The organism is Paenibacillus sp. FSL H3-0457, assembly GCF_037981725.1.
GTDB classification, from domain to species: domain Bacteria; phylum Bacillota; class Bacilli; order Paenibacillales; family Paenibacillaceae; genus Paenibacillus; species Paenibacillus amylolyticus.
The window spans coordinates 2,883,575-2,998,917 of record NZ_CP150283.1; the positions used below are offsets into that span (position 1 = coordinate 2,883,575).

General features: G+C 45.4%; 93 protein-coding genes (2 of these 93 running past the window's edge). 73 read left to right on the forward strand and 20 right to left on the reverse strand.

What is annotated here, in order from left to right; translation table 11 throughout:
* From MHH25_RS13045 to MHH25_RS13075, 7 genes are all read left to right on the forward strand, one after another.
* Positions 1 to 4,040, forward strand: partial view of a hypothetical protein gene (locus MHH25_RS13045; RefSeq protein ID WP_340020159.1) — the 3' portion only. Its footprint begins 2,671 nt before the window's first position; the window shows 4,040 of its 6,711 coding nt (coding positions 2,672-6,711); its start codon lies off the left edge, out of view; it ends in the stop codon at positions 4,038 to 4,040.
* Entirely contained in the window at positions 4,037 to 5,728 is a 1,692-nt protein-coding gene (locus tag MHH25_RS13050) for a DUF11 domain-containing protein (RefSeq protein WP_051449716.1), read from the forward strand. The genes MHH25_RS13045 and MHH25_RS13050 overlap by 4 nt, the downstream gene beginning before the upstream one ends.
* A 153-nt stretch (positions 5,729 to 5,881) precedes the next feature.
* Entirely contained in the window at positions 5,882 to 6,139 is a 258-nt protein-coding gene (locus MHH25_RS13055; RefSeq protein WP_036608707.1) for a YolD-like family protein, read from the forward strand.
* A 100-nt stretch (positions 6,140 to 6,239) separates the two neighbouring features.
* The gene (locus tag MHH25_RS13060; RefSeq protein WP_017688846.1) at positions 6,240 to 6,359 is read left to right on the forward strand and encodes a hypothetical protein; all 120 of its coding nucleotides are present in this window, start codon (positions 6,240 to 6,242) and stop codon (positions 6,357 to 6,359) included.
* A 156-nt stretch (positions 6,360 to 6,515) separates the two neighbouring features.
* On the forward strand, positions 6,516 to 7,019 hold the full coding sequence (locus MHH25_RS13065) for a ferritin (protein ID WP_036608705.1): 504 nt from the start codon (positions 6,516 to 6,518) through the stop codon (positions 7,017 to 7,019).
* 471 nt (positions 7,020 to 7,490) lie between these two features.
* A complete protein-coding gene (locus MHH25_RS13070; protein ID WP_036608702.1) occupies positions 7,491 to 8,231 on the forward strand; it encodes a polysaccharide deacetylase family protein in 741 nt (246 codons plus the stop codon).
* A 44-nt stretch (positions 8,232 to 8,275) separates the two neighbouring features.
* Complete coding sequence (locus MHH25_RS13075; RefSeq protein ID WP_051449717.1) at positions 8,276 to 9,184, forward strand: hypothetical protein; 909 nt, start codon at positions 8,276 to 8,278, stop codon at positions 9,182 to 9,184.
* A gap of 182 nt (positions 9,185 to 9,366) precedes the next feature.
* Here MHH25_RS13075 and MHH25_RS13080 read toward each other — a convergent pair whose 3' ends face one another.
* The 3 genes from MHH25_RS13080 to MHH25_RS13090 form a co-directional block, all read right to left on the reverse strand.
* Positions 9,367 to 9,966: a response regulator transcription factor gene (locus tag MHH25_RS13080; protein ID WP_036608692.1), complete on the reverse strand. Its 600-nt coding sequence runs from the start codon at positions 9,964 to 9,966 to the stop codon at positions 9,367 to 9,369.
* Positions 9,963 to 11,111, reverse strand: coding sequence for a sensor histidine kinase (locus tag MHH25_RS13085; protein ID WP_036670646.1), 1,149 nt, complete (start codon positions 11,109 to 11,111; stop codon positions 9,963 to 9,965). Before MHH25_RS13085 ends, MHH25_RS13080 begins: the two co-directional genes overlap by 4 nt.
* 87 nt (positions 11,112 to 11,198) lie before the next feature.
* Complete coding sequence (locus MHH25_RS13090; protein ID WP_076249560.1) at positions 11,199 to 12,257, reverse strand: fatty acid desaturase; 1,059 nt, start codon at positions 12,255 to 12,257, stop codon at positions 11,199 to 11,201.
* 374 nt (positions 12,258 to 12,631) lie between these two features.
* Between MHH25_RS13090 and MHH25_RS13095 the strand changes: the two genes are divergently transcribed.
* From MHH25_RS13095 to MHH25_RS13145, 11 genes are all read left to right on the forward strand, one after another.
* Positions 12,632 to 13,471 carry a YitT family protein gene (locus tag MHH25_RS13095; protein WP_017688839.1) on the forward strand — a complete coding sequence of 280 codons (840 nt, stop codon included), beginning with the start codon at positions 12,632 to 12,634 and terminating at the stop codon, positions 13,469 to 13,471.
* A 676-nt stretch (positions 13,472 to 14,147) separates the two neighbouring features.
* Positions 14,148 to 15,350: an ROK family protein gene (locus MHH25_RS13100; protein WP_340020161.1), complete on the forward strand. Its 1,203-nt coding sequence runs from the start codon at positions 14,148 to 14,150 to the stop codon at positions 15,348 to 15,350.
* A gap of 36 nt (positions 15,351 to 15,386) precedes the next feature.
* The gene (locus MHH25_RS13105) at positions 15,387 to 16,439 is read left to right on the forward strand and encodes an ROK family protein (protein ID WP_340020162.1); all 1,053 of its coding nucleotides are present in this window, start codon (positions 15,387 to 15,389) and stop codon (positions 16,437 to 16,439) included.
* Between the two features lie 52 nt (positions 16,440 to 16,491).
* On the forward strand, positions 16,492 to 17,715 hold the full coding sequence (locus MHH25_RS13110) for an MFS transporter (protein WP_340020163.1): 1,224 nt from the start codon (positions 16,492 to 16,494) through the stop codon (positions 17,713 to 17,715).
* Positions 17,716 to 17,736: 21 nt separating this feature from the next.
* Positions 17,737 to 19,980: a helix-turn-helix domain-containing protein gene (locus MHH25_RS13115; protein ID WP_340020164.1), complete on the forward strand. Its 2,244-nt coding sequence runs from the start codon at positions 17,737 to 17,739 to the stop codon at positions 19,978 to 19,980.
* Between the two features lie 237 nt (positions 19,981 to 20,217).
* Positions 20,218 to 20,592 carry a hypothetical protein gene (locus tag MHH25_RS13120; RefSeq protein ID WP_340020165.1) on the forward strand — a complete coding sequence of 125 codons (375 nt, stop codon included), beginning with the start codon at positions 20,218 to 20,220 and terminating at the stop codon, positions 20,590 to 20,592.
* A gap of 395 nt (positions 20,593 to 20,987) precedes the next feature.
* Positions 20,988 to 22,589 carry an extracellular solute-binding protein gene (locus MHH25_RS13125; protein ID WP_340020166.1) on the forward strand — a complete coding sequence of 534 codons (1,602 nt, stop codon included), beginning with the start codon at positions 20,988 to 20,990 and terminating at the stop codon, positions 22,587 to 22,589.
* A 111-nt stretch (positions 22,590 to 22,700) separates the two neighbouring features.
* Positions 22,701 to 23,603 carry an ABC transporter permease subunit gene (locus MHH25_RS13130; RefSeq protein WP_017688833.1) on the forward strand — a complete coding sequence of 301 codons (903 nt, stop codon included), beginning with the start codon at positions 22,701 to 22,703 and terminating at the stop codon, positions 23,601 to 23,603.
* 38 nt (positions 23,604 to 23,641) lie between these two features.
* Positions 23,642 to 24,514, forward strand: coding sequence for a carbohydrate ABC transporter permease (locus MHH25_RS13135; protein ID WP_340020167.1), 873 nt, complete (start codon positions 23,642 to 23,644; stop codon positions 24,512 to 24,514).
* Between the two features lie 204 nt (positions 24,515 to 24,718).
* Complete coding sequence (locus MHH25_RS13140; protein WP_340020168.1) at positions 24,719 to 26,437, forward strand: hypothetical protein; 1,719 nt, start codon at positions 24,719 to 24,721, stop codon at positions 26,435 to 26,437.
* 290 nt (positions 26,438 to 26,727) lie between these two features.
* Positions 26,728 to 27,681 (forward strand): TIM barrel protein, encoded by a 954-nt coding sequence (locus MHH25_RS13145; RefSeq protein WP_340020499.1) that lies wholly within the window; start codon positions 26,728 to 26,730, stop codon positions 27,679 to 27,681.
* Positions 27,682 to 27,815: 134 nt separating this feature from the next.
* Here the strand turns inward: MHH25_RS13145 and MHH25_RS13150 are convergent, their stop codons facing one another.
* From MHH25_RS13150 to MHH25_RS13165, 4 genes are all read right to left on the reverse strand, one after another.
* A complete protein-coding gene (locus MHH25_RS13150; RefSeq protein WP_340020169.1) occupies positions 27,816 to 28,451 on the reverse strand; it encodes a response regulator transcription factor in 636 nt (211 codons plus the stop codon).
* Entirely contained in the window at positions 28,448 to 30,751 is a 2,304-nt protein-coding gene (locus MHH25_RS13155) for an ATP-binding protein (RefSeq protein WP_340020170.1), read from the reverse strand. Before MHH25_RS13155 ends, MHH25_RS13150 begins: the two co-directional genes overlap by 4 nt.
* 164 nt (positions 30,752 to 30,915) lie before the next feature.
* Complete coding sequence (locus MHH25_RS13160) at positions 30,916 to 32,952, reverse strand: serine hydrolase (protein ID WP_340020171.1); 2,037 nt, start codon at positions 32,950 to 32,952, stop codon at positions 30,916 to 30,918.
* Between the two features lie 309 nt (positions 32,953 to 33,261).
* Positions 33,262 to 33,846, reverse strand: coding sequence for an AAA family ATPase (locus tag MHH25_RS13165; RefSeq protein ID WP_340020172.1), 585 nt, complete (start codon positions 33,844 to 33,846; stop codon positions 33,262 to 33,264).
* A 284-nt stretch (positions 33,847 to 34,130) separates the two neighbouring features.
* Between MHH25_RS13165 and MHH25_RS13170 the strand changes: the two genes are divergently transcribed.
* Together MHH25_RS13170 and MHH25_RS13175 are read left to right on the forward strand one after the other, a co-directional pair.
* Positions 34,131 to 34,466, forward strand: coding sequence for a helix-turn-helix transcriptional regulator (locus MHH25_RS13170; RefSeq protein WP_340020173.1), 336 nt, complete (start codon positions 34,131 to 34,133; stop codon positions 34,464 to 34,466).
* On the forward strand, positions 34,463 to 35,800 hold the full coding sequence (locus tag MHH25_RS13175) for an FtsW/RodA/SpoVE family cell cycle protein (protein ID WP_340020175.1): 1,338 nt from the start codon (positions 34,463 to 34,465) through the stop codon (positions 35,798 to 35,800). The genes MHH25_RS13170 and MHH25_RS13175 overlap by 4 nt, the downstream gene beginning before the upstream one ends.
* 43 nt (positions 35,801 to 35,843) lie before the next feature.
* Here the strand turns inward: MHH25_RS13175 and MHH25_RS13180 are convergent, their stop codons facing one another.
* Positions 35,844 to 37,661, reverse strand: coding sequence for an ABC transporter substrate-binding protein (locus MHH25_RS13180; protein WP_340020176.1), 1,818 nt, complete (start codon positions 37,659 to 37,661; stop codon positions 35,844 to 35,846).
* Positions 37,662 to 37,795: 134 nt separating this feature from the next.
* On the opposite strand from MHH25_RS13180, the gene MHH25_RS13185 reads away from it, so the two are divergent.
* The 6 genes from MHH25_RS13185 to MHH25_RS13210 all read left to right on the forward strand — a co-directional run bounded on the left by MHH25_RS13185 (position 37,796) and on the right by MHH25_RS13210 (position 45,090).
* Positions 37,796 to 39,415 carry a DUF4173 domain-containing protein gene (locus tag MHH25_RS13185; RefSeq protein WP_340020177.1) on the forward strand — a complete coding sequence of 540 codons (1,620 nt, stop codon included), beginning with the start codon at positions 37,796 to 37,798 and terminating at the stop codon, positions 39,413 to 39,415.
* Positions 39,416 to 39,507: 92 nt separating this feature from the next.
* Positions 39,508 to 39,858 carry a hypothetical protein gene (locus tag MHH25_RS13190; RefSeq protein ID WP_241230758.1) on the forward strand — a complete coding sequence of 117 codons (351 nt, stop codon included), beginning with the start codon at positions 39,508 to 39,510 and terminating at the stop codon, positions 39,856 to 39,858.
* Positions 39,795 to 40,682, forward strand: a complete 888-nt coding sequence (yidC, locus tag MHH25_RS13195) for a membrane protein insertase YidC (protein WP_340020178.1) — start codon at positions 39,795 to 39,797, stop codon at positions 40,680 to 40,682. Before MHH25_RS13190 ends, yidC begins: the two co-directional genes overlap by 64 nt.
* Positions 40,683 to 40,969: 287 nt before the next feature.
* Positions 40,970 to 42,937, forward strand: coding sequence for an AraC family transcriptional regulator (locus MHH25_RS13200; protein ID WP_340020179.1), 1,968 nt, complete (start codon positions 40,970 to 40,972; stop codon positions 42,935 to 42,937).
* Positions 42,938 to 43,054: 117 nt separating this feature from the next.
* Positions 43,055 to 44,080, forward strand: a complete 1,026-nt coding sequence (locus MHH25_RS13205) for an iron ABC transporter permease (RefSeq protein WP_051447083.1) — start codon at positions 43,055 to 43,057, stop codon at positions 44,078 to 44,080.
* Complete coding sequence (locus MHH25_RS13210; protein ID WP_017688818.1) at positions 44,077 to 45,090, forward strand: iron ABC transporter permease; 1,014 nt, start codon at positions 44,077 to 44,079, stop codon at positions 45,088 to 45,090. Before MHH25_RS13205 ends, MHH25_RS13210 begins: the two co-directional genes overlap by 4 nt.
* A 237-nt stretch (positions 45,091 to 45,327) precedes the next feature.
* Here MHH25_RS13210 and MHH25_RS13215 read toward each other — a convergent pair whose 3' ends face one another.
* Positions 45,328 to 46,434: a LuxR C-terminal-related transcriptional regulator gene (locus MHH25_RS13215; RefSeq protein WP_340020180.1), complete on the reverse strand. Its 1,107-nt coding sequence runs from the start codon at positions 46,432 to 46,434 to the stop codon at positions 45,328 to 45,330.
* A 129-nt stretch (positions 46,435 to 46,563) separates the two neighbouring features.
* Here MHH25_RS13215 and MHH25_RS13220 point away from each other — a divergent pair, with 129 nt between their 5' ends.
* From MHH25_RS13220 to MHH25_RS13280, 13 genes are all read left to right on the forward strand, one after another.
* Entirely contained in the window at positions 46,564 to 47,271 is a 708-nt protein-coding gene (locus MHH25_RS13220) for a class I SAM-dependent methyltransferase (protein WP_127546960.1), read from the forward strand.
* The gene (locus tag MHH25_RS13225; protein WP_340020181.1) at positions 47,255 to 48,352 is read left to right on the forward strand and encodes a saccharopine dehydrogenase NADP-binding domain-containing protein; all 1,098 of its coding nucleotides are present in this window, start codon (positions 47,255 to 47,257) and stop codon (positions 48,350 to 48,352) included. Before MHH25_RS13220 ends, MHH25_RS13225 begins: the two co-directional genes overlap by 17 nt.
* Before the next feature lie 74 nt (positions 48,353 to 48,426).
* Complete coding sequence (locus MHH25_RS13230; protein ID WP_036608638.1) at positions 48,427 to 48,720, forward strand: hypothetical protein; 294 nt, start codon at positions 48,427 to 48,429, stop codon at positions 48,718 to 48,720.
* A gap of 78 nt (positions 48,721 to 48,798) precedes the next feature.
* Entirely contained in the window at positions 48,799 to 50,091 is a 1,293-nt protein-coding gene (locus tag MHH25_RS13235; RefSeq protein ID WP_340020182.1) for an amidohydrolase, read from the forward strand.
* A gap of 192 nt (positions 50,092 to 50,283) precedes the next feature.
* On the forward strand, positions 50,284 to 51,342 hold the full coding sequence (locus MHH25_RS13240) for a dockerin type I domain-containing protein (RefSeq protein ID WP_340020183.1): 1,059 nt from the start codon (positions 50,284 to 50,286) through the stop codon (positions 51,340 to 51,342).
* A gap of 90 nt (positions 51,343 to 51,432) precedes the next feature.
* Entirely contained in the window at positions 51,433 to 53,385 is a 1,953-nt protein-coding gene (locus MHH25_RS13245; RefSeq protein WP_340020184.1) for an S-layer homology domain-containing protein, read from the forward strand.
* Between the two features lie 196 nt (positions 53,386 to 53,581).
* Positions 53,582 to 55,546 (forward strand): ATP-binding cassette domain-containing protein, encoded by a 1,965-nt coding sequence (locus MHH25_RS13250; RefSeq protein WP_340020185.1) that lies wholly within the window; start codon positions 53,582 to 53,584, stop codon positions 55,544 to 55,546.
* A gap of 29 nt (positions 55,547 to 55,575) precedes the next feature.
* Positions 55,576 to 56,244 (forward strand): response regulator transcription factor, encoded by a 669-nt coding sequence (locus MHH25_RS13255; RefSeq protein ID WP_076327861.1) that lies wholly within the window; start codon positions 55,576 to 55,578, stop codon positions 56,242 to 56,244.
* Positions 56,245 to 56,246: 2 nt separating this feature from the next.
* The gene (locus MHH25_RS13260; RefSeq protein ID WP_076327862.1) at positions 56,247 to 57,578 is read left to right on the forward strand and encodes a HAMP domain-containing sensor histidine kinase; all 1,332 of its coding nucleotides are present in this window, start codon (positions 56,247 to 56,249) and stop codon (positions 57,576 to 57,578) included.
* A gap of 214 nt (positions 57,579 to 57,792) precedes the next feature.
* Positions 57,793 to 59,628 carry a UbiD family decarboxylase gene (locus MHH25_RS13265; protein WP_076327863.1) on the forward strand — a complete coding sequence of 612 codons (1,836 nt, stop codon included), beginning with the start codon at positions 57,793 to 57,795 and terminating at the stop codon, positions 59,626 to 59,628.
* A 283-nt stretch (positions 59,629 to 59,911) separates the two neighbouring features.
* Positions 59,912 to 60,997: an HD domain-containing protein gene (locus MHH25_RS13270; RefSeq protein ID WP_036608620.1), complete on the forward strand. Its 1,086-nt coding sequence runs from the start codon at positions 59,912 to 59,914 to the stop codon at positions 60,995 to 60,997.
* Between the two features lie 161 nt (positions 60,998 to 61,158).
* Positions 61,159 to 61,614 (forward strand): SRPBCC family protein, encoded by a 456-nt coding sequence (locus tag MHH25_RS13275; RefSeq protein ID WP_340020186.1) that lies wholly within the window; start codon positions 61,159 to 61,161, stop codon positions 61,612 to 61,614.
* 32 nt (positions 61,615 to 61,646) lie between these two features.
* Positions 61,647 to 61,808 (forward strand): hypothetical protein, encoded by a 162-nt coding sequence (locus tag MHH25_RS13280; RefSeq protein ID WP_155985038.1) that lies wholly within the window; start codon positions 61,647 to 61,649, stop codon positions 61,806 to 61,808.
* A gap of 1 nt (position 61,809) precedes the next feature.
* Here MHH25_RS13280 and MHH25_RS13285 read toward each other — a convergent pair whose 3' ends face one another.
* The gene (locus tag MHH25_RS13285) at positions 61,810 to 63,030 is read right to left on the reverse strand and encodes an MFS transporter (RefSeq protein WP_340020188.1); all 1,221 of its coding nucleotides are present in this window, start codon (positions 63,028 to 63,030) and stop codon (positions 61,810 to 61,812) included.
* 241 nt (positions 63,031 to 63,271) lie between these two features.
* Here MHH25_RS13285 and MHH25_RS13290 point away from each other — a divergent pair, with 241 nt between their 5' ends.
* Together MHH25_RS13290 and MHH25_RS13295 are read left to right on the forward strand one after the other, a co-directional pair.
* Complete coding sequence (locus tag MHH25_RS13290) at positions 63,272 to 63,853, forward strand: TetR/AcrR family transcriptional regulator (RefSeq protein ID WP_340020189.1); 582 nt, start codon at positions 63,272 to 63,274, stop codon at positions 63,851 to 63,853.
* An 80-nt stretch (positions 63,854 to 63,933) separates the two neighbouring features.
* Positions 63,934 to 64,902, forward strand: a complete 969-nt coding sequence (locus MHH25_RS13295) for a D-2-hydroxyacid dehydrogenase family protein (protein WP_315372421.1) — start codon at positions 63,934 to 63,936, stop codon at positions 64,900 to 64,902.
* A gap of 134 nt (positions 64,903 to 65,036) precedes the next feature.
* Here the strand turns inward: MHH25_RS13295 and MHH25_RS13300 are convergent, their stop codons facing one another.
* A complete protein-coding gene (locus tag MHH25_RS13300; RefSeq protein ID WP_036608611.1) occupies positions 65,037 to 66,074 on the reverse strand; it encodes a LacI family DNA-binding transcriptional regulator in 1,038 nt (345 codons plus the stop codon).
* Between the two features lie 386 nt (positions 66,075 to 66,460).
* Between MHH25_RS13300 and MHH25_RS13305 the strand changes: the two genes are divergently transcribed.
* From MHH25_RS13305 to MHH25_RS13365, 13 genes are all read left to right on the forward strand, one after another.
* Complete coding sequence (locus tag MHH25_RS13305; protein ID WP_076318073.1) at positions 66,461 to 67,510, forward strand: 2,3-butanediol dehydrogenase; 1,050 nt, start codon at positions 66,461 to 66,463, stop codon at positions 67,508 to 67,510.
* A 181-nt stretch (positions 67,511 to 67,691) separates the two neighbouring features.
* Entirely contained in the window at positions 67,692 to 69,005 is a 1,314-nt protein-coding gene (locus tag MHH25_RS13310; RefSeq protein ID WP_076249527.1) for a hypothetical protein, read from the forward strand.
* A gap of 333 nt (positions 69,006 to 69,338) precedes the next feature.
* Positions 69,339 to 70,442, forward strand: a complete 1,104-nt coding sequence (locus MHH25_RS13315) for an NADH:flavin oxidoreductase (protein WP_340020190.1) — start codon at positions 69,339 to 69,341, stop codon at positions 70,440 to 70,442.
* Positions 70,443 to 70,839: 397 nt separating this feature from the next.
* Positions 70,840 to 72,180, forward strand: coding sequence for a beta-N-acetylhexosaminidase (gene nagZ / locus MHH25_RS13320; RefSeq protein ID WP_340020191.1), 1,341 nt, complete (start codon positions 70,840 to 70,842; stop codon positions 72,178 to 72,180).
* A gap of 41 nt (positions 72,181 to 72,221) precedes the next feature.
* A complete protein-coding gene (locus MHH25_RS13325) occupies positions 72,222 to 72,926 on the forward strand; it encodes a response regulator transcription factor (protein ID WP_047842720.1) in 705 nt (234 codons plus the stop codon).
* A complete protein-coding gene (locus MHH25_RS13330; RefSeq protein ID WP_340020192.1) occupies positions 72,923 to 73,906 on the forward strand; it encodes a sensor histidine kinase in 984 nt (327 codons plus the stop codon). The genes MHH25_RS13325 and MHH25_RS13330 overlap by 4 nt, the downstream gene beginning before the upstream one ends.
* 311 nt (positions 73,907 to 74,217) lie before the next feature.
* Entirely contained in the window at positions 74,218 to 74,988 is a 771-nt protein-coding gene (locus tag MHH25_RS13335) for an ABC transporter ATP-binding protein (protein ID WP_340020193.1), read from the forward strand.
* Complete coding sequence (locus MHH25_RS13340) at positions 74,963 to 76,921, forward strand: ABC transporter permease (RefSeq protein WP_340020194.1); 1,959 nt, start codon at positions 74,963 to 74,965, stop codon at positions 76,919 to 76,921. The genes MHH25_RS13335 and MHH25_RS13340 overlap by 26 nt, the downstream gene beginning before the upstream one ends.
* A gap of 173 nt (positions 76,922 to 77,094) precedes the next feature.
* Positions 77,095 to 78,540, forward strand: a complete 1,446-nt coding sequence (locus MHH25_RS13345; protein ID WP_340020196.1) for a 4-hydroxyphenylacetate 3-hydroxylase N-terminal domain-containing protein — start codon at positions 77,095 to 77,097, stop codon at positions 78,538 to 78,540.
* Between the two features lie 234 nt (positions 78,541 to 78,774).
* The gene (locus tag MHH25_RS13350; protein WP_047842723.1) at positions 78,775 to 79,482 is read left to right on the forward strand and encodes a response regulator transcription factor; all 708 of its coding nucleotides are present in this window, start codon (positions 78,775 to 78,777) and stop codon (positions 79,480 to 79,482) included.
* Positions 79,460 to 80,917, forward strand: coding sequence for a HAMP domain-containing sensor histidine kinase (locus tag MHH25_RS13355; RefSeq protein ID WP_340020197.1), 1,458 nt, complete (start codon positions 79,460 to 79,462; stop codon positions 80,915 to 80,917). Before MHH25_RS13350 ends, MHH25_RS13355 begins: the two co-directional genes overlap by 23 nt.
* 35 nt (positions 80,918 to 80,952) lie before the next feature.
* The gene (locus tag MHH25_RS13360; RefSeq protein ID WP_105598509.1) at positions 80,953 to 82,032 is read left to right on the forward strand and encodes an AI-2E family transporter; all 1,080 of its coding nucleotides are present in this window, start codon (positions 80,953 to 80,955) and stop codon (positions 82,030 to 82,032) included.
* A 29-nt stretch (positions 82,033 to 82,061) separates the two neighbouring features.
* Positions 82,062 to 82,460, forward strand: coding sequence for an Asp23/Gls24 family envelope stress response protein (locus MHH25_RS13365; protein WP_340020198.1), 399 nt, complete (start codon positions 82,062 to 82,064; stop codon positions 82,458 to 82,460).
* Between the two features lie 69 nt (positions 82,461 to 82,529).
* Here the strand turns inward: MHH25_RS13365 and MHH25_RS13370 are convergent, their stop codons facing one another.
* Positions 82,530 to 83,375 carry an AraC family transcriptional regulator gene (locus tag MHH25_RS13370; RefSeq protein ID WP_340020199.1) on the reverse strand — a complete coding sequence of 282 codons (846 nt, stop codon included), beginning with the start codon at positions 83,373 to 83,375 and terminating at the stop codon, positions 82,530 to 82,532.
* A gap of 201 nt (positions 83,376 to 83,576) precedes the next feature.
* Between MHH25_RS13370 and MHH25_RS13375 the strand changes: the two genes are divergently transcribed.
* From MHH25_RS13375 to MHH25_RS13385, 3 genes are all read left to right on the forward strand, one after another.
* Positions 83,577 to 84,581 carry an aldo/keto reductase gene (locus MHH25_RS13375; RefSeq protein WP_340020200.1) on the forward strand — a complete coding sequence of 335 codons (1,005 nt, stop codon included), beginning with the start codon at positions 83,577 to 83,579 and terminating at the stop codon, positions 84,579 to 84,581.
* A 267-nt stretch (positions 84,582 to 84,848) separates the two neighbouring features.
* A complete protein-coding gene (locus tag MHH25_RS13380; protein ID WP_340020201.1) occupies positions 84,849 to 86,441 on the forward strand; it encodes an acyl--CoA ligase in 1,593 nt (530 codons plus the stop codon).
* 241 nt (positions 86,442 to 86,682) lie between these two features.
* Complete coding sequence (locus MHH25_RS13385) at positions 86,683 to 87,927, forward strand: aminopeptidase (RefSeq protein ID WP_036608587.1); 1,245 nt, start codon at positions 86,683 to 86,685, stop codon at positions 87,925 to 87,927.
* A gap of 277 nt (positions 87,928 to 88,204) precedes the next feature.
* Here the strand turns inward: MHH25_RS13385 and MHH25_RS13390 are convergent, their stop codons facing one another.
* Positions 88,205 to 88,663, reverse strand: coding sequence for a GyrI-like domain-containing protein (locus MHH25_RS13390; RefSeq protein WP_076318063.1), 459 nt, complete (start codon positions 88,661 to 88,663; stop codon positions 88,205 to 88,207).
* Positions 88,664 to 88,829: 166 nt separating this feature from the next.
* On the opposite strand from MHH25_RS13390, the gene MHH25_RS13395 reads away from it, so the two are divergent.
* Entirely contained in the window at positions 88,830 to 89,990 is a 1,161-nt protein-coding gene (locus MHH25_RS13395) for a leucine-rich repeat domain-containing protein (protein WP_340020202.1), read from the forward strand.
* 268 nt (positions 89,991 to 90,258) lie between these two features.
* Here the strand turns inward: MHH25_RS13395 and MHH25_RS13400 are convergent, their stop codons facing one another.
* The gene (locus MHH25_RS13400; RefSeq protein ID WP_076214767.1) at positions 90,259 to 90,891 is read right to left on the reverse strand and encodes a nitroreductase family protein; all 633 of its coding nucleotides are present in this window, start codon (positions 90,889 to 90,891) and stop codon (positions 90,259 to 90,261) included.
* A 130-nt stretch (positions 90,892 to 91,021) separates the two neighbouring features.
* On the opposite strand from MHH25_RS13400, the gene MHH25_RS13405 reads away from it, so the two are divergent.
* A complete protein-coding gene (locus MHH25_RS13405; protein ID WP_235193803.1) occupies positions 91,022 to 91,261 on the forward strand; it encodes a hypothetical protein in 240 nt (79 codons plus the stop codon).
* A 134-nt stretch (positions 91,262 to 91,395) separates the two neighbouring features.
* On the opposite strand, the gene MHH25_RS13410 is transcribed toward MHH25_RS13405, so the two are convergent.
* Both MHH25_RS13410 and MHH25_RS13415 read right to left on the reverse strand, forming a co-directional pair.
* A complete protein-coding gene (locus tag MHH25_RS13410) occupies positions 91,396 to 92,169 on the reverse strand; it encodes a M15 family metallopeptidase (RefSeq protein WP_340020203.1) in 774 nt (257 codons plus the stop codon).
* 226 nt (positions 92,170 to 92,395) lie between these two features.
* The gene (locus MHH25_RS13415) at positions 92,396 to 92,758 is read right to left on the reverse strand and encodes an iron-sulfur cluster biosynthesis family protein (RefSeq protein ID WP_047842733.1); all 363 of its coding nucleotides are present in this window, start codon (positions 92,756 to 92,758) and stop codon (positions 92,396 to 92,398) included.
* 169 nt (positions 92,759 to 92,927) lie between these two features.
* Between MHH25_RS13415 and MHH25_RS13420 the strand changes: the two genes are divergently transcribed.
* The 7 genes from MHH25_RS13420 (at position 92,928) to MHH25_RS13450 (ending at position 99,705) form a co-directional block, all read left to right on the forward strand.
* A complete protein-coding gene (locus MHH25_RS13420) occupies positions 92,928 to 93,512 on the forward strand; it encodes a TetR/AcrR family transcriptional regulator (protein WP_253508024.1) in 585 nt (194 codons plus the stop codon).
* Positions 93,513 to 93,643: 131 nt separating this feature from the next.
* The gene (locus tag MHH25_RS13425) at positions 93,644 to 94,090 is read left to right on the forward strand and encodes a nuclear transport factor 2 family protein (RefSeq protein WP_076249517.1); all 447 of its coding nucleotides are present in this window, start codon (positions 93,644 to 93,646) and stop codon (positions 94,088 to 94,090) included.
* Positions 94,080 to 94,940: an ergot alkaloid biosynthesis protein gene (locus tag MHH25_RS13430; protein WP_340020204.1), complete on the forward strand. Its 861-nt coding sequence runs from the start codon at positions 94,080 to 94,082 to the stop codon at positions 94,938 to 94,940. Before MHH25_RS13425 ends, MHH25_RS13430 begins: the two co-directional genes overlap by 11 nt.
* A gap of 220 nt (positions 94,941 to 95,160) precedes the next feature.
* On the forward strand, positions 95,161 to 96,135 hold the full coding sequence (locus tag MHH25_RS13435) for an ABC transporter ATP-binding protein (protein ID WP_340020206.1): 975 nt from the start codon (positions 95,161 to 95,163) through the stop codon (positions 96,133 to 96,135).
* The gene (opuFB, locus tag MHH25_RS13440; protein WP_340020207.1) at positions 96,128 to 97,642 is read left to right on the forward strand and encodes an osmoprotectant update ABC transporter permease/substrate-binding subunit OpuFB; all 1,515 of its coding nucleotides are present in this window, start codon (positions 96,128 to 96,130) and stop codon (positions 97,640 to 97,642) included. Before MHH25_RS13435 ends, opuFB begins: the two co-directional genes overlap by 8 nt.
* A gap of 50 nt (positions 97,643 to 97,692) precedes the next feature.
* Entirely contained in the window at positions 97,693 to 99,039 is a 1,347-nt protein-coding gene (locus MHH25_RS13445; RefSeq protein ID WP_340020500.1) for an NAD(P)/FAD-dependent oxidoreductase, read from the forward strand.
* 45 nt (positions 99,040 to 99,084) lie between these two features.
* Entirely contained in the window at positions 99,085 to 99,705 is a 621-nt protein-coding gene (locus tag MHH25_RS13450; RefSeq protein ID WP_340020208.1) for a DUF1349 domain-containing protein, read from the forward strand.
* 230 nt (positions 99,706 to 99,935) lie between these two features.
* Here MHH25_RS13450 and MHH25_RS13455 read toward each other — a convergent pair whose 3' ends face one another.
* A complete protein-coding gene (locus MHH25_RS13455) occupies positions 99,936 to 100,409 on the reverse strand; it encodes an SET domain-containing protein (protein WP_253508034.1) in 474 nt (157 codons plus the stop codon).
* Between the two features lie 197 nt (positions 100,410 to 100,606).
* Here MHH25_RS13455 and MHH25_RS13460 point away from each other — a divergent pair, with 197 nt between their 5' ends.
* Complete coding sequence (locus MHH25_RS13460) at positions 100,607 to 102,163, forward strand: ABC-F family ATP-binding cassette domain-containing protein (RefSeq protein ID WP_017688769.1); 1,557 nt, start codon at positions 100,607 to 100,609, stop codon at positions 102,161 to 102,163.
* A 453-nt stretch (positions 102,164 to 102,616) separates the two neighbouring features.
* Complete coding sequence (locus tag MHH25_RS13465; RefSeq protein WP_340020209.1) at positions 102,617 to 107,842, forward strand: S-layer homology domain-containing protein; 5,226 nt, start codon at positions 102,617 to 102,619, stop codon at positions 107,840 to 107,842.
* Positions 107,843 to 108,034: 192 nt separating this feature from the next.
* Here the strand turns inward: MHH25_RS13465 and MHH25_RS13470 are convergent, their stop codons facing one another.
* Positions 108,035 to 108,595 carry an NAD(P)H oxidoreductase gene (locus MHH25_RS13470; RefSeq protein ID WP_340020210.1) on the reverse strand — a complete coding sequence of 187 codons (561 nt, stop codon included), beginning with the start codon at positions 108,593 to 108,595 and terminating at the stop codon, positions 108,035 to 108,037.
* Positions 108,596 to 108,784: 189 nt separating this feature from the next.
* On the opposite strand from MHH25_RS13470, the gene MHH25_RS13475 reads away from it, so the two are divergent.
* The 5 genes from MHH25_RS13475 to MHH25_RS13495 all read left to right on the forward strand — a co-directional run bounded on the left by MHH25_RS13475 (position 108,785) and on the right by MHH25_RS13495 (position 114,832).
* Positions 108,785 to 109,162, forward strand: a complete 378-nt coding sequence (locus tag MHH25_RS13475; RefSeq protein WP_340020501.1) for a winged helix-turn-helix transcriptional regulator — start codon at positions 108,785 to 108,787, stop codon at positions 109,160 to 109,162.
* Positions 109,163 to 109,380: 218 nt separating this feature from the next.
* A complete protein-coding gene (locus MHH25_RS13480) occupies positions 109,381 to 111,216 on the forward strand; it encodes an assimilatory sulfite reductase (NADPH) flavoprotein subunit (RefSeq protein WP_340020211.1) in 1,836 nt (611 codons plus the stop codon).
* Positions 111,217 to 111,269: 53 nt separating this feature from the next.
* Positions 111,270 to 112,991 (forward strand): assimilatory sulfite reductase (NADPH) hemoprotein subunit, encoded by a 1,722-nt coding sequence (gene cysI / locus MHH25_RS13485; protein ID WP_340020213.1) that lies wholly within the window; start codon positions 111,270 to 111,272, stop codon positions 112,989 to 112,991.
* A gap of 278 nt (positions 112,992 to 113,269) precedes the next feature.
* Positions 113,270 to 113,986, forward strand: a complete 717-nt coding sequence (locus MHH25_RS13490) for a YebC/PmpR family DNA-binding transcriptional regulator (protein WP_315796303.1) — start codon at positions 113,270 to 113,272, stop codon at positions 113,984 to 113,986.
* A 561-nt stretch (positions 113,987 to 114,547) separates the two neighbouring features.
* On the forward strand, positions 114,548 to 114,832 hold the full coding sequence (locus MHH25_RS13495; RefSeq protein ID WP_340020214.1) for a hypothetical protein: 285 nt from the start codon (positions 114,548 to 114,550) through the stop codon (positions 114,830 to 114,832).
* A 236-nt stretch (positions 114,833 to 115,068) separates the two neighbouring features.
* Here MHH25_RS13495 and MHH25_RS13500 read toward each other — a convergent pair whose 3' ends face one another.
* Positions 115,069 to 115,290 (reverse strand): hypothetical protein, encoded by a 222-nt coding sequence (locus tag MHH25_RS13500; RefSeq protein ID WP_340020215.1) that lies wholly within the window; start codon positions 115,288 to 115,290, stop codon positions 115,069 to 115,071.
* A gap of 38 nt (positions 115,291 to 115,328) precedes the next feature.
* Positions 115,329 to 115,343, reverse strand: partial view of a hypothetical protein gene (locus MHH25_RS13505; RefSeq protein WP_076249507.1) — the 3' end only. Its footprint extends 408 nt past the window's final position; 15 of the gene's 423 nt are visible here — the last part of the coding sequence; its start codon lies off the right edge, out of view; its stop codon occupies positions 115,329 to 115,331.

A 115,343-nucleotide genomic window follows, 5' to 3' on the forward strand; every position in this document is an offset into this window, starting at 1 on the left:
TTGCAACAAACGCAGGAATTAGTGCAGTACAAAATCTGGTGATTTCGGATGCACCATCCGGCTCTGAATTTGTCCCGGGTAGTGTCACGATTAATGGATCTGCTGTTCCCAGCGCAAGCCCCGTTGCGGGAATCGCAGTGGGTTCATTGAATAGCTCAAGCAGTGTAACTGTGACCTATCAGACCCGAGTGAATTCCGTTCCATCTACGGGTTTGGTTAGTAACCAGGCCAATGCAGCATTTACATCAGGCAGTTTTAACGGTGTTTCTTCTTCTATATCAGTAAATACCCCCATATTTCTGCCAGTGATCCAAGTGGTGAAGTCAGCAAGTACAACAAGTTTGACTGTAGGCGATACGTTTAATTACACCATCCAAATTAACAATACAGGTAACATAGCTGCAACGGTTACCTTGACAGATCCCATTCCAGCAGGAGCAGTATTCAGCACAAATAGTGTCATTATTAATGGCGTACCTACACCTGGAGTCAGCCCGGAGTCGGGTATCAGTCTAGGAGAGATTGCTGCGGGCTCAGGTGCAACGGTCACCTTTGTTGCAACGGTTACCAGTTTGCCAGATGCAAGGCAGTTAATTAATCAGGCGGTTGCTTCATTTGCCTACACACTCCCAAGTGGGAGAACGATTGCCGGTCTCTCGTCATCAAACACCATCACTATTCCAGTGTCTCTGCCCAATGTTACGATTGTCAACAGTGACAATGTAGAGTACGGCGTAGTCGGAGATGTCATTCGATACACATCTGTTATTCGTAATAACGGCACAGTAGCCGTTAATAATGTGGTATATGTCAATCCTCTTCCTTCGAATACCCCATTTGTACCCGGAAGTGTCATTGTGAACGGGACTTCGTTCCCGCTCTCCAATCCGACCGCCGGCATTCCAATCGGTACGTTGGCTCCAGGAGCCGAGGTTACCGTAACTTTTGAGGTGACGATTACCATGCCGATTCCTTCGCAGATTAACAATCAGTCGACGGTCAGCTTCACATCCGGTTCATTTTCAGGGTCATCATCGTCCAATACCACTCAGACTCCGGTCATACAACCGCAGATTTCACTTGTCAAAACAGCAAATACCGTAAATGCAACTGTAGGTGATACGGTTGTATACACGGTAACGGTCAGCAATGCTGGCAATCTGGAAGCAAATGTTACTCTCACAGACAACATTCCTTCTGCGACTACTTTTGTACCCAACAGTGTGGTTGTATCCGGTGTGCCAGAGCCGGGAGTAACACCAGGAACAGGTATTCCGGTAGGCATTGTAGCAGCGGGGGCGACGGCTGTTGTCACGTTTGCCGTTGTTGTGGATTCACTTCCATCCCCACAGCAGCTTAGCAATTTTGCTACATCATCCTTTACATTTACACCTCCAGATGGGCGGACGTTGACTGGCTCAGCCACTTCGAATACACTCACGTTCCCGGTCTCGTCACCAAACGTCGCTGTTGTCAAAAGCACAGCTTCCACTGCGGCTACGGTAGGAGATACAGTGACCTATTCCATTCTGGTGACCAACAGCGGAATTGCACCGGTGAACAATATTCAGTTTTCAGACCCGATTCCAGCTGGAGCCTCTTTTGTTACAGGGAGTGTCACAGTGAATGGGGTTGCGCAACCCGGAGCCAATCCGGCAGGTGGGGTACCCCTTGGTACATTGGGGCCCGGAACGTCCGCGACGGTCACATTCAGTATCCGTATCGACGCGATCCCGCCAAGTGATCAGTTGAGCAATCGCTCTACGGTCAGTTTTACCTCAGGTACATTCTCAAGCACAACCTTTTCAAATACCGTGGTCACTCCGGTGTACCAGCCTATTCTTTCAGCACAAAAAACAGCCAGTACACAAAATGCTACCGTTGGGGATACAGTCAGCTACACGATAACCGTGAGCAATCAGGGAAACTATGGAGCCCAGATTAACCTGACAGATAACCTTCCAGCCGGAACCATCCTTGTGCCAAATAGCGTTATTGTGAACGGTCAACCGCTGCCAGCAGGAAATCCAGCAACGGGCATCCCCGCAGGTAATGTGGCTCCCGGAGCTACGACCACCATTACCTTTTCAGTAGTTGTTGATACGCTGCCAAGTCCGCAACAACTGGTGAATCAGGCTTCGGTGGCTCTATCATATACATTGCCGGATGGGCGAAACATCACGGAGTCTGTTCTATCCAATGTGTTGACCATTACCGTATCGGCACCGGATGTTGATGTCGTCAAATCCACAACTTCAACGGCGGTATCAGTTGGTGATATCGTAACGTATAGCATCGCTGTAACCAATAACGGAATTGCAACGGTCAACAATGTGGTTTTCACGGATGCAGTGCCGACAAGTACCGTTCTTGCGCCAACCGGCGTGTTTGTCGATGGTGTTCTGCGCCCTGGTGCCAATCCTTCTACGGGAATAACACTTGGTTCCATCGCACCTGGTGTTACGGTAACCGTTGTATTTAGTGTGCAGGTTACGGCGCTCCCGGCAAGTGCAGTGTTAAACAATCAGTCTACTGTCAGCTTTACATCAGGTGTTTTCTCAGCGACCACATTCTCCAATACAGTTACAACTCCGGTCTATCAACCTATTCTGTCGGCAGTCAAAACGGGAGATCAGACGATAGCAACGGTAGGGGATACCGTTGTGTACAGCATCGCCATCTCCAATGCCGGGAACTATGGGGCATCTGTCACGTTAACGGATACCATTCCGGCAGGAACAGAGTTTGTTCCAAATAGCGTTATTATTAACGGGGCTTCTGCACCAGGTGCAGATCCAGCTTCGGGTATTCCGCTTGGTGTCGTTTCCACAACAACTCTGGTTACCTTCTCCGTTGTGATTGTGACGTTACCTTTGAGCCAGTCCATTACCAATCAGGCTTCTGCGACATTTTCGTATACATTACCTGATGGTAGAACACTTGGAGGCACGATTACGTCCAACGCACTCAACATTCAAGTATCTGCTCCGAACGTGAGTGTAGTTAAGACGGCTTCGGTAGTTGATGCCGTGGTAGGCGACACGATTGTGTATGAAATGGTTGTGACCAATGAAGGAATTGACCCGGTAAACAACATTGTGATCACCGATCCGATTAACCCAGCCACCACATTTGTTACAGGCAGTGTTCTGGTGGACGGCGTCCCACGGGCCTTGGCAAACCCGGCGCTGGGCATAGCCCTTGGTAGTTTAGCGCCTGGAGCATCGATAGCGGTATCGTATGCAGTACGGGTCAATACGCTTCCAACACCACCACAAGTGAGCAGTCAGTCTTCCGTAAGTTTCACATCGGGTGTTTTCTCGGGAGCAGCGTATTCCAATACGGTTGTAACACCAATCTATCAGCCGATTATTGCCGTAACCAAAACAGGGAGCACCTCCAATGCAACCATTGGTGACACCATCACCTATTCTTTTGCCATTAACAATAGCGGGAATCTGGATGCAAGTTTGACATTAACGGACAATATACCGAATGGAGCCGTACTGCTTCCCAACAGTGTTCTGATTGATGGTGTTCCACAGCCAGGTGCCAATCCAGAGACGGGTATCGTTGTGGGTACCGTACCGTCCGGAGGTACGGTTATTGTAACGGTTACCCTCGAGGTGACTGTAGATACGTTGCCGCAGGATCAGCAACTGGTTAACCAGGCGGTGGCCAACTATACATTTAGTCCACCCGATGGCCGTCTGTTGACGGGGACCGTATCTTCGAATGTTCTGGTTATCCCGGTATCTGCACCAAATGTTGTTGTTGCCAAAAGTACAAGTGCCATTGATGCTGTTGTCGGTGATGTAATCACCTATACGGTTGTAGTAACCAATAGCGGCATTGAAGTGGTGAATAATGTGGTCATGGTTGACCCGGTACCTGTCGGTACAGTATTTGTGCCAGGAAGTGTTACGGTGGATGGTGTGCCAAGACCAACAGGGAATCCGAATACAGGCATCACGCTTGGTTCGATTGCTGCGGGTGCTTCCGTTACGGTTACATTCAGAGTAGAGGTTGTGGTGATATGAGCCAATCTTCCGGTCCGTTGTCCCACTGGCTAAAGAATCAGTCCCTGGTTCGATTCAGCTCTGGTGCGACTGAACTGGAACAGGTATCCTATTCGAATACGGTTGTAACACCGTGGATCGGCCCCAGGCTTGAAGTCAGAAAAGTCTGCAATGTCACGGAGGCTGCCTTAGGGCAGTCTCTTATCTACCGTGTTGAAATTGTTAACACCGGAAATCTTACGGCCCTAGTGTACCTATTGGATCAGCTATCTGCAGAGACGGCACTGCTTCCCAACAGTGTACTGCGTGATGGTATTCCGTTACCGGGAGCATCACCGGAGAGAGGATTGCCTCCAGCTGAAATCGCGCCCGGAGCCACGTTGCGATACCACTTCCAAGTTGTAATCTTGCGTTTACCTGAGACACTGAAGCTGCTGAATCAGGCACAGGTTAACTATGAGTTTTTGACACCGGAAGGCAGAACGGTTACAGGTATGGAACAATCCAATATCGTGGAGGTCAATCTGGTCTCATCCCGGCTGGAGATCTCCTTTCAGGCGGATCACATCTATACCTTCTCAGGGGATATTGTCATGTACACCGTCATCGTTAGCAATCCGGGTTTTATTGCAGCCACGAATGCCCAAGTAACGATTTCTTTGCCACAAGGTATTGTTTTTATACCTGCGAGTGTCATCGTAGATGAAATGTTTGCGCCACAAGTAACGCCTGATACGGGCATACAACTTGGAGAGATTTTACCCGGAAGCTCAATTAGAATACAATATCGGGTTCAGGTTATTGGGGGAAGCGATGCAAACGGAATATCAAGTGTAGCTGTACTGGCGTATATCTCGGCAGGACAGCAGGAGACGGTCTACTCCAATCAGGTTACCCTGGAAGTGATACAGCCCCAGGTCTCTGTGGTGAAAAGTGTGCTCCCGGTAACGGCCACATTAGGCGATGTCGTCCAATATAATATTACCGTCTCCAATGCAAGCAGTTATGCGGTCGATGGAACTCTCCTGGATGGACTGCCCACAGGTGTGACATTTGTCGAAGGCAGCCTGCGCTGGAATGGGGTTAAACGTCCCGGAACCAATCTGGCTAAAGGGCTTAATCTGGGGACGTTGACAGCCCGGTCGGTTCTGAATATTCAGTTCGAAGCGAAACTTCCAGATCGAGATGAATCGATGCCTGATGACTACAGGTATGTGAATCATGCTAGCCTGATGTATACATTTCGATTGCCAGATTCACGGTCAGTGCAGCGGATGATTACATCCAATGAAGCTGTGGTCGAATTGAAAGCGCCGATAATTCAGGCTTATGTTCAAGTGACACCCACATTGGTCGAGCAGGGAGGTACCGTCACTTTTCAGGTACGTGTGGGGAATACGGGTAATTTGCCGGCACGTGTACAACTTGGGAGCATTTTACCTGAGGGTGCCAGATGGCTTGGTCAAGCTACGGGTGAGCTCCAATTGAGCATATCAGAGTATTCCACACCACGGGTTCTGCATGTGGGCGTGATTGAGCCTGGAACGGAAAAAAACATCTCGTATGTAGCGAAGTTAGCTTCTGAGAAGGTGGGGACGCTGCAAGGAGACTTGATTGCCAGGTACACGTATGAATGGAATGGACAAAAACGGGCTGGCGAAACCCGATCGAATGAGTACAGCATCATTGTGGAGTATAGAGAAGAATAGGAGGTATCACGGTTAACGGTAACTTGCCTGAGGAATTTGCTCATTCTGGTTGCCATGAGATTACACGAACGTAAATGAATGGTATACTAATTGAATATGAACTCGGCAATCAACCCGTGGAATCGGGACGTCGGAGTAGAGGAGGCAGCCACATTGGCAAAAGCAAAAGTAGCAAAAAGACCTACACGGGATGAGTTTGAACTCGAAGAGTTGGGAAACCAGCTGGTTGAAGCTTTTCGGGAACGTTCGGAAGTACTGTTGACGGTATGGGGCAAAGAAGATCAGGTGCAAGGAGTCATCGTCAAAATGGACTCCCGTACACGACTTGTGCATGTAGAGTATACCGAAGAAGAGTTCACAGCGAAGGTACCTTTTCTGGATATCATGCGTGTGCAATCTCCCCGGTACTGAACGAAAAAAACAGCAATCTGAATAATTAGGGCATCCGCCCTGTCAAAGTCGTTCTTCCTGCATAAGATAACCCATACCTGTTGCAGAGGAGGTACGGTCAATGAGCGAAGTATTAGGTGGAGAAACAAGAGGCTACGGATACGGAGGTTTCACTTCTGTAGGTGCCATTCTGGTTCTGTTCATCCTGTTGGTTATCATCTCCAAAGCGTTCTTGGTATAATTGCATATCTCTAAAGAATGAAAGAAGCTCTGCCATCGCGGCAGAGCTTTTTTGTTCGTTCAGTCCTTGGCGAATTTTGTAGAAAATCGGTGTAAGTCCTGCTTACGTTATGTTAGAATATAACCATCCCTAGAGAAAGAAAGAGGTGTTTTGATTATGAGCCAGACGTTAACAGAATCTTTAAATGAACAGATGAACTTTGAGTTTTATTCCGCTCATGTATATCTGGCTATGGCAGCCTATTGTTCCAGCAAAAGTCTGGATGGATTTGCGAACTTCTTCATCGTGCAAGCGGAAGAAGAGCGATTCCATGGCATGAAAATATACAAATTCCTGAATGATCGTGGGCAACGTGCCACACTTGAGGCTTTGCCAGAACCGAAGAATGAATATGCTTCGATGCTGGATGTGTTTGAGCATGGTTATGCTCATGAACAGCAAAACACGAAAAAATTCTACAATCTGGCTGACATCGCTCTGAATGAACGTGAACATGCAACGATGTATTTCCTGAAATGGTTCATTGATGAGCAGGTTGAAGAGGAAGCTTTGTTTGACAATATTATTCAGAAGCTGCGCCGCATTGAAAAAGACAGCAATGCCTTCTACATGCTGGATGCCGAGTTTGGCAAACGTTCGTTCACTGCTCCTGCTGAATAAATGCATGTTGGGAGTCGAGAAGATTCCAGCGTCAAAACACCATTTACATACAGCATGAGGTAATGATCCTGAAAGCAATGGGGGCAATCCCCTTGCAAGGGATGATGGTTTGATGCCATATGCTGATTGAAGACAAAGAAGCCTGCACTTGTGCAGGTTTTTTTGCATGCAACGATATTTAATGATTGTATAGATTTACTTGAATTGGAGGAAAGGTCTATCAAAATTCTGAATGTGGGTAATAGAGGATATGTCACAATTGATCTATCCTGACGGGATCTTATTTTGCGCAAATCTATCAAATTCGTATTAAATTTTAGGTTTATCTGACAAAAGTGTAACTCTACCGTAGCCTTTGGAGCGAGAACAGGAGCCACTATCTTTGATAGTATTAGGATTAATCGCCAAGGGATGAAGGTAGAAAAACATGGACACCCGGGGAAATTTAACACACAAGGGAGACTTTTAATTATGCTACATATTCGTAAATCTATCATGGTCACACTTGCTATTTTATTAATCATTCCACTATTATTGCCGCAGTCGGTATCTGCCAAATCAGCTGCATCCAAGGATGGTGCAAGCAAAGCAAATTCCAAAATCATATACCTGACGTTTGATGATGGGCCAACTGCTCATACGGGTCAGTTACTGGATATTCTGGATCAATATCATGCGAAGGCAACGTTTTTCATGCTGGGACCTCAAATGGAGCAATTTCAGAAGGCTACCAAACGTATCGTAGCTGACGGGCATGGATTGGGTCTGCATGGTGTGACTCACGTTCCAGGCAAATTCTATAAATCTGCATATAGCGGATTGAAAGAAATGCAACAGGCCAATGCAAGTCTGAACAAGGTTGCCGGAGTTAAAACAAGTCTCGTGCGGACGCCATACGGTAGTAAACCATACCTCAAGCCTGCGTTCCGTAGTGTACTTCTGGGCCAGGGTGGATTCCATCTATGGGATTGGAATGTCGACTCGGAAGATTGGAAATACAAGAAGGATCACCAGAAAGTCTATAACAGTGTAATGAAGCAGATCCACAATGTGCAAAAGAGCGGAACAACACCTGTTGTGCTTATGCACGACCAGGAAGCAACGCTGAAAGTATTACCGCAAGTATTGAAAACATTGAAGGCAGAAGGGTATCGTTTTGAAGTATTAAGCAAAAAAGTACAGCCGGTTAACTTCTGGAACGACAAGCGTTAATCTTTTGAATTTTTAGATTGGCTACAACGAAGGAGGTACACATCATGAAGAAACAGCCATTATGGATCATGATTCCAGTAACGACAGCCGTTTTACTTGCTCTGGCAGGATGTGGCGGACCGGATTCAAATGCAGCATCATCAGAGAATAGCTCTTCACCAACAACAACAGTGGGGGAGCAGACCGAGACCGGCAGCGGTGGTGCTGATTTCTCTAATGAAAATGAAACAGGAACCAAAGAGAATACGGGCACAACAGATAATGTAGACACATCAGGATCGAAGGCAAATGACAACCAAGTTGCCACTGGTCATTCAGGTGTGAATGATGTGATCAAGCAAGTTCGCAACCAGTTGAAGATGAAGGATGCAGCGTTACCCACTTCATTCACATTGGACAAGGGTACATCTTTGGGGGCGGCAATACTGTCCAATACTGCGGATGCATTTAAGGTAAACTTCTACGCTACCACTCAGTCTGTTGCCATTAATGATCAATCTTTAACTGCATCCGACAGTAAGATACCTGTACTGGCTTCCTATGAAGTGAAGACCTATAAGGACCCGGATCAGCCAGAAATATTCCCTGAGACGGACCTGAAAGATATTCCAGCAGATATGGCTGTGGATCTGGGACATGGCATCAAAGGCATGAGTGAAGGTGCCGCAGGCAGTCAATATCTGACTTGGCAAGAAGGTAGATGGACGCTGGAAATTCGTTCGGTATCCGAAGATGAAATGAATAATCCGGGCATAGCGAAAAAAATGGTGGAGTACCTGGAGTTACATACCTTGCCTGTACCTAAAGATAAAGGGTATATCAAGGTTGAATATCCAAGTGGTGGACAGTCTGTTCTTGTAACGATCTCATGGCAGGACGGTAACCAAATTCATCAGTTTAAGACCGATCAAGTGCCATTAGAAGCTCTTGGCATGGTTGTATCTGTGAAATAAATCTTGAGTGTTTTACGGATATTCTGCTATGTAGAAGAGATGAGTGTGGGATTGTTACGATACACCTAAAAAAGCTTGGCCCAGGAAGTGCTGGGCCAAGCTTTTTATTTTGAGCATGTTATCGCAGCTTATGCAGCCGGGGTACATGCTTATTTTTGTTTCAATGGGTTAAAGCGGTACTTTCATTTGAACCACCCTTTTTCCTTGGAGCGAGTGATGGCCTCAATGCGGTTACTGGCATTTAACTTGTTGAGAATAATGGAGATGTAGTTACGCACCGTTCCCGTTGTAATGAACAGATGCCCGGCGATTTCCTTGGTGTTTTTCCCATCTGCCATGAGGCCTAGTACAGCGTTCTCCCGTTCTGTCAGTGGGTTTTCTTCTACATAAGCTTCATCTACCAAGTCGGGAGCGAAGATACGTCTGCCATTCATAACTTGGCGGATCGACTCGGCAAGTTCTTCAATTGGACTGTCTTTGAGCAGGTAACCACGGACACCGCCCTTTAGGGCACGTTCGAAATATCCGGTCCGGGCAAAAGTGGTCAGGATAATGACCTTACAGCTCATTCCTTTGAGTTCTTCTGCGGCTTCAAGGCCGCTTTTTACAGGCATTTCTATATCCATCAGACAGATGTCTGGTGCGAGCTCTTGGACAAGGGCAAGGGCTTCCTGGCCGTTGCTGGCACGTCCGACGACTTCCATATCTTCCTCCAGATTGAGGAGGGAGGACAAGGCGCCGAGCATCATGCGCTGATCTTCCGCGATTACAATTCTAATCATGATTCTGCCTCCTTTATCGGTTTGCGAACGAGTTTCGGAACATGAATAATGATCGCTGTACCCGGGATGTCTGTCGCAGAGGGAATATCCAGACATCCGTTCACAAATTCAAGTCGTTCCTTCATGCCCAAAATTCCTGTTCCGCGCCGATCCTGTTTGCGAGTTCGTTCTATTCCAACACCGTTATCTTGAACGGTTACTACATTATCCGCTAGTGTTTCCTTAATGATGATAGTACAGGTTGTTGCCTGACTGTGTTTGACGACATTCGTGACAGCTTCTTTCAAGCACATACCGAGCACATTTTCATTCAATTGTGACGTATCCTGTAACTTCGGATTACCTTCCAGCACAAATTCAATCGAAGCGGCCTTCAGAATCTGCTCCGCCCGGAACAGTTCATCGACCAATTGTGTACCACGCATAGTGGTGACCATTTCCCGGACTTCCTTCAGAGCTGTACTTGCCGTTTGTCTGAGGTCGTTCAATTCAATCTCGGCCTGATCGGGATTATTGCGGAGCAGCCGTCTCGCCAGATCGGTTTTCAGACCGATCAAAGAGAGCTTCTGTCCAAGTGTATCGTGCAGGTCACGAGCGATACGCTGGCGTTCTTCCATTTTTACGAGATCATCAAGTCGCTTGTTCGCATTCTCCAATTGGCCTTCCAAATGTTCAGTTTTGTTTTTGTTATACGTACTGATTGGGAGCAGGATGGAGGCCATTAAGCTGATGAATACAAACGGGAGTTGGCTCACCAACAGAGAACTCTGATTAATGAAACCGTAATTAATGGTTACGAAACTGGCTCCCAGGTTCACCGAGTAGAGGGTGAAGAAACCGGCTTTATTTTTAATATTCCCAATAAAGAAAGCAAGAAACAATGAGAAATACGCATAATCATAGGCGATCGTCATCGTAATGGATATGGCAATAAGCATTCCAATCCACATGTACACCTGCCAGCCCTTGGTGATGAAGGCGAGCAGGTAACAGACGAAGAAAACGAGGATAATGATGATGCCGGTTACCATCGTCCATAATTTAGAATATTGCGATATAAAATAGAATGGTAGGATGAAAAAGGCGAGCCATACATAAAGGTTCAACCCTGTTTTTTTATAAAAATTTTGCATCCACTTTTGAATGGAATTCTCCTCCTCAAACTTGTACTCAACTTTAGCATGACTGTAGCATGACTATGGCTTGAACACAAGAAAACGAATCCGACAGAGTTAAGGCTTCTCTGTCAGACCCGCTGGATTGGTTACTCGGATAGGCGGTTGAACATACGGCTTGCGGGATAGCTTTTTGAGCTGTCTGAAGCTAATAAACTGTTTAGAATCTTCATCCCACAGACGGAAGCGCAGGGCAACCAGACTGGAACGTAGTGTAATAGTCGTTGCTTTTTGCAAAGGTGGTGTTGCGTTATGTGCTTCTTCCAAGAAATAGTTAGGTACACGTGGGCTCAAGTGATGCACATGGTGAAACCCGATATTACCACTGATCCATTGCAATAATTTTGGCAATTTGTAATAAGAACTGCCTTCAACAGCTGCTTTTACATAACTCCACTCATCTTCATGTTCAAAATACGTCTCTTCGAACTGATGTTGAACGTAGAACAGCCAGATACCAAAGAAACCGGAGAAGAAGAAGATAGGTGCCTGCACCATTACAAAAGCCTGCCATCCGACTAACCAGGACATGAATGCATAGAGCACTACGATCAATACGGTAGTCAGGTGTGTATTGATACGTTCTTTACGTCTAGCACCTTTGCGGTTAAAACGGTAAGCCAACAGAAACACGTAAATGGGTCCGATACAAAACAATACAAACGGGTTACGATAAATCCGATAGAAGAGACGACCCCAAGGAGAAGCTGCTTTATATTCGTCAACCGTCATAACCCAGATATCACCTACACCACGTTTGTCAAGATTACTGCTTGTTGCGTGATGGATAGAATGCTCGTTTTTCCACTGCTGATAGGGTGTCACTGTTAATACACCAGTAATGGTACCGAGAATATCGTTGGCGCGTTTGCTCTTGAAGAATGAACCATGGCAGCAGTCATGGAAAATAATAAAGGTCCGCAGTACAAATCCGGATGCCACCAAGGCAATCGGGAAGGTCAGCCAGTAGGAAACCGATAAGCTAAAGTAAGCTGCAGCCCATAACAAGAAGAGCGGGAGCAATGTATTGATTAACTGGCGGATACTTAGTCTGAGATCATTTTTTTCGTAAGGGGTAACTTCTTTTTTTAAGGCCATTTCTTTTGATCTGTTCATAAAATTGTGTCCTCCTTCAATCGTTATAACTGTAATCAGCTACAACTTGGCGTTTCCCGCTAGACTTTCCTGTAGGAAGCGTTTTTATCATTGTAAAACAATCCGAACATGACAGTAAGTCATAAACGTCAGCCTTCTGTAATGATGAATATCAATGACGGACCATGACATTTGTCATGGGTGTATGATGCTCAATAGCTCTGCAGAAGACAGAAGAGCAGGTTTTACTAATTCCTTTGCACAAATTACGCAACAATTTGTATTATGTATACAAATTTTGTTGTGAGCATGGTAAAATCTATCCTTGAGTGATTATGACAACTTATGAGACGGGTCGATTAGGTTGATTTCTGATGGATTGGATGGAATGCATAATGAAGAAACGAATTACGGATATCCTATTTATTATGGCAGGTGCATTTCTGTTTGCACTGGCGGTGAACCTGTTTGTCATCCCGAACGATTTGGCTGAAGGCGGCGTCACGGGTATCACGATTATTTTGTATTACCTGTTTGAATGGTCCCCTGGACTGATGAACTTGATCCTGAACGGTATTTTGTTAATTGTGGGATATCGGTTTCTTGATAAAACGACTACGGTATATACGATTATTGCAGTGGTATTCAATTCGTTGTTCCTGCATCTGACGGAGAGTTGGACGATTGCATCGGATGAACTCTGGATCAATACCATTTTTGCTGGATTATTTGCCGGTCTTGGTATTGGCTTGATTGTTAGAGTAGGAGGCACAACGGCGGGAACAGTGATCCTGGCCCGACTTGCCAACAAATATCTGGATTGGAATATCAGTTACGGACTTCTGTTCTTCGATCTGATTGTGGCTTTCTCCTCATACTTCATCATTGGACCGCAAGGATTAATGTGTACAATTGTCTTGCTGTTTGTTGGAACCAAAACAATGGAGTTCATTATTGAAGGGCTCAATCCGAAAAAAGCAGTCATGATTATCTCTTCCAAACAGGATGAAATCGCGAAGCAAGTCATTGAGAAGATGGATCGCGGAGTAACCGTCCTGTCCGGTCATGGCTATTACACAAAAAATAAGAAAGAAATTCTATACATTGTGATTAGCAAACAGGAAGTTTCAATGCTGAAGAAGATTGTCCGAGCAGAAGATGAGATTGCTTTTATCACCATTCATGACGTGCGTGATGTTTTCGGTGAAGGATTTATTGAACTCTCTAAAACTTGATGAATATATGTATATAAGGAAGAAAAAAGTTGCGGTGAATATCACCGCAACTTTTTTGATAGGTTAATGGTATCCGATATTAATCTAGTTCAATTAAGAAAGAACCCTTCTCCGAAGAGAAGGGCAAAAGAGTATTAGTAATGTCTTCTTTTTTTGACTCCACAATATTCAACAGTGACATGACAGTGTTTTTTACACTTTGTAGGGACATATTTAACTTTGGTAACACAAGTTTTCGTAATTTTTTTGTAAAAACACTTTGGTCTTGGATGATGACATTTATGATGTTTTCTATACATATTAAAACCTCCCTGATCGTGATAAGGTATTCTATGAGCGTGTCACTGTTTCGGAAATGTATAAACGTCTATTATTGTATAATAATTCCTTTATTGGGCTTCTGTGTTACAGGTGGAGGTTGGTTCTTTCTAGTAAAACTTTCTACTAAAAGAGTGCAATGACAAAAAGCTGTACACCTACCAAACACGATGATATATTGAATTTAATCAATTTGTTAATAAACCTAACTAACTAAGCATTTAGCATAATTTCCAAGAGCGTTTTACAATCAGCAAGATATAGATCGAAACGGTGATATTCGTCTATATTTTGTACCCGAGAGCGACTTTAATCGAATTATGAAAAATGCTAACTAACTATAAGAGGAGGCGATAACATGGCTGGCACACCGCAGTATATCCGCAATCTGAATGAAAATCTCATTATGGATGCCCTCATAATTCAGGGAACCATGTCGAGAGCGGAAATCAGCCGTCAGACCGGACTTAGTAAACCAACAGTATCTTTGGCAGTCGAACATCTGATTGACCGTAATCTGGTGAGGGAAATGGGGCCAGCTGACAACGCTCAGGGTCGAAAAGCAACCCTCATTCGTTTCAACGAAACGGCTTATTATGTCTGTGGTATAGATATCGGGGCAACACGTATTCGGGTTGCATTATCCGATCTGAATGGAGAGATCATTGCCTATAGAACATATCCCATGGTTGTTCAAGGAACTTATGAGCGAGCGGAAGCGACGATGTTGGAACTTCTTCGAAGCCATATGAACGAACTGCTTGAAGAGAATCATCTGAACTGGGATCAGATTCAGTGCATCGGGTTCGGTATACCAGGCGTAGTGCTGCCTGAATCAGGGCGTATCAATCGTATTGTGGACCCTTTAGCGGGTCTGGAAGAAGCTTTCTCTTTAGAGTCGTTGTCAGGAGCTTTTCCCTGTGAAGTAATTCTGGAAAATGATGTGAATCTTGCAGCCCTTGGGGAGTATCGGAGTGGTGCAGCAGCAGGATATCCCTTGTTTGTTTTTTTCTCCATCGGTACAGGGACAGGCGCTGGCATCATGGTACATGGCCAACTGCTTCGAGGTTTAGGTGGCTTAACTGGAGAGATCGCGGAGATGCTGGTGGACGATGGCCGACGTCTGGAGGAAGTGCTGTCCGCTGATGGTCTGATGCAACTGGCGAAAGATTATCTAGATCAGCATGATGAACTATTATTGGAGGCTGCTGATTCGGGTACAGATGCTCTTCACAGACACCTGACTCCCGAGAAGTTATTTGAAGCTGCGCGCAGTGGAGAAGTAGAGGCGTTAGACATTCTACAACAATACAGCCAGAAGATTGCTTCAGCTCTGCGTCAGATTAGCGTTGTGCTTGCTCCGGATCTCATTGTGCTTGGCGGAGGTGTAGGAGGGAACGGTGATGTGTTATTGCCTTTACTGAGGCAGATCATCTCTGAGCAATTCCCGGTGCAACCACAGTTAATCTGTTCCAAGCTTGGTGAGCAAGCTGTTGTCACTGGTGCAGTGCAGGTAGCCGTACAACAAACGATGCTGAACCTTCAGCAGGCAATGGAATAAGAGATTGGATATACAACATGTGAGGAGGGAAAAGGGATGACAGAATCCGTGAAAAACGTAAGCATTAATTATCAGACCAATCAGAATGGTACGGTTGGAGGTGATCCATCCGGCTGGATTGCAGGTATTGACATTGGAGGCACCAAAACATTAATGCTCTTGTCATCACAACAGGCTGGAAATGAAGTTCATGAACGTATCTTGCCTACGCTTGCCAGTGATCAGCCGGATGAGTTCTTCCGATGGTTATTCGTTGAATTGGAAACATTCTGCCGCGAAGTTGGATGCAGTCTGGATCAACTTAACGGTGTAGGCATGGGATTCCCTGGTGTGGTTCTACAGGAGGAGGGAATACTGCGAAATGCTCCGGCTTTTCAGTGGCCTGAGCTAGATATTCGCCCTGTTATTGCGAAGTATTACAGCGGGAATATCATGTTGGATAATGATGTGAATATGGCGGCAATGGGAGAATATGATCAAGGGGCAGCACAGGGACATCAACACTGTGTAATGGTCACGGTTGGAACAGGCATTGGATCTGCTCTTATCCTGAATGGACAGCTCTATAGCGGCCAGAATGGAGCAGCAGGTGAGATTGGGCATTTCATTGCAGGAGACGAAGGGCTTTATACCGGTTACGTTGCGGATGCGGATTCCTTTGGCGTATTTGAGCAAGTGACTTCAGGTACGGGAATTACCGAACAGGCGAGGCGTTATTTTGCTACTGGAAAGGGAAGTTCCTTATCCCTGATCATGAGTCTGGCAGGAGGGGAAGCGGAACAGATTGAAGCCAGGCATGTATTCAAAGCAGCGGAGTCGGGAGATCTTGCTGCCCTGGAGATTCTGGAACTACCCATGCGTTATATGGCGAGAGGTCTGGCGAATATTACGGCTTTACTCAATCCTTCCATTATAGTGATCGGTGGTGGCGTGGCTGCATCCAACCCATCCTATTATCTAAATGAAGTGCGCACACGCCTCCAACGTTACACTGTTCTGCCTACACTTTTAGCTGTAGCTGAACTGGGGAACAAAGCAGGAGCAATCGGGGCATTGGCTGCAATCAAGTCGAGTCTGACACGCACTTAAAAAAAATAGAGAATAGGCGAAGCAACTACAGAAATAAAGGATGGAGATCCGGATGAGAAGTAGACATATGAAGGCTTATACAGAGAAAATAAAAGCCGATTCCAAGGATGCAAAACATGTTTTACTCCAATTGCAGGGCCTATATCTGTTTATGGGGCTTGCCGGGGGGATGTTTAACCCGTATATTAATCCCATATTGGTAGCACAAGGGTTTTCCAGTAAAGAAACCGGATTTATTATGGCGTTTGGCACACTTGTATCCATTATTCTTCAACCTATATGGGGAATTCTGGTAGATAAGTTTAAAAAGACACGGTTCGTACTGGTGATAAGCCTGCTTGTTCCTGCATCGTTAGCGTATTTCTACAATATTCAAGTGTACTTTATATTAATATTGATTTATACTTTATGCACTATATTCCAAGTGACTCAAATACCCGTGGCTGACTCCTATGCGGTTACCGCCGCGAGAGCAGCCAATACCTCATATGGCATGATCCGACTCTTCGGCAGCATAGGAACGGGAGTTGGGGGATTTGCCGCAGGGATGTATCTCTCCCAGTTTTCCATTCACATGTTATGGCTGCCATTTCTCCTGTTTAACATTCTGAGCGCTATACTGGCAAGTACACTCCCCCGGCAGACGAGTATATCCTCGTCCTCGGTAACCTTCTCCGTAGGTTTGGCAAGATTGCTCCGAAACCGGACATTCCTTCTATTTCTAACAGGTTGTTTCCTGGTTAACCAAACGCTCACTGCGTTTAACTCCTTTTTTGTTATTTCATTTCAGATGGCTGGCGGTTCTGTGACCATGACAGGTACGGCGTTGTTGCTTGCGTCGATTACCAATGTTCCATCCATGTTGGCAGCGGCATTCATACTCCGAAAATGGGGGCATGAACGCACGATGCTGCTTGCAGCGGGGGCGTATATGTTACGTTGGGGGATACAATGGCTATGGCCGACACCTGAGGTCATGATTGGCGTTCAGGTGCTACATGGGTTATCCTTCGGATTCTTTTATATCGCAGCAGTGGAATATGTGGCTTCGGTTACAGGACGGGAAATGCAGGCCACAGGACAAAGTTTATTTAACATGGTGTTTGCTGGCCTGGGCGGAATTGTTGGTAATATGCTTAACGGATATTTACTCGATTCCGGCGGTCCATCACTGATGTATCTGGCTTGCACGATCAGTGCGGCACTAGGATCAGTGATTCTGTATATCGTCAGCAGGCAGGCCAAAGAACAGAGAAGAGCATACTCATTAGAATAGAGATGGAAGGAGTTGGAGCCTATGAAAGTAAATCTGAAGCGGAATTGGCACACCAAGTTGATGTATTCGTATTTTCCTATTTTTCTGCTTACGATTTCCATTCTGATCTTTCTCTCCTTCCTGATTGTCAACGAACTCTCACGTAACGAAACACAAAAAGCCGACATGATCTCCACCCGCTATATCGTGGATACACTGGAGCGATCGCTAAGTGACATTGAACTTCGGTTGCTTGAAGACATTGGTGCAAACAAAACATATAGTCGCTTTCTGGAAGCTGGACAGGGACAATTATCGAGTCAGTTCATCTATGATGCGGCAAGTGGGCTGGGACGTATGCTGGATCAGCAGGATATGATTCAATCCATTTATCTCTATCGCATGTCCGATTCCCTGATTCTTACGCCCAGAGGCATGATGCGTTTGGAAGATTTCGAAGATCGTGCCTATATTGAGCAAGCCTTGAAAGATCGGGAGAACCTCGGTTGGAACCTGCCACGTGATTATAAGGAACGTTCCTTCGACGTACCTTCACAGGTGATTAGCATGAATAAGTGGCTTCCGTTACCGTGGGGCGGGGAAGGTCTGCTCGTCATTACCATCCGCATGTATGCAGTGGAACGGCAGATTGATAACATGACCAATGAAAAGTTATCAGTTCTTCAGGTTCGGGATAAGAGCGACAATCTGATCTATACCGCGCATCAAATGGACCCTTCAGCAGGTGAAATCCTTAATCGTGTGACTGCGGACAAACTTGGTCTGATCTTTGAGAGTGGTATTCAATCCGGACAGCTGTATTCATGGGTATCCCTTGTTTCTTATGTGTGGATCGGTATTGGTTTATTAACGATTGTTGGTGCGGTGGCGGGACTAATCTACATTACTCGAAGAAATACACGCCCCATCCAGCTGATCATGAATCGAATTCAGGCGTTACAGCCACGTGCCGAGGAGAATGAAGCAACTCCATCCGTCAAAGATGAACTGGCACTCATCGATCGTGCGCTGGAACATCTGATTGCTCAAACGGTTGACTATGAGAAACAACATCATGAAAACTTGCTGATTCATCGCAGACAGTTGCTTGTTGATCTGATGGAAGGGGAGCGGATGGATTCGTTCCGTCAGCGACTTCGCCATCTGCAACCGCTAGAGGAACGATTCATGGAACCGAAGAGTGTTGCTGTCCTCATTGCGGAGATGAATGGTGACGATCTCTCGGCCAATCAGAATATTCTGAAGATTGCGCTTATGAACGTAGTGGAAGAACTTGTGCAGAATGAGACCCAGTTCGGCGGTTGGGCTGAATGGTTTGGGAACCGCAGGCTTATTGTGGTGATTGCATCGGATGAGCAGGAAGGACTGGACCGTGAATTACATATGGATCTGGCTAAGCAGATGCATATGTGGATTGCGGAAAACTTCCGCCTGCGGTTTACGTTCGGAATTGGACGAACCGTATCGGGCTGGGAGGAGATTACTCGTTCCTATGCGAGTGCAGATGCGGGTTTGCAACATAGACTTACCCTTGGTAAAGATGCGATCGTTCTCAGTGAGCAACTGCCGGATCGTATTGAGCTGCAATCGTACAAGTATTTGCAGATGCTCGCGGACTTTGTCCGTGAATTCAGGCTTACAGGTGATGGTTGGCGGACGCAGCTGGATCAGATGTTTGTTGCGTTTAACGAAGATCAGATTACAGATAACGATATTCGCATGTTGCTGCAGGCGTTAATCCAGATGTTGTCCCGTGAATTCGGGGAACTGTCTGAGCGGTTGCAAAGCCAATTTGCCGAGGAAATCCTGACTCGTCTTCGCAGTGATATCCAGCAGGTGGAGACACTCGAGGGGATTCAAGAGATTTTGCAGGAGTGGCTTAAAGAAGTTTATCGCAATTATGTATCTGTAAATGAAACGAAAAGTCATCGAGCGATGATCAACGAGCTGCGGATTTATATTGAAGAGCATTTTGATGATCCGGATCTGTCGCTGAAACATCTGAGTGATCGGTTCCAGATCTCGGGCAAATATGCGAGTTATCTGTTCAAGGAAGAGTTTGAGATGAAGTTTGTTGATTTTCTGGTGAAACTGAGGGTCGAAAAGGCCTGTCGTCTGTTGTCTGCATCCGATATGGCTGTTCAGGATATTGCTCTTCAAGTGGGATACGCCAATGCAATTTCCTTCGGCAGAGTATTTAAACGGATTATGGGCGTGACACCAGGAGACTACCGCAAGCAGGGTGGAAAGCAAGGGGATCAATAACGGAATTGCACGTGTTAGAACATCCGAGTATCGGGTGAAATCCAATAATCTTAGAGATATCAATGAAATCTCCTGTATGAGGCAATAAGGTTTTGTCCCTTATCGTACTTTACAGGAGATTTTTTGGCTGTTCAACCACGATCTTAGGCCAGTGTGGCTGATATGTTGTTAAGGAATTTTACGAATGTCCTATACTAGCAGTATGACAATTCATAGATTAATAGGGCAGGAGTGAAGATGGTGTACAAACACGGACAGCAAGTGTGGGGATCGGTAGATATCAGTAAACGGGTTACCATTACAGCAAGCAACAACACATTTACATTTCATGTAGATGACTCGTCTTATACGATAACTATACCTGTTGGTACCTACACGACAAGTCAACAAAGGCATGAATCCGAACTTATTCAGGCCATTTCGAAGGCAGGGGCAGCTCAGAACATTCCAGTACGATTTATTTTGGGCGGAATGCATTATGATGAGAAGTATAATGTGTTGATTTTGGAACATACGGACACGACCAACGAACATGTCATCGATCAATTTGCGGGAAATGCCATCGATACGTTGTTTGGTCAAATGAAGTTTAATCTTCCGCCGAGGAATTAGTCGTGGAATCGTTCTACACGTGTTGCTAAACAAGGAGATCACATAAGATGTGGTCTCTTTTTCATTTTTTGAAGAGAGATTTAATGGAAAAAAGATTATTGCAAGATGGGCGATGCCAGATTGTCTATGAGAAATCAAAATGAAATACAACACAAAGTGTTATTATAGTTAACATTAAAGGTGTGAAAATTGTATATTGTCAGGAAATATGTTTATATATCGCGGTATTTAACTTGAGAAACGTGAAATCTACATTTTGAAAATAGTTTATTGTCTAAATACCAGATCGTATGTAATGATTGGTGACATTCACAGGTGCAACAAAATGGGATGAACAAAGTGGAGTGGCAATCATGTGAATCCATTCAGAGAGTGTGCGAAAGGGGAAAGGTCAAATGAGATTATTTCAAAGACGTAAGGCAGGCAAGGCAAGTTCAATCCTCGCAGTGGTAACAGCATTCACTCTATTATTATCTGCATGTTCGTCAGGAAGCGAATCAACATCTTCATCAGGAGAGTCGGGTTCGGGGGAAAAAACGACTTTGAAAGTAGAAATCTTCGATCGGGGAAACACTCCGGCGGGCTACACCATTTCGGACAGTTATCTGACTCGCTTCATTCAAGAGAAGTTTGGTGATCCAAACAACATCGATGTTCAGTTTGTTCCGGTACCACGCTCGGAGGAAGTACAGAAACTTAACGTTCTGATGGCGAGTGGCTCTGAAGTACCTGATATCGTCTTTACCTACGATTCGGGAACATTCAACCGGTATGCAGAGCAAGGAGGTCTGACCGAACTTACGGATCTGATCAATCAAAGTGGTCCTAACCTGAAGAAGTTCTTGGGAGATGAAACGCTGGCCTACGGTCAATACGATGGACAACAGTTCGCGGTTCCAGGTAAACGTCTTGTACTTGGCAAGTACGCATCCTATGTTCGTCAGGACTGGCTGGATGCACTCGGATTGCCTTCCCCTGAGACAACTGAGGAGCTGCATACAACACTGAAGGCCTTTAAGGAAAAAGATCCGGGTAAGGTTGGCACAGGACTTATTCCGATGGGGATGTCCATTGCCTCGGCTCAATATGAACCACTGATCTGGTCATTCATTGAACCGCTGACGGAAGAACAGAAGTATACATTAACGCAACAACTGGGTTCCAATGACTATCCAACGTTGTTGCCTGGTTTCAAGGAAGCCCTGAAATATATGAACACACTTTATAATGAAGGATTAATGAGCAAGGACTTTGGACTCGACAAAGACAAGAAAAAGCTGTGGGAAGATGTATCTAACGGCAAAGTTGGATTCTACACGGAGGATGCAGGGGAGATTTATATCTCCGGTACGTACAAAAACCTGCAAACCAATCAACCGGGTGCAGTGATGACACCGATTGATGCATTCAAAAACTCCGAAGGCAAATTTGCCAAACCGGCATATGCACCCAATGCGATGTATGTCATGATCCCGAAATCGAGCAAAAATGCGGAAGCCGCGATGAAGTATCTGGATTGGATGGCTTCGGGCAACAACCTGTTCGACCTGCAATTTGGTGTTGAGAATGAGAACTATGAACTTGTGGATGGAGTTCCACTGATCAAAGATGATGCTTCTCCTGAAATCGCAGGTCGTATCTATAATTCCGGTGACATTGCCATTATCGTCAATGGTAAATACGTTGGAGATGACAAGAAAAATGAAGAGGCTTATGTCGTACAGGTAGAGTCGAAGTATCGGGATGATATGCGCAAGTCGGTAGTGATCTCTAACACGGACACCATTCAACCCGTACGTTTCTCCAAACCGATTGACGCAGAAGCACGTTACGGTAACGGCTTGAAAGACAAGTTTATGGAGTTTTTCGTGAAAACAACCATTTCCAAACCCGCTGATTTTGAAGCTACGTATGACAGCATGATGAAGGACTACATGGCGAGCGGTGGTCAAGCAATCTTGGATGAACGTACAGAAGCTTACAAAGCGATGAAATAAGTAGAGTAGAGATCACATCTAATGTGTATGACAACAAAGAACAGGGATTTCATTAGGGCGATGGCAACATCGCCTTGATGAAGAATCCTGAATGACATGGGGGGAAGGTATATGAAAACAAGCATCTATTTCCGCAGAAACTGGCAACTATATGCGTTGCTCCTACTGCCCATGATCTACTTCATTATTTTCAAGTATGGGCCAATGTATGGCGTGCAGATTGCGTTCAAGGACTTTAACTTCTTTCAAGGGATCGCCGGTAGTGAGTGGATTGGCTTGGATGCATTCAGAGAAGTGTTTCAAAATCAGGGATTCTACACGGCATTACGCAACACGTTAGTACTTAACATGCTGGATTTGCTGGTTTCCTTCCCGGCACCACTTATATTGGCCATCTTATTGTTCGAGCTGAAGAAGGCTTGGTTCAAAAAGTTGGCACAGACTTTACTGTACATTCCTCACTTTATTTCGTGGGTTATTATTGGAGGGATCGTACTTCAAGTATTCGGTACGCAATCTGGTTTCATTAACAATATCTTAATGAGCATGGGATTTGATCCGTTACCTTTCCTTTCAGACAAAAACTATTGGCTCTTTACGTATCTTGCGGTAGGCGTGTGGCAGAGTGCAGGCTGGGGTACGATTCTGTATCTCGCATCTCTCACGGGCATTAACCGGGAACTCTACGAAGCCGCAGAAGTAGATGGAGCAAGTCGGCTACGTAGAATCTGGCACATCTCCTTGCCAGGCATCAAAACAACGATTGTTACCTTATTGATCATCAATGTCGGCAACATGATCTCTATCGGCTTCGACCGACCATTTATTATCGGTAACGTGGCTGTACGTGAATACTCGGATGTGCTCAGCACATTTGTCTATCGTGTCGGTTTACAATCTGGTCAGGTTACGCTCGCAACAGCTGTAGGTTTGTTCCAGGCTTTAGTTGGACTTGTTTTCATACTCGGAGCGAACTATACGTCCAAGAAATTAACCGATGAGAGCATTATGTAGTGGATTGATTCACATATGATCTGTAAGGAGTGAGTGAGATGTCTGAAAACACGGCGAATCGAATATTCAACACGGTAAACGTCATTCTTATTATCATTACGATGGTGCTGTGTCTTGCACCATTCATTCATATTATTGCGATCTCGCTCAGCTCAAACCGGGCGATCGGTTCAGGAGAAGTTTCCTTTTTCCCCAAAGAGTTATCGTTTGAGGCGTATATCAAGGTATTTGCAGATGGATCAATGATTCGTTCCCTCATCTATACCATTTGGCTGACCGTCCTGAGTACGGTGCTAAGCATGGTGATGACCATTGCAGCAGCTTATCCACTGGCGAAGAGCAATCTGAAAGGGCGCAAGTGGTTCATGCTTGTCATTGTGGTGACGATGTTCTTCAGTGGCGGCATTATCCCCGAGTACATTCTGATCAAAAATCTACATCTACTCGATAGCACATGGGGACTTATTCTGCCTGGATTGATTAGTCCGTTTTATATGATTATCCTCATTACCTTCTTCAGAGGTATTCCCGAAAGTCTAGAAGAAGCAGCAGGCATTGATGGAAGCAGCCACTTTGGAACACTTATGCGCATTATTTTGCCGCTATCCCTTCCGGTTATGGCGACACTGAGCCTATTCTACGCGGTAGGACGATGGAATGGTTTCCAGGATGCACTCATGTATATTACGAAGCCTGAACTATACCCTTTGCAATTGAAATTGTATCAGATGATTCAGCAAAACCAGATTACAGAACTGATGCAGAACGAAGGTATTGGTGCTGTTCAAGTCCTGCCTGAGAGTCTGAAAGCAGCCAGCGTTATATTCTCAACGTTACCGATCCTGCTTGTGTATCCGTGGTTGCAGCGGTACTTTATCAGTGGCGTAATGGTAGGTGCTGTAAAAGGTTAATAGAGGTTGTTCAAAAAGTTCACTTTTGATTACGAATGATGCCTAGTGGCATCATCAGCATCGAATATGAAATTTAGCCGAAATGTCCGTTGCTCACGTAGTTGTCCTACGCTCCGCTACTCCATTTCTAGCTTAATTCCATCTTCTTGGTACTGAAAACTGATCTTTTTGAACACACACCTATAGTCTCGGGAGGTCCATGACATGACACAACGAAGGGTAGAGAAGATGTCGAAAGAGCAAAAGTATCTTATAAATCAGTCCATGTTGATGATGGATAGCTTTTATGACGAGAAAGTGGATCTGATTCGGAGTTTCGAAGAAGAGGATTCATCGCAACACAGCACACGAGCCAGTGCACATTATGCGCTCGGATTGTTAATTCGAAATGAGCCTGGTGATGTGGAACGCGCGATACGAGTGTTCCACAAGGTGCTCGATGTTCAATATGACGCTCCGGATGAGATCTATCACGGAACCTTCGCGACCCGACCCAATGATGTGCATCCACCAGCGGGTCACTATGCTTGGAAATCTTTTGCGCCAGGCACGGCCTATTTCCTGGAACGCACCTTTGAGAAGGTGTCTGCGCAGTTTATCCATAAACTACAGGAAGAGGGTTCTCTGCGCACAGAGGCGGCAGATCCCAAACAACTGAAACACCTTTTTTATTCGGCAGTGAATCAGGTTCTGCCACCGGTCTGGATCAGCTATGATCCCAACTGGCGCGAGTTTATCGCTTGTGTCTGTGTGGTCGTAACTGCCGAATTCGCCGAACTTATGCCGGAGACACTCATGAAACGGATGGACCATGCGATGGAGTTGGCTGTCCAAGGGTCAATAGAACGCAGGTTATCCGACGTAATCCCAATGAACACGAATATTGAGTTAATGCATATTTTCATTACCCACTACTACGGCCATCGCTTGAACCGAACAGATTGGATTCAGCATTCGGATGAACAGGCGGAGGGGTTGATGAAGGAGTTTGAACAATACAACGGTACATTCGCGGAGTTCAATACGACAACGTATTACGGAGTGGATCTGTCCGTGCTTGGCATGTATCGAAAGTATGGACTCACGGAACGTTTGATCGAAATTGGACACCGGATTGAACATGGGCTGTGGAATAACATTGCGCTATATTATAATGCCAACTTGGAGAATCTCTCCGGCCCGTTCTCCCGGGCGTACGACATGGAGATGCGAGAGCATAGTTCGATCGGTGTTTTTATCTATCTCTTGCTTGGAGAAGGGTATGAATATCTGGCAGGAATCAACTGTGAGTCAGGCCATGATCCACTGATTGCGCTCCTTGGGGTGGATGTGCCTGCTGAAGCCGTGCCGTATTTCAAGGCTCATCAAGAAGATCGGCTTGTGCAGAAACAGTTCATGGAACTGTGTGAGCGCAATGATCCAACGTCCAATCGGAATCTATGTACTGCCAGAGCCTGGATCGGAGAACACCGGATGATCGGGGCCATGTCGGGAAGTGTGAATACCAATGGCCAGATGCATCCAGCCACGATCCACTGGCAGACAGAGACGGGTGAGCTTTATTATATTCGCTTAATCCGTCGTGAGGTGGGCGAGGGGTGGAACAGTCATCTGCGCGGAATAACGTTCGCTGCGGATCTCACACCTGATTCGTTAACCATTGATGTGGAGCTGGATACGGCGGAAGAGATCGACGTTTATTTTGAAATCAGAGGGCCATCCCTTCGTCAGCAGGACATTACACCAGTGTTATGGCAGTTCCCTGGACTTGCGTGTACCGTGAAGGCTGAAGCACCTGAACCATTCGTGTTAATGTACGTGAATCATGCGGAGATCATCTATCGTTATGTGCCTGGGAAGACGGCAAACAAGATGAGATTTGAATTGACTTTTCGTGAAGACAACGGTTTGAGGGATGAATAGGTATATAAGATGAACTGAACATTTACACGAGAACGAAGAGTGCAGAACCGATCTGAAGAAGCGGAGCGTTCGCCTGAAAGCTTTCTGCAAGAAAGCTGCATCGGAAGCATAAGCTATCACCCGATTTTTCCCTTTGGAGAAGGGGATCAAAAAAATCAGGGGATAACAGCGATCGGAAGATGGTACTGCAATTGGAGTGATCTAGTGTAAAGTTTATTGGTTCAACTTATATAGATAGAGATAAATGGAATATGAATGGGCGATAGAATGAGAGACAGGAGGAACCAATGATGTATACGGACAAACAGGAATATTCATTCTCAACATGTTGGAATATCAAACGTCATACGAACGGACAAGGTATGATCGAGGAGATCAAGTCTCTTGGATTCAAACAGGTGGAACTGAATTACAACGTAACGGAAGAGATGCTGCAGACGATAGAACCGATGATTGAACGGGGCGAGATCGGTGTATCCAGTGTGCATAATACATTCCCGTATGTGGCTGATTCCGATTACGGGACGGATTCCGTCCTGCTTGGGTTCGATGATGAACCGCGCCGCAAACGGGCGATTGAGCTGTTACTTCGCTCAGCCGAGTACGCACATCGTTATGGGGCCAAGGCTGTCGTTGTACATCCCGGTGAGGTTCCGTTTGAATATAATATAGATGAAGCGTTGAAAAAGATATACCACGATCAAGGACCGGATTCATTGGCATATCAATCTTTATGGCAAGAGATGCTGGAGAAGCGGGAAGATGGCAGCGCACATTACCTGAGCCTTATTCAGGAGAGTCTGGAAGAGGTATGTAACTTGTCGGAGCAGCGGGGATACGGGGTGAATTTCGGTATTGAGACCCGTTCACGCTGTTATCAGATGCCGACTTTGAACGAAGCGGGAACGATTATTGGACAAATGAAGGGCGCACCGCTTGGTCTTTGGTACGATATTGGTCACGGCATGATGATGGATCGAATGGGGCTGTACGATAATGTACGTCAGGCTAACGCGTTGATTGATCACGTGGTTGGCGTGCATATTCATGAAACCGTAGGGTTATCAGATCATTGGTGTCCATACATCCATAGTAAAGACATGACATTTTTTGATTCGTTTTTGGATATTATCGACCGTTCTCCGGTGAAAGTATATGAGCTGAAAGCCGCGTGCACACCGGAAGAGATTGATGAGAGTCATGGAATAATCACGGCTCGTATTGCTGAACGTCAGCGCGGATAGGGAGCACACGCATCAAGCATGAATGCACCTTATAGGAAAGTAAACCAACAGATGAGCGGTTCAGAACAAACCTCAGGTTGCATTACAGGGTGTTCTGCCGCTCTTTTGTTGTTTTTTTAAACGGGTACATATTTTTACCGTTTCTCAGGGAGTGTTACGTCACCGAGAATCCCTGCCTGATAGCCTTTGACTACAGCACCAATTCTGGACTTTACACCAAATTTCTGCGTAATAGAAGTTATATGATACTCCACTGTACGTTGACTGATCGCCAGATCCTGTGCAATTTCCTTATTGGTCATCTCCAGTGCAATACGATTAAGCACTTCCCGTTCAGTTGCTGTGAGTGATTCCTCCAGATTAGGGGATAACATGGTCTCTGGAATAAGAACATGTCCCAATATACTTTGGTGAATGGCGTTGATAATCTGTCCATACGTTGCTTGTTTCGACAAGTAGGCATGGACGCCCAGATCATAAGCTTTTAACTGGAATTCGTGATAGTTGTATCCGGATAACAGTATGATTTTAACGGATAACCCGTATTGATCTTTCAATCTTCTCACAACCTCGAACCCGTCAAGCTGGGGCATGCGGATATCCATCACAACAACATCTGGTCGCAACGCCTCTACTTCGGATAAAAAAAGCAATGGATCGCTGAATGTTTTCAGTACCTGTATGCCGGGTTCGCGGTTTAAGCGGTTGTTGAGACCTTCCATGACCAGAGGATGATCATCAAGTAGTACGACTGTAATGGGTTCGCTCATTGTTCAGTTGCTCCTTTGGTTAAAGGCAAACGGATGTTGATTGAGGTTCCTTTGCCAAGGCTGGAATGTATGGTGAATTCTCCACCGAGATGCTGAATGCTGCTCTGTATGGATATCAAACCGAAGTGCCCTGTTTCAGTATCAAATGTGGTATGAACATTGAACCCCAAGCCGTCATCCTCTACTTGGAGAATCAAGTCAGTATCCCTTGTATGTACCTGAATAGAGCAGAACGACGCCTGTGCGTGCTTCATCACATTCATAATGAGTTCGCGGACCGTCCGAAAGACGGTGGACTTCAGAGGTTCGTGCTTCAACTCTTCAGAGAGGGCGTTGTAGTTTAGTTCCATTCTGATGCCACTTTGTATTTGAAGTGTGCGGATGAGCCATTGTAACGCTTCCTCAAGATCACTTCGATCCATAATATGAGGGTAGAGATCATCACACAATTGACGTATATCTCTCTGGGAAGCATATAGGCACTCCAGCCAAACAGCCGTTTGATCCTTATGCGTCTCTCCGGTATCGTGTAATTCCTCCAAATCACGAGACAGGAAAATCAGGTTTTGAAGCAGTTGGTCATGAAGGAAATAAGAGGTTTTCATACGCTCTGCCTGTTGGGCTTCCATCATAATATCATTGAACTGCCGATGACGGCGTATCTGGTGTTCATGAAGAGCTGTCTGGTCTACACGGTATTCGTATCGCTTCTGCAGATCGGATAAGAGTCTGCCATTGACGAGCATTCGAATTGCTTCCAGCCTGCCTTTATCAATGATATCCTGCTCTTCTGCTGAAAAAAGGGTGCGATTTTCTTTGTGACCAATGCCCAGAAATCCTATCGTCTCCGTGGTGGGTTCACCTGACAGCTCCCAAACCTGCGCCAAATCAACTTTCTGTCGTAAAACTTCAATATCCAACGCCTGAATATCGATATTCTGAATGGAAGCAAAAACCCCTGTACCTTCCTGAGAATATCTGTGCTTATCATCAATCCATATGACAATTACACCTTCAATATCCAGCATCTTGTGGAACATCTCGGCAAACACGTGAATCATGTCCCGCATGTTTTGCTGCTCAGCCATTCGCACAGTCAACCGGAGTTGCTGGTGTTCCAACCAGTCTTTGTTAAGTTTGTTTTTCTTGCGTGAGCGTGTGAGCGTGTACTGATACACCCAAGTGATCAGCAAAAACGAGACAAACAGCAAGCTGATATGAATTAACGAATGCAGGTGAGAGGCGGCCAGAAACAGTAAAAAAACGATTAAAGCATATAGTCCATGAATCATCAATCTTGGCATAACCAGTTTGAGGTCAAGCATACTCCGTTGTACAAGTACATAAGTGAACATCCATGATAAAGGCAGAAATCCAATTAATGTGTACTCTACAGGCAATAACGGTTCACCTTGAAGCAGGGTTGGAATAGCAAAACAGATGATGAAGGGAATCAGGCTGACAATAATTCCTGTTAACATGAGCAATAGCTGGTTCTGCTCCTTGCGATTGTAGCTTTTACGATTAACCCATGTCATCCAGATTAAGATCAGAAGGGTTGCACAAAGAATAAAGTTGAGCAGATTGGTTGGACCAGACGGTGCAACAGGAGTACTGACGGTAGTAATGCCTTGATTGATCTGAATATCGGTCATCATCCACTGCTTGATGTACAGAAAGGCAAGGCCAGTAGAGTAGGCAATCGCAATACATCTGCTGATGATTAATAACCATCGAAAACGATGCAGACGGGTACGGAATACAAAAGACACATAAAAAGCAGTTAGACAGTAAGGTAACCATGCCGCACAAAAGGCCAAAATATAATTGGATAAAGGCAACTGGGAAGTGTATATCGTCAGTATACATATGGCCATGGACAGGTTAAGGAGGTAGAACAGACGTATCACTCGTGAACCGGGTTGGCTAAACAAGGCATAGGTTCCGGTCAACAATAGCAATAATTCTACTATGGATGAGAAGCCGATGTTGAACCATTCACGTGGTCCAGGCTTCATTGTATGTTGGGATGCCTGACCATGAGAATTCTCAACGCCGATGGTGTAGGCTTCAGTCACTAAGAATACACCTTTTTGATGGAGTAACTGGACTCCTCCTTTGGGTTCCAGCGAGATAACGGTGTCACCTGATCTAATCCCGGATGTATATCCTAAACCTTGTGGATCTACATCATGTACTGCCCAAGAAATGGAGGCATTTGGTGTCAACGAAAGTCCGATATAAGGATTCATAAATGAAGAGATATGGATATACGTGGCTGTCAGTACAAAGCACAACATCGTTACAAACCACACGAAATTAAATTTAGTTTTCATGAATCTATGTAATGAGAGTCCTAGTCGCATGGTAAAATCATCCGTTCTTATAAAATGCATCATTGGTAAAATGAAGTGGAAAAACAAGCCATGTAGCAATGACATGGCTTGCCGAGCATCACTCTATGTTAATGTAGCAGAGTGCCTAACATTTTGTACATCAAAACTGATGATTCCTGCCTGAGCATAGGCTGCTTCGATCTATAATCCACAGCACCGGTGCTGGATACAGATACTTCAGGACCGTAGAGACCTAGAGCAACTACAAACTGGACACCTTCTTCAGCCCAGCGATCCTGTGAACCGATGAGATCGGCAGTTACGGCAGGTGCGCCAAGGAGTTGTTGTGCCGTTCTCGATATGATCACCGCGGCCTCTTGCCTTGTTATGGCTTGGTCAGGATGGAACAATCCACGGGTATTACCTTGCACAATGCCCAGTTCAAGAGCGGTTTGAATGTAGGCGGCATAGGGACTTGATTGGGTATCTTTAAATGTTGGAGATTGAGCTGAAATGGACATTCCGCTTATGCCCACAACCTGTGTTACAAACTCCCCACGACTAACAGGCTTCTCTGGTTCAAATAGGGATTGATCCTGTGGATACAGGCCAATCTGGGTTAAGCGATAGATGTACGGAGCATAGGGATGGTCTTCTGGCACATCTTCATAAGGTCTGGCTTCTGGCAATTTCTCGGACCAGCTATCTGACTTGTTGTAATAGAAATACGTGATTTCACCGGACTGATTTTTTTTGAAACCAGCAAGCTTGCCGTCCTCATCCATGAACAACATGTCCTTAACGGGTGTTAAAGTGTGAGTGCCATAAGCATCTATAACCTGAAGCCCTGTCTCTGTTGCTGAAATATCATATAACCATGCGGGCAAACGGATATCCCGATATAGTCCCTCATAGGTACGGAGTGAAGACTTGGGTACGCTATAATCACTATAATGCGTCTCGTTGTTTGGATAAAAATGATCCATAAATGCTTGAAAAAGCGCTTCTCGCACATCTGGTCCATCACTGTTGGAGACGATAAATAGTCCAGTCTTCTCGTTAGGCAACAGCCACAGATTGGAATGGAATCCGTCCAGATCGCCTGCTTTACTCACGACTTTCCGTCCATGATTATACTGCGAATAGGTGGATTCGAATCCGTAACCTGTTCCAGGTATATCCGGGTGTATGGAGACATCCAACGTTTGCATCGCTTGGACGGATGACGGTTCGAGTATACGTGCACCCTGGTACGAACCTTGATTGAGCTGCGCAAGCATAAAGTGAGCCATATCCCGTCCAGTTGTAATTAATCCGCCCTCAGGGGAGCTGTCCGGTATATTGGGATATTGCGGAAGCTCCTGTCCTTCAGCGCCATAAGGAGTTGCGAGTTTACTCAGCGTGTCTTTGCTTAGTGTAAAATGGCTATCCGACATATCAAGAGGGTTGAATATATGCTGTTGTACATAAGTTTCAAACGGAAGTTTGGACTGTTTCTGAACAATGTAGCCCAAGAGTGCATAGCCGTAGTTGTCGTAACAGAAAACTTCTCCTGGATTGCGAACAACGGACGGTTTGTTGTCTTGGATGAATTGCTGAAGCGGATAAGAACTTTCCAGTACTCTGTCTGTAGCTGCTACATCTGTGAAATCAAACCCGCTGGTGTGGGTCATCAGATGATCCAATGTTAACGCTGTTCCGGTATGGTTGGTCAGATTAAGACCATCTGTGTATGCGCTGATATCCTGATTAAGTTTTACGTTACCTTGCTCGGTCAATTGCATAATAGCGGTTGCTGTCAGCGTTTTGGAGATGGAGGCTACACGGAATAGAGTGGAGTCGGCGTCGACGGGGATTTGTTGTTCCACATTGGCATAACCATATCCTTTATTCAAAACGATCTGTTGATCGTGAACAACGGTGACTACCGCTCCTTTCAGAGCAGACTTCATTTCAGGTTGGGCGAAGAATTGATTGATGAACGATTCAGTTTCCTGAGGGCTTACCTGAGGAAGAGGGAGACTGCTCTCTGCCGATACACTGGTCATCGTGGTGAAACTCAGAGATGCCACCAGGAAGATGTTGGCTACGGCACGTTTCCAATTAGGATTTGATTTGTAGCTGTGTTGTTGTTGAGTTGGACATGTTGCTACGTGAGATTTCATGAAATTCTCCTTTGAGTTGAGATATGTTCGTTCTCTTACATTCAAGTACATCTATAATCTATCAGTTCGAATGTAATGGCGATTCCGTAGTACGCACTTATTACGGCAGGACTACCGCAAACCTTTTTGCGTGATCCCGCAATTGTTGAGGATGAAGAGTGAGTTTTGAATAATCTTGAATATATGAAAAGAGGTATTTGTCATGATGACCCAACGGGGGTCTCGACAAATACCTCTTTTTGTTTCGTCTTTTTATTTTCCATGCAAAGCGACATCGTGCAAAGTAATTGGGAAGTAGATTTTATAAAACTACCCGTACATCCGTCGTTCAAGTTCAGCATAGGCAATCGCAGGATCATCACTGGAATTATCAATATAAGCGACGGATGAAGCAGGGAGGGGCCAGGCTATTTCTTTACGGACGAGAGAAGCTGTGAAGGCATCCCAGTTGGCTAACTTCCATTCATCTAGTGGGGATTGTCTCGCTGTGATCCGTTTGTGATACAATGCTTCATTCTCAAGATAAATATAGGCAACCCTCACATCCGTATCTTTCAGAGAACGTCCAATCCGTGCGAGTTCCTGCTCGATCCAGTCAGGGGTACCGATTTCCTTGGTAAATGGCCCCACAACGATACTATCGATACCCAACTGAACGTTATCCAGAGCAGCATCCATCGTAATGCGGTACCCAAGATCACGGCATAACCTTTTGTATTCAGGTGAATCTCGGTCGGAGGGATCAAGTCCCTGAAGGGTCATGATCGCCTCAGCCGCGGGACGAAGCAGAATATCCATATCGAAGAAAGCCGCTTTATGTTTACGGGAAAGGGCTTTGGCAAGGGTGGTCTTGCCACTTCCGGCCCCGCCGAGAAAGAAAATTAGTTTGCTCATGAATGTAATGCCTCCTTTAATTAGATTCAAAAAATAGTATATGTAATTGAAAAATACACGAGTATATAGATTTATCATTAGAGTTCGTGAATGAAAGGACTTGTTTATTTTAACATAAATAAAGAAGCTTGTTGGCTAGACAAAAAAGGAAGGATAAGGTAATATTATACCTAGTTGTTCTATGCATAGGTTTCCGATGTATATAAAAAGAAGAGATTTAAAAGTGTATTTTTCAAAATCTAAAAATTCTTGCTAAATGAATTGAAAAGGAAGGAGTGAGCGCGTTGCAGGTTAACAAACAAATGATTAAAGGCAGTACCGAAACATTGATTCTGACCCTGCTTCAGGAACGACCGTTGTACGGATATGAATTAATTAAGGAATTACATCGTCAATCCGAGGGTGTGTTTAATCTGAAAGAGGGAACGTTATATCCTATTTTGCATGCTATGGAGATTGAAGGATGGGTAGAGTCGTACTGGATGGAGGTTGAAGGCCGTAAACGGAAATATTATTCAATTCGTAACAAGGGGATGGAGGCCTTACAAAGTAAAAAAGCAGAATGGAATATGTTCCGTAGAGCTGTGGATCGGGTTCTTGGGGAAGGAGGCCTGACATGACGAATCGAGATGAGCGAATTCAGCATTATCTTGATCACATGTGTGTTGAGGTTAAAGCTCGCGAAGTACATAACGACCTGTGTGATGAGTTGGGAAACCACATGGAAGAGATGATTTTGGATAAAAAACAAGAAGGTTATACAGAGGAAGAAGCAATTGCATATGCCATTGAACAGATGGGCGATCCCGCTGTCGTAGGCAAGAGTATGCACCGGTTGCATCGCCATCGTATGCATTGGGGGTTGCTAACGGGACTTGCCAGTTTGCTAATCATTAGCCTGCTGCTGACATGGATTTATACGACAAATATCTCGGTTGAAAGATTTCAGTTTTTGTATAAAAGTCATTTGCTCTACACTATTGTTGGTTTAGTGCTGATGGTATTTTTGATGTATTTTGATTATCAAAAATGGAAAAAATCTGCCTGGTGGATCTATATTTTGTTAAGTGGTATGTTGTGGATTAATCCGCTGGTATCACCGTTTGATTATGGTGTACAACGGTTCTGGAGCATATTTGGGTTAACAATTGATCTTACGACGATATCCATGTGGGTATTGCCCCTTGCCATAGGTGCGATTATGATGGATAAGCTGCGTACTAAGTGCGATGTACAATCTGTCTCCACGTATATTCTTCTTGTTGCTTTGCCGTCTTTTAGCCTGTTTCAGGCTTCAGATTGGGTGCGATTGTTTCCATTCGGAATGGCAACTGTTATCTTGTTTGCCTGGATCACACGAAAATGGTTTTATACGTTTGTGGGTGCTGCAATTAAGGGAAGTGTCACTATGATACAGTTGTTTTTGGGTGGTGAATACAGGCGGTTTGAGAGACTCTCTGTTGTATTGGATCTCCAGAATGATCCGCTAGGAAACGGTTACTATAACCAAACGATTATGAATATTCTTCATTCTGCCGGATGGTGGGGAAACGGTTCTGACACGTCTTTGGACCACTTTACAGGATTTTATATGGACTATCCCGGTGTAATGCTTATTGATGTATTTGGTTGGTTAGCAGGCATAATGCTGTTGCTTGGAATCGTATGGTTTCTTACTAGTATGCTGAAAATGCTACCTCGTGTACTCGATGAATTTGGTCGTATGATCGTGTTCAGTATTACAATGATGTTCGCATTGCAAATGCTTTACTCGCTGGCTATGACTACCGGAAAGGTTCCGATTGTTAGCGTTACTTTCCCTTTTATTGGATTTGGTTCTCATGTGATCTTAGAATACGCCATGATGGGTTTACTACTTGGAGTATATCGACGTAAAGATACTATTTCATTGAGAAGCAAACAGGGAGAGCCGATCACGACAATGTCAAAATAAAAAAGATACGTGATCGGATGGTATAAGTCATATAATACGATGTTTAATCAGATTGATGTCCTCGTGCGTCAGAAGGAAACCAGATATGACGCAGGTTCACCCAGCCCTGGCTGTTGAAAGATAGACCACGTACCGAAGGCAGATAAGCGGTTTCTACCGGTTTTTCTGATAAATGGAACAGTAAATTCTGATCAACCAAAAATTGCTCAATTCGATCTAATTCACAAGTTCGATCCGCAGCGATGGGAGAGGCGACGATGGTTTGTAAGATCTCATGGATCGTTATACGAGCAGAATCTTCCAGATGCTCAGATAACGTAGAGTAAAGATCGTATCTTCGCAGTTCTTCGTCCCTGTCCCGAATGAGAGAGAAGAGAATCAGATCAGACTCCAGCCGCAGATTTCCTTTGAACTGCTCCATCGTAGCAGTACGGACGGTACACGAGAAACCGCACTGCTCCAGTATGGACGCCAGATGTTGGGCATCTCTGCGATATTGTGGAATGGTTGCAATGTGCAAGGAGATGGGACTGGAGGATACGGAACTTATCGATATATCGCTAAATCCCTCCGAGTGGACCTGGACTTTCTTGGTATTCACCGCACTAAAATCAGTCTCCACGACTTCAGAGTTATCTCCATGTCGGTCATCTCTATACATGCCAGCAAGGCATGACTGAAGGTGTGCTCTTACTTCCGGATCGTTTAACGGTCCGGTTTTTTGTGTATTACACGTGAGTAATTTATGAACCATTACACCTGCACTAATCTGTGTCCAGTCTGCACCCGCAGACGAAGACGGATTATGAACAAGATGAAAGAACGGAGTTTCGATATCTTGGCTATCGTCCATTTTTGCCGAGGCACTCCACGGAATCTGCAGGATATCTACCCGGTCCATATGTGCTCTACCCTGAAAATACGATGAAAAGGCTTCAAGTCTGCACAAGTGATCATCCCAGGCGGTGACCTTGAACGGTCCCGTCCCAACAGGTTTTTGCATCCCATGCACATCACCCGAATGCTTCATCTTATGTTCGTTTGTTCCTGGTGAGGGTACAATCGCCGCACGACTTGTTGTCAGGAAGGATAAAAACAATTCATGAGGATTTTTAAGCTGGAAACACACGGTTAAGGAATCGACCGCTTCAATAGATAGAATCTGTTTACTTACATCACGGTACAGTGTCCGGCGATCTGTAGACTGCAGTCGTTCAAACGTATGCACTATATCATGGGCTGTCAACAACTGACCATCGTGAAATGTAATACCTTTTCGCAAATAAAAGATCCAGGTCTTTCGGTCTGCACTGACATCCCAGGTATGAGCGAGACATGGAAGGATCTCTCCCTGTTCACCCCGCTGAACCAACCCGTCAAAGACATGGCTGGTAACAAAGGATTCAGCTAATAGATTAATGAACAGCGGATCAAGGGCATGAAGCTGTTGGCGCAGGGGCAACCGAAGCGTATCAATCTGCTCATTATTGGTGCCGGCTTCCGTATGATGTCCTGAATACCCAAGCAACCACTGGTTTAGATGATCCTGCATGATTGTTGAACTGGAGAATGCGCTCACCTGCTCGGCAGCTTCCTGTAACTCCCGGCGATTCATGGCCTGCATCATATATTCTGCGGCGATTTGATCAGCCGGAACAAGCAAGGTCAGTGAAGAACGCCGACCCCGGCCACGCTGGGAAACCCAACGAATCCAATCATGGGCAACCATCTTTTTGACAATTGTTAACGTATTGCGGTGTGTACAATTTAGCAATTCAGCGAGATCGGCGAGTGTAAGTTCATGTTCTGTATGGTGGCCGTAATGACGATGCAACAGCAGATATTGCTGATGTAATTTCAAGTGTTGATTCCCTCCTGGAGGTGAACTCTGACGTATTCCTCTAAAATAAGAAGTTTTGTCGATTTTAATTTCTATTTATATTCCTATTTTATCATCTAGAATATAGCATAGAAAGGTTAATGGAGGTTTTTCCCATGATTGATAAAATAATGGCTTCACCGCAACGCGCTCTAATCACGTTACTGTCTGCATGGATGCTGGCGATCATTCACCAGTATTTATTCTATGGTAATGAGATTGGCGTATCGTATCCTATCTTTGTAATTCTCTTTTATGTGTTCATGTATCTGTTTGCAAGGGATCGCATGAGGTCTTTCAAGTTCATTGATGCTTTTGTAGCGGCTGTAGTGCTATTGTTGTCGCTAACGTTTCTGTTATACGACAATGAACTGCTGTATGTTCTTAATTTTCTGGTCATACCTGGCGTAGTTATCTTACATATGACGTATCTGATGGGCAGAAAACAGAAGCAGTGGTGGGAGATTGGTTTGATTGGTACGGCTATTGACCACTTGCTACCTCAAGCCATACGTCATTGGGGGACTGTTGCTGCTATTGCTGTGAGAGCAGGCGGGCGTGGCATGGGCAAATCCCAGAAAACAGTTGTTTTCAAAGTGCTCATTGGTCTTGTGGCGTCCTTGCCTATCCTCATTGTAGTCGTTGCATTACTGTCCTCTGCTGACGGGGTCTTTGATCAGTATTTAGCCGGTTTTCCGGAGTGGCTGAATCAATTGGCTTTTACTCCAGGGATACCGAGAATCATCTGGATTGTCATCGCAGGTGTATTGCTGTTTGGTTATGTATGGGGATTTGTACAGCCAATGCAATATGAGGCAGAGAAGAGAGCGAATGCACATTGGAAAAATGGAGCAGCATCCACGGTTGATAAGCGTGATCACACCTATATATTCTCTCCTGTGGACCCGGCCACTGAAGGTCAGGTTACCAATAAGATTACACCCGAGCCCGAACGCACTCCAGTTCAGCGGGAACCATTCAGATTGGACCCCATCATTGTGGGGACGATGCTGATTGTCATTAACTGTGTGTACGTTTTGTTTGTACTTGTACAGTTTTCGTATCTGTTTGGTGCAGGAGAGGGGCATCTTCCGGTAGATCTGTCTTACGCAGATTATGCGAGAAGTGGATTCGCAGAGTTAATTCTCGTCACAGGTATTAACTTCTTTATTCTTATTGTTGCTTTGCAGTATACCCGTTCGAGTGGCAAAACGGGTTCCATCGTGCATCAGGTACTTCTCTTGATTCTGGTCAGTTGTTCAGCAATTATGTTGTATTCCGCGTTTATGCGCCTGAATCTTTATGAGCAGGCATATGGATATACGTACATCCGCTTCCTGGTACACGCATTCATGATCTTCCTCGCACTCCTGTTGCTGATTGCTGGCCTTCGTATACGGTACACGTCAATACCGCTGATCCGCTGGTATATTGTGCTTGCGCTCACTGCATATGTTGCTGTCAATTATGTGGGCATGGATAAACGGATTGCCGAGCTGAATATTGAACGTTATCATCAGACTGGCAATATTGATGCAACCTATCTGGCAAGTCTGTCGGCAGATGCAGTTCCGTTACTTCGAGAGTTTGCCCAGGAGGAGTATCCGGATCTTAAGAGGGAAATGCTGGAACGTCAAGCCTACCTGGACGAGGATGCATCAGATCGTTCATGGCCTTCTTATAACGTGGCGAGACACCGAGCTGAACTAGAAATGTCCAAATTGAGAACGGAATAGCTGAATAGTAGTTGTTTTCACGTACGGATTTATGCAAAAACAATATGTAAGTGTTATAATATAAAAACTAACCTATAAAGGGGGTGAATCCCTTGTTTGAACTGCAGGAGTTATTACCATATTTATTCTCGATTGGACTCATCTTCACCGTCAGTTATGCCTATATTGCCCATCTTCACTGTGGCATGACGGAGTACTGGATGGAAGGTGGCGCCGGTGGTGGACTTGAACCTGTTCTTCCCGCCCTGTGTTTGGACAGACAGCATAGACAGGAAGACTGGAGCCGCATGATTAGACGAAGAGAAGCGCCCGATGAAGATGAACCAGATTGTCATTCCTCGTTGAACGATTGGTCAACAAATCAACGAGGAGGATATATATGGAACATAAGACTAACAAGGGATTCACTTTTACTTCGGGCAAGGGACGGATCTATGGCCTGATTGTCATTTTGTTTGCAGTCATGCTGCTTGCCGGATGCAGTAACAACGTGTCGGAGATTACTTCATCGACACCGGGATTTTTTAATCACTACATTGTATTTCCACTGTCGTACCTGATTCAGCACATTGCCACCATATTTAGTGGAAGCTACGGGATCGCGATTATTGTAATTACGCTTGTCATTCGTCTGGCACTGTTGCCATTGATGATGCGTCAAGCCAAGTCCCAGCAGGGAACACGAGTCATCATGAACGCCATGAAACCCGAGATGGATGCGCTCAAGAAAAAATATGAAGGCAAAAATGATCCTGCTGATAAGCAAAAGCTGTCTCAGGAAACGATGGAGCTATACAAGAAACATAAGTTCAATCCGCTGAACATTGGTTGCTTGCCGATGCTCATTCAGCTGCCTATACTTTCAGGTATTTACACAGCCATCCGACTTACACCGGAGTTGTCCTCCCACTCGTTCCTGTGGTTCAAACTGGGAGCGCCGGACTACGTACTCGCTGTGGTGGTCGCGGTCATATATCTGATTCAAGCCAAGGTATCACAAGCCAATATGGCGCCTGAGCAGCGAAAACAGTTCGCCATTATGGGTTATCTCTCCCCATTGATGATGGCATTCTTTTCTCTTACAGCTCCGGCAGCGATGCCGCTCTACTGGACCGTTGGGGGTTCGTTCCTGGTACTACAGACATTATTGTTCCGTAAAATGTACCCGGTGGAACACCCACAGGAGCCTGTGGTTGTGGAAGTAAGTAAGAAAAAGAATAAAAAATCCAGCTCCGCCAAACCTTCTCGGAAACCTGCAAAGTCTTAATAAATTTGGTCGCAGGTGACAAGAGAAACATGGTGACTACGTAATCTTGTTAAATACAATAAACATAATGAAGAAGCCTGATCCATATGGATCAGGCTTCTTTTTTGTACAATCAGGTGTTCCTTTTTAGTTTTTTACGAAAGCGGATGGAAAGCATAACGTCCACTGCCTGTTCCCCAATATCACTTAATGATATATACTTACCTGATCAAATATGATATTGATAATCAATATCAATTATTGAGTGATGTATACATTGGAAAAAGTGAAACGAGGAGTGCGGGTAGATGCAAGAGGAAGAAGCAAGACAGGGATTTACACCAGAGATGATTGATATGATGGCCAGTATCTGGACACGTTCGATCATTACATTAATAGATGTACGCTTTCAGAATGTAGCGTCACAATACCCGTTGGAGCAATATAAAATGCCTAGTAGCATGTTTATCTATGCATATGGGGGAGAAGCGCAAATCCAACTGAATGAAACCACATTTGCAATGGAACGCTTCGGTTTAGTTCACGGCGGGAAGGGGAGCCTGCTCAGTATTACACCTAAAGAGGAGATGGTGAAGACCTTTATGGTGTTTTATAGAGCAGAATCACCTCTCTTTTTCAAGAAACATCTGCAACAATTACTGGAGCAAGTAAATCCATTTGTTCAACAGTTTGGTTATACGCCAAGTAATCCCATCTTGCTACGCGATTGGTTCCAACGGATGATGAATGGCTGGAAACGTGGCAAAGCGATGGATCAGCTACAGGCCAAAAGTTTTTTATATCAATTGATTCATGAGGTGTTCAGGGATTTGGAGGGTGGTGAGATTCGGTATCTCCAGCCAGATCCAGCCTGTTCTGCCAAGGTATATCTCGATAAACATTACAGGGAGCCGATCATGTTTCAGCAAATTGCCGATATGTTTGGGATCAGTGGTGGACAATTGACGCGGTTGTTCAAAAAAAGGGAAGGGATGAACTTACAGGAGTATCTCATTCAGAGAAGGATTGAAGCTGCCTGTCATGACTTGAAACATACAGAAGCGACAGTTAAAGAAATCGCAACAGGAGCTGGTTTCACAGATGAGAAAAACCTGTTCCGCATGTTTAAGAAGCATTACAAGATGACGCCAAGTGATTATCGGAAAATAAACGCACTATCCATGCAGGTTGATGGTATTGATAATGATTCTCATCTCCCTTACGATGAGAGGGAACTAGCGAGTCTAGTCAAGTCTTATAGAGATGGGGAATCAACGATGTTTGGATCTTTAAGAAGTAAAGAAATGATTTTGGCGGCGGCGATAAGCATGATGCTCTTATTAACGGCATGTACGTCAGGGACGCCAGCGAATAATGGGGGAACGGCAAATACAACACCTGCGCAGACACAGCAAACGACACAACAGGAAGGGTCGGAGACAAAAGCTTCAGAAGCAGTCTCGCAGACCAGAACGATATCCACAGTTAAGGGTGATGTTGAGGTACCTGATAACCCTCAGCGAGTTGTAGTCGATTATTTGGTTGGTGATGTGGTAGCCCTAGGTGTAACTCCTTTAGGTGTGGCTAGAGCTGCACGGGGGGAGACAGAGCCTGTTTATGCTAACCAGATTACAGACTCCATAAAAGTAGCCATGGAGCCGGAAGATATCATGACGCTTGAGCCTGATCTTATCATTTTGGCATGGAGTGATGAGTCGTATGATGATTTATCCAAAATTGCCCCCACCATTTATGTTCCCTATGGTGATATGACTACAGAAGAGCGGATACAATTTATTAGCGATGTTTTGAACAAACAGGAAGAGGCTAAGGATGTTTTGAATGCTTATACCGGAAAAATCGAAGAAGCAAAGCTAGCCTTTCAGAATGCGGGCCTATCCGATGTGACGATTACGGTTGGAGAATTCAGTGATAAAAGTAACTACATAGCTGGAGCCAAGCATGCCGTTGGCGAGCTTGTTTACGATGAACTTCAATTGCAGGCACCTTCAAAAGTCCAAACGGATATTATCGATGCAGATAAATATTGGGGCGATGTCTCCATGGAAGTATTACCCGCTTACTCTGGGGATTATATGATCTTCTTAGGAGATGGAAACGTTGCTTCTGATAATGCAGTGTGGAATGCCATACCTGCTGTGCAACATGATCGGATCGTAAAGGTAGATTCTTCGCTATCTTGGTCCACCGACGTAATGACTTCCAGTGCATTGATTGATTATATTGTTAGTCAATTGCTAGCATTAGCTAAATAAGAGTTAGAACGAAATTTTAATTGAGCACTCCAAATTTTCAAACATGACCAGTCGAATTTATGGACGTTCATATCCATATTCGTTTGGATTGTAAATAGGTGATGAAAGGGAAACGAGATGAAAAGCAAGCCTGAACAAAAACGCCGTGGGGCGATGAACTTCACCATGTACATGGTAATAGGGCTTGGATTAACGGTTCTCATGTCGGCGGCATCCATTATGTTTGGTGCTGCTGATATGAGGTTAGCAACGGTATGGGAGGCTATTTTCCGATTTGATCCAATGCTCACTGAACATCAAATTATTCAAACCATGCGTCTCCCGCGTACCGTAGCTGATCTGATCGTTGGGTGCAGCCTTGCGGTATGTGGCGCTATCATGCAGGGGACAACGCGTAATCCGCTGGCCGACTCCGGGCTGATGGGGATTAGCTCTGGCGCAGCATTTGCAATTGCACTATGCCTGGCCTTTCTGCCGGGTTATTCGTATTGGCAGATGATGTTGTTCGCTTGTCTGGGAGCAGCGATCGCCACCGGTATGACTTACTTTACCGCGTCACTGGGCAATCGCGGAATGACGCCTCAGCGGCTTGTACTGGCAGGTCTGTCTATTTCAATGTTGTTTGGCGCACTCAGTCAGTACTTGGCAATCAATTATGATTTGGGGCGAGCATTGACATTCTGGACGGCGGGTAGTACAGCGGGTGTCAAATGGGGAGAATTGCTGATTATCTCACCGCTCTTTGTTGGGGGTATACTGCTGGCACTGGCGCTGTCCCCTTCCGTTACATTGCTCAGTTTGGGAGATGATGTGGCAAGTGGACTCGGCATTCGTAGCGGACTGGTCAAGATTTTGTCGACAATTATTGTACTTGTACTGACTGGATTGGCTGTTGTTGTGGTTGGCCCGGTTGGTTTTGTGGGTCTGATTACCCCGCATATTGTGCGATATATGGTAGGTGTCGACTATCGATACATTATTCCGGCAGCGGCGTTATATGGTGCGTTGCTGACCGTATCGGCTGATTTGGCTGGACGTTTGATCAATAAACCGTTCGAAACGCCGATTGCCATTATATTTTCTATCATTGGTGTGCCGTATTTTCTCTTCTTGGCTCGAAGACAAAGGAGGGAATATGAATGATCAAGCGGCGTTATACGATGAAACGAGGCATTATCATCAATGTAGTGCTTATGGTGCTCATCCTTGTGTTTGCGATCATTAGCATGAATTCTGGCAAAATGAATCTTTCACCGCTAGAAGTGCTGAACGTTCTCATAGGAAACGGTACCGATAAGCAAAATCTGATTGTGTTTGATTTTCGTTTGCCACGAATTGTACTTTCGATTTTGGTAGGTCTGGGAATGGGAGCGGCGGGGGTCGTGATGCAGAGTTTGCTGCGTAATGACATGGCTAGTCCGGGAACACTGGGAATTAGTTCGGGATCGGGTTTGTTTGTCCTGTTCTTTGTTGTATTCATTGCATCCACAGGCAAGAGTTCCTTTATTGCTCTGCCTCTGTTGGCTTTTGTTGGCGGACTATTGGCGGCGGGGTTGATCTTCTTATTATCGTATCGCCGCGGACGAGACATCTCGCCAATCGGTTTGATTTTGACCGGGGTCGCGCTAGGAAGCGGGTACGGGGCGCTGACGACCTTCTTGACACTCAAGCTGGATGATTCGCAGATGAACTTCATGCTGTATTGGCTGGCGGGGAGCCTATGGGGCGATGATTGGGGTTATATCTCCATACTGACACCATGGGTCTTGATCTTACTCGGCTATATTTTTTACAAGGCTCGCATATTGAATGCCCTCCATTTGGGCAATCAGACAGCACAGGGGCTTGGTGTTTCCGTGAAGCGACAGTTCTTGGGGTTGTCAATCGCTGCTGTTGCTTTATCCTCTGGCAGTGTAGCTGTGGGAGGTAGTTTCTTTTTCGTTGGATTGATCGCTCCGCATATGGCCAGAAAACTGGTCGGTCCCGATCACAAATTGCTCATTCCGGCTGCCAGCTTGGCTGGGGGACTAGTCGTGGTGTTGGCTGACACGATTACGCGCACGGTTAGCCTCGTAGGAGATGTGCCAACAGGAATCGTTATTACAGTTATTAGTGTTCCATATTTTCTTTATTTACTAGCAAAAGCCAAATAACACAATCAATAATATAGTCGGAATTTTTTGTGGAAAACGGCTTGGCAGGACTGTGCGCTGCATTTTAAAGCAGAATGCACGATATCAAAAGTTCAAACATCGAAGTTACCCTGTATTACCGCTATGCTTTTTAAACAATAGCTATAGAAAAAGATGCCATTACGAGGATATCGTATTGGCATCTTTTGATTTTTTCTCATGTGATAGTTAATTTGATACTGGAGAATTATTCAAGATTTATATGGCAGGTTCATCCGACAGCTGAAAACGGGAAACGAAATACCAGATGAGCTCGCGACGTGAGGATACCTTGGTTTTGGCGAAAATGGATTTTAAATGATCCTGAACCGTGTAGACGGAAATATGCATCGCAGCAGCAATTTCCTTGGACGAATAGCTACGTAGCACATATCCGAGCAGTTCCCGCTCTCGACTGGATAATCCATGGCTTTCAGCGAGCAAGGGCAGTAAATCCTGTGGCATCGCCTGCTCCAAATGGATAGCAATCTGATCCGGCCCTGTAAGCTGTTGCATGAGACTAGCATGAAGTATGAGGTAACGCCCATCCGGAAGTTGGATGCAAACTTTGGAGGGTGATTCGGGAGCGATCTGAGTATCCACGACCAGTTCTGCCCGATTCTTGCGCTGCAGGTGGGAACTCACTGCACGTACCGGACGGGGCAGAACATCAGGCCCTACATGTTCCAGCATGCGCAATTGGGACAGCCAATATTGAGCGGAGGCGTTCAGGGATAAGAGCTGGAACGTGTCTGAGGTGATCAAAATTCCGGGTTCCTCGGGACTTTCACTCGTGATCTCATCGATCAGTGTCAAGCTCGTGGACCGCAGCATCGATGCAATAGAAGCGGTCCAGGACTGAATCATCCACCGCTCCTCCTCTGTAAAGACAGCACTTTCTGTCTTACGATATAGGGTCAGATATCCCCAGCAAGCGTCTCCACTAACCAATACAGCACGTAGTTCATCACTGAACCCCGCTGGCTGAAGAATGTTGATATATCGAGGGCTTTGTTCAAGCTGTAAGTTGGACGTATGAAGTGTAGCTGTATGCTCACCGCTGCGAATTAATTCAGCGTATTTATGTATATCTTCTTCCATGTATTCATTGATGAATAACCGATCATGAATGGCCTCAATGCCATCTTCTGTCACGGCTCCTGTGGAGAGAAGAGTCAGAGGATCAACGGTAGTGAAACAGTATGCATCGTAAGGTATAACCGTATGGATCTGCTTAAGAACAGCTTCCCGATAGGTATGTGAGGTCCAGGTTCCTTTTTCAAGAGAAATGATAAGTCTGTGGTTCCGATCAATACGTGATGTCAACAAGATTACTCCTCTCTCTGTGCGCATATCCCAATGTTCTGGGATTGTAGGCTCGCCGTATCCTTCTATAATGAAATTAGACGAACAACGAGTCAAGTCTAACTTCAATTCAAGAGGAGTGCGGTGTCTATGAATCACAATCCATCACCAATGAGCTGGGAAACAGCAGATGTTCATCGTTACGAACAATCGATAGCCCTGAAAATTCCGGGTTATTCTCATATGCATGATCTAATGGAACGGCTGCTTTCAGCATCTTTTGCGAATAACAACGATATTCATATCCTTGTTGCCGGAGCAGGAGGGGGAAAAGAGATTGCTCTGCTCGGATCACGTCATGCCGGTTGGACATTGACTGGAGTAGATCCATCACAGCCGATGCTGCAACTTGCTGAGAAACGAGTCGCGGAAGCAGGCATCGGTTCCAGAGTGAAGTTGCAATCTGTCACGGTTGAAGAATTGCCGGAGGATATTGTATATGATGGGGCGACAAGCATGCTCATGTTACATTTCCTTCAGGGGATGGAGGCCAAGAGAACGTTTCTGACCAGCCTCGCAGCGAGACTTAAACCGGGTGCACCACTGATCATTGCGGCTGTGAATGCCGATCTTTTTTCACCTGCACATCCAATCATGATGCAAGCTTGGAAGGATCACATGTTGAGTGTGGGCGTCCTTCCAGAAGAGTGGGAGCGCTTTGCTGCTTCCCTGGGCCGTGAATCCGATCCAATATCCTCTGAAGAGATGACTCAGCTACTGACCGAATGCGGTTTCTCACATATTACACGTTACTTCGGGGCGTTCTGGGTGGAGGGGTATTATGCAATTCGAAACTAGCGTGAAGCCTATTAAAGATCAGATCTGGGTGGTTGGTGGTTATGGTCAAGTGGGGCAGATGATATGTACTCGACTGGGGAAATTGTTCCCGGGTAAAGTATGGGCTGCGGGTACACGCATGAACCGTGCGGAAGAGTTCAGCAGGTCTACAGGTGGTGCTGTACTACCGCTTCAACTGGATGTAACAAAACCTGTGGAGCCTTCCATGTTACGGCCTGTGAAGCTGGTCATCATGTGTGTGGATCAGAGCGATACCCGGTTTGTTGAAGCCTGTGCACAAGCCGGAACCGACTATATTGATATTTCTGCAAAATATGATTTTCTCGCTCAGGTTGAACAGCTCCACACCAAAATGCAACGTTCCAAATCGACCGCGATCCTCAGCGTTGGATTATCACCTGGAGTGACTAATTTGCTTGTGCGCGAAGCGACCATGCATATGGATCAGGTGGAGGAAGCAGACATTACCGTAATGCTGGGACTTGGAGAGAAGCACGGAAAAGCTGCCGTGGAGTGGACCGTTGATCAGATGAATGCCACTTACCAAGTGATGCAAAAGGGCAAACCTGCTGAGGTACAAAGTTTCGGAGATGGCAAACGTATTGATTTTGGAGCAAAACTTGGGCAGCGGAAGGCCTATCGATTTAACTTTTCGGATCAGCATGTGGTTGCTCGGACGTTACGTATTCCAACCGTATCTACCAGACTCTGTCTGGACTCCCGCTGGATCACAGGATCCATGGCAATCTCCAAACGTGCAGGGTTGTTTTCGTTGTTGCGTATCCCGTCTATTCGGAATGGAACGGTTAAGGCATTTGGCCTTATTCCTGGGGGAGAACCGATGTATGCAGTCAAGGTCGATGCCGCAGGATGGGAAAATGGTGAGCAAATCCGCGTCGAACAACTACTGATCGGTGCAAAGGAAGCAGATGCAACAGCAGCGGTAGCTGCAGCCGTGGCAGAACGTGTGTATAAAACAGAGTTGCCACATGGTGTATTTCATATTGAACAGTGTCTCTCTTTGCAAGACATTCAGGATGCACTTCATACGCCACTAAAGGTGACGACCAAGATCACCTAGTTTCATGTTCTTTTGCTGAGAACCTCCGATCTGCTATGATGGAACAATAATCATGGCATGAATGGAGGGAGATCATGAACTGCGTTGCTGTATTACCTTATTACAAAGTACAGAGAGAAGTGACGGGTCTCGCCCAAGAGATTGAGATGAATGCCCGCTCCATGATTCTGTATTCAGATAAAATCGTGACCAAATACCGCGAGTTCAACATCACGGAAGTGTTTGATATGTCATTTCGCCGTATGGGTGATGAAGGTGGATTTTTCTATTTGCACACAAGCACAGGAGTATATCCATATATGGTCGAAATCGACCCGAAACCGTTTATACAACATTTCAGAAAGATGACGATCCAAAAATTAAAATGACTTGACCTTGCCGTTACGTGAAGGCTTACCCTCGGATATGGCAAGAACCATAACCAATTCAGAGGAGCCGTGAATGTAATGAGTATACTGATTCAGCAAGCTACGATCCTAACGATGAAAGATGCCGATGCCCCCTTTACGGGGGATATTCGTGTTGAGGGTGATCGCATTACTCATATTGCTGATCACATTCTGCCTCAACCGCAAGATGAGATTATCGATGGACGTAATAAGGTTGCCATGCCAGGACTAATTAATGCCCACCAACATACACCAATGAGTCTGCTCCGGGGATTTTCGGATGATCTGAAGCTGATGGACTGGCTCGAACGCAAAATGCTGCCCGCCGAAGCACGGATGAACCCGGAAGATATCTATTGGGGTGCCAAGTTATCCATCGCGGAGATGATCCGTTCGGGTACCACTGCTTTTGCGGATATGTATATCCATATGAACGAAATTGCAGAAGCGGTTAAACAAACGGGTATGCGGGCATCGCTTACACGTGGGATGGTATTCATGGAGGAGGATGGGGGACGCAGGTTGCAGGAGGCGATTGATCTTGTGCAACGCTGGTCTGGAGCGGCCGAGGGACGGATAACAACCATGTATGGGCCCCACTCACCCTACACTTGTCCCATGGAGCCGCTTCGTGAAGTCATTGCCATGGCTGTCACAGAGGATATCCCGCTACATATTCATCTGGCTGAGACAAAGGAAGAAGTTGTGAAGATTCGTGAGCGCTATGGCATGACACCGACGGAGTATTTGGAAGAGGCGGGTATGTTCGAACAGGCACATGTGTTGCTTGCGCATGGTGTACACCTCAATCGCAGGGACATCGGCAGATTGAAGGGCATGCGCGGCGGTGTAGCACATAACCCAGTCAGCAATCTGAAGCTGGGGTGTGGAATTGCTCCAATTACCGAGATGTTGGCTCAGGGAATTAACGTTGGAATCGGAACGGATGGAGCGGGAAGTGCCACAACCGTGGATATGTTCGAGGAGATCAAAGCCGCGACCTGGCTGCAAAAGCTGGATTATGGCGACCCAACTCGCTTGCCAGCCAAGGACGTACTAAGCATGGCTACACGCGGAAGTGCTAGTCTGCTTGGTCTACAGGATGAAGTGGGTATGCTTGAGGTGGGGTGCAAAGCTGATCTGATCCTGATCGATCTGGCGAAACCACATCTTCAACCGGTACATGAGGTAGAATCGTTACTGGCTTACAGCGTAAATGGGGCGGACGTGGACACCACGATTGTGAATGGTCAGATCCTCATGAGAGGCAGAAAGCTGCTCACGATCGATGAGGATGAACTTTACCGTGAGGTGAAGGTTAGAGCCAAACGGATTGTTGAGGGAATTTAATTTTAGGTGAATATGATCCGAACTGGAAAATGATTTGTACTCAAAACGCTATGGAGGCATACTCCATAGCGTTTTTTGTCGAATTACAACTGGAAATAGTTCCATAGTCCTGTTCAGAATCGGTTCAGAATGACTCGTTATACTGAGCATGTAGTTGTTCAAATTTGAAATGTATACGAGGAGGAACATGAATTGAAGGGGAAACAAAACAAAAAACGGCTTAAGCCAATATTGAAAAAAAGCATGTTGACTGCGCTCGGATTGGGCATTGCGTTGCCTATAGGTGGAGCGCTCCCGCAGGCTAACGCAGGAGTCATTGGTCCGGAGATTAAGATTTCACAACCTGTTCTTAACGATGGCATTAACTGGTTAAGTTATTCATCGGCACAAGATAATCCTTCTTTTGTGCCCGAAGTGCCTATTGAGGTAACCACCAATAATATCATCAGAATCAATCTAAGTACACAATTTCGATCCGATGAGTATAGCCCGCCTACAGCCAGCTCAAGTGATAACAGCATCGCTGAGGCGTATGTAGAAACGAGACAGGATGAGAATATGACAACGCCTGTCAGTACATTGGTGGTTATTCCTCGCCAAAGCGGCAAAATCAACATCGAATTGAAAGCGAATTATATGATCTCTGGTGCACCAGAGACTGTTACGGATAACATTGAACTTTACATTAGTAAAAAAGGGGATGTAAATGCAGACGGAAAAGTGAATTCTTTGGATGCCGTAGACCTTTTCAATTATATTCGTAACATGATGACTCGCCGCAGCTTTTCTTATGTAGAGATGAACCGAATGGATGTAGATCGTAATACGGAACCCACTCTGGGGGATATGGATGCTTTGTTAATAGGATACAAAGGCAAAACACTTGGTGGAAAAAACAATGACTATGTGTTGACCTTTAAGCAAGTAGATGATGCGCCGTATGTACTAAATGGTGAATTGAAGAATGCCATGTTAATTGGAAATGAAATTGGCGTTAGTCATTATATAATGGATATTGATTACAATGATTACATTAATACTCCTTCTTACCAGTGGTACCGCGCAACAGAAGCTTCGAGAGAAGATATGGTGCCAATCGAGGGGGAAACAGGAGCAAAGTATACCGTTAAAGATGAGGACGAAGGTTATTATCTTGTGCTCGAAGTTATTACTCAGTCCACTTGGGACTCGAATACGGAGCCTAGAAAAGTATACATTGTTGGAAAAGAAAAAATACAACGCCTTGATTAATTCAATTTTTTATTTTAGATAACGAATAACAATACATTTTCTATCTTTACCATACGATCTATCAATTGATACAGACATGGAGGCTATCACATGTTTCAACCGAAAAAGAAACGTCCTAGAATCAGAAAAACAATGTCAGGTCTGATCGCACTGACATTACTCTCTTCACTCATATTGCCAAATGTAGCTGGAGCAGAACCGGTAGAACCATCACAAGTACAATTTGCAAATGTGAGCGTACAGGCAGGGCAGACCGTTCATGTACCTGTTGCATTGAAGAAGTCCTATTTCGGGGTGAAAGCTTATAATATGCAGATTGATTATGATACGTCTGCACTGGAAATTGTTCGGATCACGCCTAAATCTGTCAACGTCATCAGCACATCCCCAAATGAAGATGGTGTAGCAGACTTCCAGTACCAAATTAATAATGCGGAAGGCTGGGTACGGATCATCTGGGTTGATTTTACTGGGGGTGACCACTCAATTGTAGATGAAACCCAATTATTTGATATGGAAATCAAAGCCAAAAGCAATGCGGCGCCTGGAACGAAACAGCTATCCGTAGATCAAACTGATTCAGAACATTGGCATTTTACAAATGTAGAACACAATAGTGGTGCTCAGTTGTCTGGTGGAACAATCACAATTACAGCAGCAAACTCAGGTGGCGACAATTCCGGCTCGACACCTACACCGAATCCTGGTAACTCTTCGGGTGGAGGAGGAGGTAGCGTATCGCCAACTTCACCAGTCGTTACCCCAGTTCCATCGACTCCGGCGGTAACTAAAGGTGTAGACATCTATGTGAACGGTCAGAAACAGGAACAGTCTGCTACGGCTAGCACATCAACGGTAAACAATCAGGTTACCACCACGGTTCATGTGGATAATGACAAAGTCATCAATCAGATTGGAAGTGGACTAAAAACGCTTCTGCTGCCTATTACAGGTACTGGCAAGGGTGCGGTCGTTGGTGAACTGAACGGCAAGCTGGTCAAAACGATGGAAGGAAGTAATGCCGAAGTTGTCATTCAGACTGATAGCGGTACGTACACACTTCCAGCTAACCAGATTCAAATGGATCAGATTCTGAACCAATTCGGAAGCACGGTTCCATTGGAAGATATCACAATCCAAATCGCTATTGTGCCTAGTGCCACATCTAAACAAACAGCAATTCAGGCTGCAGCGGATAAGCTGGAGAACACAACGGTGATCGCAGCTCCGATTGATTTTGAAGTAAAAGCGATCTGGAATGGACAGCAAGTTAATGTAGATCGTTTCAACTCTTATGTAGAGCGCTCCATTACTTTGCCAGAAGGTGTCGATGGTTCAAAGATCACGACAGGAGTTGTGCTTCAGCCAGATGGCAGCCTTCTGCATGTACCGACAAAGGTTATCAAAGGTAACGTGCAAGATTCTGCTATTATTAACAGCTTGACGAACAGCACTTACGCTCTGATCTATCATCCGGCAACATTCAGCGATGTATCAAGTCACTGGAGTCGTGATGACGTACAGGATCTGGCATCCCGTCTGATCGTACAAGGTACCGGTGAGAACGTGTTTGCGCCAGACCGGAGTATTACACGGGCAGAGTTTACGGCTGTTCTGTTAAGAGGTTTGGGGCTGCACTCCCCGCGCAGTACAGAAGCGGCATCGTTCACAGATGTGAAGACTGGCAGCTGGTATGAGGATGAGGTTCAGACGGCTGTGTCCTACGGCCTAATCTCAGGTTATGCTGACGACAGCTTCCGTCCGAATAGCGAAATTTCTCGTGCTGAAGCGCTGACTATTGTGTCACGTGCGATGAAACTGGTCGGTCTGGCACAGGCCGACGCGTCAGAGACAACAAGTCTGCTTAGCACATACAGCGATAGCGCTAAAGTACAGGCTTGGGCAACAGAGCCAGTTGCATCGGCGATTAAACAAGAGCTGGTACAAGGTACCGATGGCAAACTGATGTCAGATGCAGACATTAGTCGTGCGCAGTCGGCAGCGATTGTGAAAAGGCTGCTGGCAAAAGCGGGATTAATCTAATCAAATTTCTGGACACCTACACTTACTTGAAATGATTTGTTTCAAGCAAGCTGTAGGTGTTTTTTTGTATATAGTTCTTTTGAACAACCTCTTATAGGTGCACTGGTCCAGTTCATTATCAGTTCATACTGATTTGTTACGATATGAACATCAAATAGATAGATATCGTGCATGATCAGGAGAGGAAGAGATCCATATGAAAATACTAGAAGTTAAAAATGTGAAGAAATCATACACCTTATATGGAAAAGAAAGAGTTCCGGTACTCCACGGTTTGAACTTAAGTTTTGAGACAGGGGAATTTGTCTCCATCCTCGGCGAATCTGGCTGTGGTAAGTCGACACTGATGAATATCATTGGTGGTATGGACTCCGACTATGAAGGGGACGTCGTTGTTCGTGGCAAGAACTTAAGTGCCATGACAGAGAAGGAAATGGATGATTATCGGAAGAATAATATCGGCTTTGTCTTTCAAAATTTCAATCTGATCCCGCATCTGTCTGTCCTCGAAAATGTGACGATTGCGATGCAAATGACGGATACCAATGAGAAGGATCGCAACCAACGTGCCGTAGATATATTGACAGAGGTGGGACTGAAGGATCATCTGAACAAACGTCCCAACCAGTTATCTGGCGGTCAGAAGCAACGGGTTTCCATAGCACGGGCGTTATCCAACAATCCCGATATTATTCTTGCAGATGAACCGACGGGTGCTCTGGATAGGGAAAACGGAGATCAAATCCTCGCTCTGCTCGACAGTATAGCCAAAAAGGGAATGCTGGTGATTGCCGTTACTCACTCGCAGAAAGTCGCTGACTCCGGTACACGTATTGTGAAGGTTGAAGAGGGGCGCATTAGTGACGATATTCACCTGAAAGATCCTTCTACGGCTGTTTACGAGAGTGGTCAGGATTCTTCCCGGAGCCTGAGCTTGCTTGCTTCATTCAAGATGGCACTTAAAAATATGAAACTCAACGGCAAGCGTAATGTACTGGTAGCATTGGGTGGATCTATAGGTATACTAAGTGTACTCCTGATGCTCTCCTTGGGGAATGGAATAACGACGTATATGAATGACGAAATCAATTCAAGTATGGACCCTTTGCTCGTGGATATAACCAAGCCGAGTAAAGAAGCCAAGGATATGCAAGGTCCCGAGGCCTTGATGGCACCAGGTGAACCGTTCACCGAAGCTGATGTAGAGACGATTCGCAATTTTCCTAATGTGGATCATGTAGAGACAATTACGACCATTACAGGCAAATCCACTATGGTGAATGAAAAACAAAGTGTAGGACTCACACAGTTAACAACGTTAACGGATGCTTTTGATCCAGTATTGATGACAACTGGTGTTCTGCCGGTAGAAAATCAGATGCTGTTACCTCTCGATACAGCGAAACAATTAAGCGGAAATGATCAAGCTGAAACCATGATCGGCAAGTCCGTGTTTTTATATATCAATGAGATGGATAGTAATAATAAACCAGTGACTTTGGAGAAAGAAGTAACAATCTCAGGGATCTACGAAGCGGCAGATCGGCAATCTCCAATGCAACAATCCCCGGGATACATTTCATCAGAGACGTTGGAGCAAATGTATGCGGACGAAGGAATAACGATTGGGCCAATTCAAGTTAACGCCTATGCAACCGATATGAAGTATGTAAATGATATCAATGAAGCTGCTGTAAACGCTGGTTTCGCAGGCTCCCAAATGGCCAAGGTCATGGAGAATATCACCACATATGTAAGTATGGCTTCCATTGTACTTGCGGGTATTGCAGGTATTTCGTTGATCGTATCCGGTATTATGATACTGGTAGTACTCTATATTAGTGTCGTGGAACGGACAAAGGAGATCGGAATTCTCCGGGCGATTGGAGCAAGAAAGAAAGATATCAAGCGAATATTCTTCTCCGAATCTGCCTTATTAGGCGTATTTAGTGGTATTATTGCGGTAATCTTTGCAGTGATCATTAGTTATGTATTAAACATTCTTTTGGACAATGCGTTTGGAGCCAAACTCATTAATCTCTCTGGATATTATATCTTGTTTGGTATCGTGGTAAGTACAGCGATTAGTATTGTTGCCGGTTTGATGCCATCATCAAAAGCGGCGAGGCTGGACCCGATGGAATCCTTACGATACGAATAAATATCAATTTTGGAAAGGATAATGGCTACATGAACACAATTCTGGTGGTGGACGATGATTCCCATATCCGCAAATTAATCCGAATCTATCTTGAAAAGAATCAATTTTCCGTGCTGGAAGCACCAGACGGTCAAGAGGCGTTAGATATCCTCTCTCATACAAAAGTTGATCTGGCGATTGTGGATGTGATGATGCCGCGAATAGACGGCATTGAACTGACGGAAGATATTCGGTCTTATCTGGATATTCCCATCCTGATGGTGACTGCCAAGGGAGAATCCAAGGACAAAGTCAGAGGATTTAATGCCGGGTCAGACGATTACCTGGTTAAACCATTTGATCCTGTGGAATTAATCCTGCGTGTAAAATCATTACTGAAAAGATATAACAAAAGTTCATCAAACATGATTCAGATCAGCGGTGTAACGATTGATTTGGGCAACCTGATGGTCATTGCGGATGGACAAACCATCGAATTGAAAAAGAAGGAATGTGAATTGTTATTTTCTCTGGCGAGTTCGCCAGGGAAAATATTCACACGTACACAGCTTATAGATGACATATGGGGCATCGATTACGAAGGAGATGAGCGTACTGTTGATGTACATATCAAACGGTTAAGGGAACGGCTTGAACCCGTACCTGAGCTAGTGATCTCAACGATAAGAGGACTCGGTTATCGCCTGGAGCGGGCATGAAAATGTTTAGGAAAAGCCTGCGACTTCGTATCGTAGCTACGTTTATCGGGATTGTTCTGGTGAGTTTAATTCTCTCCTTTATGATAAATAACGGGTCCCAAGAAAAGACACCGAATCGTTTTATGGTTACTTTTGCTGAAGACCTCGCTACACTGATTAACCTGATCGATGATCCGGAAAAAGTGAAATCAAGCTTAGGTATCTTTGCTCGCTACGGCTTAAATATCACTCCCGTGAATGAACAAAGTGAAGTGTTATCTTCCTTGCCAGAGGCCAAAGTTCATTCGTTATTTGAGGCGGGTACAACGGATGCCATTTTTCTGTCCAGTAAAGATGGAGTCGCGACCATAGGTGTTCCTGGAACAAACGAGGGGATCGGCACATTTCTGATTCAAAGCGATTTCTCCTCTCTTTTTCATACACTGCGAAACACGCTCTTAACCTCACTATTAACAGTTCTGGTGATTGGCAGCTTATTAATCCTGTTCATGTCCGGGTACATTGTGAAACCGATTAAGAGATTAACGGTTGCAGCGAAGGAGATGTCATCAGGTGACCTGTCGGTCCGCTTGAAACATAATAATCAGGATGAGTTTGGCGAACTGATGGAGAGCTTTAATCATATGGCCAGTGAGTTGCAGAAAATTGATTCGGTTCGTGATGACTTTGTCAGCAACGTCTCTCATGAAATGCAGTCTCCGCTCACATCAATTAGAGGATTCACCAGAGCACTTCAAGATGGTGTTATTCCATTAGAAGAGCAGAAAGAGCATTTGGATATTATCTATGAGGAAACGCTGCGCTTATCGAGGCTCAGTGATAATCTGCTTCGGCTAGCCTCGCTGGATTCGGAGCATCATCCGGTTCATTTCACCACATTCCAGGTAGATGAACAATTAAGAAGGGCGATCTTACTGGCAGAGCCGCAGTGGGCTCAGAAGGACATCCAGATCGAATTGGATTTGTTGCCCTGCGAGATCACAGTGGACAAAGATTTGTTTGATCAGGTCTGGCAAAATTTAATAAACAATGCGATCAAATACACCGGTCCACAAGGTGCCATTCATGTTGAAATTGAGACGTCATCTTCATTTGTGAAGGTATTGATTAGAGATTCTGGACAAGGAATACCTGAGGAAGCTCTCCCGTATATCTTTGATCGATTCTACATGGTGGACAAAGCGCGGAGCAGCTCGCTTCGAGGGAATGGATTGGGTTTGTCCATTGTGATTAAAATATTGAAATTGCATCAATGTACAATTGATGTAGAGAGCGAAATGGGTAAAGGCACACAGTTTATTGTCACGATCCCCAGATCGACCATTACACCTTAAGGCAAGCCAGAACAGAGAGAGCAATATGGAAACAATCGGTCCCTGTGCGTTCAGGATTCAGATTGCTGCCAGATTGCTTTTTTTAATATCTGTATTCGCGACAAAATTTCACATATAGTTTTGTTTAGCAGTGGATCATTTGATAAAATAGAAGAGACGTTATGTGAATCTATGAACTTAATTAATTTAATCATACAGAGAATGGAGCCATCCAATGAAATATCGCAATATGGAAGATTGTATTAACGATCTGGAGCAGCACGGTCATTTGATTCGGGTCAAAGAAGAGGTTGACCCTCATCTGGAGATGGCAGCGATCCACATGAAAGTGCACGAGGCTAAAGGCCCGGCGTTGTTATTCGAAAATGTAAAAGGCTCAAAGTTCCAGGCGGTATCCAATCTGTTCGGCACGGTGGAACGAAGCAAGTTCATGTTCCGCGGTACGCTGGAAGGCGTACAACGGGTCATGGCAGTTCGTGACGATCCCATGAAGGCGCTTAAGACGCCATTTCAGCATGTAAGCACAGGTCTAGCTGCGTGGCAGGCGCTGCCTAAACAGAAATCTATAAGCCTACCCGTGTCCGCGCAAGAGATTCAAATATCGGACTTGCCTCTCATCAAGCACTGGCCTATGGACGGTGGGGCATTTGTGACTCTACCGCAGGTGTATTCGGAAGATCCGGACAAACCAGGAATCATGAATTCAAACTTGGGGATGTACCGGGTTCAACTGGATGGCAATGATTTTGAAATGAACAAGGAAATAGGGTTACACTATCAGATTCATCGCGGAATTGGTATACATCAAGCCAAAGCTGTCAAAAAGGGAGAACCACTGAAAGTTAGTATTTTCATTGGTGGTCCACCTGCACATACACTTTCAGCGGTTATGCCTTTGCCTGAAGGACTAAGTGAGATGACATTTGCCGGTTTGCTCGCTGGACGTCGCTTCCGGTACAGTTACAAGGACGGATATTGCATCAGTAATGATGCTGATTTTGTCATCACGGGTGATATCTACCCAGGTGAGACAAAACCCGAAGGGCCGTTCGGTGATCATCTGGGTTATTACAGTCTGACACATGAATTCCCGTTAATGCGTGTGCATAAAGTCTATGCCAAACCTAATGCCATCTGGCCGTTTACGGTTGTTGGTCGTCCGCCGCAAGAGGATACGGCGTTTGGTGATTTGATTCATGAGATTACTGGAGACGCGATCAAACAGGAGATTCCAGGTGTCAAAGAAGTGCATGCGGTCGATGCGGCAGGGGTCCATCCATTACTGTTTGCCATCGGCAGTGAACGTTACACGCCGTATCAGGCGGTGAAGCAGCCGACAGAGTTGCTTACGATTGCCAATCGTATTTTGGGTACGGGTCAGCTCAGTCTTGCGAAGTACCTGTTTATTACTGCTGAGGATCAGCAACCTCTGGATACCCACAAGGAAGTTGAATTCCTGACCTATATTTTGGAACGTATGGATATGCAGCGGGATATTCATTTCCATACCCATACGACGATTGATACACTGGATTATTCGGGTACAGGACTGAACAGCGGCAGCAAGGTCGTTTTTGCAGCGTATGGCGACAAGATTCGGGAGCTGTGTTCGGAAGTGCCAGAGTCTTTGAAAAACATTCGTGGTTATGAGAATCCACAGCTCATCATGCCGGGTATCGTTTCGATCCAGACATCGGCCTTTACGAGTTATGCGGATACAGCACAGGAGATGCAAGCATTCACGTCTCTATTGAAAGAACAGGGAGGTCTGGACTCGTGTCCGATGATCATTCTATGTGACGACAGTTCGTTCCTGAGTGCTAACCTCAGCAACTTCTTATGGGCAACCTTTACTCGCAGCAACCCTTCACATGACATGTACGGGGTTAATAGCGGATATGACCACAAGCATTGGGGCTGTGATCAGGTGATTATTGATGCACGTACCAAACCCCATCAGGCACCGCCGCTGATTCCCGATGCTTCGGTCGAGAAGAGCATTGAACGATTTTTTGTTAAAGGTGCTAGTCTGGGTTCGATCAAAATCTAATTTGAGATGTCTTGAAGAAGTTCAAACGGAGCGTTTGAACTTCTTTGGCTTACTCTGATACGGCAATGAGGCACAAAAGTGTGTAAAAGTTTAAAACCGGGACTAATTTGGATGTTGGAGTGAGGATAAAGTCTTAGGCGTTCGTATTTACCATTGTGATTAAGGTCGTTTGAACTATGTATGAAATGAAGAATTATAACGATATAAAGAAGTATAGGTATTTTTGTGGCCCCGTTCCGTTGGGTGCTGTTACTATAATGAATTGTTCAGGGGGAATACCGATTTGAGAATCCATATTATGAACCTGCAAGACGGAGACCGTCTAACTGCGGATACATTCAGCGATGCAGGATTACACGTTCTCGGGAAGGGAACTGTGATCAAAGGTGAGGATATCACCTTGCTTATGCAGCACCGTGTAGATTATGTAGATATTGAATCACGCGAAGAGGAAATCACTGAAGCAGAATTTTTTGCAGCAGCCGCAAAGCATGCTTCGGGGATAACTACGAAGGAAGAACCGCCTGAAGAAGAGCTGAAGTCCCAATTTATTCAGACTGTACATAATTATCAAAATGCTTTTCTCGAAGCTCTGACCGTTGGCAAGTTCAACGCCACCATGGTGGATGATGCACTGCAACCGATGGTTGAAGGACTGGATGAGCAAAAAGATGTCGTTCATCTCCTGATGATGCTGGAGCGGGATGACGTCAATAACTATACACATTCAATCCAGGTAGGATTGTTGTCATTCTACCTCGCGAATTGGCTTGGATATTCTCAGAAGGAGAGTTATCAGATTAGTCGCGGTGGTTATCTGCATGACATTGGAAAGTGCAAAGTTTCCCACCGGATTCGGAACAAAACAGAACCATTGACGGCGGATGAGCAGCTTGAAATGCGGCGTCACACCATATATGGCCATGAAATTATCAAAAATTCGATGACGGATGAAGCGACAGCACTGGTTGCTCTGCAACATCACGAGCGGGAAGATGGGTCGGGTTATCCGATGCAACTTGAGAAAAGTGAAATTCATCCATATACACAGATTGTATCTGTAGCGGATATCTATATAGGCATGAGATCCGGGAACCACGGAGGAAGCAATCCAAACCTGATCAACAACCTTAGAGATATCTATGGAATGGGATTTGGTAAACTGAATGAAAAACCGGTTCAGGCATTGATGCAACATTTGCTTCCTAATTTCATCGGGAAACAGGTACTGCTCAGCAATGGAGAAAAAGGTGTTATTGTCATGAACAATACGTCCGATATTTTCAAACCACTCATCAAAGTGGAGTCTGAAGAATATCGCGATCTCTCCAAAGAGCGTACGCTTGCCATTGATGAATTGCTTATTTAATCTAAATATGATCTGTATTCCTTACTTATATTGAGGACGGGCCTCCTGTACGAAGACAGGGGACCCGTTTTTTGTTATATCATCCTAGATGTGTTGTTCGACCAAGGAAGCAAGCGTATACTTTGCAAAGACCTTATTTTTCCTGCCAAGGAGCGATCGCTATGAATGAAGTGACAACCGAGATTACAATACATGCCTCGATTGAACGATGCTTTGACTATGCCCGGGATATTGATGTACATACTCAGACCGTCTGGCAACATACAAGAGAGCGAGCAGTTGCAGGAGTAACCACAGGAAGAATTGGAGCAGGGGATACCGTTACATTTCAGGCTACTCATTTTGGGGTCAGACAGAAGTTGAAGTCCCGAATTGTGCAGTTTGAACGACCTTTCCTCTTTGTGGATCAGATGGAGAAAGGGGCTTTCAAGAGCATGCGACATGAACATCATTTCAGCGTAATTGGGGATCAGATGACTTGCATGAGAGACACACTTCGATTCGAAGCACCACTTGGATTGCTAGGATGGGCAACGGAGCGACTTGTGCTGAAGAGATACATGCAGGCATTTCTAGAGGATCGTAATCGTAAGCTCAAAGATATGCTTGAGCAGTAGCCAGAATTGAATGGATAGAGGAGAGAAGACATTTGATGGATAATGAATATTTTGTAGGTTGGGGCACACTTGCCTTGATTAATGCCGGACTGGCTCAGGGAAAAAACAGAAGTGGTCGGAACTGGTTTCTGATTTCCCTGTTATTTGGTCCGTTGGCAACTCTTTTTATTGTGGTGTGGAATAAACTGGACTAATTCAACGATCGATATTCCGATGCATATAACGATCGATCATCCAGAATACAAGGGCTGCTGCACTAACGCCAGCACCTAACCAGCAAACGGCTGTCCAGCCTGCCCATGCATACACTTGGGTAGAAACGATGGAGCCGGTTGCACTGCCGATGGAATAAAAGATCATATAAGCTGCCGTCAGGCGGCTCTGCGCTTCGGGACGAACTTCGTAGATCAGACTCTGGTTGGTAACATGTACGGCCTGCACGGCGAGATCGAGCAGGATAACACCCAGGATCAGAAACCAGAGAGAATGATGGACATAACCGATGGGCAGCCAGGACAAGAGCAGAATGACAAGGGCGACACCGGTTGTTTTCTGCCCAAGGCCCCGGTCGGCAAGTTTACCTGCACGGGCAGCAGCCAATGCTCCCGCCGCTCCTGCGAGACCGAATGCACCTATGACTGTATGAGACAGGGACAGTGGAGGGCTGCTTAGTGGCAGTACCATAGAAGTCCATAAGATGCTGAAGGCTGTAAAAATCAGCATGGCCAGCACACCTCGTACTCGTAACACACGCAACTCACGGTACAGTTGCAAGACGGAACCGAGTAATTGGAAGTAGCTTTGTTTTACTTGCGGGGACTGCTGCTTTGGGAGAACAAGATATAAGGCGACAATTCCGAGTAATGTAAGGCTGGCAGAGAAGAGATATACCGATCTCCACCCGAACCAATCGTTCAGCGTACCTGCAACCGTTCGTGCAAGTAAAATGCCAATGACGATTCCGCTGGTTACCTGACCGACAATGCGACCACGTTCGGAAGGGGCTGCCAAGTGTGCAGCAAAGGCAACGAGCGTTTGCGTAATGACCGCGAGTAGACCTACGACAGCCATGCCCGTGAATAAAAGTGAGCTGGATTGTGCGGTTCCTACGAGAACCAGTGCAAGCACGGATAAGAGCATTTGAATGATGATCAGCTTGCGGCGATTTAAGAGGTCACCAAGCGGAACAAGAAGGAACAGCCCCAAGGCATAACATATTTGAGTCACTGTGATGACAATCCCTATGGATGATGGAGAGAGGCTGAATTCTTGAGCGATGGAGTCCAGTAAAGGCTGAGCATAATAGATATTGGCGACCGCAAGTCCGCTGCACACGGCAAAAAGAAGAGCAACTAACCGTGACATGGCAGGACGATCCTTATTGGATAATTGTGCATCTGGAGAAGAAGTTTGCATAAATGGATGTCACCTTTCTATTCTGTACTGATCAGTATGTTATGTTTCGGAATAACCATACTTTATTTGCGTGAATTCTGTCAATAGAGAATTGGGTGAGGGTATGCGATCGCTTCTATTCCAGACTTTTCGATTCATTTATAGCTAAAAACTCCTTTCCGGTTATTAGGTTTTGACTTTGTAATAAGAGTGAGGTTAAAATATATAAACATACTGATCGATACATAAAGAGGTGGATTGTATGGTTAGACAACGGGGATTTGATACGGATAAAGCACTTGATGCAGCGATGCATACGTTTTGGGACAAAGGGTTCGAAGCGGCATCTTTAAATGACTTGACGACCGCAATGGGCATACAACGTCCCAGTCTGTACGCGGCTTTTGGCGATAAAAAGGAATTATTCGAAACAGCACTTCGCAGGTATACCACTCAGCATGCGGCTCAAGTCAGAGCCAGACTTCAACAGGGCTCCTCCGTGCGGGAAGCCTTTCGTGGATTGTTTGAACATATTGGAGCAGAGGGGAGTGTGACCGAGCCTAGTCATGGCTGTTTTTGTATTAATACGATGGTTGAGCTGGCTCCACATGATCCCAAATTCGCTGTCCTTACACGGGAGCATCAGATGTACTTGGGTGTTCTTTTCGAAGAAACGATAGAACGAGGGCAACAGAGCGGGGAGTTGTCCACTGACATGAACGCGAGTGCGGTCGCACAGTCTCTGGTTGTATCCATGATTGGACTGACTGTTCTGATGAAATCAGGACCAGACCGCTTATTTGTAGAGCAGAGCATCCAAGTTACGCTGTCTTTGCTGCAGTAATAGGGATTTATTCTGTTTAAAGTGATGCGGAGTTGCTACAATATAGACAAGAATTGAGCAGATATAGGAGGAGATCAGAAATGAATACGAAGTTGCGCTGTGCCGTTTTGGATGATTATCAGAACGTTGCGCTGACGTCGGCGGACTGGGGTCCGTTGATGGATCAGGTGGAGATTCAGACATTCAACAACTATATGGGCTCGGAAGAAAAAGTCATTCAGGAATTGCAGGATTTTGATATTGTGGTCCTGATGCGGGAACGTACACCGTTTCCAGAGAAGGTCATTTCGCAGCTCCCTAATCTCAAACTTCTGATTACAAGTGGTATGCGCAACGCATCGATAGATCTCAAGGCTGCAGAGAAGAACGGCATCATTGTGTGTGGAACTGAGGGAAGCTCTAATCCGCCGACGGAGCTTACATGGGCACTGATTCTGGGGCTGTCCAGACAACTGGTTACGGAAAATAATGCACTTCGCTCCAATCGTAACTGGCAGAGCACAGTAGGATTGGATTTGCATGGGAGAACACTTGGATTGCTTGGTTTGGGCAAGATAGGTACTCGCATGGCTGAGATTGCACAAGCATTTGGCATGAATGTGATGGCCTGGAGCGAGAATCTAACACAAGAAAAAGCCGGAAAACATGGTGTGATCTGGTCCGAGACCAAGGAGCAACTGCTTGCACAGAGCGACATCGTATCCATACATCTAGTATTGAGTGATCGTACGCGGAATCTGATCGGACAAGCCGAGTTTCAACTAATGAAATCGAGTGCGCTACTCATCAATACGTCGCGAGCGGGCATCGTCGATCAGGAAGCTATGGTGGAGGCATTGCAGCGTGGTGTGATTGCTGGTGCAGGTCTGGATGTATATGAGCAGGAACCGCTCCCCGTTAACCATGTGATGCGAACATTACCCAACGTCCTGGCAACACCGCATCTGGGTTATGTGACTCGTGGCAATTATGAGATCTATTATAATCATACCGTAGAGAATATAGCGATGTTCCTGAAGGGAACACCGATCAGACAACTGCTTTCTTAGAATGAACGTATGCTTAGTATGACTCTGCTATAGTTATATAGAATCAACGACAAATAAGGTGCTGCCAGGAAAGAGTTAGACCTGAGCAACACCTTATTAGTATATCTGTGTAGTAGAACAAATGAAGGAATAGCTTAACTGTGTGGTCCTCGCTGGGAGGAATGAATCATGGCGACGCTTGATTCACGAACGATTAAGCGCGGTTCAAATTGGATGTGTTCGTAATCGGTCGTGCTCATCTCCCGAATTCGTTTTAACAACAGCTCGGTAGCAAGTCTGGCGACTTCTTCGCCCATAATGGACACGGAACTAATCTGAGGAGACGTGACGGTTGTCCATTGATTGTTATCCACACCCACAACAGCCACATCTTCAGGTACACGAACCCCTAACTCCTTGAACCGATTAACCAATCCGATGGCAACCATATCATTAATGGCATAGACGGCATCTGGCATATGCGTAAGTCCGTAAAAATAATCTGCAGCATTGGCACCTGTATTCAATGAAAAGTCCTCACCAAAGTAGACGAGAGAAATGTCCACATGGCCTACGGCTTGCTCATACGCACGAAAGCGTTCTTCAATAATGTCCTTCGGTGCTCCCGCATATGCAATTCGAGTTCGACCGATCTTGAACAGATGTTCCATTACCAATTTTCCTTCAGGTTGAGAGAGAGAGACGATATCCGCTTTCATACCCGGTTCCAGTTTCTTGCCGTAATTAATCATGGAGATAGGGAGCGGCGCCTTATCAATCAGTCCGGGTAACGTTTTGGGGTACGCCAGAGGCATGAAGATTAGTCCGTCCACATGCAATTTTTTGACATTACGAATGGTTTCAAGCTCCGTTCTGGCATTGCCTGCCGTATTGATCTGCACGACATGGTACCCATGCTGCTTCGCCGTTTGCTCTACAGACCAGGAGATTTCCGGAATGATGGCGTTACGTATGTCGGGTACAACAAGAGCGATCTGGTGCGTTTGCCGGATTTTCAGACTCTGTGCCGAGGTGTTGGGTACAAACCCCAGTTCTTCAATGGCCTGCATCACCTTATCCCGTGTTTTACTGCTGATGCCTTCTGAATTGTTGATGGCCCGGGATACGGTAGCGATGCCCACGCCGGCACGCTCTGCAACGTCCTTGATCGTAAGTTTCTGTTCTTTCCTCAATGTACGGTTACCTCACTTTATCGGAAACGATTCCGAATTATTAGGAATATGTATGAACTTCACGATAGTTATATAACTTGATTATAACATTTGAACAATGAAGTATCCCGTGAATGGGCCAGATTTATGGCAACGCCTGATTAAATTTCAATGGGACTACAATAATATTTGCCATGATATATGTTAATAACAAGGATTACATCGTTTGTAATACCCCTAAGATCACTTGAATTAAAGTGCGAGCATTCTTAAGTGAACTCGATATGATCATGAAATAGCCATATTAGTGGAGAAATATGTTTGACAGCGTATCTAAAATGTGACATATTTAATTTACGGAAACGTTTCCGATTATATAACAAATTATGATCTGGGAGATGAAATGAATGAAAGCATTACGTTGGCATGGAGTCAAAGATTTACGTCTCGAAAATATTAATGAACCTCAGCCTGAAGAAGGAAAGGTTAAAATAAAAGTGGAATGGTGCGGTATCTGCGGCAGTGATTTGCACGAGTACACAGCAGGTCCAATCTTCATTCCCGCTCAAGCACCGCATCCGCTAACAGGGGAACAAGCGCCTATAGTTATGGGGCATGAATTCTCAGGACAGGTGGTTGAAGTAGGGGAAGGTGTTACGCGTTTCAAGGCGGGCGATCGTGTTGTGGTAGAACCCATCTATGCATGTGGACACTGCGAAGCTTGTAAACAGGGCAGATACAATCTGTGTGATCAGATGGGTTTCCTTGGACTCGCTGGAGGCGGAGGAGGATTCTCCGAGTATGTAACTGCTGCAGAAAATATGGTACATGCCATTCCGGATTCAATCTCGTATGAGCAAGGTGCGTTGGTTGAACCTTCAGCTGTAGCACTTCACGCTGTGCGCCAAAGCAAGCTGAAAGTGGGAGATACGGCAGCCGTGTTTGGCGCAGGCCCAATCGGACTACTGGTCATCGAAGCGCTTAAAGCTTCGGGAGCATCGGATATTTATGTAGTGGAGTTATCGGATGAACGGAAAGCAAAAGCCGAAGAGCTCGGTGCCATTGTGATTGATCCAACGCAGTTTAATGTCGTGGAAGAGATCCATCAACGTACACAAGGTGGCGTTAACGTAGCTTATGAAGTAACCGGTGTTCCACGTGTTCTGCAACAAGCCATCGATTCGACACGTATTGGTGGAGAGTTGATGATCGTCAGTATTTTTGAACAGGAAGCGCCGATTCACCCGAACTCAATTGTCATGAAAGAACGTACAGTTAATGGCATTATTGGTTATCGCGATGTGTTCCCGGCTGTTATCAGTCTGATGGATAAAGGTTTCTTCCCGGCTGACAAGCTGGTGACCAAACGAATTTCGTTGGATGAAGTGGTAGAGCATGGATTTGAAGCACTGTTGAAAGAGAAAAATCAGGTTAAGATTTTGGTAAAAGCTGAATAGAAATCACAGACAGTAAGAACAAGTAGACAGCACATCAACAGATGTGATTGTCTACTTTTTTTGTATAAATAGGGCGGAATTTGTTGCATGTGCGGGTGGTTTTACATAGTATAAAAAGATACAATTTGTATCATCTTGGTGTGAAGGTAATGATGATGAAAAAATGAAGGAGGAAGCGGACATGCAGAGACATACAAAATGGACAGCCGTAATTTTGACCATTGTCGCAGGAATGAGCTGGATGCTTATGGGGAACTCCAAGCCAAAAAACACCACGTCAACGAGCCAACCCCCTGCGACGGAACGTGGGCTTGCCAAGGTGTCGAATGCACCGATCAGTTCAGCGGATGTAACATCGAAGATCGAACTGCTAGGCAGACCTTTTACCAAAACACCATATGCTAATAACGTCTGGGACATGCAACTGTACAACGGCAAGATATATTTGGGCCACGGAAATAGCAGCAATCTGGGCGTAGCTCCTAATTCAGGCCCTATTCCAGTCATTTATTATGATACAGCGAATGCAAAATTTAAGACCCAGTCGGTGACGAACAGCAACCCGGGCATTTTGCCATCAACGAAGATGTATGTGGATGAGGAACAGATTGATATCTACAGAGTACTAAACGACAAGTTATATATTCCTGGCAATGATTCCGATAGTGAACAGTGGGAACTGGGTAACTTCTATCGTCTGGATGGCGAGGTGTGGACCAAATATCGCAATCTGCCGCTGGGTGTACACGTATACGATTTGGCATCTTATCAGGGCAAGATGTTTGCCGCGCTGGGTACGGAGTCCAAACCAACCATTCTAATCTCTCATAATGAAGGTGAAACTTGGCAGAAATATGCGACGATTAATACGTTTGGTTTCCGGGCTTATACCATGTTCCATCTTAATGGCAAGTTATATGCATCTGGCATGATGTATCCTGCCAATAAAATATGGAATGACAAAACTAATATTTTGGAGATTAATGAAAATCTTGAGAAACGGGATGTTGTCATCTATGGTAACAAAATGCTGCCTGGACTAACCTATCAAACGGGCACGATTCCTTATAATAAAATAGGCAAAAATGTTAACTTCAATAACAAGTTGCTCTATATAGCGGGAGGCGTGTTCAATGATGGGCAGCTGCTGCCCAAATCTTTGAATGTCATGACCGACATCAATCAGGCAAGGCGAGTTAATCTCCCGGATGCCAAGGCGCTCCCAACCGATGTGCTGTTGCGTGATGGCAAGGTGTATGTGCTTACGTACACTCGCCAAAGTGCCAATCTGTATATCAATCGGGTCTACCAATCCACTGATCTGACCACATGGAATGAGATTTTACGTTTTAACCAGGACACCTATGCCAAGTCTTTCGAAGAGAACGAGGGTGACTTCTACTTTGGTCTGGGTACCGATCCGGATGTGTTATCAACTTCATCAGGGAAATTGCTTCGAGTGAATCGCAGTGATATCCCCGTGAATGCTAATTAAATTGGAAGGAAGATTATGGATTATATACTATGCTACATCCACATTATTGGTGACCGGGAAAATACTTTAAGATGTAGTAGAGTGCATGTCAGACTGCTTCGGTAGTGTGATCCAACAGAGGCTGCCGTAAGGTAGCTTTCTTTTTTTTTCTATAAGAGTAGTTTGAACGCCCAACTTCGAAAATTTGAAAATAAAATTAAGAAACTATAAAATGGATAGAGAAATAATCCTAAACCAGTCAACTGGATTACACGTGTTACAATATACAAAAGCATGTCGCATTTCATGTGGATGCGGAGTTCCACACTTCCAATTGCAAAGGAGCAATGTACTATGAACGTACCTTCAGCATTATTCAAACCTTTCACCTCGGACAAGCTAACATTGTCTAATCGAATCGTTATGGCACCCATGACTCGCGGATTCTCACCAGAGGGTGTACCTGGACCAGAAGTTGCTGAATACTATCGTCGCAGAGCAGCAGGTGGAGTGGGGCTCATCATAACGGAAGGCACAGGCATTAATCATCCATCTTCGGTTAGTGGAGCGAGTATTCCATTATTCCATGGTGAAGATTCGTTGCAAGGATGGGCTAATGTAGTGAAAGCAGTACATGAAGCGGGTGGCAAAATCATGCCACAATTGTGGCATGTGGGTACAGCACGTCGTTCCGGTGACTTGCCTAACGCAGAAGCTGAGCCTGTAAGTCCGTCAGGGGTTAGCATGGCAGGTGAACCATCACGTGAACCATTAACGGAAGAGGAGATTCGAGGTCTTGTACAGGCATTTGCCCAAGCGGCAGCGGATGCACAGCGAATCGGGTTTGACGGCATTGAACTGCACGGAGCCCATGGATACCTGATTGACCAATTCTTCTGGGAGCAGACGAATCGACGGACCGACAATTATGGTGGTGATTTGGTACGTCGAACCCAATTTGCGGTTGAAGTGATTAAAGCTTGTCGTGCAGTGGTTGGTCCTGATTTCCCAATTGTGCTCCGGTTCTCCCAATGGAAGATGGGGAATTATGAGGCACGTCTGGTGGAGACGCCAGAACAATTGGAGCAATTCTTGGCCCCACTTAGTGCTGCTGGCGTGGATATATTCCATTGTTCTACACGCCGGTTCTGGTTACCGGAATTCGAAGGATCTGAGCTGAATCTTGCGGGTTGGACACAGAAAATCACTGGCAAACCTGCCATTTCGGTTGGATCGGTAGGGCTTGAAGCTGAATTTGTGGATAGAGCAACCGAAAACCAGGGAACAGGGGATGCCCATCTGGATCTATTAAATGAGAAGCTGGAGAACAATGAATTTGACCTGATCGCCTTGGGTCGTGTTCTGCTTAGTGATCCCGAATGGCCTGCCAAAGTTCGTGAAGGTCGCATATCCGAAATCATTCCATTTACAACGGAAGTGTTGCAAACACTCCATTAATAGAAGCCTAAGAACGTTTGGTGAAAGGTGAACCAACGCTGAACGGCAACGATTTACAACGAAAAGTAAAACAAAAACGAACAAAAGGCCGCCTTTGGGCGGCCTTTTAATTTAACTATACTAATAATTTCAACATATGAAAAATTCACAATAGAAAATCATTTTCTGCACCGTTACTCCTTTTTACTCTCCACATACATCGCACACGCGCCTAGTCACAACACCATTAAGTTCCACATCTCAGGTTCCAGTGCAACCACTTTTTTTGCCACTTAAGTGTCTGAACAACGATTCGATCTTCAGAAGCGCTCATTTTGAAAATCCACCACCTTATGATAAGGTTAGGCCTAAACCCAAGGGTTACCAAGATGACATTACATAAGGAGGATGAATATCCTTGCACAACTATAGGTACAACTCGAACAATACATGGAGAAAACCACTGCATATGATGTGTCTTCTGCTGGGGATCGTACTGCTTTTATCGGCATGTGGCCAAGCACAGAAACCTTCCTCCGCAACGGACTCGAACACCGGCTCAAACGCTGGCTCCAACTCAGGGCAATCTTCTTCATCGCCGGAGCAGAATACCGCTCCACCGCAGGAAGAAGTACCAGAGGAACCGCATGAAGAAGTCGATCTGGTGCAGGAGCAGCTTAGTTCATTAACGTTAGAAGAGAAGATTGGACAGATGATACTGGCCGGTGTTCAAGGGACAACGTTGGATGATCAAGCCAAACAGATGATTACCGATCAAAAGGTAGGGGGCATTATTTTCTATGCCAACAATGTATCAACACTCGAGGGAACAGCCAAGTTTGTACAATCCATCAAGGAAGCGAATCAGTCCAACCCGGTACCGATCTTCATGAGTGTGGATCAGGAGGGCGGCAAAGTGAGCCGTATGCCGGAGACGGTGGAATCCATTCCTTCCAGTAGAAAAGTAGGAGAGACGAAAGATAGCGCGCTTGCTGAAACGATGGGCGAATTACTGGCGAGACAAGTTCAGCTTGCGGGTTTTAATGTGGACTTTGCTCCTGTGTTGGATGTGAATAGTAACCCGAAGAACCCGGTGATTGGAGATCGTTCATTCGGCAGCTCGGCAGAACTGGTGTCACGTATGGGGATTGCAGAGATGAAGGGACTACGTAATGAAGGCATTATTCCGGTAGTGAAACATTTTCCGGGTCATGGTGATACGTCCGTGGACTCCCATCTCGATCTCCCTGTCGTGAATAAAACGGAAAAACAACTGGCCGAGCTTGAATGGATTCCGTTCCAGGCCGCAGTGAAGGAGCAGGTAGAGGCGGTCATGGTTGCACACATTTTGTTCCCGAAGCTGGACCCGGATCATCCGGCTTCCTTATCGGATGTCATTATAGGTGAACATTTGCGCGGGAAGTTCAAGTATGATGGTGTCGTCATCACAGATGACCTGAGTATGGGTGCAATCGCGAAGAACTACAAGTTGGACCAGGCAGCCCTAACAACTGTTAAAGCAGGAAGTGACATTCTGTTGGTAGCTCACAGTTATGAGAGTGCCAAGACGATTTTTGATACGTTAATAAGTGCAGTAAAGTCAGGCAAAATCACTGAGTCCCGAATTGATGAAAGTGTATATCGTATCCTGGCATTGAAGCAACAATACAAGTTATCCGATGATCAGAAAGCTTCCGGAGACCTGAAGCAATTGAATGCAGATATTGTGGATTGGCGTAAGCAAATCGATGCTAGATAATAAATCCTGTGTTATGATTTTGCCAGAGGTGAGATCCAATAATGTATACCATTATGATAATAGAGGACGATCCCAAGATTGCGGGATTATTGAAATCACATATTGAACGCTACGGGGACCGGGCCGTACTGGTCGAGGATTTTGAGATGATTGTGCAACAGTTTGAGCAGGTACAGCCACATGTGGTACTTCTGGATATCAACTTGCCCAGTTACGATGGTTTCTATTGGTGCCGCCAGATTCGTACGCTGTCTACATGCCCCATTTTGTTTATCTCCGCACGGAGTGGGAAGATGGATCAGGTCATGGCACTGGAGAACGGGGCGGATGATTATATTACGAAGCCATTTGAGCATGAGATTGTTATAGCAAAAATTCGAAGTCAGCTGCGCCGGGTATATGGGGACTATGCTGCACGTGACGAAGAACGCAAGGTGGAACTGGACGGCTTGGTCGTGTACTTGGAAAGACTGGAGATTCAGCTTGGTGATCGCAAAGTGCAGCTGACGAAGAAGGAAACGATTCTGCTGGAAACGTTACTGCGCCGCAGTCCAAAGCTTGTGAGCAGAGAGACCATCTTGGAGAAGCTGTGGGATGACTCTTTTGTGGATGACAATACACTCAGCGTTAACGTTACCCGGGTGCGTAAACGATTAGCCGAACTTGGTATTACGGATGCACTGGAAACGGTCAGAGGTTCGGGTTACCGATTGAACAATACCTGGAAGGCCTCTTCACCATCATGAGATTGTTTATACGAGAACATCTCGCTTTAACGTGCTGGGTTGTTGCCATCTTGTTCACCGTTGTTGCAGTGTTCTGGTATGACGGTTACAACGATTGGGTCACGGCTGCTTATGCCGTAGCGTTGGGATTATTTTTATACATCGGATATTTGGTGTATCGTTATTATTCACATCGCTCCTTTTATACCCGGATGTCACGGTCGATGGATTCGCTGAAGGAATTTGTACCATTGAACGAAACAAGTCCTTTATCACTGGCGCTGGAGAAGTTGTTGGATTCACAATACGGCCAGTATCATGCTCATCTTCATCGGCTGGAACAACGACAGCAAGAATATCTGACATTCATGAACCAGTGGGTCCATCAGATGAAGACACCGTTATCCGTTATTGAGTTGACCGTGGAAGGCCAGGAAGATGACGATCCTCGGTTCATAAGCATTCGGGAGGAAGCGGACCAGATGAGGCGAGGTTTGGAGACTGTGCTGTATGTGGCCCGGTTGGATACCTTCGAGCAGGATTTCAGTGTGGAACCTGTGATACTGAAGACCGCTGGGGAAGAGGCGATCCATGAACTCAAGCGATTCTTTATTCGCAATCACGTCTATCCAGAGATGCATATCGATTCTGCGCTGGTTGTGCAATCCGATGCCAAGTGGATTCGTTTTGTCTTAGTACAGTTACTGTCCAATGCAATCAAATATTCCGCGGGCAGCGGGCAAAAGATCTATGTGCGTGCGTATGAAGCCGAACGCTCCATCATACTGGAAGTGCAGGATCAAGGCATTGGGATTCCGAAGTCTGATCTAAATCGGGTATTCCAGCCTTTCTTCACCGGGGAGAACGGGCGACATTTCAAAGAGTCCACTGGCATGGGGCTGTATATTGCCAAAGAAGTGTTAACACGGATGAATCATCGGATTGATCTTGAATCCGTGTACGGCGAAGGAACGACTGTCCGAATCACATTCAACTCCTGAAGTGACAGATTGAGGTAAGATTGGGCCGTGAGGTGTGTATTTTTGTTGAAGAAGTGTGAGTGGAGTATATATTACAGTGTAAGTGTAAGTATAGACGTCTATTGCCTGATCGGGGCGAAGGCGTCTTTTTGATTTTTATGATGCAACCTTACAACATTGTCATGTTGATGAAAGGTTAAACCATAGGAGAATGGCCGAAACTTCGATAGACTATAGTCATAAAAGTACAGGAAAGGCCACGCACAATACACATGCACACAGCATGAAAGTAACTTAATTTTGAATTCATACATCACTAAGGAGTTGTAACCATGGAGATTTGTTCTGTGAAACAGATCAGTAAAATCTACAAAGGCATCGTATCTTATGAAGCGTTATCAGGTATTGACCTCAGTATTCAGGAAGGTGAGTTTGTTGGCATCATGGGACCATCGGGTAGTGGCAAAACAACGCTGCTGAACATGATCTCAACCATTGATCACCCAACATCAGGCGAACTGCGGATTGCAGGAAAGAATCCGTTTGAATTGAATCAGGACGAACTCGCGCTGTTCCGGCGCAAAGAGCTTGGATTTGTTTTTCAATCGTTCAATCTGTTAAATACACTGACAGTCAAGGAAAACATTGTGCTGCCACTGACTCTTGACGGTGTTTCGCTAGCAGAGATGAACACACGTGTCGAACAGCTGGCAAACAAGCTGGGGATCGAGGGTATTCTGAACAAACGGACATATGAGATATCAGGAGGACAGGCACAGCGTACGGCCATTGCCAGAGCGCTTATCCATTCCCCGAAGCTGATTCTGGCCGATGAGCCAACAGGCAACCTGGATTCGAAGGCGGCAAGAGATGTCATGGAGATTCTCGAAACTCGCAATCAGGAGGATCAGGCTACGATGCTGCTGGTCACTCATGATGCAGTAGCTGCAAGTTATTGCAGTCGGGTTGTCTTTATCAAGGATGGCAAACTGTATAATGAAATTCACTACGGCGATAATCGCGCAGCCTTTTACCAGAAGATTATTAATGTATTATCCCTAATGGGAGGTTCAGGACATGAATTTTCGCCAGTTCGCCATTAATAACGTTGTTCGCAACAAACGAATTTATCTGGCTCATTTTCTGAGCAGTACATTTTCCGTTATGATCTTTTTTACTTACGCATTGCTCCTGTTCCATCCTGATTTGAAAGCAGGGTTAAAGGGGTCAAGTGGGACGGTTACGTTGCTTGCGAATCAGGGGTTTGTGATTGCAGAGATCATTATATTCATCTTTTCATTCTTGTTCCTGCTCTATTCCGTTGGTTCATTTCTGAAGACTCGCAAGAAGGAATTTGGTATTTTCCTGATGATAGGCATGACACGTAAGCAGATGAACAGACTTCTGTTTATGGAGAACATGTGTATCGGATTAGCTTCCATCATTACCGGGATTGGACTCGGAATTATTTTCGGCAAATTGATTCTGCTGATCTGTGGCTCCATGCTGGCTGTTGAGAGCAGTCTTCGATTCTATTTTCCGCTAAAAAGCATTGCCCTGACGGCAGGTGCATTTCTGCTGCTGTTTGTTGTGATCGCGATGTCCTCATCCTTGCTCATTCGCAAAGGAACTCTCATTGACCTTGTGAAATCAGAGGAAAAACCGAAACCGGAACCCAAAGCCTCACGTCTACTCGCCTTGTTATCCGTATTGTTGATTGGTGGGGGTTATGCAGGAGTATTCACTTTTGTATGGATAAGCTTCTCCTTTCCGTTATTACTCGCAAGTGTCGTGGTTGTTATTGCAGGTACGTACTTTCTGTTCACGCAGCTCAGTGTATACATCATTCGGGCACTGAAAAGAAATCCAAGGTTGTTTTTCCGTAAAACCAATCTGCTCTTCCTATCTGAACTTACCTATCGAATGAAAGATAACGCCATCATGTTTTTCATGGTAAGTATCATCTCGGCTTCTTCATTTACGGGAATTGGCACCATGCTTGCTATTGCTGACCCGGGGTTGTCGTCCATGTCGAATCCGTACGCATTCAGTTATATGAATAACTGGTATACTCCAAACTCCGAGCGACATATTCGGCAGATTGAAGAAACGTTGATTGATAATCAAGTTCCCTACGTGAAGGGCAGTTATGCTCCTATAGGTGAAAATAATAATGGGAATATTATCAAACTGAGTGATTATAACCGTCTTGCGAAGGCACTGGGGTATGAAGAACGTACGTTGAAACAAATCGATGAGTCATTTATGACACCAAGCAATTTGGCGATGCGCAAGGAGTACCGTGAACAGGTTGAAAAAGGAGCCTCGGGAGGAAAGATCAATCTGGAGGTTGATAATCAGCACATACCTGTCCAGCTATCGACACCTGGTACCGATATTGTGATTCCTTTTCAATATGAAATTTATCTCTACGTCGTAACCGACGAATTGTTTAATAAGATGAGACCTGCGTACAACGAGGAAGTTGGCATGCCTGAAGGTTTCTATTCGAGTCGAACGATACAATTTATCGTGAAAGATTGGATGGGTACACGCAGCTTTGCTCCTGAATTGATCAAATCCATTCAAGATGATCATTCCGAAAAAGGTTATTACGAGGTCAGCGCGCTTGTGGTGGATTGGCTTAATTCCAAGCAGACCAATGGCATCATTCTAATTTTGAGCGGCCTGATCGGCATTGTTTTCTTCACCTTTGCAGCAAGTTTCACGTATTTCAGACTTTACGCAGATCTAGAACGGGATGAAGCGCAGTATCGCATGATTGGCAAAATGGGACTGAGTCGTCCCGAACTCCGTAAGATCGTAACAAGGCAGCTATTGCTTATGTTCTTCCTGCCGATTCTGGTGGCGGTCATCCACAGCTCGGTTGCCTTTGTGGCGTTGCAGCAACTGGTTGATTTCTCGGTCTTTGGATACAGCCTGCGCATCTTCTTGGTGTTTGCTTCCATGCAGATTTTGTATTTTGCACTCGTGCGCTGGCGGTATCTGCGTCACATGTATTCCAAATTAGTCTAAAATAGCATGGCCCAACAGACACCGGACTCATCGCTCGGTGTCTGTTGACTTTTCTAGCTGAGGCACAGTACTATTTCATTAGATACAGAATGTATCATTACATAGTTTCTCAAGCAGTTAGAAGGATGGAGTTACAGAAATGTCAGGCCGGTGCCTGAGAGGGAGGACATATCATGAGTATCACGATGTCTCGTGGACAAGCTTACATTCAGCGTTTGAATGATGAGCGGAATGTATGGCTGGACGGAGAGCGTATCCAGGTAACTGGGCATCGGGCCTTTCAGGGAACACTTCAAACCATAGAAGGATTGTTCAATCTGGTGGATGACCCGGAGACAAGGGAAACCGTGGCCTATTGGGACGAACAGACGGGAAGTTATGTGCATCGCTCTTTTCTTGTGCCTCGTTCACTTCCTGACGTAAACAGCAGGGCGGATGCTTTTCGGCTGTGGGCCGATCGGACGTATGGGGTGATGAGCCGATTGTCTGATTATGCCCGATCCAGGCTGACCGGTTGGTATGCAACACGACAAGAGATGACAGCGCATGACCCGGCATTTGCAGACAAAATATCGGATTATTTTGCACAAGCCAAACGAAACGATGCATTCCTGACAATTGTCCAGCGTGACCCGCAGATTAATCGGTCCTTGCCTGTTGGTGAAGATGAGGATGCCATGCTGCGAATTGTCAAAAGGAATACAGAGGGCGTAGTGATCCGCGGGGCCAAAATGGTGGCAACAGCAGCGCCTTATGCGGATGATATCATTGCTTATCCCGTTCAACGAATTCCAGGCCACCTGCCAGAGCTGGCCCATATGGTAATTGTAGCCGCGGACAGTCCGGGCTTGCACATGATGTGTCGTGAATCTTTTGCCACAAAAGATACAGATAGATCACATCCACTCAGTGCGCAGTATGATGAGATGGATGCTGTATTATTTTTTGATGATGTATTTGTACCCTGGGAACGTGTATTACTGCACAATAACCCTGAAGCCGTATGGCAGATTCGCTGCAATACAGCTTCGGCCAGTCTGGCCTACCATCAGAGTGTCATTCGATTACACTCGAAACTGGAGTTTATTACAGCCGTGACTTCAGCTATTGCCAAGGAGATCGGGGTGGACTCCTTCCTGAATGTGCAGGAACAACTCGGAGAGCTGATCAGTCAGATGCAGACTATCGAGGGACTGATTATTGCTGCTGAAGCACAATCCAAGCCGGACGCATTTGGCAACTGGTTGCCGGAATTCAAATATATTGAAACCGCACGTAATCTGGGCAATCACTATTATCCCCGCGCGGTGGAGATTTTGAAGACCATTGCTGCGGGTGGTCTGATTCAGATCCCCTCCGGTACGTTTGAGTTGAATGAAATGATGGGTTCCATGATTGGCAAATATCTTGGTGGAGTAACGATGCAAGCCCCGGAGAAGATTCGACTCTTTCAACTCGCATGGGAGCTGACCGGAAGTCCACTCGGAGCAAGGCATGATCTATATGAACGTTTCTACGCGGGTGATCCCGTGCGCAATCGGGCGAACCAATATGTGCAGTATGACAAGGAACGTTTATTCGGAAAAGTGGAGCCGTGGCTACGTTCGCTTAAGGACTGATCTGATGATCTAATACAAATGGTCCGAATGAAGATTGAAAAGCCTGAATGAAGAACGAAAAGCTTGAATGTAGGCTGAAAACAGCCCTTTTTTAGTTAATGCCTTGGCATGAGCCAGGGCTCTATTTCTATTTATTTAGATTATCTTTAGAAATGATTTAGGTTGAATTAAGAGACGTAGTATATAGTAATAATGTAGAGATAGGCATAGAGTATAGGAAATGAGAGGAATAACATGAGATACACCGTATTAATTGCAGATGACGAACCAGAGATTGTTGAACTGCTTCAACTCTATCTGGAGAAGGACTATACCATTAAAACTGCGGTGAATGGAGCCGAGGCATTACAATGCATACGTTCAACACAGATCGATTTGGTCATACTGGACATCATGATGCCTGTAATGGATGGATTGCAGTTGATCAAACAGATCAGAGCTACATATCACATGCCTGTACTGTTCCTATCCGCTAAAAGTCAGGATCACGATAAAATCCTTGGACTTGGACTTGGGGCAGACGATTATATAGCGAAGCCGTTCAACCCGCTTGAGATTGTCGCCAGAGTAGAGGCGTTGCTCAGAAGAGTTAATCAATTTGATGCAGCGGAGATCCCCGAAGCGAAAGAACAGAATCTGGTATTAGGTGATCTGACGCTGGATCGATCCCAATGTATCCTTTTTCGTTCAGGAAGTCCTGTAACATTGACCTCTACAGAGTATAAAATTATGGAATTGTTGCTTGATCAACCTGGCCGAGTGTTCACCCGTAAAAAAATATACGAAGCGGTCTGGGGCGACTATTATGCGCACGAGGACAGCACGATTATGGTACATATCAGCAACATTCGGGAGAAGATCGAGCGTGACTCCAGACAACCGGAATATCTCAAAACGATAAGGGGACTTGGATACAAAATTGAAGCGCCCATGGAAAGCTAGAGAAAAGCGACTGTTGCAGACATCCCTGACTTTGGACTTCTTGCTGTTCAACTTCTTTTTGCTGTTACTGGTATTGATTGTGTACCTTATGGTTTCACTTGATGTCGTGGATTTTCGCATTTCGGATCAGGTGGTAGACCCGAATCTGAATGTTGAAGCCCACATGTATGTGGAGGAGCTGGAGAACGAATTTTATTCCGGTGGAGGTTCGGTGTCGAAAGGCAAAGACACAGAGATTCAACGTCTCAAGGATAGCGGGGGCTGGATTGAAATTCTGGATGCGAATCGCAATGTCATTCATCATGTGGGAGACAAGCAAGATGCGATCACGCAATACAGTGAAGCTGATCTATATGATGGATTGGAAAATCGGAGTGACCAGGAATACTATTATTCGATCACTCCTCTCTCGACAGAAGGAGCGGTAGCGTATGTATTGCTCAAAATCCCGCGTGATCTGGTCAGCGTGCGGATTAATGATAATCAGTTGATTACTAATCTGAAACATCCATTATCCTTTTACATTATGATTGGCATCGGTTTAGTATTGTTATTGATCTTTGTCTATAGCTATTGGGTCGCACGGAGAATCAAAAAACCACTCAGTATCCTCTCATCGGGTCTTACGCAGATGATACAGGGAAATTATAGTACACGGATGTCGATCTCAGCCGAGAGGGAATTTGTCCAGATTGGTGAGACCTTTAACTACATGGCGGACGTCATTGAGAACACCTCTGCGGAGAAACGTTACGCCGAAGAGAGCAAACAGCGACTGATTGTAGATTTATCACATGATCTGAAGACACCGATAACATCTATACAGGGATATGCGCAGGCATTGGTGGAAGGACGTGGGGAGGACAAGGACAGACAGCAAAGATATCTGGGATACATCTATAACAAGTCTGTTCAAGTTGCACGCATGATACAGAATATGCTGGAGCTGCTCAAGGTGGATTCGCCCGATTTTCGCATGCATATTCAGAGAAGAGAGATTGGAGAATTCGTGCGTGAGATTATGGCAGATACCTATGGGGAGATTGAACAGAAACAGTTTGCCCTTCATGTACTTGTTCCTGATGAGGTGATCTACGCGAGGTACGATCCGGAGTTGTTATCCAGAGTCATTCAGAATCTGATTACCAATGCTCTGTCTTATAATCCAATCGGGACCGAACTGCGCGTCGAACTCATTCCGCTTCATACCCATGTGGTGATAGAGGTGGCAGATAACGGAGTGGGCATACCTCAAGAACTATGGTCAACGATCTTTGACCCGTTTGTCCGAGGGGATGAGGCGCGGACAGCGACCGGAGGCACCGGACTTGGTTTGTCCATCGCACGACGTAATACGGAGAAAATGGGCGGACGGCTGATCCTTTCCCGGCGTGGGCGAGAAACAACCGTGTTTAGCATTGAGATTCCAAATTAAATAAGAGAAGAAATGTCCATGTGGAGGGAAATATTTTGTTCAAAGTAAATACGTTTGTTCGGTTCAGTATTGCACTGGCGCTGATATTGGTTAATATCTATTTATTATCACGTGTAAGCTTCATCTTTCAGCCGCTCGTCACCATGATCACGGTCATTACCGTGCCGATGATGTTGTCGGTGTTCTTTTATTATCTGCTAAGGCCGCTTGTGAATTATATGGAGAAAAAGAAAATAAATCGCACGCTAAGTATTTTGCTAATCTATCTGGTTATTGCTATTCTGGGAGTGTTCTTCATCATTGGTTTATGGCCATCGTTACGTGAGCAACTGTTCAATCTGGTTGATAACGCACCAAGTTTAATTAATTCATTAAGTGACCAGCTGAGAGAGCTGGAGCAAAATGGTGCCATTCAGGCTTTGTTCCCTGAGGGCTCGACACCTTTCTCCCAGATCACGGAGTATATCAACAAAGGATTTAACTTTGTAACCAACTACGTAAGTGGATTTTTCTCACTTGTTTCCAGTTTTGCGATCATCTTGTTTACACTACCGATCCTTTTGTTCTATATGCTGTTACAAGGCGAGAAATTTGGCCGTAAATTGGCACATATTGCACCGAAACGTTTCCAGAATGACAGCCGTGAAGTTGTAATTGAGATTGATCAGGCGTTGAGTGGTTTTATCGTGGGAAGAGTTTTGGTCAATCTGGCGCTGGGTGTACTGATGTATATCGGTTTCTTGATCATTGGACTGCCGTACGCATTACTGTTGACAGTGATCGCGGTCATCATGAACTTTGTTCCGTTTATCGGAGCGATTGTGTCGTCCGTACCTATTGTGATCATGGGTCTCGTGGTATCACCATCGGTTGCCATCTGGTCCCTGATTATTATTCTTGTCGCTCAGCAGATTCAGGACAACCTGGTAGCACCTTATGTATTCGGCAAAAAGCTCGATATTCACCCGCTCACGACCATCATTCTGGTGTTGGGTGCAGGCGACCTGGGTGGAATTATTGCCATCCTGATTATTATCCCGGTTTATATGATCGTTAAAATTCTTTTGGTTAGAATCTATAACATGTTCTTTAAGGACAAATGGCAGAATGCATAGGATCTAAATTATTCGAAGGAGTGGAGCACATGTCTGAAATTATCGAAAAACAATACAATGAACCTGAATATATCGCATCTCAATCTGTTCAAATGGGTACCATTCATATCTCGAATGATGTGCTATCCAAGATCGTGGGGATGGCCGCTCAATCAACGGCGGGCGTATCCTCCATGTCGGTTGGACTGACTGAAGGCATTGCCAAGAGTATCAGCGGCAAGAGTCTGCAAAAAGGGATTGATGTACACGTCAAAGACGATCAGGCAACCATCCAGCTGCGCATCAACATTCAATATGGTAACAAGATGCACGAGGTTTGCCGTGAACTTCAACATAATGTTCAAAAGGCTGTAGAACAATTAGCCGGCGTTATGGTGGATGAAATCAAAGTGCAAGTTGTTGGCATATCCATGCCGGAGACGGTATAAACAAACGTATAGAATGTAAGGAATAACAATTGTAAGGATAAACGATTAACAAAAACAGCACCTTCCCAATTAACAACTTAACTGGGAGGGTGCTGTTTTATGTTTGCGGTAGTAGGTGGGAGCTTCGCCCATCACTTTTTTGAACATTTTGGAGAAAAGCAATTGATCGGTGTAGCCCACAGAACGGGCAATATCACCAATGGTCAGACCGGGATCAAGCGTTAGTTCGGCTGCCCTGCGCATCCGATAATGGACCAGATACGACTGAATACTGCTTCCCATCTGATCCTTGAAGAGAGAGCACAGATAACTGCGCTGTAAACCGACATGGGCCGCGATGGACTGAACGGTGATGGCATTGGCGTAGTTCATTTCAATGAAGTCCATTACCTGCGTAACGTACGTTTCCTTCGAATAATCCGACATGGGTTGAAGATGCTCGGAGTTGGCCTGATCAATCAAAATAGAGAAGAATTGATACAACAAACCAGTCATGCTCATCTCCCAGCCTTTATGGGTATTGCGAGAATTGATCATTCGGTGCAGGCAGGATCGCATCTCGTCGTCCTCATTGCCCAGTTCAAAGATCGGATGATGCTCTGACAGACAGGCCTGCTGTAAAAAGGAAGAACTATTGCTGCCTTGAAAAGCAACCCAGCTGTATTCCCATGGGTCATCCTGATCTGCTTCGTAATGCACGACGGAATGCGGAACGATCAGAAATCCTTGCCCTTTGTGCAGGGTGTACGTTTTGCCACCAACTTCGAAGGTGCCTTTGCCATTCAAAATATAATGAATTTTATAATAGTCTCGCATGGCAGGGCCAAAGTGGTGACCTGGTGTACAGGCTTCCGTACCATAATGAAGGAGCTGAAGCTCCTGAAAATGATTGTTTTTGAACATATACGTAATCAAGGGTATTCACTCCTGTACGATTTCGTCTCATCTTGCATTTTAACATACTACATAGCTGAAAAGATTAATTATTTAACATTAGTATATATATATAACAATCATTATTCCATATGTTCAAAGTGAAATGCCATATCGTTTATCCAGGAAAATGTCTAAGATGAAAAGGAATTCAACAAACCTTATAGGAAAGTGAGAATAACGATGCCCTATACTGCGAGTGAACAACGATATGATGAGATGAAATATGTACGTTCCGGCAAATCCGGAATCAAACTGCCGCAAATTGCGCTGGGTTTATGGCAGAACTTTGGTGGCAACCGTACATTGGATATTCAGGAAGAAATGATTTTGCGTGCCTTTGACCTCGGAATTAACCATTTCGATCTGGCGAATAACTATGGTCCACCTCCAGGATCAGCGGAAGAGAACTTTGGCGTGATTTACAAAAAACATCTGCGTCCTTACCGGGATGAACTGCTCATTTCCTCAAAGGCAGGTTACCATATGTGGAATGGACCTTACGGCGAGTGGGGCTCCCGCAAAAACCTGATTGCCAGTCTCGATCAAAGTCTTGGTCGGATGGGACTGGATTATGTAGACATTTTCTATCATCACCGTCCAGATCCGGATACGCCATTGGAAGAAACGATGACGGCATTGGATCATATCGTGCGGCAAGGTAAAGCACTGTATGTGGGCTTATCCAATTATAATGCAGAACAGACGCAAGAAGCGGTAACCATTCTTCGTCATCTGGGTACGCCATGTCTGGTTCATCAGCCAAACTACTCGATGCTGAATCGCTGGATTGAAGACGGTCTGCAAGACGTACTGGATGAGCAGGGCGTAGGCTCCATAGCGTTCTGTCCACTTGGCCGCGGTCAGTTGACGAATAAATATGTCGACAAGATCAAGGAAGAACGAGCCAATCCAACAGAAAATTTGAAAAAAGAAGCATACACAGACGAACGGATTGCCAAGTTCGATGCACTTCAGGCAGTTGCCGAGCGAAGAGGGCAGACGATCTCTCAACTGGCCCTGAACTGGATCTTGCGCGGTAACCGTGTAACTTCTGCATTGATTGGTGCAAGCCGTGTGTCCCAGATTGAAGAAAATGTAGCTGCGCTCAGCGCACCTGACCTGACAACGGAAGAGTTGAATGAGATCGAAAGCATTTTGGACGGAATGGGTAATTATCCGTGGTAACATCCACAGTATAGCTGTGTGAAAATTATAGTTAGGTAAAACTAATGTAATATAAATGAAGAATGAAAATGGCGCCTACCTGATCAATCAGGAAGGCGCCATTTTGTATATGTCATTTTCATTATAGGATAAGATCTATTATAATAGTTCATTAATTGACCTATGTTTATTTTTTTTAGAATGAACCTAGTTCATAGCACCTGGTCCTAGGATTTAGGGTATAATATATAGAAGCTTTACAATTGAACTACGAAGGAGAGGCTCCATTTGAACTTTGAACAGTGGATTTCGCCTGAAAGCTATAACCTGACATCCGAGATGGAGAATCATCCATCAGAGCGGATTGCACTTAGATGGCTCAGCGATCAACGAGAGGTGGAAGAGATCACGTATGGTGATTTATTTAAGCAGGCGAATCGTCTTGCTGGAGGTCTGCGTGAACTTGGACTAGAGAAGGGTGATCGGGTGTTGGTCATGGTACCACGCCGTATTATTGCCTATGTCATTTATATTGCTTGTCTTAAACTGGGGATTGCCGTTATTCCTTCCTCCGAGATGTTACGGGCAAAAGATCTGGAATATCGTCTGCGTCACTCTGAGGCGCGGGCTGTTATAGTATGGTCCGAGACGACCTCGGAAGTGGAAAAGATGGACGCGGATCTGCCGTCACTGGCACATCGCATCGTGGCATCACCGAATGAAGAAGTTAGCGTACCTGCTGAAGGTTGGGTGAATGTGCATCAGTTAATGCAGAATCAACCCGAAGAGATGGTTGCGGTGGAGACTCATCGTGATGATACGGCTATCCTTGCTTATACTTCGGGCACAACAGGTAATCCCAAAGGAGTTGTACATAGCCACGGTTGGGGATATGCCCATCTGCGGATCGCTTCTTCATTATGGCTGGATATTCAACCTTCAGATACCGTATGGGCAACGGCTGCACCTGGCTGGCAAAAATGGATCTGGAGCCCGTTCCTGTCGGTACTCGGAAGAGGCGCGACCGGACTGGTCTATAATGGATCATTCCAGCCCAAGCGTTATCTGGAACTGATGCAGGAACATCAGATTAATGTCCTTTGCTGTACACCAACAGAATATCGGTTGATGGCCAAAGCAGATGATCTTGGACATTATGACCTGTCTCATCTGCGCAGTGCTGTTTCAGCGGGTGAACCGCTCAATCAGGAAGTCATTGAAATCTTCCAGCGTCACTTCGACCTGACTATTCGGGACGGATATGGACAGACCGAGAGCACGTTGTTAATCGGCAGTCTCAAAGATGCGCCTGTACGTATTGGCTCGATGGGTCAGTCGATTACACCTGGATTGATTGAAATTATTGACGATGAGGGACAACCTGTGCCTCCGGGTGAAGTGGGAGATATCGCGGTACACAAAGAGATGCCAGCTTTGTTCCGGTCCTATTATCAGGATGAGGGACGGAAGGAAGCGAGTCAGCGTGGCGATTATTTTGTAACAGGGGACCGTGCACGTAAAGACGAAGAAGGTTATTTCTGGTTTGAAGGCCGTAGTGACGATATCATCATCAGTTCGGGTTACACGATTGGACCATTTGAAGTGGAAGAAGCACTTATGAAACACGCCAGTGTGAAGGAATGCGCGGTGGTTGCAAGTCCGGATGAGATCCGCGGCAATATTGTCAAAGCTTTTGTTGTGTTGAGAGACAATTCACTGGCTTCACCGGAACTGATGCGTGAACTGCAACACCACGTCAAGGAAATCACAGCACCTTATAAATATCCACGTAAGATCGAATTTGTTACGGATCTGCCAAAGACCAACTCTGGTAAAATCCGCCGGATCGAGTTACGTGAACAAGAAAAACGTAATGGTTAGATCATTTTGTATAGATGAAATTTTAGATATTAAGCCTGCGTAGTGAAAGAGAAGGAATCGATTCTGTAGAAGCGAAAGCGGTCGTATTTGTCTCCGAATATTAACCTTTGAAAAATACGATGAAGAAAATTTGGAGACAACGACGATCTAAAGAACGATCCTTCGCTGTAACGGCCACTCAGCAGATTCCAAGTCACTTGCAAACCATGTCATAATATATGAAACAGGAGTGAACACAACCATGAGTCAATTTGAACAAACCTTTGAAAAGTCATTGGAACAATACGCAGAACTAGTTGTTAAAGTTGGCGTGAATATTCAAAAAGGACAGGATCTGCTCGTTACTGCACCGATCGAAACGCTTGAATTCACACGTCTCATTGTGCAAAAAGCCTATGCGGCTGGTGCCAACTATGTACAAGTGGACTTCGATGATGACAACATTACCCGCAGTCGTTTTGAGCATGGTTCCAATGACAGCTTTGACTATTATCCAGCGTGGAAAGCGGATATGATGGAGAAGTTTGCAGAAGCAGGCGGCGCTACCCTGACGATCAAAGTTCCAGATCCTGAACTGTATAACGGAATTGACTCCGACAGCGTTTCCCGTGCTACCAAGGCAGCTGCACACGCACGTCGCGGATATGCCAAATACACACGCAACCATGAAATTAGCTGGTGTCTGATCAAAGCACCGACCAAGGCTTGGGCGAACAAAGTATTTGCCGACATCCCGGAAGAAGACCGAATCAACGTGATGTGGGAAACGATCTTCAAAATGAACCGTGTAGATGGCGGAGACGCCGTACAAAATTGGAGAGAACATCTGGATACCCTGAATACCATGAGTGATCTCCTGAATAAAAAGAACTATAAGAGCCTGCATTACCGTGCGCCAGGTACAGATTTGAAAATTGAATTGGTCCACAACCACATCTGGGGTGGCGGTGGTAGCGAAAATAAACAAGGTGTATACACCGTTGCCAATATGCCAACTGAAGAAGTATTCACCATGCCTAAACGCAGCGGAGTGAATGGATATGTCAGCAGTACCATGCCTTTGAACCTGAACGGACAACTTGTAGACCAGATGAGAATCACATTTAAGGATGGACAGGTTGTAGCGTTTACGGCAGCATCCGGTGAAGAGCATTTGAAGAACCTGTTTGCCACCGATGAAGGAGCACGTTATCTGGGTGAGGTCGCACTCGTACCACATGACTCTCCGATCTCCAACCTGAATCGCATTTTCTACAATACGGGTATTGATGAAAATGCATCTTGCCACTTGGCTGTGGGAAGTGCATATCCATTCAACATGAAAGATGGCACAACGATGTCGAATGAAGAGTTGCTGAAGCATGAGTGTAATGTGAGCTTGACTCACGTTGATTTCATGATCGGTTCCGCTGAGCTGGATATCGATGGTGAGTTACAGGATGGTACAATCGAGCCGGTATTCCGTAAAGGCAACTGGGCATTTTAATTTCTAATTTAGTTATATAAGTTGAACTAAAGATTATTTACACTGACACTACGATGACAGAATAACCTTCCAATCGCTGTTATCCCCAGAATTTTTTTGATTCCCTTTTCCGAAGGGGAAAATCCGAGGATAAAGGCGAACGCTTCGCTTTTTTAGTTTTTTTCTGTCCTCTCCGTTATCTTGTAAATGATTAGTTCAACATAAATAGTAGCAGTAATATTACTGAACGAAAAAGTGACTTCAACTTGAAGTCACTTTTTTTTCCTCGTAACATGGATTACACGGGTCTTACAGGTACACATATCTCGCAATAATGCTGATTAAGCAGTTCCCAACGATATCGTTCTATAACCGGCTTGTTGTCCATCTGATAACCACTTGTTTGTAAATGAGGGATGATCACATTCCATGCTTGCTGAATAGCTTCTGCCGTGTGCTTCACTTTACAGATGAGATAATCTCCGCCTGATAGCTCGCCAAACTCAATAGAATCATCTTCCAGACGTTCAAATTCGGCAATAACAATACAGGCATCATATCTACATTTTTCGGGCGGTGTGGTAGTTGGGTCATCTTGTGGAATACCGAATAAAATTGCTGATTCATGAAGCAGTTGGTTTTTGTCTGCCCATTGTTTTAGCGTATTCATCGCTTGAGCATTGGCTGGACCGTAAGGACCGACTTGTCGAACATAGGCGATACGGTATGACGGGAGGTTTTCGATAACCATTTCCATGAAAATCTTCCTCTCTGTATGATTTCTCTTACATGTTGGATGCTAACATGATATAAAAGAATTTGCTTAGATAATTGTTGAATCCCGGCGACGAAACTCATAGAATAGTGATAATATGTTGGAAGACTGTTCCAATAGAGCGAAACGAGAGGGGGAGGCGTTAGACATGGATATTACTTATGCCTTCACGGATGAACATTTCAAGCAAGTTGTGTTGGATCGTTTTTGTGATCAGCGGGATTTCATCCAGGAGAGAGACGTTTGTGAGGTTGAGATATTAGAACTCTCAAATCACAATATTAGCAATCTTGATGGAATCGAGTATTTCAGGGGTCTTCAAGAGCTGGATTGTGCCTATAATCAATTGACCGGTTTGGATCTAGCTCAGAATCACAAGCTGAGGATATTACGTTCCAGAGAGAATCAGCTTCTTACACTGAACCTCCGCTCCAATTCGGAATTGCAGGTGCTGGATTGCAGTTTTAATCGACTTCGCAAATTGGATCTTTCTCATAATTCCAGGCTTGTAATGGTGGAGTGTCATTGGAATATGTTATCGGAGCTGGCTTCGGAGCACCTTGAGCAGTTGGAGGAACTTAGTTGCAGTTATAACGCTCTTTTCTCACTTGAACTTGAACACAATAAGCAACTGCGGCGACTTGATTGCGCCAACAATTATATGTTGGAACTTGATGTAACAAGTTGTCCAAACTTGATTGAACTTCGTTGTAACCACAACCATATCAAACAGTTGGATTTTCGTTCAAATATGGTTTTAGAGAGTGTCCGTTGTTTTAACAACCATATTAGCAAGCTGGATATTCGCCATAACGTACAACTGAGAGAGTTGTACTGTTCCGAGAACAAATTAAACGAGTTGGATTATAGCGCTAATCCCAAGCTGGAAAGACTGCAGTATGCAGATAATCTAATGTTTGAATCCAATTATGAAGTTCCCGGTATGGGGTTGTTTCAGTATGACGTCTCGATGTCCAACTATCAGATGAACTTACTTATTCAGGATAAAGAACTGGTAGTCACTGCACAGGTTTCAACCAAGACAGAGTTGGAGGCCTTATCCCCATATATGGAAGAGACGTGGAAACGGTGGGACATGCTTGGTGAGCAGGCACTTAAAACCATTGCCGAGGCTCATCCGGACGAAGATATCAATACATTGATTTTGGCTGATGCAGAATTTCAGGGAGATCAATATTTCCGATTGGGTTATGATGCGGGGGATACACCTGCTGGTCGACTGTACATATATGCGGAGTTTGACGATGAATTTCACATGTTGGATACGTTGATCTATGAAACGTATTAAAGCCACGAGATCGTGGCTTTTTTGCTTTGTTGAACTAAAGATTATTTACACTGACACTACGATGACAGAACAACCTTCCAATCGCTGTTATCCCCAGATTTTATTTCCATTCCTTTTCTAAAGGGGAAATCCGGGGATAGCGTATGCTTCCGATGCAGCTTTCTTTCAGAAAGCTTTTAGGCGAACGCTTCGCTTTTTCAGGTTTTTTCTGTCCTCTCCGTTATCGTGTAAATGTTAGTTCAACTTATATAATTGGTTATATTATATGTTATTCAGCGTGCATTTTGTTAAAGCTAACATATTCGTTAATCGGTTTACGGTAACCGCGTGGGCGCTGTTTGGCTTCCGACTTTTTGCCGATGGTGATCAGCATAACCGGTACGTAATGGTTAGGGATTTCCAGGCTCCGTTGCAGTTCTTCCGAGTCAAAGCCAATCATTGGACAAGTGTCCCAACCGCGATCCTGAGCGATCAGCATCAATTGCATGGCAGACAGGCTGGCATTGCGAATCGCATCCTCACGTTGGAAGAATCTGCCGCGAGATTCGTAAAATTCGGTGACACTTTGGGATTCCTGCTCGTATTGGAACGGAGTAAGAGCGCCCAGGTTCAGCAGGCCTTCGTTAATCGTGCGGATATGATGATGCGCATTGACGTCGCCCAATACCACGATGACCGCAGAAGCTGTTTTTACCTTATATTGCTGGGAAGCTTCATAGACTTTCTCTTTCTGTTCCTCGTCTTTAATTACAAGATAGTGCGTGTGTTGTAGGTTAAAGGCAGATGGTGCAAATTTATTCAGGGCAAACATTTCTTGCAGTTCCGAATCCGAAATTTCAATTCCTTCTTCAAAAATAACGGCCGATCTACGGTTTTTGACTAGATTCTCCAACTCACTCATGGTAGTTTCCCTCGCTTATGTATGATTTATAAACTGACTATAACACACTTAGTTACTTTATGTAAGTATTATTTTAGAATAAGACAAGGATCGTCTGCCATACGCTAAAATAAAACACTAGAGGTGATTCATGAAAGCATTGATCGCAAGGTATATGGGAGGACATGACCCTCATGAATTTCGGGTATATGTGATCCAATCTTCTACGTTAAAACGTTTTGTAGTCGTGGAGATTATTCTAGGCCCTATCGTGTACAATGTCGCACTTTATTTGTGCCATAATGTAATACTTGCTGGAGTAGGCTCTTGGGCTGGAACAGAAGGTCTGAAGAGACTGCCACTGGTCTTTAGAAAAATCGTTGGGACATGATGAAGTGTGTAAATGAAAAATTGAAGCAGAAGAGGGCCAGTTGCGGCCCCATCTTCTCCTTCAGTCATGTTATCTATAGTCACTCTTCTTTTATCTAATCACATAACTGTCTACGCTTTGGGTTCAAACCTGCCTTATTTGGCACGTTCCAAATACTGCTCCAGCGTAAGTTTCTGGTTGGTAATCTCACCAGCAATATATACCCCAACATAACGTACATGCCATGGCTCATAGGAGTAACCAGTCAATTTCTCCTGATCTTTGCCATAACGGATGATGAAGCCGTATTTGTGGGCATTGGCTTTCAGCCATTTGCCTTCTTTGGTGTTGCCAAAGCTTTGCTGAAGATCATAACCAGCCGAAGCGCTGGAGATATCCATAGCTAGACCGGTCTGATGTTCGCTTTGTCCTGGCCGAGCACTTGTTTTATTGGCAACAGCTTCACCTTTGATTCTGGCATTACGGTCAAAGATCGATTTCTGAGTCGCATAAGAGCGATAGCCAGACACCGCTTTGATATCGATGCCGTCTTTTTTGGCAGCCGCAAATAGTTTCTCTAGCGCTGTTGCAGCTACTTTACGCATTTGTTTCTTCGGACTGGAACCTGAGAAGCTAAAAGGAATATTAGGTACAACCAAATCTTGAGGTGCATAAGTTGAAGGCAGATTTCTCTTTTTATTGACAAGCACAACTGTACTGGACACATTGGTCACAGTTGCCACATTTTTAATCGTTTTGATCGTACGACCAGGTGCATTATCATGCAGAAATTGAGTGAAGCTGGAGCTTGCAGCAGACGCGACGGGATTCAGGCTTGAAGTGATGGGAAACGTAGTAAAGGCAGAACCTGCTACAACAGAGCCTACGAGAATTGTAGATATGATGGATTTACGAGTAAAAGGTTTCATGATGTGTGTTCCTCCTCGGAATATATGAATCTATATACCGAGTATACTAGAGGATTATATCCATAGGTTCTCCAATTGTTTCCGAGTTGTAAACAAAGTTTGCTAGATTCTTCTTCTTCAACTCTCGTAGAGGCAGTATACATGAAAAAGCCGTTGCATTAGATGCAACGGCTTTTGATGTGAAGAGAGATAATGCTAGATTACTTCAAGTAAGCTGGAGACTGTATTACAACATGCAGGCGTCAGATCCACCGGAGCTTCCCGCAGTTACAGTACGGGTGTCACGAACGCGAACGTTGGCGCTGAGCACACCAGAATCACTGCTTAATTTGAAAGAAGGATAGTTCTCTTCTGTATCCAGCTTCATGTGTTGTTCAAGGTTTAGCTGCTGCTTCGGATCAACATAGAACGGAACCAGATTGGTTTCAATCTGCGCGTCGAGAGCCGCAAGTTCATCAACAATGATAATAGCGATAACTCCGTTACATCCGCAACCTTCCAAGTCATAGATCACTTTGAAATATCCGGGTTGGTCATTCAAGCTTTCCGTCAATCGTTTTGCAGCCAAATCTGTAATTTGAATATACATATAGGTACACTCCTTTATATGTGGTCATGGTTGGTAAGTGGTAAAAGAATTCATTCAGCTTCTATTTCCCATTATACCACTTTGGCAAAAATCAAAGCATTTATTTTCTTGACTGATCAGTCTGGAAAAGGTATTCTTTAGTTAATGAGTAGGGAGGTGAGGTCTGAAATTGGGAAGAGCCAAGGAGTTTGACACGGAGACTGTTCTAAGAAAAGCAACGTCTGTATTTGGAGCGTACGGTTATGAAGGTACATCTTTGAGTTTACTGCTGAGTGAACTTGGCATTGCGCGGCAAAGCCTGTATGACACCTACGGAACTAAACATGATTTATTTGTCTCTGCTCTTAAATTCTATATTCAGCAGAAGACAGAGGCGGGGATCAAACTATTAAACGAATGCACAAGTGTGAGGCAAGGCGTGACCGAGTTGTTCAACGAAGCGGTTAACGTGTTGACAGACAACGAACGTCGTAATGAATGTTTCATCATTAATAGCGCGGTTGAACAGGCACCACAAAATCACGAAATCGCGGTCTTTATTCAAACCACTAACCAACAAATGGAAGATGTTTTCCATACTGCGCTGTTACGAGGCCAGAGGAGTGGCGAATTGAGGCACGCTGAGGAAGAATTGCCCGGGCTTGCCCGTTTTCTGAATTATTCCCGACTCTCATTGACCTTTACAGCGAAGAGCGGTGCAAGCGCAGAAGCGCTACGAGATTTTGTACAGATGACCCTAAGGGCTTTGGATTAACGTTTTACATGATTTGAGTAAGAATTCTTTATGTTTTCTTGAAAATGGACGCTTAAGGCGTTTATTTTTTGACTATTATAGACCGATTGGTCTGGAAAAAGAACACCAAACAAACTGAAGGAGGAAATAGGATGACACAATCTCAGCAGTTGGAAGAGGGCAATAGTATACCGTATCGGATCATGCATGGATTTACTCAATTGCTACTGGAGGGAAAACTAGAACAATGGTTGGAGCTATATACATCTGACGCTATTTTCGAATTCCCATATGCACCAGCAGGATATCCTCAGAAACTGGAAGGCAAAGCCGCAATTACGAATCATCTTCATAATCTACTGGGGATGATTGAAATTCAGCAGTTTTCTGAACCGGTGATCTTGGCTGATTCCACGAAACAACAGTTTGTGGCTGAATTTACTTGTAAAGGGCGTTCATTAGTTACAGGCAAGCCATACAACCAAACGTACATCTCTGTAGTGAGCCACTCTAATGGAAAAATTACACATTATAAAGACTATTGGAATCCGATGGTCGTACTCGAATCGGACTTAGGAGGAAACAAGCATGATCAATGATAAACCGTTGACACTTATTACCGGAGCTAATGGAAAGACAGGAAGCCGTGTTGCGGCCATACTTCAAAAGCATCATTATCCGGTGCGTTTGGCAGGAAGAACTAAACCATCTCTTTCTGGTTCTGCCGATAATTATGTCTATTTTGATTGGTATGATTCCGAGACATATGCGCTGGCGCTGAAAAATGTGAATCAGGTGTACCTTGTCATGCCAGTCATGGATATGAAGCCAGAAGACGTCATCATTCCGTTCATCAAGGAAGCATTGTGGAACGGCGTTAAGCGATTCGTTTTACTTGGCAGTGCTTCAATTGATGAAGAGGGTCCTATATTTGGCAAAGTACATCAGTATATAAAAGCTCATGCTCCTGAGTGGGCTGTATTGCAGCCTTCCTATTTTATGGAGAACTTTACGGAAGGGCCGCATCGGGAGACGACGAAGCAACTCGGGAAAATATACAGTGCTACGGGTGACGGGAAAATTGGATTTGTTAGTGCAGATGATATCGCGGCAGTTGCGTTCCATGCTCTGACGGATATTGTTCCTCATAATACGGAGCATATCATTACAGGGCCGGAGTCGTTGTCCTATGGACAGGTTGCAGACGTCTTGAGCCGTGTACTGGATCAGTCCATCCAGCATGAATCTTTGTCCGATGATGAATTGAGGAACAGCATGATTCGCGCAGGAATGTCAGAAGAATACGCTGCTGCCCTCGCAGGACTGGATGTGCCTATCCGGGAGGAGGGAAGAGAAGATCAGACGACGGATACGGTGAAAAAATTAACGGGGAATAACCCGATTTCATTCGAGCAATTTATTCAGAATCATATGGAAGTATGGAAATAATGGAAGAAACATTTTCATAATATGAGAAGACGGTGCCTAGTGCCCGTCTTTTTGCATGTCTACCAGCATATTGACATCGTTGATTCGAATATGGATCTCTCCCTAACAAGGGACACTAAGGAAAGCAGTGATTATACGAACACACTTTTGGGGAAATAGATGAAGATGAATGTTAGGGCGTGTCTGAAACACGCCCTAGATAAAGGGGCGAAGAGAGCGAATGATCCAGTTCGAAAATGTATCAAAACAATATCCTGATGGAACAACGGCTTTGCGTCAGGTTAACCTCAACATTAACAAGGGAGAATTGTTCGTCATGATTGGTCCGAGTGGATGTGGCAAAACCACCATGCTCAAAATGATCAATCGCCTGATTGAACGAACAGATGGAACAGTGCGCATTAATGAACGCCCAATCGATGAATACAACATTCACGAATTGCGCTGGAATATAGGATATGTGCTGCAACAGATTGCACTATTCCCGCATATGACAATTGCCGAAAATATTGCAGTTGTTCCTGAACTCCGAAAATGGAAGTCAGATGAAATTAAGGAGCGTGTACATACGTTACTGGACATGGTGGGTTTGCACGGAGATACGTACAGTGAGCGTAAACCGTCCGAGTTATCCGGAGGACAACAGCAGAGAATTGGTGTGTTGCGTGCACTCGCTGCCGATCCCGAGATCGTTTTGATGGATGAACCGTTCAGTGCACTCGATCCAATGAGTCGGGAGAAATTACAGGATGATATTTTGGATATCCAGCGTCAGATGAAAAAAACAATTGTGTTTGTCACCCATGATATTCAGGAAGCGATGAAGCTGGGGGATCGCATCTGCATTATGAAGGATGGACAGGTTTTGCAGGTAGGCACCCCGGAAGAACTGATCCGACAGCCAGCTAATGATTTCGTACGTGAATTTGTTGGAAGTCCTAACACCGATACGAGTTCACAATCTGATTTTGATCTCGAATCCATCATGTCACCACTCTCACCGGGTCATGTGCCAAAATCAGCCAAAACCGCCGTTCCTGTATCCATTACGTTGACGGAGTTAGTTGATATCATGGCTTACCATGACCATCTGCTGGTTGAACGTAACCGCCAGATTATTGGCGAGATCAGTCGAGTTGATCTGATGAAATACTGGTCTGGTCAGTTACAGGAACGAGGTGAAGGACATGAGTAGATTCACGGAGGTGTTCAGTGAGCGCAAAGGTCAGTTGTTGTCTGCTCTGCTGGAACATATTCAGATCTCATTTATCGCATTGTTCTTTGCTGTCCTCATCGCTATTCCGCTAGGTATATACCTGACACGCAAACCAAAAGTGGCTGAACCCATTATCGGGGTTACGGCTGTGTTGCAGACGATACCGTCCTTGGCGCTTCTCGGATTGCTCATCCCGTTATTCGGCATAGGCACACTTCCTGCAATCATTGCACTGGTGGTGTATGCACTGCTTCCCGTACTCCGCAACACGTACACAGGCATATCCGAAGTTGATCCTTCCATGGTGGAAGCAGCGAATGCGATGGGCATGAATAGTTGGCAACGTCTAATCAAAGTGGAACTGCCACTGGCGATGCCTTTCATTATGGCCGGAATTCGGACCGCTATGGTGCTTATTGTAGGAACGGCGACACTTGCTGCCTTGATCGGCGCAGGAGGTTTGGGTGCATTAATTTTGCTGGGCATTGATCGGAACGATACGGCATTGATCATCCTTGGAGCCATTCCGGCCGCATTGCTGGCTATTTTGTTTGATGTACTATTACGTCAGTTCCAGCGGTTATCCTTTAAGAAAACATTGGTTACCCTTGGTTCGCTGGCAATAATCGCGATACTTGTGATTACCATTCCCTTCGTGGCACGTGGTGGACAGAAGGATCTCGTCATTTCTGGGAAATTGGGGGCGGAACCGGAGATTCTGATTAACATGTACAAATTGTTGATTGAAAAAGATACAGACCTGACCGTTGAACTAAAACCCGGATTAGGCAAAACACCATTCCTTTTCAATGCACTCAAGTCGGGTGATATTGACATCTATCCCGAATTCACGGGGACAGCGATCTCCGAATTTATGAAGGAAACGGCTGTGAGTACGGATCGAACAGAGGTCTACGAACAAGCAAGAGATGGAATGTTGAGCCAGTTCAACATGGTGCTGCTGAACCCTATGGATTACAACAACACGTATACGTTGGCCGTTCCAAAGAGCATCGCAGATCAATACAATCTCAAGACCATTTCGGATCTCAAACCGGTAGAACAGCAGATGAAGGCAGGATTCACGCTTGAATTCTCGGATCGGGAAGACGGTTACCTTGGCATTCAGAAGAAGTATGGGATTGAATTCCCGAACGTGGCGACAATGGAACCGAAGCTTCGCTATGGTGCTGTTCAACGTGGCGATATCAACCTCGTAGATGCATATTCCACAGATAGTGAGTTGAGACAATATGAACTCGTTGTGCTGGAGGATGACCAGGAATTGTTCCCACCTTATCAAGGCGCGCCGATGCTTCGTCAAGAAACGGCAGATCAATATCCACAACTGGTTGAGGTGCTGAATCAGCTTGCTGGCAAAATTACGGATGATGAGATGCGTCAGATGAACTATGACGTGAACGTAGAGGGAGCGAATCCTGAACAGGTTGCAGCAGAGTACCTTAAACAGGCTGGATTGCTGTAACTTCAGACATCCCTGCACTAGATGTACCAAAAGGATGAGGAGGAACCATGATGACACAAAAAACGTATGACTTGATTGCAATTGGAACAGGAAGCGCGGCAAGCTCTGTTATCACCCGTTGCGCTGAAGCTGGCTGGAGAGTTGCTGTAATTGATGAACGTGAGTTCGGCGGAACGTGTGCACTGCGTGGCTGTGATCCCAAGAAAGTGCTGGCTGGAGCGGCTGAGCTGATTGACTGGAATGAACGGATGCAAGGGAAAGGAATTCAGGGACAGGCGACCATCAACTGGTCTGAACTTATGGCCTTTAAACGCACCTTTACCGAGAGCATACCTAGAGCAAGTGAAGATCAATTCAAACAGGCCGGAATGGATACGTTCCATGGTAAAGCTTCATTTATCCATGAAAATCATATTCGAGTTGGTGAAGAAGTTCTCCATGGGAAACACATTCTGATTGCTACCGGTGCAAGACCTGCGCCACTTGAGATTGAGGGCTCAGAGCATCTTATATATAGTGATGACTTTCTGGATCTGGAACAGTTGCCGGATCGTTTAGTTCTGGTAGGCGGCGGATACATTGCATTTGAGTTTGCGCATATTGCGGCCAGAGCCGGGACAGAAGTCCATATCCTGCATCGGAGTGAACAGCCTCTGAAGTCGTTTGATGTAGAGCTTGTAGAATCTTTGTTGCAAAAATCAAAAGAGATCGGCATTCATGTTCACTTGAACGCGGAGGTGAAGTCCATACGGCAAGAGGGGAACACCTATGTCGTTCATGGCACACGTAATGGTGCAGATCACCAGTGGCAGTGCGGACTTGTCGTTCATGGAGCCGGGCGTGTTCCTAATGTGGATGGGCTGGAATTGGAGAAAGCCAACGTCAGCTACAGCAAAAAGGGGATTACGGTGAACGAGTACTTGCAAAGTGAAAGTAATCCGAGAGTGTATGCTGCTGGCGATGTAACGGATACTAAAGGGTTGCCTTTAACCCCGTTAGCAGGTCAGGAATCCCGGGCTGTATCGTTCAATTTGTTAGAGGGAAATCAACACAAACCAAATTATAAGGTGATGCCTTCCATTGTGTTTACTGTTCCTTCACTTGGAGCTGTAGGTATGAGCACGGAACAAGCCAAGAAAGAGGGCTACCAGGTGCAGGTAAATGATATGTCGAAATGGTATACTTACAAACGAACTCATGAAAAATTTGCCATGGCCAAAGTGGTGATCGACAAATCAACTGGACGTATTCTGGGTGCGCATGTGCTCGGGAGCAAAACAGAAGAATTGATTAACCTTTTTGCAATGGCGATTCAGTTCAATCTGACTATCGATCAGTTAAACACCATGAATTTTGCATATCCTACTGCTGCATCGGATCTGGGTTCTTTAATTTAGAAGTGATGAAGTGGTGATGAACTCCCCTTTGGGATGGAAGGAAGGATGAAAATAACGATGTCATCGGATTTTATTGGGCTTCATGAAGGCAAGTGGACTAAGGAACCCGTTGCTGCACGGATGGATGGGGATCGTTTCGTTGTGGAAGCTCGGGAAGGCAGTGACTTCTGGGAGAACACATTCTACGGGTTCTGTCATCGGGATGGACATGCCATGCTTGCTCCATGGGACGGAACGGAAGCAATTGAGGTATCGTTTGATCTAAGCTCATTCACCGAATTATATGATCAGGCGGGATTAATGTTATGGTACGGAGAAGACCAATGGATCAAGGCCGGAGTTGAGGTCAATGATGGTGCGGCACATGTTGGAGCCGTCGTGACGGATACATATTCGGATTGGTCACTCTCTCCTGTGCCAGAGTGGGGTGGACGAATCGTAACAATCAGAGCCTCCTACAGTAATGAGGCTGTTGTCATTCGTGCACGCACAGATGAGCATCCTTGGCGTACGATTCGGGTTGCGCGGTTTGCCTATCCAACGAACAAACATGCAGGTCCATTTCTGTGTTCACCAAAGCGAGCAGGTTTCGAGGTAGCCTTTACCAAGTGGAGATCCACGACACCCGATCAAGACTTGCATACAGATCCGCCGATTACAGATTAAAACAAGTTAAGATGCACGATAAACAATGAAACATGAACAGGTGTAGCTGGCTTAGAAAGCAAGACAACATGAATAAGCAAGTCTTCCATTAACGGAGGACTTGCTTATTTGTGTGTTTAAACTTTGGACTGTGAAAAGTCTCCAGTTACTCATTTCATCATTCACCGGGTACAGTGAGTTCTTTTCGCACATACAATAGAGTGCTTGCGAACTTTACTTGAGTTTAACGTTTATTTACTCGTGTCCGTATCCAGGGAATGGGGTTCAGTCTCTTTTTCACCCTCATCATCATTGGACTTATTGAACTCCAACATACGCTCCTCGTAATCGTCCAGGAACCATAACGGGTCCATGCTGTCTTCCTCACCGTTGTAATTGATTACAATTTCGTCGCCAGCTTTGATGTCTGCATACGCGTAGAAGTCAAAGGTATGGTTATCAAAATTGATATCGTAAGTAGCGTTAGGTTCATAAGAGTGGTTGATCAGACTGCCGTAACCGAGCAGAATTGCGGTATGATTCGCCCCATATTCGAACACGTAATCTTCCAAAATCGTTTTTTCGACATGCTCATGATCTTCATTTGGGTAAGGCACAACGGGTGCCTGATGGATAAGCGTTCCTTTGGCAATATCAACGGTAGCAAATACCCCGCGGTTAAACTCACCACCATCACCCAACTTGGATTGTTTCACTTCAATCATAATCTTCACCTGATGCTCTTCGAAGAGCTCCGTTCTATATAATAGTAATTCGTTAAGGCAAAATTTTAACCCATACTTTCATATAAGGCAAATTTCAGACAAAAAGGTGGAATAATTTTTAATATGGCGTTGAGTTGTGCAGGATATAACGCTTATAATATACAAAGAATTAAGTCTATATAGAAAAGGTGTCATGAATGAGCATATTAAATGTAGAAAAATTAAGTCACGGTTTTGGTGACCGTGCTATCTTTAACGACGTTTCATTCCGCCTGTTGAAGGGCGAACATATTGGTCTGATCGGGGCCAATGGTGAAGGTAAATCCACCTTCATGAACATTATTACAGGAAAACTTCAGCCGGATGAAGGTAAGGTGGAGTGGTCCAAAAGGATGCGTGTTGGTTATCTGGACCAGCATGCTGTATTGAACAAAGGCCAATCGATCCGTGACGTACTTCGCGGCGCGTTCCAGTACTTGTTTGATATGGAACAGGAAATGAATGATATGTATGGCAAAATGGGCGATGTTACACCGGAGGAGCTTGAACAACTGCTTGAAGACGTGGGTACGATTCAGGATACACTGACAAACCAGGATTTCTACATGATCGATGCCAAAGTGGATGAAACCGCACGTGGTCTGGGTCTGACGGATATCGGTCTGGATAAAGACGTCAATGACCTGAGTGGTGGACAGCGTACCAAAGTATTGCTTGCCAAGCTGCTGCTAGAAAAACCCGATATTTTGCTGCTCGATGAGCCTACGAACTATCTGGATGAATTGCATATCGAATGGCTGAAACGTTATTTGCAGGAATATGAGAATGCTTTTATTCTGATCTCTCACGATATTCCGTTCCTGAACAGTGTAATCAACTTGATCTATCACATGGAGAACCAGAATCTAACTCGTTATGTGGGCGATTATGATCACTTCCAGGAAGTGCATGAGATGAGAAAACAGCAGCTGGAGTCGGCTTACAAACGCCAACAACAAGAGATCGCTGACCTCAAGGACTTTGTAGCGCGGAACAAAGCAAGTGTAGCTACACGTAATATGGCGATGTCCAGACAGAAGAAACTCGACAAGATGGATGTCATTGAGATCGCCAAGGAGAAACCGAAACCGCAGTTCAACTTCCGTGATGCAAGAACATCCGGCAAGCTCATTTTTGAAACCAAAGGACTTGTGATTGGTTACAACGAACCGTTGTCCAGACCACTGGATCTGCGTATGGAGCGTGGACAGAAGATTGCCCTCGTTGGTGCGAACGGAATTGGTAAAACAACCCTGATGCGCAGTATTCTGGGTGAAATTCAAGCTCTGGAAGGAACCGTTCAACGTGGTGAACATCTGGAGATTGGTTACTTCCAGCAAGAGATGAAGGATGCCAACTACAATACATGTATTGAAGAGATCTGGCAGGAGTTTCCTTCGTATACCCAATTCGAGGTGCGTGCTGCACTTGCAAAATGTGGTTTGACTACAAAACACATTGAGAGCAAGGTAGCTGTACTGAGTGGTGGCGAGAAAGCTAAAGTGCGTCTCTGTAAGCTGATCAATAATGAAACCAACCTGCTTGTGCTCGATGAGCCGACGAACCATCTGGACGTTGATGCCAAGGAAGAGTTGAAACGTGCGCTCAAGGCTTACAAAGGCAGTATTCTTCTGATTTCCCACGAACCGGAATTCTACCGTGATGTCGTTACGGAGACGTGGAACTGTGAGTCGTGGACAACAAAAGTATTCTAAATAGAGGTTGTTCAAAAAGTCCGCTTTTGATTACGAATCATGTGCGAGCTTGCGAACAAGCTCGAAGCGTGAGAAAAGGCGCGAATTTTGCTTGCAGAACAAGCAGAACTCGCGCCTTTTTTGCGTGGTTTTAACGAAAAATGTTTGAGCCCAATTCACAGTTGACAGCTTGAATAAGGCAATAATATAATTCAGGAAAGCGATTACATTTATATATTAAAAACCTGTTTCACTGCATAGGGGCAAAGAAAACACGGTATTCCGTATGAGTATCATTGCACTTAGAAGGGAAGACGGGTCTTTTTTTGCGCTCCAATGAAACCGGTTTCATTAAAATAAGGAGGTGGACAAGAGCTCGTTACTGACCACTGGTTGCTAAGGATAGGCTGAACAACAACACCGCGCATACAAGAACCATGCTTTCATCTTTCACGCCAAAGGAGAGAATGAACATTGGATAAACTCAGGAAACCCATGATATTTATGTTATCTGCAACACTTGCGCTGTCTTCGGGACCGTTGATGTTGCCGAGTAAGGCGTATGCCGATCTGAGCAGTATACCCGCCACGTTGTTGCAGGACGATTTTTCGGATGGGAATTTCACGGAATCACCCGCGTGGAACGTAAGCTCAGGCAACTGGGAAGTGTTCGCTGACCCGACAGATGCGTCCAACTTTACGCTTTTCCAGAGCGATACCAATGAAGGCATCATCTCTACTGGAGACTCCATGTCGGACATGACCGTGTCCATGCGCTTTTACACGGGAGCCGGTCAGGGGTATCCGGGAATATTGCCGCGGTTTCAGGATAAGAGCAACTTTTACTATTTTCAAATGCAGGTTCCCAATAATAAACTCGTTTTCTCCAAACGGGTGAACGGATCAGACACAACTTTGAAAACGGTGGACTATGCTTTTGCCAAAGATACATGGTACACGCTCAAAGTGGTGTTATCAGGTACCACCATTCGCGGGTATATCGCGGAAAACGGCTCCGATCGGTTGGTATTTGATCTGGTCGATCCTACATACGGGTCAGGTACTGTGGGCATTCGGAATAAGTGGCAGTCGGTACATGCAGATGACGTGACCATTGCCAAGCAACCGCCTGGGAACGATATTCAGCTCTCTATTGCTGAGCAGACGGCTTCTTCGGTTTCACTGCAATGGTCTGAAATCGCGGGAGCATCAGCCTATCGCTTGTACCGTTCCTCTACGCCTGAAGGCGGTTATTCTCTGGTAACCAGTACCGGAACTTTGGAACACATGGATGAAGGATTAACCGGGGATACGGTGTATTATTACAGGCTCGCTTATGAATACGGAGGCCTAACCGAATCATTATGGACTGCTCCGCTGGAAGTTCGGACGACAGCCGCAGCACCACAGGCTCCGGGCGAATTAAAGGCCGAAGCACTCAATGCCACGAGTGTGAAGCTATCTTGGCCCGCCGTGGACAAGTCAACTGGTTATCGCGTGGTTCGGGCCGAATCTGGCAGTGAGCAATACGAGCAGATATACGAAGGGAAAGGGCTCACATTCACGGATAATGCACTTGAGCCGGGCACCAGCTACAGCTATCGCGTAACAGCCTATAACGCAGCTGGTGAGTCAACGGCTACTGTTGCAGAAGCCACGACATACTCTATTGACTCTCCAGCAGAGTTCGTTGCCACAGCTGTGACGGACACATCAATCTCTCTGGGGTGGAATGACTTGCCTGGATCTGATGTAACGTATATCGTGTCCCGTTCAACCAGTGCTACGGGTACGTATCAGCAGGTCTATAGTGGCAATGAAAACACGTTTAACGATAGCGGTCTGACGATGGGCACAGGATATTTTTACATCATTCAGGCGACCGTGGACGGCGTAACTTCTCCAGCATCCGCACCGCTTGGTGTTGCCACAGTTCGCACAAGCATTACACCAGGGCAACTGTGGCCGGATCTGGACGGTAAGCCGATTGATGCGCATGGGGCAGGCTTTTTCTATGATGAACAGACGGAGATGTATTACTGGTATGGTGAATACCACACGGGCGGATGGCCAGCTGTCGGTGTGCGTGTGTATTCATCCAAGGATCTGATGAATTGGACGGATGAAGGCATGGCTTTAACAACACTTCAATCCATGGATGATTTTGACAATGACCCGTTGATCTCCAAATTGTATGCGGGGCGTGAAGACCGCGTGGATATCTGGGCAGATATCCGCAAAGGACGGATTATTGAACGACCAAAGGTCATCTACAACGACAAAACGAAGAAATACGTGATGTGGGCCCACATGGACGGCGACAAAGACCCCTATAACGATAATGCGAATTATGGTAAGGCGCGGGCCGGTTATGCGATCAGTGACTCTCCAACAGGACCTTTTGTGTATCAGAAGAGTTACCGGATGGACAGAGCTCCCGAAGGGGAGAAAGATTTCTTCCCAAGCGACCGGGGTATGGCACGTGATATGACGTTGTTCAAGGACGATGACGGTACCGGTTATCTAATCTACTCCAGCGAAGAAAACCTGACGCTCTATATCTCCAAACTGAATGAAGACTACAGTGACGTAACAGGGTGGCATAAGGAAGGACGAACGGATGACAAAGGCAATCCGGTACGAGATTCCACCTATCAGGCGGAATACGGCGTCGATTACGTGCGTGTGTTCCCGGGAGGGCAACGTGAAGCACCTGCGATGTTCAAGTATCAGGGGAAATATTATATTTTGACTTCCGGAGCTTCTGGTTGGGCCCCTAACGAAAACAAAGTGACGGTGGCGGATAACATTTTTGGCCCGTGGTCAACGCAGACCAATCCGTTCGTGCGTACGTTGCCACCCGATCCTGATCCAGGCAAGGCATTTGGCACACAGACCACTTCCGTCATTCCGGTCGATCCGGAAAAAGGCAAGTTCATTTACGTGGGGGATACGTGGAATGGTGGCAATTTCTCGAATGATGCTGCAAAATACGTGTTCTTGCCAATTGAGTTTGGAATAGGCTCCGACATCGCGATCAAGTGGTATAACAGCTGGACACCTGATCTGCTGAATTCGATGGGCAAGGTTGATATCGCTGATCCCTTGCCAGAAGCCGTGGCGCTTGGCAAAGTACCATCCTTGCCAACGACATTGAATGTACGCGACGGTGGAGCACTGGTATCAACGCCAGCAGTATGGACGATTGATAACCGGGCCATGACGGCAGAAGATTTTGCCAAGCCAGGACCGCTCACATTACAGGTAACGACACCGGAATATAACAACAAAAAGCAGGCAGTTCGCGTAAATGTCATTCCGGAGAATACACTATATTTCTTGAATAGCGGAGGTTACGAAACGGCTGATTACAGTCTCATGGGTGCTTATATGAAAGGAACGCTTGCGAACCCGGGAACGGCGGACCAGATGTACGCTCCAGCTGAGGGACGCAATTGGGGTTATGTCAGCGCAGATGCACTGGCATCCGGTTCGAATGGCGGGGATATATTCTCGACCGTACGTTATCTGAACGGTGGCAATGTCAGCAATTCTCCTAAAGGCACGGACTTAACCTATACATTTGATGTGCCAAACGGGACATACGATGTCTACGCCGGATTCAACGATCCGTGGACCAACACATCGCGCAGAGCGAATTTCATCATCAATGGCACCAATACCGGTGCAGTTACTTTTACGCCTGCCAGTGTTAGAGCCCACAAAGGCATCAGCGTGTCGGACAACAAACTGGAGTTGACCGTACGCAATACGGCATCGCAGGACCCGATGATTAGCTGGATTATGATCGTTAAACCTGACGCCGCGCCACCTGCAAATGATAGTGCTGGCCTTAATGCTGATGCGTTAGATTCAACGAGCGCAACGCTTCGCTGGGATGCTCATCTTGGTGCAGCAAGCTACAAGCTCTACCGCTCAGATCGTGAGCAAGGTGAGTACAAGGTGGTCTATAACGGCAATGGACGGAAGTACACGGACAGTGAACTGAACCCCGGCACAGAATATTATTACAAAGTGGAAGCTTTTGATGCGACGGGGCAATCCGTTAGAGGTGTATCTTCGGCTTATCAGGTGCACACGGCTCAGCAGAGCGCTGCCGATGTAGCTACAGGCATTACAGCATTGGAACAACCTTCCGCAGGTGCGAAAAAACTGAAGTTACCATCCGTGCCGGAAGGTTTCACGGTGAAGATCGCTTCCAGTTCGGTACCGTCCGTCATTCAAACCGATGGAACGATTATCCCACCATCTAAGGAAACAACAGTAACATTGGAGTTGGAAATTACTCGAACTTCTGACGACAGCAGAGCCCTGACTGTACCGTTGACGGTGAAGGTGCTTGCATCTGTTCCTTCCCCTGGAGGTACGGACCCTGGTTCGGGCGGTAATCCAGGCGGTAATTCCGGTGGGAATTCAGGAAATGGTTCTGGTTCAGGCAACCAGGGCGGACAATCAGGAAGTGGAAGCCCAAGTGCAGAGAATGCTGCACCACAGCCTAAACCGGAGAAAGACCGTTCAGTTCTGGAGTTGCAGGGACAGTCTGACCAGAAGGGTGTAGTGCAGTCCAACGTGGATGTTTCAACGATTAAAGAGGCTTTTCAAGTTGCACCCTCAACAGATGCGGGTCAGCGCTTGGTTGAACTTCGGCTGAAGCCGGTTTCGGGAGCTACGGCATATGAAGTTTCTCTGCCTGCCTCTGCGTTAATAGATCAGGGTGAGTCACACGTGTTCAACATTGTTACAGAGCTGGGGATGTTGGAGCTTCCTGCGACACTATTAACGAAGGATGTCGTTGGTGATGGGGTTGCATCAATCCGATTGGTCAGAACGGGGGTACCAAAAACAGTCGCAGATCAGCTTGGCACGCAATATGGAGTCCAGCTTGAACTTCAACTGGATGGTCAACCATGGCCATCGGAAAGACAGTTATTACTTCGTCTGCCATTCCAATCATCACAAAATGCTCAGCAGGATCGGATTGTAGCATTTGCCATTGGCGCGAACGGTGTGGCAAGTCCATTGCCGCAAAGTTACTACGATCCAAATAGCGGGCAGCTTGTATTTTCCTTAACGTCATTCACAGGAAATTATGCTGTTGTGTCTGTGGAGCAGACATTTGCAGACCTTGCAGAAGTGCAGTGGGCCAAGAAAGCGATGGAAGCATTGGCTGTCCGAGGTGTAATTGATGCAGAGGCACGTGGTGATTCCACGGAGTTACATCCAAAACAGGAGATGACCCGCGGCCAATACATGCAGTGGTTGATGACTGCGCTGGGTTTGAATGTTTCTTCCGGGAATGCGTTCACTGATGTAAACGAAAAGGCTCCATATTACGAAGCCGTTACAGCTGCGCGTTCGCTAGGTATCACCAGTGGTACCGGTGACGGGCGCTTCTTGCCAGAGTCCACGATTACCCGTCAAGAAATGATGACGCTGACGGTGAGAGCTCTTACAGCGGCTGGACTGGTTGACTCCGAGAAGGCTGGAACAGATAACCTTACTCGTTTCCGTGATTCTTCCGAGATTCGCTCTTATGCCCGGGATAGTGTGGCATTACTTGTGGATCTGGGCATTGCTAACGGGTACAACGGTGAGGTGAAACCTCTTGCCGAAGCAACCCGAGCCGAATCGGCTACGTTGTTATATGCGATGATGAGCAAACTGGTATGGAAGAAATGATGATACACCAGAATCGTAGCGTGTGAAAAAGAAGGCTTACTTTGACCTGGAACTCAGGTTGGAGTAAGCCTTCTTGATTGTACGCCCGTCATGGGCGAAAAGTCAGTTACTCAACGAACGAGTAACCTCATATCGTTTTTCAGTTGTTATCTGTAATGTCTGCGAATTTTTATTTGTAATATTTGCAAATTGTTAATTGTAATGTTTGCCGATTTGATATGCTTGCTCAAGCAAGCCTTCGATATGTTCTTTGGATTCTGAAATGGTTTCATAGAGGAATTCGACTCGGGATTCCTGCATTCTCGCATAACCTGCGATCCCATTATTCAGATAGTTGGAAATCATGTTGTAATAGTCGTATTTATGGAACGAAGCCTCTGTCCCCCCAGCTAGTGCAATCCATAGTGCCTTTTTGGAGTTTGCCTTGTTCAGCAGACCCATGTTCCATACTTTGTCCAGATACGCTTTGAGCATGGAGGGGACGTTGTACCACCAGATCGGGAAAACAAATACAATGGCATCAGCCGCAAGCACACGATCCAGCTCTTTACGAATCACAGGGGCATGCTGTTTTTCGGGATTTTGCCAGTCTAGCTCATCTTCTACACGATATAGGGGATCGAATCCGTCATGATATAGATCGAGGATATCGATTTCATGGGAATTCTCCTGCATACCTTCTATAAAACGATTCATCACGGCAAATGTTAGGGAATCCTGTCTTGGGTGAGTAACGACCAGTTTAACTTTCATGTAGGAGTAACCATCCTTTTTTCTTTTTATTTTGGTTAAACATTCTGACCAATGTTATTATAAGTTTCATGACATCTTCTTGAGAAGTACGCACCTGAGAGTGCTGTAGATACTTTGGGGTTCTTCGGTTACTTTTAATAACGGATATACATATATGTGAATTATGGGGGAGTACAAGTGGAACAAGAAATGAAAAAATATGAGAGTGGTGTGCAGGCGATGCTGGAACTGGTCGGTGGAAAATGGAGGATTCTTATTCTGCATCAGCTGATATCAGGTAAAAAACGAACAAGCGAACTTCGCAGAGCTATTCCAGGTATTACCCAGAAGGTCTTAACCCAGCAGCTGCGTGAACTGGAAAAGAATGAAATCATCCATCGGATCATTCATCCCCAGATTCCGCCCAAGGTAGAGTATGAGCTGACAGAGTACGGCTTGACACTGCAGGACATCATTGACCGCATATGTTTGTGGGGAGAGAATCACTTGGACAAAGTATACGGAGATAAAAGCAGAGTGCTGGGAAATCATTTTAGTGACTATATTCCACTTTCAACTTCAACTTGAGCTGGCCGCCAAATTAAAAATAAAACAAAACCGTCCTTGATTTAAAAAGGAGGGTGTTTGTTGTTTTTTGTCCTTTATCAGCGAAACTGATAAATGCTATAAAATCATTGAAATTGACCCTCAACACCCGGTGTGTTAGGTTTTAGAGAGAAGAAATTAAATTAATGTGATGATTTTAGTCGGAATTAAAATCGAAGCAATGCGCGAGGTGGCAAACAGTGGAACTACAAGTGACAAACAGCCCTTTTAATCAAGAACAAGTTGAACTGCTTAATCGTCTTATTCCTACATTGACCGATGGACAACGTACTTGGTTGAGCGGATATATTGCAGCAATTCAGGCAAGCGCGACAATAGCGGCTCCAGCTAACCTGGTACAGGCTGCACCAGCTACAGGTATTGCACCTGTCAGTGCTCCGCCAGTATCCCGGGAAGTTACCGTGCTTTTTGGTTCACAAACCGGGAATTCCAGTGGCCTATCGAAAAAGCTGGCCAAGAAACTTGAAGAGCAAGGTCTTCAGGTAACGTTGTCATCGATGGGAGATTTCAAACCGAACGGACTCAAGAAAATTGAAAATCTCCTCATCATCGTCAGTACGCATGGCGAAGGCGAACCACCAGATAATGCGATTCCGCTGCATGAATTCCTGAACAGCAAACGGGCTCCGAAGCTTGAAGGACTTCGTTACTCGGTGTTGGCTCTGGGAGATACCTCCTATGAGTTCTTTTGTCAGACAGGTAAGGACTTCGATAATCGGTTGCAGGAGTTGGGTGGTACAGCCCTCGTACCACGCGTGGACTGTGATGTTGATTTTGATGAAGCAGCTGCAGAGTGGATGAATGAAGTACTGGCATCCTTAAGCAGTACATCTGCTGGTGCGAGTACGGTAACCACTGAGGCTGTCACAGCAGCGGTGAGCGGCGGGGAATCCGAATATGATCGCACGAATCCATTCAAGGCTGAAGTGTTGGAGAATCTCAATCTGAATGGCAGAGGATCGGACCGTGAAACACGCCACATTGAGTTGTCTTTGGAAGGCTCCAGCCTGGATTACGAGCCAGGTGACAGCCTTGGGGTATTCCCTGAGAATCATCCGCGCCTTGTAGATGAATTGATTGCAGCCATGGGATGGAATGCCGATGAACGCGTGACCGTGAATAAAAACGGCGATCAGGCATCTGTGTACGAAGCGTTGCTGCGTTATTTTGAAATTACAGCTGTGACGAAACCGGTCGTGGAACAACTTGCGAAACTGAATCCTGGGAGTGGCCTGACAGCGTTACTCGCAGATGATTCCGAATTCCGCACGGTCATGAATAGCTGTGATCTGCTGGATCTGGTTCAGGATTATAATCTGAAAGGGATTCCTGCCGGAGAGTTCGTAGCTGCTCTTCGTAAAATTCCGGCACGTCTGTACTCCATAGCGAGTAGTTCGAAGTCTTTCCCGGATGAAGTTCATCTTACCGTTCGCTCGGTACGTTATGAAGCGCGTGGCAGAGAACGTTACGGTGTATGCTCGGTACATCTGGCTGAACGAATTGAAGCTGGCGACACCCTGCCTGTATATATACAACATAACCCGAATTTCAAGCTGCCTGAGAACCCGGATACACCGATCATCATGGTTGGCCCAGGTACAGGTGTAGCGCCGTTCAGATCTTTCCTTGGTGAGCGTGAAGAAACAGGAGCAGAGGGCAAGACATGGCTGTTCTACGGAGATCAGCATTTCGCCACGGACTTCTTGTACCAGACGGAATGGCAACGTTGGCTCAAAGATGGTGTGCTCACTAAGATGGATGTAGCCTTCTCACGTGATACGGAACAGAAAGTGTATGTACAACATCGCATGCTGGAACACAGCAAAGAACTGTACCATTGGCTTCAGGAAGGTGCAAGCGTATATATCTGTGGTGACGAGAAAAAAATGGCACATGATGTGCATGCTGCGCTCACCACGATTCTTGAACAAGAAGGCGGTTTATCGCCTGAGCAGGCATCGGAATATCTGACACGGTTACAGCAGGAGAAACGTTATCAGCGGGACGTCTATTAATCACCGGCCCAGCCGGATTGCACCATCCCGCAGAGACGAGAGGAGAAAGCAGCATGGTTTATAATAACTTACTTAACCCACAGCGCACGAATAGCGATGTGGAAGATATAAAGATCAAAAGTGATTACTTGCGCGGAAGTCTGACCGAAACGTTGGCTGATCGTATCACGGGGGCTATTCCAGAGGACGACAACCGTCTGATGAAACACCACGGTAGTTATATGCAGGATGACCGTGACCTGCGTAACGAGCGTCACAAATCCAAGCTGGAACCTGCATACCAATTCATGTTACGTGTGCGTGCTTCCGGTGGGATTGTAACCCCGGAGCAGTGGTTGATGATGGATCGGGTAGCGCATAAATATGCGAATGAGACGATTCGTCTGACCACACGTCAGTCTTTCCAACTGCATGGCGTACTGAAGTGGGATCTTAAAAACACCATTCGCGAAGTGAACGATTCGTTGTTAAGCACACTGGCTGCATGTGGTGACGTAAACCGTAACGTGATGTGTAACCCAAATCCGAATCAATCTGATGTGCATGCTGAAGTGTATGAGTGGGCATGTCAGGTGAGCAATCATTTGGACCCTCGCACCCGGGCTTATCATGAGCTGTGGCTGGACGGAGAGAAAGTGGTTGATTCCCAGGACTCGGACGAAGAAGTTGAACCAATCTATGGCAAAGTGTATTTGCCACGGAAGTTCAAAATCGGTATTGCTGTACCACCATCCAATGATGTGGACGTCTATTCACAGGATCTTGGCTTTATTGCTATTGTGGAGAACGGCAAGTTGCAAGGCTTCAACGTTTCCGTAGGAGGCGGCATGGGGATGTCTCATGGTGACGCCAAAACCTATCCTCAGGTGTCCAAAGTCATTGGTTTCTGTACGCCGGAGCAAATGATTGATGTTGCAGAGAAAACAGTTATGATTCAGCGTGATTATGGAGATCGTGCAGTTCGTAAACATGCTCGTTTCAAATATACGCTGGATGATCGTGGTGTGGAGTGGTTTGTCGAAGAGCTGACCACCCGTCTGGGATGGAAACTGGATGCGGCACGTCCATATCATTTTGAGACTAACGGAGATCGATATGGTTGGGTAAAAGGTAATAATGGCAGATGGCACTACACGCTGTTCATTCAGAATGGTCGTGTAAAGGATGTTGATGGATATCCTCTCATGACGGGTTTACGTGAAATTGCCAAAGTGCATACGGGTGATTTCCGTCTGACTGCGAACCAAAATCTAATCATCGGTAATATTAGCAGCCAGAAAAGGAAAAAGATTGAAGCGCTGATTCAGCAGTACAATCTGACCGATGGTGCACATTACTCAGCGCTGCGCAGAAGTTCAATGGCTTGTGTTGCGTTTCCGACCTGCGGCCTTGCGATGGCTGAGTCCGAACGTTACTTGCCGTCCCTGATCGACAAACTGGAGCCTGTACTCGACGAAGCCGGGCTGAGAGACGAAGAAATTGTCATTCGGATGACCGGCTGCCCGAACGGATGCGCAAGACCTATGCTGGCAGAGATTTCATTTATCGGTAAAGCACCAGGGAAATACAATATGTATCTCGGTGGCAGCTTCACTGGACATCGCTTGAATAAGCTGTACAAAGAAAACATTGGTGAAACTGAGATTCTGGACACGTTAACTCCAATGGTGAATCAGTATGCCAAAGAGCGCAATGAAGGGGAACATTTCGGAGACTTTGTCATTCGTGCGGGTTATGTTTCTGAAGTGTTGGATGGTCGACAATTTCACGCTTAATTGACCGAGTAAGATAACTGAAATTAGGACTGATTTAGGGCGGAAGCATTCCTTTATGGGGTGCTTCTTGTCTGCTATATATGGAGTGAATAGAGGTAACGTTAGTTGCTACTGAGAGATTTATGAGAGGATAAACTGAGGCTAATCTTCAAATGGAGATGGATAATCACCGCAGTTATTCCCATTATTTCGTGTGTATTAACTTGTTGAAGTACGCTCAACAAGATATAATGGCATAGTAGAAAGCAGATTAAATGTTGAAAGTGAGCGGAAACGATATGGGTCGTAAGTGGAATAATATCAAGGAAAAGAAAGCTTCAAAAGATGCAAACACGAGCCGGGTCTACGCTAAATTCGGCGTTGAGATCTATGTAGCTGCCAAGAAGGGCGAACCGGACCCGGAAGCGAACCGTGCACTGAAAGTCGTGCTGGAACGTGCCAAAACGTATAATGTACCCAAAGCCATCATTGATCGTGCGATGGAAAAAGCAAAAGGCAGCGGGGATGAGAACTATGAAGAGTTGCGTTATGAAGGCTTCGGACCGAATGGTGCGATGGTCATCGTTGATGCACTCACTAACAATGTGAATCGTACAGCGCCTGAAGTGCGCTCTGCGTTTAACAAAAACGCTGGCAACATGGGTGTCAGTGGTTCTGTTGCTTACATGTTTGATCCAACAGCGGTTATCGGTATAGAAGGCAAAAACTCCGAGGAAGTACTGGAACTTTTGCTTGAAGCAGATGTGGATGTACGTGATATCGTGGACGAAGACGATGCTGTAATTGTATATGCAGAACCGGATCAATTCCACGCTGTACAAGAAGCATTCAAAGCTGCGGGTGTTACTGAGTTCACAGTAGCCGAGCTGACGATGCTTGCGCAAAACCATATTGAACTTCCAGAGGATGCACAAGCTCAGTTCGAGAAACTGATCGATGCGCTTGAGGACCTTGAAGATGTTCAGCAAGTTTACCACAACGTAGAGTTCGTATAAGAGAACGAGATGATACGTGGTTTGATTGCATCTTTGTAGCCTTGTCAGGGTAGGACAAATATGAAGAATTCATCATTTTTATAGCTCAGCAAGGGTATACATGTTTGCGCTTGGTGCTTTTTATGATGATATACGTTTTCCTATCTAAGATGTCTAAGGGCAGTATTAAAACTCACTTTTTGTATGGGAAAATCCATATAAGGAGTGAGTTTTTTTATGTTATTTGAAGATGGTTACAAAGAGTTTCTTTTTGATTAGGAGATCAAGGACTATAGTATCCCCACTATAAAAGGATATAGGGTATTTCTGAATTACTTATGTAATTTGCTGAAAAAAGAAATCCAGTGCTAGGTTTGAAATGGATGAGAGAACCTAAAGTTAAACTAGTGAGGCTGAAAACAAGGCGAATGGTAAAGAAGCAGCATATTTTAACGAAGATGGAAGTTATGTTACTGTTGAGGATGAATCAGGTTTAATTATTCAAGTAAGTAACAGAAACGATCCAGATTGGGAACCGGATAGTACAATAAAAATTCTTACTCACCAAGAAAGGAGAAAAAAATGAGTCTTTCAAAGAATAACATTATAGACAAAGCAACAATACGTGGTGGTCTGTATTTATATAGTTTTTCGGATGCGATTGATCTAATTACTTACTGTAAGGATAATAACTTTAGCATCTTAGGAATCGATGCTTTTATAATCTCCAAGGATAAAACACAACCAGTAAGTGAGCATAGTGTTGACTATTCTGCTTCTCAGCAAAAAGGGAATTGGGACAGGGCTATTACATTTATCCAGAGTAAATCGAGTTTGAATCATATGTATGAAGTTATTTACTCGTAGGAAAGAGATACATCTATTGAAGAACGAACATACTCCGTTCTGGACTTGATGACATATAAAGCTATGGTCCAATTCGTTACTAAATATTCAGAGAAGAATCCTTCTGCGAGTTTTGAACAGTTTTAGAGTTTGTGAAACTTTCGGGCTCATGTACTCCAATCGACTCTAACTCATGGAAAGTGGAAGAACAATCTCGTTAGATAGTCTTTTAATTTACTTTGTGCGAAAAAACACTATTAGCACTGAGCTATTAGTGTTTTTTGTGTCTCATTATTTTTCTCATTGGATGAATTAAGCATTTCATACTGTTCCTGAAAGTGCTTAGTGATGGCTTCTTTTCTAATTTGATCGAATGTTTTACCCTTTGTTTGATCTTGTATATCACCATGTATAGGTCCTAATGATCCGACCACATCCAATAGACTTTTCTTCTTAGATGCATTCTTGTTTTCGGTCATTAACGATCATTCCTTGTATTCTGTTAAAACAGTACATCCTAAATGTGTTTTTT

What these genes read in the sequence shown, in the direction of transcription:
- MHH25_RS13315 (WP_340020190.1), top strand. Translation starts at nt 69,339, where the DNA reads ATGAACGTACCTTCAGCATTATTCAAACCTTTCACCTCGGACAAGCTA.
- MHH25_RS13140 (WP_340020168.1), top strand. Translation starts at nt 24,719, where the DNA reads ATGACACAACGAAGGGTAGAGAAGATGTCGAAAGAGCAAAAGTATCTT.
- MHH25_RS13125 (WP_340020166.1), top strand. Translation starts at nt 20,988, where the DNA reads ATGAGATTATTTCAAAGACGTAAGGCAGGCAAGGCAAGTTCAATCCTC.
- MHH25_RS13470 (WP_340020210.1), bottom strand. Translation starts at nt 108,595, where the DNA reads ATGAAAGTTAAACTGGTCGTTACTCACCCAAGACAGGATTCCCTAACA.
- MHH25_RS13105 (WP_340020162.1), top strand. Translation starts at nt 15,387, where the DNA reads ATGACAGAATCCGTGAAAAACGTAAGCATTAATTATCAGACCAATCAG.
- MHH25_RS13070 (WP_036608702.1), top strand. Translation starts at nt 7,491, where the DNA reads ATGCTACATATTCGTAAATCTATCATGGTCACACTTGCTATTTTATTA.
- MHH25_RS13110 (WP_340020163.1), top strand. Translation starts at nt 16,492, where the DNA reads ATGAGAAGTAGACATATGAAGGCTTATACAGAGAAAATAAAAGCCGAT.
- MHH25_RS13205 (WP_051447083.1), top strand. Translation starts at nt 43,055, where the DNA reads ATGAAAAGCAAGCCTGAACAAAAACGCCGTGGGGCGATGAACTTCACC.
- MHH25_RS13120 (WP_340020165.1), top strand. Translation starts at nt 20,218, where the DNA reads ATGGTGTACAAACACGGACAGCAAGTGTGGGGATCGGTAGATATCAGT.
- MHH25_RS13060 (WP_017688846.1), top strand. Translation starts at nt 6,240, where the DNA reads ATGAGCGAAGTATTAGGTGGAGAAACAAGAGGCTACGGATACGGAGGT.
- MHH25_RS13065 (WP_036608705.1), top strand. Translation starts at nt 6,516, where the DNA reads ATGAGCCAGACGTTAACAGAATCTTTAAATGAACAGATGAACTTTGAG.
- MHH25_RS13255 (WP_076327861.1), top strand. Translation starts at nt 55,576, where the DNA reads ATGAACACAATTCTGGTGGTGGACGATGATTCCCATATCCGCAAATTA.
- MHH25_RS13490 (WP_315796303.1), top strand. Translation starts at nt 113,270, where the DNA reads ATGGGTCGTAAGTGGAATAATATCAAGGAAAAGAAAGCTTCAAAAGAT.
- MHH25_RS13135 (WP_340020167.1), top strand. Translation starts at nt 23,642, where the DNA reads ATGTCTGAAAACACGGCGAATCGAATATTCAACACGGTAAACGTCATT.
- MHH25_RS13400 (WP_076214767.1), bottom strand. Translation starts at nt 90,891, where the DNA reads ATGAGTGAGTTGGAGAATCTAGTCAAAAACCGTAGATCGGCCGTTATT.
- MHH25_RS13365 (WP_340020198.1), top strand. Translation starts at nt 82,062, where the DNA reads ATGTCTGAAATTATCGAAAAACAATACAATGAACCTGAATATATCGCA.
- MHH25_RS13495 (WP_340020214.1), top strand. Translation starts at nt 114,548, where the DNA reads ATGAGTCTTTCAAAGAATAACATTATAGACAAAGCAACAATACGTGGT.
- MHH25_RS13235 (WP_340020182.1), top strand. Translation starts at nt 48,799, where the DNA reads ATGAGTATACTGATTCAGCAAGCTACGATCCTAACGATGAAAGATGCC.
- MHH25_RS13095 (WP_017688839.1), top strand. Translation starts at nt 12,632, where the DNA reads ATGAAGAAACGAATTACGGATATCCTATTTATTATGGCAGGTGCATTT.
- MHH25_RS13340 (WP_340020194.1), top strand. Translation starts at nt 74,963, where the DNA reads ATGAATTTTCGCCAGTTCGCCATTAATAACGTTGTTCGCAACAAACGA.
- opuFB (WP_340020207.1), top strand. Translation starts at nt 96,128, where the DNA reads ATGAGTAGATTCACGGAGGTGTTCAGTGAGCGCAAAGGTCAGTTGTTG.
- MHH25_RS13425 (WP_076249517.1), top strand. Translation starts at nt 93,644, where the DNA reads ATGACACAATCTCAGCAGTTGGAAGAGGGCAATAGTATACCGTATCGG.
- MHH25_RS13285 (WP_340020188.1), bottom strand. Translation starts at nt 63,030, where the DNA reads ATGCAAACTTCTTCTCCAGATGCACAATTATCCAATAAGGATCGTCCT.
- MHH25_RS13260 (WP_076327862.1), top strand. Translation starts at nt 56,247, where the DNA reads ATGTTTAGGAAAAGCCTGCGACTTCGTATCGTAGCTACGTTTATCGGG.
- MHH25_RS13390 (WP_076318063.1), bottom strand. Translation starts at nt 88,663, where the DNA reads ATGGAAATGGTTATCGAAAACCTCCCGTCATACCGTATCGCCTATGTT.
- MHH25_RS13410 (WP_340020203.1), bottom strand. Translation starts at nt 92,169, where the DNA reads ATGAAACCTTTTACTCGTAAATCCATCATATCTACAATTCTCGTAGGC.
- MHH25_RS13155 (WP_340020170.1), bottom strand. Translation starts at nt 30,751, where the DNA reads ATGTTGTGCTTTGTACTGACAGCCACGTATATCCATATCTCTTCATTT.
- MHH25_RS13275 (WP_340020186.1), top strand. Translation starts at nt 61,159, where the DNA reads ATGAATGAAGTGACAACCGAGATTACAATACATGCCTCGATTGAACGA.
- MHH25_RS13165 (WP_340020172.1), bottom strand. Translation starts at nt 33,846, where the DNA reads ATGAGCAAACTAATTTTCTTTCTCGGCGGGGCCGGAAGTGGCAAGACC.
- MHH25_RS13290 (WP_340020189.1), top strand. Translation starts at nt 63,272, where the DNA reads ATGGTTAGACAACGGGGATTTGATACGGATAAAGCACTTGATGCAGCG.
- MHH25_RS13330 (WP_340020192.1), top strand. Translation starts at nt 72,923, where the DNA reads ATGAGATTGTTTATACGAGAACATCTCGCTTTAACGTGCTGGGTTGTT.
- yidC (WP_340020178.1), top strand. Translation starts at nt 39,795, where the DNA reads ATGGAACATAAGACTAACAAGGGATTCACTTTTACTTCGGGCAAGGGA.
- MHH25_RS13310 (WP_076249527.1), top strand. Translation starts at nt 67,692, where the DNA reads ATGCAGAGACATACAAAATGGACAGCCGTAATTTTGACCATTGTCGCA.
- MHH25_RS13185 (WP_340020177.1), top strand. Translation starts at nt 37,796, where the DNA reads ATGATTGATAAAATAATGGCTTCACCGCAACGCGCTCTAATCACGTTA.
- MHH25_RS13130 (WP_017688833.1), top strand. Translation starts at nt 22,701, where the DNA reads ATGAAAACAAGCATCTATTTCCGCAGAAACTGGCAACTATATGCGTTG.
- MHH25_RS13445 (WP_340020500.1), top strand. Translation starts at nt 97,693, where the DNA reads ATGACACAAAAAACGTATGACTTGATTGCAATTGGAACAGGAAGCGCG.
- MHH25_RS13415 (WP_047842733.1), bottom strand. Translation starts at nt 92,758, where the DNA reads ATGTATATTCAAATTACAGATTTGGCTGCAAAACGATTGACGGAAAGC.
- MHH25_RS13075 (WP_051449717.1), top strand. Translation starts at nt 8,276, where the DNA reads ATGAAGAAACAGCCATTATGGATCATGATTCCAGTAACGACAGCCGTT.
- MHH25_RS13225 (WP_340020181.1), top strand. Translation starts at nt 47,255, where the DNA reads ATGCAATTCGAAACTAGCGTGAAGCCTATTAAAGATCAGATCTGGGTG.
- MHH25_RS13350 (WP_047842723.1), top strand. Translation starts at nt 78,775, where the DNA reads ATGAGATACACCGTATTAATTGCAGATGACGAACCAGAGATTGTTGAA.
- MHH25_RS13145 (WP_340020499.1), top strand. Translation starts at nt 26,728, where the DNA reads ATGTATACGGACAAACAGGAATATTCATTCTCAACATGTTGGAATATC.
- MHH25_RS13090 (WP_076249560.1), bottom strand. Translation starts at nt 12,257, where the DNA reads ATGAACAGATCAAAAGAAATGGCCTTAAAAAAAGAAGTTACCCCTTAC.
- MHH25_RS13405 (WP_235193803.1), top strand. Translation starts at nt 91,022, where the DNA reads ATGAAAGCATTGATCGCAAGGTATATGGGAGGACATGACCCTCATGAA.
- MHH25_RS13265 (WP_076327863.1), top strand. Translation starts at nt 57,793, where the DNA reads ATGAAATATCGCAATATGGAAGATTGTATTAACGATCTGGAGCAGCAC.
- MHH25_RS13325 (WP_047842720.1), top strand. Translation starts at nt 72,222, where the DNA reads ATGTATACCATTATGATAATAGAGGACGATCCCAAGATTGCGGGATTA.
- MHH25_RS13455 (WP_253508034.1), bottom strand. Translation starts at nt 100,409, where the DNA reads ATGATTGAAGTGAAACAATCCAAGTTGGGTGATGGTGGTGAGTTTAAC.
- MHH25_RS13220 (WP_127546960.1), top strand. Translation starts at nt 46,564, where the DNA reads ATGAATCACAATCCATCACCAATGAGCTGGGAAACAGCAGATGTTCAT.
- MHH25_RS13385 (WP_036608587.1), top strand. Translation starts at nt 86,683, where the DNA reads ATGAGTCAATTTGAACAAACCTTTGAAAAGTCATTGGAACAATACGCA.
- MHH25_RS13460 (WP_017688769.1), top strand. Translation starts at nt 100,607, where the DNA reads ATGAGCATATTAAATGTAGAAAAATTAAGTCACGGTTTTGGTGACCGT.
- MHH25_RS13245 (WP_340020184.1), top strand. Translation starts at nt 51,433, where the DNA reads ATGTTTCAACCGAAAAAGAAACGTCCTAGAATCAGAAAAACAATGTCA.
- MHH25_RS13430 (WP_340020204.1), top strand. Translation starts at nt 94,080, where the DNA reads ATGATCAATGATAAACCGTTGACACTTATTACCGGAGCTAATGGAAAG.
- MHH25_RS13210 (WP_017688818.1), top strand. Translation starts at nt 44,077, where the DNA reads ATGATCAAGCGGCGTTATACGATGAAACGAGGCATTATCATCAATGTA.
- MHH25_RS13250 (WP_340020185.1), top strand. Translation starts at nt 53,582, where the DNA reads ATGAAAATACTAGAAGTTAAAAATGTGAAGAAATCATACACCTTATAT.
- MHH25_RS13395 (WP_340020202.1), top strand. Translation starts at nt 88,830, where the DNA reads ATGGATATTACTTATGCCTTCACGGATGAACATTTCAAGCAAGTTGTG.
- MHH25_RS13115 (WP_340020164.1), top strand. Translation starts at nt 17,737, where the DNA reads ATGAAAGTAAATCTGAAGCGGAATTGGCACACCAAGTTGATGTATTCG.
- MHH25_RS13500 (WP_340020215.1), bottom strand. Translation starts at nt 115,290, where the DNA reads ATGACCGAAAACAAGAATGCATCTAAGAAGAAAAGTCTATTGGATGTG.
- MHH25_RS13375 (WP_340020200.1), top strand. Translation starts at nt 83,577, where the DNA reads ATGCCCTATACTGCGAGTGAACAACGATATGATGAGATGAAATATGTA.
- MHH25_RS13160 (WP_340020171.1), bottom strand. Translation starts at nt 32,952, where the DNA reads ATGAAATCTCACGTAGCAACATGTCCAACTCAACAACAACACAGCTAC.
- MHH25_RS13050 (WP_051449716.1), top strand. Translation starts at nt 4,037, where the DNA reads ATGAGCCAATCTTCCGGTCCGTTGTCCCACTGGCTAAAGAATCAGTCC.
- MHH25_RS13450 (WP_340020208.1), top strand. Translation starts at nt 99,085, where the DNA reads ATGAAAATAACGATGTCATCGGATTTTATTGGGCTTCATGAAGGCAAG.
- MHH25_RS13345 (WP_340020196.1), top strand. Translation starts at nt 77,095, where the DNA reads ATGAGTATCACGATGTCTCGTGGACAAGCTTACATTCAGCGTTTGAAT.
- MHH25_RS13175 (WP_340020175.1), top strand. Translation starts at nt 34,463, where the DNA reads ATGACGAATCGAGATGAGCGAATTCAGCATTATCTTGATCACATGTGT.
- MHH25_RS13230 (WP_036608638.1), top strand. Translation starts at nt 48,427, where the DNA reads ATGAACTGCGTTGCTGTATTACCTTATTACAAAGTACAGAGAGAAGTG.
- cysI (WP_340020213.1), top strand. Translation starts at nt 111,270, where the DNA reads ATGGTTTATAATAACTTACTTAACCCACAGCGCACGAATAGCGATGTG.
- MHH25_RS13080 (WP_036608692.1), bottom strand. Translation starts at nt 9,966, where the DNA reads ATGATTAGAATTGTAATCGCGGAAGATCAGCGCATGATGCTCGGCGCC.
- MHH25_RS13305 (WP_076318073.1), top strand. Translation starts at nt 66,461, where the DNA reads ATGAAAGCATTACGTTGGCATGGAGTCAAAGATTTACGTCTCGAAAAT.
- MHH25_RS13150 (WP_340020169.1), bottom strand. Translation starts at nt 28,451, where the DNA reads ATGAGCGAACCCATTACAGTCGTACTACTTGATGATCATCCTCTGGTC.
- MHH25_RS13475 (WP_340020501.1), top strand. Translation starts at nt 108,785, where the DNA reads ATGAAAAAATATGAGAGTGGTGTGCAGGCGATGCTGGAACTGGTCGGT.
- MHH25_RS13200 (WP_340020179.1), top strand. Translation starts at nt 40,970, where the DNA reads ATGCAAGAGGAAGAAGCAAGACAGGGATTTACACCAGAGATGATTGAT.
- MHH25_RS13435 (WP_340020206.1), top strand. Translation starts at nt 95,161, where the DNA reads ATGATCCAGTTCGAAAATGTATCAAAACAATATCCTGATGGAACAACG.
- MHH25_RS13335 (WP_340020193.1), top strand. Translation starts at nt 74,218, where the DNA reads ATGGAGATTTGTTCTGTGAAACAGATCAGTAAAATCTACAAAGGCATC.
- MHH25_RS13295 (WP_315372421.1), top strand. Translation starts at nt 63,934, where the DNA reads ATGAATACGAAGTTGCGCTGTGCCGTTTTGGATGATTATCAGAACGTT.
- MHH25_RS13100 (WP_340020161.1), top strand. Translation starts at nt 14,148, where the DNA reads ATGGCTGGCACACCGCAGTATATCCGCAATCTGAATGAAAATCTCATT.